106 protein-coding genes, 1 tRNA gene and 1 pseudogene (2 of these 108 running past the window's edge) are annotated in these 112,530 nt (G+C 63.3%); 24 read left to right on the plus strand and 84 right to left on the minus strand.

The features are described from left to right. From AC07X6_RS04860 to pdxR, 9 genes and pseudogenes are all read right to left on the minus strand, one after another. Nucleotides 1–199: the beginning of a sensor histidine kinase gene (locus AC07X6_RS04860; RefSeq protein WP_230541344.1), read on the minus strand. It extends 521 nt beyond the left edge of the window; the window shows 199 of its 720 coding nt (coding positions 1–199); the start codon lies at nt 197–199; its stop codon lies beyond the left edge, outside the window. A gap of 157 nt (nt 200–356) precedes the next feature. Beyond that, nucleotides 357–2,156 carry a family 2A encapsulin nanocompartment cargo protein cysteine desulfurase gene (locus AC07X6_RS04865; protein ID WP_494790267.1) on the minus strand — a complete coding sequence of 600 codons (1,800 nt, stop codon included), beginning with the start codon at nt 2,154–2,156 and terminating at the stop codon, nt 357–359. Beyond that, nucleotides 2,131–3,060: a family 2A encapsulin nanocompartment shell protein gene (locus AC07X6_RS04870; RefSeq protein WP_230541342.1), complete on the minus strand. Its 930-nt coding sequence runs from the start codon at nt 3,058–3,060 to the stop codon at nt 2,131–2,133. The genes AC07X6_RS04865 and AC07X6_RS04870 overlap by 26 nt, the downstream gene beginning before the upstream one ends. A gap of 117 nt (nt 3,061–3,177) precedes the next feature. Then, entirely contained in the window at nt 3,178–3,402 is a 225-nt protein-coding gene (locus AC07X6_RS04875; RefSeq protein WP_086147172.1) for a helix-turn-helix domain-containing protein, read from the minus strand. A gap of 7 nt (nt 3,403–3,409) precedes the next feature. Further along, nucleotides 3,410–4,395: pseudogene (epsC, locus tag AC07X6_RS04880) on the minus strand (serine O-acetyltransferase EpsC). 19 nt (nt 4,396–4,414) lie between these two features. Then, nucleotides 4,415–4,912 (minus strand): rhodanese-like domain-containing protein, encoded by a 498-nt coding sequence (locus tag AC07X6_RS04885; RefSeq protein ID WP_494790268.1) that lies wholly within the window; start codon nt 4,910–4,912, stop codon nt 4,415–4,417. A gap of 228 nt (nt 4,913–5,140) precedes the next feature. Further along, complete coding sequence (gene mnmC1, locus AC07X6_RS04890) at nt 5,141–6,772, minus strand: FAD-dependent 5-carboxymethylaminomethyl-2-thiouridine(34) oxidoreductase MnmC1 (protein ID WP_494790269.1); 1,632 nt, start codon at nt 6,770–6,772, stop codon at nt 5,141–5,143. Beyond that, nucleotides 6,772–7,335 carry a DNA-3-methyladenine glycosylase I gene (locus AC07X6_RS04895; protein ID WP_494790270.1) on the minus strand — a complete coding sequence of 188 codons (564 nt, stop codon included), beginning with the start codon at nt 7,333–7,335 and terminating at the stop codon, nt 6,772–6,774. The genes mnmC1 and AC07X6_RS04895 overlap by 1 nt, the downstream gene beginning before the upstream one ends. A 38-nt stretch (nt 7,336–7,373) precedes the next feature. Next, a complete protein-coding gene (gene pdxR / locus AC07X6_RS04900; RefSeq protein ID WP_494790271.1) occupies nt 7,374–8,855 on the minus strand; it encodes a MocR-like pyridoxine biosynthesis transcription factor PdxR in 1,482 nt (493 codons plus the stop codon). 105 nt (nt 8,856–8,960) lie between these two features. On the opposite strand from pdxR, the gene AC07X6_RS04905 reads away from it, so the two are divergent. Both AC07X6_RS04905 and AC07X6_RS04910 read left to right on the plus strand, forming a co-directional pair. Next, nucleotides 8,961–9,422: an OsmC family protein gene (locus AC07X6_RS04905; RefSeq protein WP_474294392.1), complete on the plus strand. Its 462-nt coding sequence runs from the start codon at nt 8,961–8,963 to the stop codon at nt 9,420–9,422. Next, a complete protein-coding gene (locus AC07X6_RS04910; RefSeq protein WP_494790272.1) occupies nt 9,423–10,076 on the plus strand; it encodes an FMN-binding negative transcriptional regulator in 654 nt (217 codons plus the stop codon). A 39-nt stretch (nt 10,077–10,115) separates the two neighbouring features. On the opposite strand, the gene AC07X6_RS04915 is transcribed toward AC07X6_RS04910, so the two are convergent. Both AC07X6_RS04915 and AC07X6_RS04920 read right to left on the minus strand, forming a co-directional pair. Continuing rightward, nucleotides 10,116–10,553, minus strand: coding sequence for a CHRD domain-containing protein (locus tag AC07X6_RS04915; RefSeq protein ID WP_494790273.1), 438 nt, complete (start codon nt 10,551–10,553; stop codon nt 10,116–10,118). 169 nt (nt 10,554–10,722) lie between these two features. Then, complete coding sequence (locus AC07X6_RS04920) at nt 10,723–11,280, minus strand: winged helix-turn-helix transcriptional regulator (RefSeq protein WP_076565423.1); 558 nt, start codon at nt 11,278–11,280, stop codon at nt 10,723–10,725. A 242-nt stretch (nt 11,281–11,522) separates the two neighbouring features. Here AC07X6_RS04920 and AC07X6_RS04925 point away from each other — a divergent pair, with 242 nt between their 5' ends. Further along, entirely contained in the window at nt 11,523–11,759 is a 237-nt protein-coding gene (locus tag AC07X6_RS04925; RefSeq protein WP_494790274.1) for a hypothetical protein, read from the plus strand. On the opposite strand, the gene AC07X6_RS04930 is transcribed toward AC07X6_RS04925, so the two are convergent. The 4 genes from AC07X6_RS04930 to AC07X6_RS04945 are packed head-to-tail and all read right to left on the minus strand — an operon-like array spanning nt 11,756 to nt 16,419. After that, nucleotides 11,756–12,763: a Csu type fimbrial protein gene (locus AC07X6_RS04930; protein WP_494790275.1), complete on the minus strand. Its 1,008-nt coding sequence runs from the start codon at nt 12,761–12,763 to the stop codon at nt 11,756–11,758. The two genes, AC07X6_RS04925 and AC07X6_RS04930, sit on opposite strands and share 4 nt — an antisense overlap. Then, a complete protein-coding gene (locus tag AC07X6_RS04935; protein WP_494790276.1) occupies nt 12,763–15,111 on the minus strand; it encodes a fimbria/pilus outer membrane usher protein in 2,349 nt (782 codons plus the stop codon). Before AC07X6_RS04935 ends, AC07X6_RS04930 begins: the two co-directional genes overlap by 1 nt. 36 nt (nt 15,112–15,147) lie before the next feature. After that, nucleotides 15,148–15,876, minus strand: a complete 729-nt coding sequence (locus AC07X6_RS04940) for a fimbrial biogenesis chaperone (protein WP_230541329.1) — start codon at nt 15,874–15,876, stop codon at nt 15,148–15,150. Nucleotides 15,877–15,888: 12 nt separating this feature from the next. After that, the gene (locus tag AC07X6_RS04945) at nt 15,889–16,419 is read right to left on the minus strand and encodes a Csu type fimbrial protein (RefSeq protein WP_494790277.1); all 531 of its coding nucleotides are present in this window, start codon (nt 16,417–16,419) and stop codon (nt 15,889–15,891) included. A 207-nt stretch (nt 16,420–16,626) separates the two neighbouring features. Between AC07X6_RS04945 and AC07X6_RS04950 the strand changes: the two genes are divergently transcribed. Both AC07X6_RS04950 and AC07X6_RS04955 read left to right on the plus strand, forming a co-directional pair. After that, nucleotides 16,627–16,755: a hypothetical protein gene (locus AC07X6_RS04950; RefSeq protein ID WP_268993984.1), complete on the plus strand. Its 129-nt coding sequence runs from the start codon at nt 16,627–16,629 to the stop codon at nt 16,753–16,755. 12 nt (nt 16,756–16,767) lie between these two features. Next, nucleotides 16,768–17,574, plus strand: a complete 807-nt coding sequence (locus AC07X6_RS04955; protein ID WP_494790278.1) for a response regulator transcription factor — start codon at nt 16,768–16,770, stop codon at nt 17,572–17,574. 24 nt (nt 17,575–17,598) lie between these two features. Here the strand turns inward: AC07X6_RS04955 and AC07X6_RS04960 are convergent, their stop codons facing one another. Beyond that, nucleotides 17,599–20,166: a TonB-dependent receptor gene (locus AC07X6_RS04960; protein ID WP_494790279.1), complete on the minus strand. Its 2,568-nt coding sequence runs from the start codon at nt 20,164–20,166 to the stop codon at nt 17,599–17,601. Between the two features lie 332 nt (nt 20,167–20,498). Next, the gene (gene pnuC, locus AC07X6_RS04965) at nt 20,499–21,089 is read right to left on the minus strand and encodes a nicotinamide riboside transporter PnuC (protein ID WP_230541325.1); all 591 of its coding nucleotides are present in this window, start codon (nt 21,087–21,089) and stop codon (nt 20,499–20,501) included. A gap of 230 nt (nt 21,090–21,319) precedes the next feature. Here pnuC and AC07X6_RS04970 point away from each other — a divergent pair, with 230 nt between their 5' ends. After that, nucleotides 21,320–22,075: a substrate-binding periplasmic protein gene (locus tag AC07X6_RS04970; RefSeq protein WP_494790280.1), complete on the plus strand. Its 756-nt coding sequence runs from the start codon at nt 21,320–21,322 to the stop codon at nt 22,073–22,075. 5 nt (nt 22,076–22,080) lie between these two features. On the opposite strand, the gene AC07X6_RS04975 is transcribed toward AC07X6_RS04970, so the two are convergent. Then, nucleotides 22,081–22,782, minus strand: a complete 702-nt coding sequence (locus AC07X6_RS04975; protein ID WP_494790281.1) for an isochorismatase family protein — start codon at nt 22,780–22,782, stop codon at nt 22,081–22,083. Nucleotides 22,783–22,834: 52 nt separating this feature from the next. Then, a complete protein-coding gene (locus tag AC07X6_RS04980) occupies nt 22,835–23,701 on the minus strand; it encodes a pirin family protein (protein ID WP_494790282.1) in 867 nt (288 codons plus the stop codon). 119 nt (nt 23,702–23,820) lie between these two features. Between AC07X6_RS04980 and AC07X6_RS04985 the strand changes: the two genes are divergently transcribed. Continuing rightward, on the plus strand, nt 23,821–24,726 hold the full coding sequence (locus AC07X6_RS04985) for a LysR family transcriptional regulator (protein WP_494790283.1): 906 nt from the start codon (nt 23,821–23,823) through the stop codon (nt 24,724–24,726). A gap of 46 nt (nt 24,727–24,772) precedes the next feature. Next, a complete protein-coding gene (locus tag AC07X6_RS04990; RefSeq protein WP_230541320.1) occupies nt 24,773–25,576 on the plus strand; it encodes a metallophosphoesterase in 804 nt (267 codons plus the stop codon). On the opposite strand, the gene AC07X6_RS04995 is transcribed toward AC07X6_RS04990, so the two are convergent. Both AC07X6_RS04995 and bla read right to left on the minus strand, forming a co-directional pair. Then, nucleotides 25,573–25,746: a hypothetical protein gene (locus AC07X6_RS04995; protein ID WP_494790284.1), complete on the minus strand. Its 174-nt coding sequence runs from the start codon at nt 25,744–25,746 to the stop codon at nt 25,573–25,575. The two genes, AC07X6_RS04990 and AC07X6_RS04995, sit on opposite strands and share 4 nt — an antisense overlap. A gap of 265 nt (nt 25,747–26,011) precedes the next feature. After that, nucleotides 26,012–26,956, minus strand: a complete 945-nt coding sequence (gene bla / locus AC07X6_RS05000) for a subclass B3 metallo-beta-lactamase (protein WP_494790285.1) — start codon at nt 26,954–26,956, stop codon at nt 26,012–26,014. Nucleotides 26,957–27,095: 139 nt separating this feature from the next. On the opposite strand from bla, the gene AC07X6_RS05005 reads away from it, so the two are divergent. Further along, nucleotides 27,096–27,899: a metallophosphoesterase family protein gene (locus AC07X6_RS05005; protein ID WP_494790286.1), complete on the plus strand. Its 804-nt coding sequence runs from the start codon at nt 27,096–27,098 to the stop codon at nt 27,897–27,899. Here AC07X6_RS05005 and AC07X6_RS05010 read toward each other — a convergent pair. After that, on the minus strand, nt 27,857–28,423 hold the full coding sequence (locus AC07X6_RS05010; protein ID WP_494790287.1) for a dihydrofolate reductase family protein: 567 nt from the start codon (nt 28,421–28,423) through the stop codon (nt 27,857–27,859). The two genes, AC07X6_RS05005 and AC07X6_RS05010, sit on opposite strands and share 43 nt — an antisense overlap. Before the next feature lie 41 nt (nt 28,424–28,464). Here AC07X6_RS05010 and AC07X6_RS05015 point away from each other — a divergent pair, with 41 nt between their 5' ends. Then, nucleotides 28,465–29,052: a TetR/AcrR family transcriptional regulator gene (locus AC07X6_RS05015; protein ID WP_494790288.1), complete on the plus strand. Its 588-nt coding sequence runs from the start codon at nt 28,465–28,467 to the stop codon at nt 29,050–29,052. A 312-nt stretch (nt 29,053–29,364) separates the two neighbouring features. Further along, nucleotides 29,365–31,551, plus strand: coding sequence for a hypothetical protein (locus tag AC07X6_RS05020; protein WP_494790289.1), 2,187 nt, complete (start codon nt 29,365–29,367; stop codon nt 31,549–31,551). Between the two features lie 43 nt (nt 31,552–31,594). Here the strand turns inward: AC07X6_RS05020 and AC07X6_RS05025 are convergent, their stop codons facing one another. From AC07X6_RS05025 to AC07X6_RS05150, 26 genes are all read right to left on the minus strand, one after another. After that, a complete protein-coding gene (locus AC07X6_RS05025) occupies nt 31,595–32,374 on the minus strand; it encodes an enoyl-CoA hydratase (RefSeq protein ID WP_494790290.1) in 780 nt (259 codons plus the stop codon). 73 nt (nt 32,375–32,447) lie between these two features. Then, nucleotides 32,448–33,644, minus strand: coding sequence for an acetyl-CoA C-acyltransferase (locus AC07X6_RS05030; RefSeq protein ID WP_070221628.1), 1,197 nt, complete (start codon nt 33,642–33,644; stop codon nt 32,448–32,450). Nucleotides 33,645–33,704: 60 nt separating this feature from the next. After that, nucleotides 33,705–34,202, minus strand: a complete 498-nt coding sequence (locus AC07X6_RS05035) for a PaaI family thioesterase (protein WP_494790291.1) — start codon at nt 34,200–34,202, stop codon at nt 33,705–33,707. A gap of 11 nt (nt 34,203–34,213) precedes the next feature. Then, nucleotides 34,214–36,613 (minus strand): 3-hydroxyacyl-CoA dehydrogenase/enoyl-CoA hydratase family protein, encoded by a 2,400-nt coding sequence (locus tag AC07X6_RS05040; RefSeq protein WP_494790292.1) that lies wholly within the window; start codon nt 36,611–36,613, stop codon nt 34,214–34,216. Nucleotides 36,614–36,627: 14 nt separating this feature from the next. Next, nucleotides 36,628–38,418, minus strand: coding sequence for an acyl-CoA dehydrogenase C-terminal domain-containing protein (locus tag AC07X6_RS05045; RefSeq protein ID WP_034753387.1), 1,791 nt, complete (start codon nt 38,416–38,418; stop codon nt 36,628–36,630). A gap of 79 nt (nt 38,419–38,497) precedes the next feature. Beyond that, nucleotides 38,498–39,100 carry a TetR/AcrR family transcriptional regulator gene (locus AC07X6_RS05050; protein ID WP_086140281.1) on the minus strand — a complete coding sequence of 201 codons (603 nt, stop codon included), beginning with the start codon at nt 39,098–39,100 and terminating at the stop codon, nt 38,498–38,500. Nucleotides 39,101–39,358: 258 nt separating this feature from the next. Then, nucleotides 39,359–39,748, minus strand: coding sequence for an RNA-binding S4 domain-containing protein (locus tag AC07X6_RS05055; RefSeq protein WP_230541310.1), 390 nt, complete (start codon nt 39,746–39,748; stop codon nt 39,359–39,361). After that, nucleotides 39,745–40,908 (minus strand): cardiolipin synthase ClsB, encoded by a 1,164-nt coding sequence (gene clsB, locus AC07X6_RS05060; protein WP_494790293.1) that lies wholly within the window; start codon nt 40,906–40,908, stop codon nt 39,745–39,747. Before clsB ends, AC07X6_RS05055 begins: the two co-directional genes overlap by 4 nt. A gap of 9 nt (nt 40,909–40,917) precedes the next feature. Further along, nucleotides 40,918–41,739, minus strand: a complete 822-nt coding sequence (locus tag AC07X6_RS05065) for an endonuclease/exonuclease/phosphatase family protein (protein WP_152256781.1) — start codon at nt 41,737–41,739, stop codon at nt 40,918–40,920. Nucleotides 41,740–41,837: 98 nt separating this feature from the next. Beyond that, entirely contained in the window at nt 41,838–42,089 is a 252-nt protein-coding gene (locus tag AC07X6_RS05070; RefSeq protein ID WP_475417129.1) for a hypothetical protein, read from the minus strand. A gap of 109 nt (nt 42,090–42,198) precedes the next feature. Continuing rightward, complete coding sequence (locus AC07X6_RS05075; RefSeq protein WP_046682130.1) at nt 42,199–42,492, minus strand: hypothetical protein; 294 nt, start codon at nt 42,490–42,492, stop codon at nt 42,199–42,201. 19 nt (nt 42,493–42,511) lie between these two features. Beyond that, nucleotides 42,512–42,976: a dihydroneopterin triphosphate diphosphatase gene (gene nudB / locus AC07X6_RS05080; RefSeq protein WP_494790294.1), complete on the minus strand. Its 465-nt coding sequence runs from the start codon at nt 42,974–42,976 to the stop codon at nt 42,512–42,514. A gap of 84 nt (nt 42,977–43,060) precedes the next feature. Further along, on the minus strand, nt 43,061–44,857 hold the full coding sequence (gene aspS / locus AC07X6_RS05085; protein WP_070221635.1) for an aspartate--tRNA ligase: 1,797 nt from the start codon (nt 44,855–44,857) through the stop codon (nt 43,061–43,063). Between the two features lie 69 nt (nt 44,858–44,926). After that, on the minus strand, nt 44,927–45,568 hold the full coding sequence (locus AC07X6_RS05090; protein ID WP_230541306.1) for a DUF502 domain-containing protein: 642 nt from the start codon (nt 45,566–45,568) through the stop codon (nt 44,927–44,929). Between the two features lie 39 nt (nt 45,569–45,607). Further along, nucleotides 45,608–45,916, minus strand: coding sequence for an FmdB family zinc ribbon protein (locus AC07X6_RS05095; protein WP_152256785.1), 309 nt, complete (start codon nt 45,914–45,916; stop codon nt 45,608–45,610). Between the two features lie 90 nt (nt 45,917–46,006). Next, the gene (locus AC07X6_RS05100) at nt 46,007–46,609 is read right to left on the minus strand and encodes a methyltransferase (RefSeq protein ID WP_494790295.1); all 603 of its coding nucleotides are present in this window, start codon (nt 46,607–46,609) and stop codon (nt 46,007–46,009) included. A gap of 19 nt (nt 46,610–46,628) precedes the next feature. Further along, a complete protein-coding gene (ubiB, locus tag AC07X6_RS05105) occupies nt 46,629–48,200 on the minus strand; it encodes a ubiquinone biosynthesis regulatory protein kinase UbiB (RefSeq protein ID WP_230541303.1) in 1,572 nt (523 codons plus the stop codon). Then, nucleotides 48,197–48,835, minus strand: coding sequence for a ubiquinone biosynthesis accessory factor UbiJ (locus tag AC07X6_RS05110; protein ID WP_494790364.1), 639 nt, complete (start codon nt 48,833–48,835; stop codon nt 48,197–48,199). The genes ubiB and AC07X6_RS05110 overlap by 4 nt, the downstream gene beginning before the upstream one ends. 152 nt (nt 48,836–48,987) lie before the next feature. Then, nucleotides 48,988–49,932, minus strand: a complete 945-nt coding sequence (locus AC07X6_RS05115) for a Tim44 domain-containing protein (RefSeq protein ID WP_494790296.1) — start codon at nt 49,930–49,932, stop codon at nt 48,988–48,990. Between the two features lie 31 nt (nt 49,933–49,963). Then, nucleotides 49,964–50,698 carry a bifunctional demethylmenaquinone methyltransferase/2-methoxy-6-polyprenyl-1,4-benzoquinol methylase UbiE gene (ubiE, locus tag AC07X6_RS05120; RefSeq protein WP_034753359.1) on the minus strand — a complete coding sequence of 245 codons (735 nt, stop codon included), beginning with the start codon at nt 50,696–50,698 and terminating at the stop codon, nt 49,964–49,966. Between the two features lie 29 nt (nt 50,699–50,727). Continuing rightward, nucleotides 50,728–51,969, minus strand: a complete 1,242-nt coding sequence (locus tag AC07X6_RS05125; protein ID WP_494790297.1) for an RNA polymerase sigma factor — start codon at nt 51,967–51,969, stop codon at nt 50,728–50,730. A gap of 2 nt (nt 51,970–51,971) precedes the next feature. Continuing rightward, entirely contained in the window at nt 51,972–52,316 is a 345-nt protein-coding gene (locus AC07X6_RS05130) for a YciI family protein (protein ID WP_494790298.1), read from the minus strand. A gap of 95 nt (nt 52,317–52,411) precedes the next feature. Beyond that, nucleotides 52,412–52,864 (minus strand): gamma-butyrobetaine hydroxylase family protein, encoded by a 453-nt coding sequence (locus AC07X6_RS05135; RefSeq protein ID WP_494790299.1) that lies wholly within the window; start codon nt 52,862–52,864, stop codon nt 52,412–52,414. Nucleotides 52,865–52,873: 9 nt separating this feature from the next. After that, nucleotides 52,874–53,326 carry an HIT family protein gene (locus AC07X6_RS05140; RefSeq protein WP_494790300.1) on the minus strand — a complete coding sequence of 151 codons (453 nt, stop codon included), beginning with the start codon at nt 53,324–53,326 and terminating at the stop codon, nt 52,874–52,876. Next, the gene (locus AC07X6_RS05145) at nt 53,323–57,363 is read right to left on the minus strand and encodes a DUF3683 domain-containing protein (protein WP_494790301.1); all 4,041 of its coding nucleotides are present in this window, start codon (nt 57,361–57,363) and stop codon (nt 53,323–53,325) included. Before AC07X6_RS05145 ends, AC07X6_RS05140 begins: the two co-directional genes overlap by 4 nt. 257 nt (nt 57,364–57,620) lie before the next feature. Beyond that, nucleotides 57,621–58,112, minus strand: coding sequence for a YqaA family protein (locus AC07X6_RS05150; protein ID WP_494790302.1), 492 nt, complete (start codon nt 58,110–58,112; stop codon nt 57,621–57,623). Between the two features lie 201 nt (nt 58,113–58,313). On the opposite strand from AC07X6_RS05150, the gene ilvA reads away from it, so the two are divergent. From ilvA to rapZ, 5 genes are all read left to right on the plus strand, one after another. Then, nucleotides 58,314–59,849 (plus strand): threonine ammonia-lyase, biosynthetic, encoded by a 1,536-nt coding sequence (gene ilvA / locus AC07X6_RS05155; RefSeq protein ID WP_230541297.1) that lies wholly within the window; start codon nt 58,314–58,316, stop codon nt 59,847–59,849. A 78-nt stretch (nt 59,850–59,927) separates the two neighbouring features. Beyond that, nucleotides 59,928–60,770 carry an NADPH-dependent 7-cyano-7-deazaguanine reductase QueF gene (gene queF, locus AC07X6_RS05160; RefSeq protein ID WP_494790303.1) on the plus strand — a complete coding sequence of 281 codons (843 nt, stop codon included), beginning with the start codon at nt 59,928–59,930 and terminating at the stop codon, nt 60,768–60,770. Nucleotides 60,771–61,113: 343 nt separating this feature from the next. Then, nucleotides 61,114–61,596 carry a PTS sugar transporter subunit IIA gene (locus tag AC07X6_RS05165; protein WP_034753339.1) on the plus strand — a complete coding sequence of 161 codons (483 nt, stop codon included), beginning with the start codon at nt 61,114–61,116 and terminating at the stop codon, nt 61,594–61,596. A 36-nt stretch (nt 61,597–61,632) separates the two neighbouring features. Beyond that, the gene (gene hprK / locus AC07X6_RS05170; protein WP_034753337.1) at nt 61,633–62,568 is read left to right on the plus strand and encodes an HPr(Ser) kinase/phosphatase; all 936 of its coding nucleotides are present in this window, start codon (nt 61,633–61,635) and stop codon (nt 62,566–62,568) included. A 271-nt stretch (nt 62,569–62,839) separates the two neighbouring features. Next, the gene (gene rapZ, locus AC07X6_RS05175; protein ID WP_139092210.1) at nt 62,840–63,703 is read left to right on the plus strand and encodes an RNase adapter RapZ; all 864 of its coding nucleotides are present in this window, start codon (nt 62,840–62,842) and stop codon (nt 63,701–63,703) included. On the opposite strand, the gene AC07X6_RS05180 is transcribed toward rapZ, so the two are convergent. The 8 genes from AC07X6_RS05180 to AC07X6_RS05215 all read right to left on the minus strand — a co-directional run bounded on the left by AC07X6_RS05180 (nt 63,704) and on the right by AC07X6_RS05215 (nt 70,394). After that, nucleotides 63,704–64,789: a 3-hydroxyisobutyryl-CoA hydrolase gene (locus AC07X6_RS05180; protein WP_230541439.1), complete on the minus strand. Its 1,086-nt coding sequence runs from the start codon at nt 64,787–64,789 to the stop codon at nt 63,704–63,706. A gap of 127 nt (nt 64,790–64,916) precedes the next feature. Continuing rightward, nucleotides 64,917–65,279 carry a ribosome hibernation-promoting factor, HPF/YfiA family gene (gene hpf, locus AC07X6_RS05185; RefSeq protein ID WP_035824124.1) on the minus strand — a complete coding sequence of 121 codons (363 nt, stop codon included), beginning with the start codon at nt 65,277–65,279 and terminating at the stop codon, nt 64,917–64,919. A gap of 69 nt (nt 65,280–65,348) precedes the next feature. Next, nucleotides 65,349–66,827 carry an RNA polymerase factor sigma-54 gene (locus tag AC07X6_RS05190; RefSeq protein ID WP_474294336.1) on the minus strand — a complete coding sequence of 493 codons (1,479 nt, stop codon included), beginning with the start codon at nt 66,825–66,827 and terminating at the stop codon, nt 65,349–65,351. Nucleotides 66,828–66,831: 4 nt separating this feature from the next. Continuing rightward, nucleotides 66,832–67,587 (minus strand): LPS export ABC transporter ATP-binding protein, encoded by a 756-nt coding sequence (lptB, locus tag AC07X6_RS05195; protein WP_034753325.1) that lies wholly within the window; start codon nt 67,585–67,587, stop codon nt 66,832–66,834. Then, complete coding sequence (lptA, locus tag AC07X6_RS05200; protein WP_230541294.1) at nt 67,587–68,168, minus strand: lipopolysaccharide transport periplasmic protein LptA; 582 nt, start codon at nt 68,166–68,168, stop codon at nt 67,587–67,589. The genes lptB and lptA overlap by 1 nt, the downstream gene beginning before the upstream one ends. A gap of 25 nt (nt 68,169–68,193) precedes the next feature. Next, entirely contained in the window at nt 68,194–68,805 is a 612-nt protein-coding gene (gene lptC, locus AC07X6_RS05205; protein WP_230541293.1) for an LPS export ABC transporter periplasmic protein LptC, read from the minus strand. A 45-nt stretch (nt 68,806–68,850) separates the two neighbouring features. Beyond that, entirely contained in the window at nt 68,851–69,384 is a 534-nt protein-coding gene (locus AC07X6_RS05210) for a KdsC family phosphatase (protein WP_436524188.1), read from the minus strand. After that, nucleotides 69,384–70,394: a KpsF/GutQ family sugar-phosphate isomerase gene (locus AC07X6_RS05215; protein WP_474294333.1), complete on the minus strand. Its 1,011-nt coding sequence runs from the start codon at nt 70,392–70,394 to the stop codon at nt 69,384–69,386. Before AC07X6_RS05215 ends, AC07X6_RS05210 begins: the two co-directional genes overlap by 1 nt. Before the next feature lie 108 nt (nt 70,395–70,502). Between AC07X6_RS05215 and AC07X6_RS05220 the strand changes: the two genes are divergently transcribed. Further along, a complete protein-coding gene (locus AC07X6_RS05220; protein ID WP_230541291.1) occupies nt 70,503–72,482 on the plus strand; it encodes a monovalent cation:proton antiporter family protein in 1,980 nt (659 codons plus the stop codon). On the opposite strand, the gene AC07X6_RS05225 is transcribed toward AC07X6_RS05220, so the two are convergent. The 3 genes from AC07X6_RS05225 to AC07X6_RS05235 all read right to left on the minus strand — a co-directional run bounded on the left by AC07X6_RS05225 (nt 72,483) and on the right by AC07X6_RS05235 (nt 75,691). Next, a complete protein-coding gene (locus AC07X6_RS05225; protein ID WP_230541290.1) occupies nt 72,483–73,643 on the minus strand; it encodes a GGDEF domain-containing protein in 1,161 nt (386 codons plus the stop codon). It lies immediately after the preceding gene. A gap of 34 nt (nt 73,644–73,677) precedes the next feature. After that, nucleotides 73,678–74,529, minus strand: coding sequence for an MOSC domain-containing protein (locus tag AC07X6_RS05230; protein ID WP_230541289.1), 852 nt, complete (start codon nt 74,527–74,529; stop codon nt 73,678–73,680). Between the two features lie 121 nt (nt 74,530–74,650). Next, nucleotides 74,651–75,691, minus strand: coding sequence for a type II asparaginase (locus AC07X6_RS05235; protein ID WP_230541438.1), 1,041 nt, complete (start codon nt 75,689–75,691; stop codon nt 74,651–74,653). A 187-nt stretch (nt 75,692–75,878) separates the two neighbouring features. Here AC07X6_RS05235 and AC07X6_RS05240 point away from each other — a divergent pair, with 187 nt between their 5' ends. Both AC07X6_RS05240 and AC07X6_RS05245 read left to right on the plus strand, forming a co-directional pair. Then, complete coding sequence (locus AC07X6_RS05240) at nt 75,879–76,373, plus strand: hypothetical protein (RefSeq protein ID WP_494790304.1); 495 nt, start codon at nt 75,879–75,881, stop codon at nt 76,371–76,373. 15 nt (nt 76,374–76,388) lie between these two features. Further along, a complete protein-coding gene (locus tag AC07X6_RS05245) occupies nt 76,389–77,219 on the plus strand; it encodes a MipA/OmpV family protein (protein ID WP_494790305.1) in 831 nt (276 codons plus the stop codon). Between the two features lie 193 nt (nt 77,220–77,412). On the opposite strand, the gene AC07X6_RS05250 is transcribed toward AC07X6_RS05245, so the two are convergent. From AC07X6_RS05250 to AC07X6_RS05350, 21 genes are all read right to left on the minus strand, one after another. Then, nucleotides 77,413–78,093, minus strand: coding sequence for a class I SAM-dependent methyltransferase (locus AC07X6_RS05250; RefSeq protein WP_230541286.1), 681 nt, complete (start codon nt 78,091–78,093; stop codon nt 77,413–77,415). A gap of 296 nt (nt 78,094–78,389) precedes the next feature. After that, a complete protein-coding gene (locus tag AC07X6_RS05255) occupies nt 78,390–80,837 on the minus strand; it encodes a TonB-dependent siderophore receptor (protein ID WP_494790306.1) in 2,448 nt (815 codons plus the stop codon). Nucleotides 80,838–80,941: 104 nt separating this feature from the next. Next, nucleotides 80,942–81,916 carry a siderophore ABC transporter substrate-binding protein gene (locus AC07X6_RS05260; protein WP_494790307.1) on the minus strand — a complete coding sequence of 325 codons (975 nt, stop codon included), beginning with the start codon at nt 81,914–81,916 and terminating at the stop codon, nt 80,942–80,944. 1 nt (nt 81,917) lies between these two features. Beyond that, the gene (locus AC07X6_RS05265) at nt 81,918–82,688 is read right to left on the minus strand and encodes an iron ABC transporter ATP-binding protein (RefSeq protein WP_494790308.1); all 771 of its coding nucleotides are present in this window, start codon (nt 82,686–82,688) and stop codon (nt 81,918–81,920) included. Next, the gene (locus AC07X6_RS05270; protein ID WP_230541282.1) at nt 82,685–83,635 is read right to left on the minus strand and encodes an iron chelate uptake ABC transporter family permease subunit; all 951 of its coding nucleotides are present in this window, start codon (nt 83,633–83,635) and stop codon (nt 82,685–82,687) included. Before AC07X6_RS05270 ends, AC07X6_RS05265 begins: the two co-directional genes overlap by 4 nt. After that, nucleotides 83,632–84,585, minus strand: a complete 954-nt coding sequence (locus tag AC07X6_RS05275; protein ID WP_494790365.1) for an ABC transporter permease — start codon at nt 84,583–84,585, stop codon at nt 83,632–83,634. The genes AC07X6_RS05270 and AC07X6_RS05275 overlap by 4 nt, the downstream gene beginning before the upstream one ends. A gap of 16 nt (nt 84,586–84,601) precedes the next feature. After that, entirely contained in the window at nt 84,602–86,362 is a 1,761-nt protein-coding gene (locus tag AC07X6_RS05280) for an ABC transporter ATP-binding protein (RefSeq protein WP_494790309.1), read from the minus strand. Next, nucleotides 86,356–88,122 carry an ABC transporter ATP-binding protein gene (locus AC07X6_RS05285; protein WP_494790310.1) on the minus strand — a complete coding sequence of 589 codons (1,767 nt, stop codon included), beginning with the start codon at nt 88,120–88,122 and terminating at the stop codon, nt 86,356–86,358. The genes AC07X6_RS05280 and AC07X6_RS05285 overlap by 7 nt, the downstream gene beginning before the upstream one ends. 103 nt (nt 88,123–88,225) lie before the next feature. Continuing rightward, the gene (locus tag AC07X6_RS05290; RefSeq protein ID WP_494790311.1) at nt 88,226–89,206 is read right to left on the minus strand and encodes a FecR domain-containing protein; all 981 of its coding nucleotides are present in this window, start codon (nt 89,204–89,206) and stop codon (nt 88,226–88,228) included. 3 nt (nt 89,207–89,209) lie between these two features. Next, nucleotides 89,210–89,728 carry a sigma-70 family RNA polymerase sigma factor gene (locus tag AC07X6_RS05295; protein WP_494790312.1) on the minus strand — a complete coding sequence of 173 codons (519 nt, stop codon included), beginning with the start codon at nt 89,726–89,728 and terminating at the stop codon, nt 89,210–89,212. Between the two features lie 109 nt (nt 89,729–89,837). Beyond that, nucleotides 89,838–91,250: a lipopolysaccharide biosynthesis protein gene (locus tag AC07X6_RS05300; protein WP_494790313.1), complete on the minus strand. Its 1,413-nt coding sequence runs from the start codon at nt 91,248–91,250 to the stop codon at nt 89,838–89,840. Nucleotides 91,251–91,271: 21 nt separating this feature from the next. Further along, nucleotides 91,272–91,820, minus strand: a complete 549-nt coding sequence (locus tag AC07X6_RS05305) for a dTDP-4-dehydrorhamnose 3,5-epimerase family protein (RefSeq protein ID WP_494790314.1) — start codon at nt 91,818–91,820, stop codon at nt 91,272–91,274. A gap of 57 nt (nt 91,821–91,877) precedes the next feature. Further along, entirely contained in the window at nt 91,878–92,801 is a 924-nt protein-coding gene (locus AC07X6_RS05310) for a glycosyltransferase family 2 protein (RefSeq protein WP_494790315.1), read from the minus strand. Between the two features lie 110 nt (nt 92,802–92,911). Next, entirely contained in the window at nt 92,912–94,003 is a 1,092-nt protein-coding gene (gene ychF, locus AC07X6_RS05315) for a redox-regulated ATPase YchF (RefSeq protein ID WP_086145737.1), read from the minus strand. 216 nt (nt 94,004–94,219) lie between these two features. Next, nucleotides 94,220–94,804, minus strand: a complete 585-nt coding sequence (pth, locus tag AC07X6_RS05320) for an aminoacyl-tRNA hydrolase (protein WP_076565268.1) — start codon at nt 94,802–94,804, stop codon at nt 94,220–94,222. A 114-nt stretch (nt 94,805–94,918) separates the two neighbouring features. After that, nucleotides 94,919–95,527, minus strand: a complete 609-nt coding sequence (locus AC07X6_RS05325) for a 50S ribosomal protein L25/general stress protein Ctc (protein WP_128141099.1) — start codon at nt 95,525–95,527, stop codon at nt 94,919–94,921. Nucleotides 95,528–95,691: 164 nt separating this feature from the next. Beyond that, complete coding sequence (locus AC07X6_RS05330) at nt 95,692–96,642, minus strand: ribose-phosphate pyrophosphokinase (protein WP_034753270.1); 951 nt, start codon at nt 96,640–96,642, stop codon at nt 95,692–95,694. Between the two features lie 150 nt (nt 96,643–96,792). After that, a tRNA-Gln gene (locus AC07X6_RS05335) sits at nt 96,793–96,869 on the minus strand. A gap of 78 nt (nt 96,870–96,947) precedes the next feature. Then, nucleotides 96,948–97,832: a 4-(cytidine 5'-diphospho)-2-C-methyl-D-erythritol kinase gene (gene ispE / locus AC07X6_RS05340; protein ID WP_494790316.1), complete on the minus strand. Its 885-nt coding sequence runs from the start codon at nt 97,830–97,832 to the stop codon at nt 96,948–96,950. Further along, the gene (locus AC07X6_RS05345) at nt 97,829–98,479 is read right to left on the minus strand and encodes an outer membrane lipoprotein LolB (protein WP_494790317.1); all 651 of its coding nucleotides are present in this window, start codon (nt 98,477–98,479) and stop codon (nt 97,829–97,831) included. The genes ispE and AC07X6_RS05345 overlap by 4 nt, the downstream gene beginning before the upstream one ends. Nucleotides 98,480–98,540: 61 nt before the next feature. Next, nucleotides 98,541–100,301, minus strand: a complete 1,761-nt coding sequence (locus tag AC07X6_RS05350) for a tetratricopeptide repeat protein (RefSeq protein WP_494790318.1) — start codon at nt 100,299–100,301, stop codon at nt 98,541–98,543. 167 nt (nt 100,302–100,468) lie between these two features. Here AC07X6_RS05350 and mutM point away from each other — a divergent pair, with 167 nt between their 5' ends. The 5 genes from mutM to AC07X6_RS05375 are packed head-to-tail and all read left to right on the plus strand — an operon-like array spanning nt 100,469 to nt 106,840. Further along, entirely contained in the window at nt 100,469–101,305 is an 837-nt protein-coding gene (mutM, locus tag AC07X6_RS05355) for a bifunctional DNA-formamidopyrimidine glycosylase/DNA-(apurinic or apyrimidinic site) lyase (RefSeq protein WP_494790319.1), read from the plus strand. 22 nt (nt 101,306–101,327) lie between these two features. Beyond that, nucleotides 101,328–103,229, plus strand: coding sequence for a dynamin family protein (locus AC07X6_RS05360; protein WP_494790320.1), 1,902 nt, complete (start codon nt 101,328–101,330; stop codon nt 103,227–103,229). Nucleotides 103,230–103,263: 34 nt separating this feature from the next. Then, nucleotides 103,264–104,427 carry an A/G-specific adenine glycosylase gene (mutY, locus tag AC07X6_RS05365; protein ID WP_494790321.1) on the plus strand — a complete coding sequence of 388 codons (1,164 nt, stop codon included), beginning with the start codon at nt 103,264–103,266 and terminating at the stop codon, nt 104,425–104,427. Then, nucleotides 104,427–106,220: a sensor histidine kinase gene (locus tag AC07X6_RS05370; protein WP_494790322.1), complete on the plus strand. Its 1,794-nt coding sequence runs from the start codon at nt 104,427–104,429 to the stop codon at nt 106,218–106,220. Before mutY ends, AC07X6_RS05370 begins: the two co-directional genes overlap by 1 nt. Continuing rightward, nucleotides 106,217–106,840 carry a response regulator transcription factor gene (locus AC07X6_RS05375; protein ID WP_070292342.1) on the plus strand — a complete coding sequence of 208 codons (624 nt, stop codon included), beginning with the start codon at nt 106,217–106,219 and terminating at the stop codon, nt 106,838–106,840. Before AC07X6_RS05370 ends, AC07X6_RS05375 begins: the two co-directional genes overlap by 4 nt. Here AC07X6_RS05375 and AC07X6_RS05380 read toward each other — a convergent pair. The 4 genes from AC07X6_RS05380 to AC07X6_RS05395 form a co-directional block, all read right to left on the minus strand. Beyond that, a complete protein-coding gene (locus AC07X6_RS05380; protein WP_494790323.1) occupies nt 106,837–110,058 on the minus strand; it encodes a molybdopterin dinucleotide binding domain-containing protein in 3,222 nt (1,073 codons plus the stop codon). The genes AC07X6_RS05375 and AC07X6_RS05380 overlap by 4 nt on opposite strands. Nucleotides 110,059–110,068: 10 nt before the next feature. Continuing rightward, on the minus strand, nt 110,069–111,181 hold the full coding sequence (nrfD, locus tag AC07X6_RS05385; RefSeq protein ID WP_494790324.1) for an NrfD/PsrC family molybdoenzyme membrane anchor subunit: 1,113 nt from the start codon (nt 111,179–111,181) through the stop codon (nt 110,069–110,071). A gap of 3 nt (nt 111,182–111,184) precedes the next feature. Beyond that, nucleotides 111,185–111,895 carry a sulfate reduction electron transfer complex DsrMKJOP subunit DsrO gene (dsrO, locus tag AC07X6_RS05390; protein WP_071079747.1) on the minus strand — a complete coding sequence of 237 codons (711 nt, stop codon included), beginning with the start codon at nt 111,893–111,895 and terminating at the stop codon, nt 111,185–111,187. 145 nt (nt 111,896–112,040) lie between these two features. Then, a protein-coding gene (locus tag AC07X6_RS05395) for a deoxyguanosinetriphosphate triphosphohydrolase (protein ID WP_494790325.1) crosses the window boundary here: on the minus strand, nt 112,041–112,530 show its end. 647 nt of this gene lie beyond the right edge of the window; 490 of the gene's 1,137 nt are visible here — the last part of the coding sequence; its start codon lies beyond the right edge, outside the window; it ends in the stop codon at nt 112,041–112,043.

Below are 112,530 nucleotides of genomic sequence, written 5' to 3' on the forward strand. Positions count from 1 at the left end.
TATCGTTGAGGCGCTTGGTCTGGTACAGCATCTGCGCCATCTGCAGGTAGGCGGGGTCGGCCTGGGGGGCTTCTTTCGCCTGCTCGGCCGCCAGCAAGGATTCCAGCGTGCCGCTGACGACGCTGATCGAGTTTTTCATGTCGTGCACGGTCGACGCCAGGAACAGGAATAGCTCGGGCGAGCTGTGTTGATCTTCCACTGGATATCTCCTTGGGGCCGCAGCTTGAATATTGCCAAGGATAAATTATACCGCCAGCCTGCGGGCGCCAGCCAGCCGCGCGCAAAGTCCGTGATCTGACGCAACAATGCCGCCCCCGCTGACGCAAGGGCGGCATTCGCATGACAAGGCGACAATATCAGCGCCGGGCGCCCGCCAGGCGGCGCACCACGGCGATCATGCGGTCGATCTCCTCATACGTGTTGTAGAAGGCGAACGATGGCCGCACGGTCGCTTCCACGCCGAAGCGGCGCAAAATCGGCTGGGCGCAGTGGTGGCCCGAACGCACGGCGATGCCCTCGTCGTTCAGGGCGCGCCCCACCTCCGCCGGCTCGTAGCCGGCCAGCACGAACGACGCCACGCTGGCCTTGTCCAGCGCCGTGCCGATCAGGCGCACGCCGGGAATCGATTGCAGCTGCTGCGTCGCGTATTCCAGCAGCGCGTGCTCGTAGGCGGCGATGTTTTCCAGGCCGATGCGCTGCACGTAATCGATGGCCGCGCCCAGGCCCACGGCATCGGCGATATTGCCCGTGCCCGCCTCGAAACGGTTCGGCACGCCCTGGTAGACGGTGCGCTCGAACGTGACGTCGGCAATCATGTTGCCGCCGCCCTGCCACGGCGGCAATTGCTCGAGCAAGTCCGCCCTGCCATACACGGCGCCGATGCCCGTCGGCCCGAACACTTTATGCCCCGAAAACACATAGAAATCCGCGCCCAGCGCCTGCACGTCCACGCGCAAATGCGACACGGCTTGCGCACCGTCGACCAGCACGCGCACGCCGGCCGCATGCGCCAGCGCGATGATCTGCGCCACGGGCGTCACCGTGCCCAACGCATTCGACACCTGCGTCACGGACACCAGCTTGGTGCGCCCGTTGAGCAGCTTGCGGAACTCGTCGAGCAGTACCTGCCCGCTGTCGTCGACGGGAATCACGCGCAAGGTGGCGCCCTTTTCCGCCGCCAGCTGCTGCCACGGCACGATGTTGGCATGGTGTTCGAGCTGCGAGACGATGATCTCGTCGCCGCTGCCGATGTACTTGCGCCCAAACGTGTTGGCGACCAGATTGATGCCTTCCGTGGCGCCACGGACGAAGATGATTTCATTGGCCGAGGCGGCGCCAAGGAAATTGGCCACCTTGGCGCGCGCCGCTTCATACGCATCGCTGGCGCGCGCCGCCAATGCGTGCGCCGCGCGGTGGATGTTCGAATTCTCGTGCGCATAGAAATACGACACGCGGTCGATCACCGATTGCGGCTTGTGCGTGGTGGCCGCATTGTCGAACCAGGCCAGCGGCTTGCCGTTGACGCGTTCGGCCAGCACGGGAAAATCGCGCCGCACGGCGTGCACGTCGAATGGCGCCGGCGTTTGCCCATGCCCTTGCTGCCGCGCAGGCAGCCCGGTCTGGAAATAGAACGCGGGCTGGCTGTTGGGCGGCGTCACGGGCAGCTGGCGCGCGGGTGCCTGCTGTGGCGTGGCAAACAGCCCCCTTAAATCATCGGGGGCCGCTTGTCCCAGCCCCTGCTGCGCCAGGCCATCGAGCTTGCCATTCGACGCGGGATAGCCATGCGCGCCACCGATAAAATAATACGGCGACGGCGCTGCAGGCGCATTGATCGCCGACAAGCGCGGCGTTGGCACGGAGGCCGGTGCCGGCGCGATGGGCGCTTCCAAAGGCGCCGTCACGGGCGGCACTTGCGCCGTCGCCACGCCGGGAGCGATGGCGGCGAACGCAGGGCCGGGCTGGGGCGGCGCACGGTTCACGTAGCGGGGCGCCGCATCGAGCACGCTGCCGGAACCGCCAAGGCTGGGGGATTTATCGAGACCAGGCAAGCGCGCGAAAAACTCGCCCGCCAGGCGGTTCAGGGTCGCTTCATCGGGTAAAAACGGGACGGCAGGCAAGCCTGCCGCACCATCACTTGTAGGTGTCTGGGTAGTCATGGTATTTACCGATCTCCACGTCTTCCAGTACGGCCAGCGCATCGTCGGTCAGCACGGCCAGCGAGCAATACAGCGAAATCAGGTAGGACGAAATCGCGTGGCGGTTGATGCCCATGAAGCGCACGGACAGGCCCGGGCTTTGCTCGCCCGCCAGGCCAGGCTGGAACAGGCCGATCACGCCTTGCCGCTGCTCGCCCGCGCGCAGCAGAATGATTTTCGTCTTGCCGTCCTCGATGGGCAGCTTGTCGGACGGCACCAGCGGCACGCCGCGCCACGTCAAGAACTGGGAGCCGAACAGGCTGACGGTCGGTGGCGGCACGCCGCGGCGCGTGCATTCGCGGCCAAAGGCGGCAATCGCCAGCGGGTGGGCGAGGAAAAAGCCCGGTTCTTTCCACACTTTCGTCAGCAGTTCGTCGAGGTCGTCCGGCGTGGGCGCGCCCGTCAGCGTAAAGATGCGCTGGTCGTCGTGCACGCTGGCCAGCAGGCCGTAATCGGGATTGTTGATCAACTCGCTTTCCTGGCGCTCCTTGATCGTCTCGATGGTCAGGCGCAGCTGCTCCTTGATCTGGTCGTGCGGGCTGCTGTACAGATCGGACACGCGCGTGTGCACGTCGAGCACCGTGCTGACGGCATTGAGAAAATATTCGCGCGGCTGCTCGTCGTAGTCGACGAAGGTTTGCGGCAGTTCCGACTCGTCGCGCTGCGAGCAGGCCACGCGCACGTCCTTCGGGTTTTTGACGCGATTGAGGCGGTAGATACCCGCTTCCACGGGCAGCCATTGCAGCAGGTGCACGAGCCAGCGCGGCGTGATCGTGGACAGCTGGGGGACGCTCTTGCTTGCATTGGCCAGCTGGCGCGCGGCGTTATCGCCCAGCGCAAACTGGCTATCGGTTGCTTCTGCCATGACTACTCCTGATGAGAAAAGTGAATATGCTTATCTGAAAAACAAATAAAGTATCGGGCGTCTCCCCATTCTTCTCAACATGCTATCGCCATCATCGTGGCGCTGAATCCACCCGCTTTAATCCACCAGTTCCGGTTCGCAGCGCGCCATCAATCCCGCCAGGCCGACGCCCAGCGCGATGGCCAGCTTTTCCACCGTCAGCAGCGACGGCGTGGCGGCGCCCCGTTCGATTTCGCCGATAAATGAACGGTTCAAGTCGGCCGCTTCGGCCAGCCGCTCCTGCGACCAGCCATGCCCTTCGCGCAACTGGCGCACGGCCAGTCCAAACTGTTTGATCAACATGCTGTCCTCATGGGTGGTGGGCAAAGACGGGGTGGGATGGCGCCGGCGGCTCCGGTGCTTCCTGCTGGTTGTGCGCTTGCGTGACGTGGCTGCCGGGCGCCACGCTGCGGGTCAGCCAGACATTGCCGCCGATGACGGAGCCCTGGCCGATGGTCACCCGTCCCAGGATCGTCGCGCCCGCATAGATGACCACGTCGTCCTGCACGATGGGGTGGCGCGCCAGCCCCTTTTTCAGCACGCCATCAAAGCCGACGGGAAAGCGCTTGGCGCCCAGGGTGACGGCTTGATAAATGCGCACCCGCTCGCCGATGATGGCCGTCTCGCCGATCACCACGCCCGTGCCATGGTCGATGAAAAAGCTCGAACCGATGACGGCGCCCGGGTGGATGTCGATGCCCGTCTGCGAATGGGCCACTTCGGCGATGATGCGCGCCACCAGCGGCGCGCCGAACGCGTACAAGGTATGCGCCAGGCGGTAGTGGATGATGGCCAGGATGCCCGGATAGCACAGCAGCACTTCATCGACGCTGTGCGCGGCCGGGTCGCCATGGAAGGCGGCCGCCACGTCCGTGTCGAGCCGGGCGCGGATGCGCGGCAGCGCGCGGGCGAAGCGCTGCACGATGGCCAGCGCCTGCTGTTCGATGGACACCGCCTGCTGCAAGCCGTGCTGGCGCGCGTGGTAACTGAGTTCGCGCCGCACCTGTTCGTGCAAGCCCGTCAAGGTCGTGTCGAGCGTGTGGCCGACAAAGAAATCCTCGCTCTCCTGCTGCAGGTCGAGGGGCCCAGGCGCATGGGGAACAGGGCCGCGCACAGGGCTTTGATGATGTCGTGCAGATGCTGGCGCGACGGAAATTCGCGCGCGCCGCATTCCTGGCTGCTGGCCAGCCCCTCGCGCCACTGCGCGCGCACGGCGCGCAATTCATCGACGATCTGGTGCAGTTCCCATTGCGGCTGCGCGGCAAGGGAGGCCGGGGGAATGGCTCGCTGGTTCATGGTGGTTCCGGGAAGAGGTTTAATCTTGCAGCCAGGGCAGCGCATGCCAGCGCCAGCCGCCGCTGTGGCCGCGCTGCTGATGTGCGTCAAGGTCGCCCTCGAAGCCTTGTGCGATATTGAAGACGTGCGTAAAACCGGCCTTGGCCGCCGCTTCGGCGGCTGCGGCCGAGCGCTTGCCGCTGCGGCACAGCAGCACCACGACGGCCTCCTTGCCGCCCGCCTTCGCTTCGAGCTCGCGCACAAAGCGGGGGTTGCGGTTCATGGCCGTGCCGGTGGCCCACGCCACGTGCAGCGAGGCGGGCACGTAGCCGACAAAAGTGCGTTCTTCATTCGTGCGCACGTCGACCAGCACGGCTTTGCCGGCCTGCACCAGTTGCCACGCATCCTGCGCGCTGACGACGCCCGCATACGGCAAGCCCTGCGCCTGCGCCTGGGCGCGCGCGTGATTCAGCACTTCGTCAAAGGCCGCCTCGCCGTGCGCGGCGCGGGGATCGAAAATCAGTTCTGCAGCAGCCATGGTTCCACCTCTTTAATCCGTCGTCAAAAACCAGCACGAGTCCACTGTAGCGAACTTATGTTGTTCGGAAAACAAATTAAAAAGAGTTTGGAAAGCTGAAAAACAGATATAGGGATGACGCGCGGAGCGTCCGCATAGGGGGGCAGACCCTCATGTGCGTTGGCGCCAGGCTTTGCGTCAGCGGTGTTGAGGGTCTGACCCCAGCCGTCGCCTGCTCTGCACCAACGCTCAACCAGCGCGCCGGCGCTCGCGCAACAGGAAGCGCGCAGGATCCAATGCGGCGGCAAGCGAAGATTCCAGCGGCAGCGGCTCCCCCTCCAGCTGGCAAGCCAGCAGCTCGGCCGCCAGCGGCGCCCAGATCAGGCCGCGCGAGGCGTAACCGAGCAAGCCATGCAGGCCGGGCCAGCGCGGCACGTCGCGCAGGCGCTCGCAGCGGCCCGGCACGCCGGGGTCGGGCAAGGCGCCCGCCAGCGGCAAACGGTCCGGCGCCACGCAGCGAAAGCCCGTGCGGCCGGCCAGCGGCGCGTCGAACGGGGCCACGTCCAGGATGCCGGCGATCTTCGCGATATTTTCTTCCTGGCTCGACGGGCGCAGCTTGGCGTCCGCGTCCGCGTCGTAGCTGGCGCCCACGCAGACGATGCCCTGGTGCGCCGGCGTCATATAGGCTTCGCGGCAGACGACGAACGGCAGCGATGGCAAGCTGCCTTCGGCCAGGTGCGTGACCTGGCCGCGCACGGCGTCGAGCGGCAGGCCGGCCGCCTGTTCAAAGTGTACAGCGCCCGTGCCCGCCGCCAGGATGACGGTGGGCGCGGCGGCGATCAGGGCACCGTCCGCATCGCGCACCAGCCATTCGCCGTCGCCGCGCTCCAGGCGCAGGGCGCTGCTGGCAAAGCGCCGCGTGAGCAAGGCGCCGCAGGCGTCCAGCATGGCCGCGCAGACGGAGGATGGGCGCGCCCAGCCGCCCTGTGCGAACCACCAGGCGCCATCGGACGCCGGCGCGCCCAGCATGGCGGCCGCTTCGGGCGCTTCCAGCCAGCGGGCGAAGCCGGGCGGATACAGGCCGCTGCCGGCGATCTGCCGCTGCACCTGCGCATGCGCGCCATCGCGCGCCAGTTGCAGCACGCCGCATTGCGCGCCGTCAAAGGCAACGCCGATGCCGCCCAGGTCTTGCCAGTAGCGCAGCGAGTACAGGTAGGCGGCGCGCACCAGGCGCGTGGCGATATTGTCGTCCTTCGACAACTGCGGCATGAAGATGCCAGCCAGGTTGCCCGACGCTTCGCTGGCCGGCTGGGCGTGGCGTTCGATCAGGGTCACCTGCCAGCCGCGCGCGGCCAGCCGTTCGCAGGCGGCGGCGCCGGCCACGCCCGCGCCGACGACGATGGCGCGCCGCTCGGGCGCCACAACTGCCACGTGCTCTGCGCGCCGTGCATAGAACACGGCGCGCAGCTGGCTCTCGTCAAACACAAAGCCATGCTTTTGCAGGGCCGCGCGCTGCGCTTCCTCCAGGTGCACGGCTTGCAGACGGGCGCCATCGGCCATCAGGCGCGCCAGCACCGGCGTGGCTGCCGGCACCCAGGCCAGGTGTACTTCATCGACACGCGCCGACAATTGCGCCAGGCAGGCATCGGACTCGCCGATCAGCACATCGAGCGTGACGAGACCGTCGCGCGACACCATGCGGTGCAGGCCCGGCACGCAGGGCGGCCACTGTGCGCGCCACGGCTCGGGCAAGTGGCTGGCATCGACGGGACGCGGCGCCAGCGCGATGTAATGCAGCTTGCGGCCGCCATGCGCGGCGCAGGCGGCACGCAGGCGCGCGCCGTCGAAATCCGTGTCGAGCAGGACGTGTGCGCGGCGCATCAATGCCCCGCGCGGCAAAAGCAGGCGGGCGCGTGGTCGTTGACCATGCCGATGCCCTGCATGTAGGCGTAGATGATGGTCGAACCGACGAACTTGAAGCCCCGCTTGAGCAAGTCTTTCGACAGTTTGTCGGACAGGGCCGTCGTGGCGGGGAATTCGCCCGGCTGCCAGCTGTTGACGATGGGCAGGCCATCGACGTACGCCCACAGGAAGCTGTCGAGCGTGTGGCCCTCGGCGCGCAGGCGCAGGTAGGCTTGCGCATTCGTGATGGCCGCCGCCACCTTCAAGCGGTTGCGCACGATGCCGGGGTCCGCCAGCAGTTGCGCCACCTTGTCCGGACCGTACGCGGCGATTTTTTCCGCATCCCAGCCGTCGAAGGCGGCGCGGTAGGTATCGCGCTTGTTGAGGATGGTTTCCCAGCTCAGGCCAGCCTGTGCGCCTTCCAGGTTCAGCATCTCGAACAGCCGGCGCTCGTCGTGGCAGGGCACGCCCCACTCCGTGTCGTGATACGCAAGGTAGCGGGGATTGGCCGGATTGGCCCAGGCGCAGCGGATAATAGTCATGGTCGTCGTCTTCATGTGCAGGCAAGTCCCAGTATAGATTATCGGCCGCGCAGGATGCGCCCCAGTTCCTGCAAGCCGTGCGCCATCTCGGCCGGGGGAATGGCCGCAAAGCCCAGCAGCAGCCCGGGCGGCGTGGCGCATTCGGGCCCCGCCGCCGGGTCGGCATAGTGCCCCAGCGGGCGCAATTCGATGCCCCGCGCCAGTCCCGCGCGCGACACCGCTTCCTCATCGTGATCGCCGCGAAAATACGCGCACAGTTCCAGCCCGCTGTCGGCCGGACCGCACGCGAGCTGGTCGCCCAGTTCGTTTGCCAGGCCGCGCACCAGCAGGTCGCGCCGCTCCGCATTGCTGTCGCGCGTGCGGCGGATATGCCGGCCAAAGTGGCCCTCGGCGATGAAATCGGCCAGCGCCATCTGCGGCACGATGGCCGTGTGGCGGTCCATCACGGCCTTGGCCTGCACCAGCGCCTCGGCCAGCGCGGGCGGCGCCACCATGTAACCAAGGCGCAGCCCGGGAAACAGCACTTTCGACAGGGTGCCCACGTAGACCACGCAGCCGGCCCGGTCCAGGCTTTGCAGCGAGGCCAGCGGCGCGCCCGTGTAGCGGTATTCGCTGTCGTAATCGTCTTCCACCAGCCAGGCTTTGTTTTGCGCGGCCCAGGCCAGCAGGGCCAGGCGGCGGGGCAAACTCATGCTCACGCCCAGCGGCATCTGGTGCGACGGCGTCACGTAGGCCAGCTTCGCCTGCGGGCAGTGCGCCACGCCGTAGGCCACGTCCAGCCCCTGCGCATCGATGGGGACGGGAAACACGCGCGCGCCGGCCGCGCGCAGCGGGCCGCTGGCGCCCCGGTAGCCGGGCGACTCCATCCAGGCTGACTCGCCCGGCGCCAGCAGGATGGTCGACAGCATGAACAGCGCCTGCTGCGAACCGGACGTGATGACGATCTGCTGCGGCGTGCACTGGACGCCGCGCGACGCCTTCAGGTACACGCACAGCAGTTCGCGCAGCGGCAGGTAGCCGGCCGGGTCGCTGTAGCCGAACTGGTGGTCGGGCCGGCGCCAGCGCCGCGCTTCCAGGCGGTTCCACACGTCGAATGGAAAATGGTCGATGCGCGGCATGCCGACGCGGAAGGCGCGCAGCGGGCCCCGGTGAAACGCCACCTGGCGCATGGCCGTCACCACGCCCTGCCCGCGCGCCGACAGGGGCCGCAGCAGGCCGGGCGCCGCTGCCGGAGCAGGTGCCGACAGCGGTACGTCGACGCTGACAAAAGTGCCGCGCCCCACGGCGCCATCGAGATAGCCTTCGGCCGTCAGCAGCGCATACGCATTGAGCACCGTCTGGCGCGACACGGCCAGCAGGCGGCAAAACTCGCGCGTGGGCGGCAGCTGCATGCCGGGATGCATGCTGCCATCGAGGATGGCCGCCTTGATGGCGGCATACAGCTGGCGGAACAGCGGCTCGGCCGCGCCGCGCTGCAGCGGCAAGGCGGCGATGATGTGGAGCAGGTGGGAAGCTGGCATGGTGGCATTCTAAAATTGGTAGCTTCAAGATAGCACTTATTGGCTGTTTTAAATAGCCAAGACTGGCGCTAAGATGGCGCATCCCCTCACTCTTGCGGAGCACCCATGCATCAATTTTTCGCCACCGTGGCCTGGCAGCGCGACGGCCAGGATTTCGCCGGCCAGCGCTACAGCCGCGGCCATGAATGGCGGTTCGACGGCGGTTTGCGCGTGCCCGCCTCGTCGTCGCCCCTGTCCGTGCCGCTGCCCATGTCGGTGGCGGAAAATGTCGACCCGGAAGAGGCGCTGGTGGCCGCCACGTCGAGTTGCCACATGCTGTTCTTCCTGTCGCTGGCTGCGCAGCGCGGCTACGTCATCGACGACTACCGCGACGATGCCGTCGGCGAACTGGGCAAGAATGCACAAGGCCGCCTGGCCATGACGCGCATCGTGCTGCGCCCGCGCATCGCCTTCGCGGGAACGCCGCCTACGCCCGAGGCCTTGGCCGCCCTGCACCACGATGCGCACGAGCGCTGCTACATCGCCAATTCGCTGACGGCCGACGTCGTCGTGCAAGGAGTCCACTGAATGCACACGCCCTCCTCCTTCCGCGAAGAGCGGCTCGACGTGCTGCATGGCCTGATCGACGCGCATCCGCTGGGCGCGCTGGTGCGCCACGGCGCCGATGGCCTGTGCGCCGACCATCTGCCGTTCGAGATCGCCGCGCCCACGCTTGACGCGCCGTTCGGCATCCTGCACGCCCACGTGGCACGCGCCAATCCCGCGTGGCGCGCCGCCGGTGCGGGCGACGACTGCATGGTGATCTTCCAGGGACCGCATGCCTACATCACGCCCGCCTGGTATGCGGAAAAGCAGCGCAGCGGCAAGGAAGTCCCCACCTTCAACTATGCGGTGGTGCACGCGCACGGCCCCCTGCGCGCCATCGACGATGCGGCATGGCTGCTGGGACTGGTGGAGCGGCTGACGGCGCGCCATGAGGCCAATCAAGCCGCGCCGTGGAAGGTAAGCGACGCGCCGGCCGGCTATATCGACAAACTGCTGAAAGCCATCGTCGGCATCGAAATCCCCCTCACGCGCCTGGAAGGCAAATGGAAGCTGGGGCAGAACCGCAGCCTGCAGGACCAGGCCAGCATGGCGCAGGGCCTGGCGCAGGGCCATCAAGCCGGCGCGGCGCAGGCGCTGGGCGCGCTGATCGCCGCCAACGTCAGCTCAGCCAGCTGACGGCCGCCGAAAGGGAAAGGTGATGGCGAGGATGGCCGGCTAGGGCTTGAGCTGGGCGCGGATCTCGCCGGCCGGATAGGCGGCGCTGTGCACGTTCACGTACAGGTTGCCGGCCTGGTAGCTCGCATACTGGGACGGCGTAAGCATGGCGCCGGCCGGCACGGCAAACATGCCGGCGCTGGTCTGCATCAGGGGCACGATGACGGGGCCGTTGGCGCCCGCTGGCGCTTCATGGATATGCGCGACAGTGGCCACCATGCCCGTGTAGCGCACGCCGCCGCTGACGCTGCGGTCGTGGGCGACGCGGATATTGCTGCTGCCGGTGGCCATGCTGGTGTTGGGCGGCACTTCCTGCGCGCCCGTCAAGGTGACATCATGGCCGCCCGGGTGATGCGGACCATGGGAACAGGCGCCCAGCAGGGCGGCCAGCGCCAGCACGATGGCGGCGCGGCGCACGGGTTGTTGCAATGTGCTCATCGCAGTACTCCTTCAACGGACATCGGATCACGGATGGCGCCCTGCCCCGCACAGCGGGGCCTGCGCCGCGTAGCGCGCAAAAAAATCTTGCCGTAATACGACGGTAACGCCATACCGCCGTGTCCGCTTTGCTGTGCGCCAAACCTGATGCTCGCCCGCTGCCGCGTCCTCAGGCCAGATGGCCTTCCGCCACCCAGCCCCGGTTGGCGGGCGGCGCCTTCGGCTTGGGCGCGATGCCGCTGCTTTTTTCCGCATCGAGGATGATGCTGCGCATGCTGTCGCTGGCGGCCGGCCCCGGCGCGAACGCGTAGTACTCGTCATTGATGGGCAAGCCCGTCATGGCGTCGACCAGCACCGGATCGGCGGCCAGGCCCGTGTCGCGGCTGGCAATGACGAGGCTGGCGCCTTCCGGAGCGAAGTTTTCATTCCCCCAGGCAATAAAAGCCAGCAAGACGGGCTTGAAGGCGCGCCCGGGCTTGGTCAGCACATAGTCGTAGCGGGGCGGCTTGGCGCAATACAGGCGGCGCGTCATCAAGCCCCCTTCCACCAGGTCGGCCAGGCGGCGCGTCAGGATGGTGGGCGCGATCTTGAGGCTTTTTTCAAATTCGTCGAAACGCGTCTTGCCGTAAAACGCTTCGCGCAGGATGAGGATGCTCCACCATTCGCCCACCTTTCCCAGGCTGCGGGCAATCGGGCAGGGCAAATTATTAAAGTTGGTATGTTTCATGACCGTCTCCTCACGTTGATCCAACACAACAATTAAAAAAAATCTTACGGTTGCCACACGGAAACTTAGTTACTATCGTTTTGCAAGCCGCCTCCCGCCCCGGCGAGCGCCTGAAAATACGCGAAAACTCACACTTTTCTTGCTCCAGTACAATCATGCCCAGTCCAGCTTCTCCCATCCCGGTGCGCAAAACGGCGTCAGAGAATGTTGTTTCCCGTCCGTTTTCACCTGATACGCTTACGATGACTCCTTTGAAATTTGCCGTCCTGCCAATCTTGCTCACCCTGTCCCTCTGCCAGACCACCGCCGCCGCCACCGTTTCCTCCGCATCGTTCCAGGCCACCTTCGTCGTCCACGAAGCGTGTACCGTCGTCTCGCAGCGCGGTAGCACCCAGGTGCGCTGCCAGCACAACACGCCGTATCTGCTGCAACAGCAGGCGACGCCATCGGACAGCGGCCTCGTTACCATCACGTTCTAAAAATAAATCGTTGCCGTCACCGTGTCCTTGTAGTCGCCGGGGCGCGGCGACATCTGCGCCGGCACGCGGCCGTAAATCGTCAGCGGCACGCTGGCGCCCGTGCCCGTACCCGTCACCATGCTGGTGCCGGCCGTGCCGTCGCCCCACAGCGGGCCATCGAGCGTGGCTGACAGCAGGTAGCTGACCTTGTCCGTCGTTAAGATGTTTTTCATTTGCCGGTTGGCCACATCGGCCGCCACGCTGCCGCCGTTCAGGGCAATCTGGTAGGCATTGTTGTTCACGCAGCGCACGGACAAGGTGCTGCTGCTGCGCAAGTTGCCCGTCAGGATGGATGCGTTGGCAAACGCCATCGGCGTGGCCGTGATGGTGCAATCGTTGACGGCGGTGGCATTCACCGTAAAGCCGAAGCTGCCGCTGCTGGCCGTGCAACCCTGCAAGTTAATCAGGCCATACGTCGTGTAGGTGTACGTGCCCACGCCGGCAAAGCTCGATGTATAGACGGTATTGGCGTTGGCGACCGTGGGCACGGCGGCCAGGGCGCTGCCGGCAGGAATCTTCGCGTACACGGTAAAGGTGGTGGAATACGTGCCGGGCGGGGCCAGCAGGCCGGCCGACAGGATCATGCCGAACGTCGATGGCGCGCCCGCCACGCCGGCGCCGCCCCAGATCTTCGCCGTCGCATACGAATTGTCCACGTACACGTTGTATTCCATGCGGTTGCTGCCGTTGCCCAGCTTGCGCGGCAGGGCCGAGGTGGAATTCGTGCCCAGTCCCAGCGAGATGCACACTTGCGCATTCGGCGTGAGCAGCTGTCCCAGGTTCAGCGAGGAAAACAGGCAGCTGAAGGTGCCCGTTGCCTGCGCCACGTAATCGCTGCCGGAAATCGGGCTGACGGTGCCGAAATCGATATTCGTCATGCTGACCGTGCAGGTATCGGCCGCCCGCGCCACGCTGCCCCAGGCGCAGCCCAGCAGCAAGGTCAGGCATGGCAGCAGGCGGCGCATCAGCGGCCCGCCCCGGCGCTGGCGGCGGCGCAGCGCAGCGGCCCGATCACGGGCAAGCCGCCCGCCGCCGGACGCGCATAGGCAAAACGCACCGTGCAGGCGCTGTCGCCCTCGCCCAGCTGTAATTGATTCTGTTCCCGCAAATCGTCGACGAAAACGATGCCGTCAAATCCCACCACCGTCTGCTTGCCGCTTTGCACGTGCAGCACGGGCAAGCCCGTGGCCAGCGGCTTGCCCTGCGCATCCTGGACGATGACGGTGGCCGCGCTGTAGCGCTCGATGGGAAACGCGGCCAGCACGCCCGCCAGGTGTTGCGGCACAACATTGATATTTGTCACGGGTACGCGCGCGTCGACGTCGAGTTCCTCCGTGGCGATGCTGATCTGGTTGTTGCCATAGGGATTCAAATTCGGCACCAGCAGATAGCCGCTCCCGCCCGTCACGCCGATCTGGCGGTTTTCATGCAACACGGGAATATTTGCCACGCCGCCCGTGGACACCAGCGCAAAACCGTTGCCCACCTGGCGCGCCGCCTCGACATGGCCATCCATCAGTACCAGTGCGCCGGCTGCGCCCAGCGAGGAGGCATTGCCCATGCTGCTGCTTTGCGTGCGCGCACTCACGCGGCCGTCATTGCCCAGGTATTCCAGCTGCGCCTGCCGGTAGGCGTTGCCGCCCGCCGTGCCAGCCTGCACGCTCCAGCCGAAGCCGCCGCCGAAGTCCGCCGCGCGCTGCGCGCTGACGCTGCGGCCGCTCTCGCCGTTTTGCCGGCTGCTGTTCACGCTGAGGGCCAGATTGTTGTCGAAGGCCATGCTCAGGCCGAAGTAAAAGCCCCGTTTCTCGCGTTGCCGCAAATCCTGGAACAGGCTGGCGTTGAAGAACAGGCCGTGAAACAGGGTGGCCGAATAGCCCATGGTGGCCAGCTTCGATGGCGGCGCGCCGGGCGTGCGGTAGCGGATATAGCTGCTGCTGATGCTGCTTCCTGCCGGCAAGGGCAAGCTGACGGTGAGACGGTCCGCCGCGCGCACCACGGGGCTGCCGTCGCGCGAGGCCAGGTCGCCAAAGCGGGCGCTGGCGCGCACGCTCTGCACATCGATGCTGAAGCGCGGCCCCATGTACTGGTAGCCGGCGCCCAGCTGCGCACCGCGGCTGCGCCCGGCACTGGCCGACAACGAACCGTTGAGCACGCCCGCCTGGCCCAGCCGCACCAGCGCGCCCGCCCCCGCCTGGTACAGGCCGGCCGCCAGTTCCGCATGGCCTTCGATGGTGAAGTGATCGCTGACGCCATGGCGGCCGGAAGCGCTGGCGACCAGCTGCCGCTCATAGCCGAACAGGCGGCGGCCATAGTCGCGCCGCACGGCGCCCGCCTCGACCGAATAATCGCTCAAGCCGCTGGCCAGCATGCGCGTATCGACATACAGGGGCAGCACGGTCGTCACGCTGCGCCCCAGCGCATCGCGGGTGATGAGGGTGGCTTGTCCGGCGCCATTGATGCCGGCCACTTGATTCAGGACAAATGGACCGCTGGGCACGCTGGCCGAATATTGCTGCACGCCATTCACATACAGGCTCAGCGACGACGGCACCAGCGCCGTGCCATCGACGGAGGCGACGGGAAAGGTCAGCAGGTCGGGGCGCAGCTGGAAATTCTTGCGCCACTGCACGCCGCCCACGCGCACGGCGCGGCTCCAGCTGAGCGAGGAGGAAATCAAGTCGCCCACCTGCCACGTTTGCAGGGTCTCGGGATCGGCATGGCTCCAGAAGGTGTCAAAACGCATGTACTTGCGCTGGTCCGCGCCCAGGTTCACCGTGCCGGTATTGCTGAAAACACCGCTGTCATTGAAATAGCGCAAATCATTGAACAGGGCGGCACGCCGCGTCTGCCCCAATTCCGTATAAGCTTCGTAATTGAGGACGGCGCCGGGCGTGACGCGCGATGGCGGCGTCTGCGCCGCCGGGCGCGCACTGATGCGGTAAGGCGAACGCAAGTCGTCCGCCACCTGCAGCGACACGCTCTGGCGCGCCGCATCATATTCATAGCTGAGTCCGGGAATCGCATCGAGCGCCACCTCGGTCTGACCGGACGCGACCAGGCGCGCCGGGTCCAGCCCCAGCTCCTGCAAGTTCGCCACGCTGCTGCGCAAGGTCTTGCCCACCTGGGTAAAACGCAAGATCAGCCCGGTTGAAACAGCATTCACACTTACCTCCAGATACAGTTCATTCGGCGCCGCCGGATCGGTGGGCAAGCTGGCCGGCCCCGGATCGGCGCCCGTCACGGCCGCCGCGCCATCGGCCCGGGCCAGCGGCGCCATGACCAGCAACAGCAACGCTGCCAGCACGCGTTTCATGCTTCACGCCGGTCGCGCCCGCCATCGCGGCCATGTTCAAGGTGTCGAATTCTTGGCAATGAGCGCCTTCGCATTCACATTCACCGCAATACTCAACGGCCCATCCAGTTCGGCCTCCCTGGCGACGGGCAGGCGCCATACGCGCATGCGTTCGGCCAGGACATAACCAAACAGCCCCTTGCTGACGGTAAACTCCTTGCCCGCCTGGTTCGTGAACGTCATCGCACCGATCTGCGCATGGACATTGCCGCTGTTCTTGATACGCAACATCCACTCGCCCCGCTCGCGGAAGACTTGCCAGTCGAGCACTTCCTTGCCCGGCGCAGCGGCCGGCAGCACGAACACGGGCACCGAATAGCGCAGGCGGATATCGACGCCGCTGCGGCCCGCATCATCTTCGCGGCTGACTTCATCGATGAGCACGCGATACGTCTTTTCCTGCGCGACAGGGCCAGCCTGGGCACGCACGAGGCGGATGGTCTGGCGGCTGTTGGCGGCGATTTCGACGATCGGCGGACTGGCCACCAGCTCCTGCGTCGGCGCCAGCGTTTCCTCGCCATCGCGCTGGTCCCAGGCGAACACCCGCACCTGCCCGTAGATGGGCTGGTCCCCGAGGTTTTGCAGATTGATGCCGGCCGCACTCTGTACGGCGCGCAACGTGAGCGTCACCGGCGAAATCTGCAGATTGGCGCCGTTCGCGCCCGCAGCACAGCAGGCCAGCAGCGCCAGCACGCTTTTCATCAGGGAATTCGAAGCGGCCTTCACGCAGCGCCTGGCTTAAAAGTAAACGGTGGCCGTGATGGTCGACTTGTAGGTATCGGGCGCCGGCGTCGCTTGCGGCGGAATGTTGCCGTACACCGTGATCGGCTGCGACGAACCGTTGCCGATGCCGCCGACGGTATTCGTGCCCTGCGTATCGCCCCACAAGGTGCTGCCGGCCGTCTGGTACAGGTTAAATTGCACCGTCCCCAGGTTGCCGCCGGTGCCGCTCAGGTAGCGCGTGGTGCCGCTCGAGCCCGTGCCCGTGCCCGCCGTCAAGCCCACGTTGTACGGCGTGGTATTGGTGCAGGTGACGTTCACGGTCGTATTGACGTTCACGGCAGTAGCCAGTACGCCCTGACTTTGGCCAAAGTCGAGATTGGCCGCCGCAATGGTGCAATTGGCGATGATTTTCAGGGTGACGTCAAAGGTCGTGGTGTTGCTGCCGTTCAGATACACGGCGGCATCGGCGTAGCCAGGCAGGAGGGCCGTAGCGGCAAGGACGACACTGGCGGCAGCGGTCAAGCGGGGTGAAATAACTCGCAACATGATACCTCCTGATGACGAAACATCATTAATGCGCCCATCGGCATGAAGGGCTCGAGGATAGTCACGGTATTGCCGGCGTTTTCTGGGGCACGCAAACCAGGACGACAAACTACGCGCGCCGAGAGTCAGGAACCCGGGGACTCCGGCACTTTTTGCAGCATTGGCAAAACAGATTTTTTGGCAAGCGACATTGCTTAAAATCAATGCATGAGTGAATTATTGGCGATCTGGGAAATCGGCGCTTCTTCTGGCGGAGAAACATCTTTTGAAACACGAGAAAAGCAGAAAAAAAAGAAAAAGCGAGGCATAATAAGCCACAACTTGCTATTTGGTTAAGTCATCCATGCCATGCCATTGACCAGCGAAACCATCAAAAAAAACATCTTGATCGTGGACGATTCCGCGTTCGAGCAGCGCATGCTGATGGAACTGCTGAGCGAGCAGCCCTACCGTTTCAGCATCGCGTTCAATGGCTACCAGGGCTACCAGCTGGCGCTGGCCACGCATCCCGACCTGATCCTGCTCGACGTGCGCATGCCGGAAATGGATGGCTACACGGCGTGCCGTTTGCTCAAGGCGAATCCCGAAACGGAATCCATTCCCGTGATTTTTCTCAGCGGCGCCGATGCCGCCAAGGAGCGCATCATGGGCTTGCAGGTGGGGGGCGTCGACTACATTTCGAAGCCGTTCACGCCGGAAGAACTGGCCGCGCGTATCCATATCCACCTGGGCTTGATGCGTAAAAGCAACAGTACCTTGCCGGCAGCAACGCCGATCAGCGACAAGCTGCAGCATCCCGACCTGGTGTTCGTCAATGCCGTCAAGCAACTTATCCTCGACAACCTGGCCAGCCTGCCCAACCTGTCCGAAATCGCCCGCAGCGTGGGCACTTACCGCGAAAAGCTGACCCTGATGTTCCGCGAACAGACGGGCATGACGGTGTTTGCCTTCATCCGCGAAGCGCGCATCGCGCGTGGCGTGGCGTTGCTGCAACAGACCGAGATCGACGTGCAGGATATCGCCCTGCTGATCGGCTTCCACAACGCGGGCAACTTCGCCACGGCCTTCCGCGAACGCATGGGCGTCACGCCCAGCGCCTACCGCCAGCGCCTGCAGGAGCAGACGGGCCAGCGGCAGGTGTCGAACGGGCACTGAGGGGCACGCATGCCCCCTCGCACCCTAGAACTTGTAGTTCAGCTTGAGCGACGCGAAGCGGCCGCGCGGGTCGCTCTGGGTAAAATCGAAGCCCGATGCCGAGTAATCCCACGGCGCGCGCTTGTTGGCCAGGTTCTGCACGATGAAGGTGACGTTCGCCGCTGGCGTGACTTGCCAGCTGCTGGTCACGTCGAAGGTGCTGAAGGCGGCCACGGACTCGTCGAGGTGCGTGTTTTGCGCATAGCTGCCCACGTAGTTCCAGGTGAGCGTGGACGACCACTTGCCCTGCTCCCACGTGGCCGAGGTGACGCCGCGCCATTTCGGGATGGAGCCGAAATAATTGGTGCCGGCGCCGTTCGTCAGCGGCGCGCCGTCGGACAGCGGTTCGGCAAAGCGCAGCACGCGGCTCAGCTGGCCGGCCAGGGTCAGCTTGCCCCAGTCCTGGTCGACGAAGCGCTGGCGCAGGTCGAGATCGATGCCCGACACGTCACGCTGGCCCTGGTTGCGGAACTGGCGGTACAGGGTCGTGATGCGGCCATCGGCGCCGCGCGCGACCTTTTCCGGCGACGTCAATTCATTGTCCAGGGTGGTGGTGGCGCTTTCCGTGCCGATCACGCCTTCCTGCCGGATGCGGTAGTAATCGAGGCCGATGCTGGAACTGCTGGTGGGCGAAATCACCACGCCCAGGTTCAGGTTTTTCGAGCGCTCGGGGCGCAGCGCCGGATTGGCGATGGTGATGACCGTCACGCCGCGCGACAGCGTCGGCGTCAACGGGTCGCGCGGATCGATCACGCCGGTATAGCTGACGGCCGTGCTGTCGGTGATTTCCGGCAGCGACGGGGCGCGGAAGGCGCGCGAGACGGTGCCGCGCAGCAATAACCAGGGCGCCGCCTGATAGCGGGCGCTGGCTTTGGGCGAAAACGCATTGCCGAAATCGCTGTAATGGTCGGCGCGTCCCGCCACGTTGACGGACAGGTCCTTGAGCACCGGCACATTGAATTCGGCAAACAGCGCCGACACGCTGCGCGAACCCTCGATGATATTGAGCGCCGGACGCAGTTCCGTGCCCGACAGCACGGCCGTCGAGGTTTGCGAATCCATCTTTTCGCGGCGCCATTGGAAGCCGGCGGCAAAGCCCAGCGGGCCGGCCGGCAAGTTCCAGATATCCTTGGCCGCCGAGAAGTCGAGCGTGTCGAGCGTCGATTCGGCCGGGCGCAGGGTCGACAGGCGCAGGCGGTTGCGCACCGCTTCGCTGTTTTGCGATGGATCAAAGAAATTGTAGCTGCCGTCGGCCAGCACTTTTTCGAATTCGTAGCGGTTGACGAAATTCTGCACCGTCTCTTCCAGCTTGCTGCTGGAATGGGCCACGGCCGCATCCCAGTCCCAGCCCGCCAGGGTGCCCTTGACGCCCGCCAGCGCGCGGTAGAACGTCACCTTGTCCTGCTTCAGGCGCGGCCCCAGGTCGAACAGGGTAGCCGTGAACGGCAGGGGCGTCGCGCCCGGATTGTTCGGATGCCCCACGGGCAGCACCACGGGAATCGTGTCGAGCCGCTTGGTGCCGTTGTTCCACGCGCGCAGCGAGCTGCTCACCGTCAACGGCGCGCTGAAGGTCTGGTCGGCGCGCGAATAGCTGTGCAGCAGGTCGACGTAGGCTTCCGTGTCCGCGTTCAGTTTCACGGTGCCGCGCAGCGAGGAGTGGATGCGCTGGATGCCCGGGATCAGGGTTTCGTAGGGCGACGGATTGTAGGCCAGCACCTGCCCCGCGCCGTCCGGGTTGATGGCGCTGTACGGCACCAGCTGCAGCGGGCCGCGCACGCCGCCCAGGGTCTGCGTGGGATCGGCACCGGCGTAATTCGTCACGTTCCAGCCCAGGCCGCCGCGCTGCTGCTGGCGGAAATCGGCGCCGCGCAGCCATGCCACGTCGCTTTGCTGCAGCTTGTCGCGCTGCTGCGCATCGACCGAGAAGACCACGCTGTAGCCGTCTTCCTCCAGCTTGCCGAAACCCGTCTGCAGCGCCGCGCTCTTTTCGTGCTGGCCCGTGCCTTGCGTCGAGCCGCCCCATTGCGCCGTGATGTCCGTGCCCGTGAATTCCTTGTACAGGATGATGTTGACCACGCCGGCCACGGCGTCGGAGCCGTAGACGGACGAAGCGCCATCCTTGAGCACTTCGATGCGCTGCACGGCCGCCATCGGCAGGCTGTTCAGGTCGACGAAGGTCTGCTGCAAATCCTGCGCCGTGGCGTAGCTGGCCACGCGGCGGCCATTGACGAGGATCAGGGTGTTTTGCTGGCCGATGCCGCGCAGCGACAGGCCCGAGGTGCCGGCCGAGAAACTGCCCGTATATTGTTCGTTGTAGCTGTTGCCGCTGTTGGCGGAGATGGCGCGCAGCACGTCCGACACGCTGGTCTTGCCGCTGGCTTTCAATTCCTTGGCCGTGATGACTTGCACGGCGCTGGCGCCCTCCTTTTCGCTGACGCGGATATTCGATCCGGTGACGTTGACCCGCAGCATGTCCTCCTCTGCGTGGGCGATGGTGGCGACGGAGGGAAAGGCGGCGGCGATGGCAAGACTGATGGCGAGTGGTTTGAACATGGTTTCCTCTTCTTGGGATTGCAGCCTTTTTTCGATAAAAAAGGCCGAGCAGGGGCACGCGGACCGGGTAGGCCAGCGGGCAAACGACAACGAAATGGATGGGAATGACTTAAGGGATGCGTGGACGGGCACGCATCGGCATCCACTGCGCCATGCATTGCATGGTCAGCTGGTGCCGGGCGGCATAAAAACAGGTAGAAAGGCTAAAGCGCAACATAAAAGACACCGGTAAGCGGGGAAAGGCCACTATATCCCGGTGTCTTTATGGCGTGAACGAATTAAAAATTGATTGTATATACGATTTGAATCTAAGGACTTGGTATGTGGCAATATCAGGCGTCGGGAATCGCCGCGGACGCCTGCGCCGCACGGCGTGCCTGCACGCTCCACCAGTACCAGGAAATCACGGCGTTGACCCAGTAGGCCGCATACAGCACGGCCGTCAGGTGCAGGCCGCGGCTGTAGTAGAGGGGCACGGCCACGGTGTTGACCAGCAGCCAGAAAGCCCAGGTCTCGATGCGCCGGCTCATCAGCAGGAATTGCGCGATGATGCTAAATACCAACACGGCCGAATCGATGAAGGGCGCGTAGGCATTCGTGAAGCGGTGCAGCAGCATGCCGTAGATCGCCACGGAGGCGATGCCGGCCGGCACCACCCAGGCCAGGGTGCGCCAGCGCGTGCGCGTGATCGGCAACGGCTTGCCGCCCGCGCCGCGGCGCCATTGCAGCCAGCCGATGACGCAGGTGACGATGAAAAACAGCTGCAGCATCACGTCGGCGTACAGGTTGACCTGGAAAAACAGCACGGCAAACAGCACGCAGCCGACCATGCCGATCCACCAGGAATGAATATTATTGCGTCCCGCCAGGATGATGGAGGCAGTCATCAGCACATTGGCGGCGATCTCGAGCGGAGCAGTCAAGCGGTCTTCCTTTGCGGGGCAGTGGTGGCACCGCGCCACTATAGCCGATTACACTGCACGGTGTTCGCCGTGCAGGAATGGCGGCATACGGACGGGAAAGTGCAAAAAGCGCGTAAAAAACGAGAAAATGCGGGCCAGGCCGGCCCTCGGCCGCCACAGCCCTTGACTTCCGTGGCCATTCTGGCAAATTGAATATCAAGTTGAAACTCCAGGGAAACACCCGTATGCGCATGCGCCATCTCCTGTTAGCGGCAGTGCTCGGCATATCCGCCCTGCCCGCCGTGGCCTGCCGCATGACGATGGCGCTGGAACAGTGGCCGCCGTATGTCTACCGCGATGCCCAGGGCCGCTATACGGGCCTGGACCTGGAGTTGCTCAAAGCCATATTCAAGGAAGCGCGGTGTACGCTCGTGACATTGCCGGAACTGCCCACGGCGCGGCGCCAGCTGCTGTTCCAGAAAGGGGGGCTGGATCTGATGCTGGCCGCATCCGAAACGCCGGAACGCCAGTCGTATGCGCGCTTTTCCATCCCGTACCGCGACGAAGCCGTGGGCCTCTTCAGCAAATCCGGCGCGCCCGGCAGCCAGCGCCAGATCGCCAGCTTCGCGCAGCTCGCACGCGGCAAGTCGACCTTGCTGGCGCCCAAAGTGGGCTGGTATGGCGCGCAGTACGCGGCGGTCCGGCCCGCACTGGACAAGGCGGGCCGCCTGAATGCCTTCGGCAGCTTCCAGCAAGGCGTGCGCATGCTCGATGCGGGCCGCGCCGACCTGCTGCTGGGCGACGTACTGGCCGTGCGCCACGAAGCGCGCCTGCAGGGTGTTGCCTTGAGCACCCTGCCCTTCCTGGCCCTGCGCGCCCCCGTGCACCTGATGCTCAATGCGCACACGACCAGCACCGCCGACCTGGCCCGCCTGAACGCCGCCATCACGCGCCTGGAGCAGCGCGGCGCGCTGGCGGCGATACGCGCCCGCTACGACGCGCCGTAAGACGATCAGCCCTTGCTGGCCGCTTCGAGGATTTCCAGCTTGGTTTCGCGGCCACTCTTTTGCACGCCCTGCGCCTTGTCGTAGCTTTCGATCAGCGCGCGGTACGGCGGCACGATGTGGTCGGTCATGATGGCGGCGAACTCCATCGCGTCGGCGCGGTTCCAGGTACTCATCACTTCAGCCAGCACGGCATACGTATCGATCGGCACGGCGCCCGCCTGCGTGACGCGCGCCATGGTGATGTCGGTGGCCATCTTCGACCAGTTGCCGGAAGCGTCGATGATGGCAAACACCTTGTAGCCGGCCGCCAGCGCACTGATGGTGGGGAAAGCCATGCATACGCTGGTGAGCGTGCCGGCGATCAGCAGGGTCTTGCGGCCCGTCTTTTCGATGGCCTCGACCCAGGCTGGATTGTCCCAGGCGTTGATCTGGCCCGTGCGCGGGATGTAGACGGCGTCCGGGTTGAAATGGTGGATTTCCGGGATCAGGGGGCCATTCGGGCCGTCCGGCACGGAAGCGGTGGTAAACGTCGGCAGGTTGGCCAGGCGCGACAGCTTGGCCAGCGCCGTGACGTGGCCGCGCAGCACGTGCTGCTCGATGTCGCGCACCAGCTGGAACAAGCCGCTCTGGTGGTCGATCAGCAGCATGACGGCATCGTCGGGATCGATCATCGGTGGCAAACCTTGGAAGTTGGCGGGGGTGCTCATGGTAGTCTCCTGAAAAACCATGCCGCGGGATGCGGCATGGGTACTGCACAAATTACTTCTCAATGCGGGCGAAGCGGCCGCTGTTGAAATCCTCGAACGCCTGCGCGATTTCCGCTTCGCTGTTCATGACGAAGGGGCCATGGCCGACGATGGGTTCATCGATCGGCTCGCCGCTCAGCAGCAGCACCACGGCGTCGCTGTTCGCCTCGACGGTGATGCTGTCGCCATCGCGCCCGAACAGCGCCATCTGCGCTTCGCGCACCACGCTTTCGCCATTCACCAGCACCGTGCCGTGCAAAACGATCAGCGCCGTGCTCCAGCCTGGCGTGACGGGCAATTCCGTCAGCTTGCCCTGGGCCAGGCGCACATCCCACACCCGCATCGGCGAAAACGTGCGGGCCGGGCCATGCTGGCCAGCGAAGTCGCCGGCGATCACGCGCACCGAGCCGGCGTCGTCGGGCAGCGCCACCGTGGGAATCGTGTCGCTGGTGATGGCCTGGTAGCCGGGCGCCGTCATCTTGTTTTTCGCCGGCAGGTTCACCCACAGCTGCACCATTTCCAGCGTGCCGCCCGACTGCGTGAAGGCAGGCGAGTGAAACTCTTCATGCAGGATGCCGGCGCCGGCCGTCATCCACTGCACGTCGCCTGGGCCGATCACGCCGCCCTGGCCCGTCGAATCGCGGTGCGCCACTTCGCCCTTGTAGACGATGGTCACCGTCTCGAAGCCGCGGTGCGGGTGCGAGCCGACGCCGGGCGGACGCGTGCCGGGCGCAAATTCTGCGGGGCCGGCATAGTCGAGCAGCAGGAAGGGGCTCAGCTGCTTGCCATGGCCGTTATACGAAAACATCGAGCGCACGGGGAAACCGTCGCCGACCCAGTGCTGGCGGGGTGCGCTGTAGATACCTGTGACTGTGTTCATCTCGATCTCCTGTTGGGGTTTGCATTACGATGGAGACAGGTTACTCTTGCAACGATAGGGGCGGTAGACGGCAAAATTTGCCATCAGAGTTCCAAAAATAGAACGATCAAGGAGGCGGCATGCAGGATCTGAACGATTTGTATTACTTTGTGCAAGTGGTCGACCATGGCGGCTTCGCGCCGGCCGGGCGCGCGCTGGGCATGCCGAAGTCCAGACTGAGCCGGCGCATCGCGCTGCTGGAAGAGCGCCTGGGCGCGCGCCTGCTGCAGCGCACGACGCGGCATTTTTCCGTCACCGACGTGGGTCAGACGTTTTACGAGCATTGCAAGGCGATGCTGGTGGAAGCGGAGGCGGCGCAGGAAGCGATCGAACTGACGCGGGCCGCGCCGCGCGGCACGGTGCGCCTGTCCTGCCCCATCGCCCTGCTGCATTCCCTGGTCGCGCCCATGCTGGCCGGCTTCATGCGCGAGCATCCGCAGGTCACGCTGCTGCTGGAAGCGAGCAACCGCCGCGTCGACCTGGTGGCCGAAGGTATCGACGTGGCCATCCGCGTGCGCCCGCCGCCGCTGCCCGACAGCGACCTGGTGCTGCGCGTGCTGGCCGAACGCAGCCAGTGCATGGTGGGCAGCCCCCTGCTGTTCGCCGGCGCGCCGCTGCCGAAGGCGCCAGCCGACCTGGCCGACTGGCCCAGCCTGGCCCTGGGCATGCCGCAGCAGCACTACCAGTGGGATTTATATGGCCCGGACGGCGCGCGCGCCCAGTTGCGCCACACACCGCGCTTCGTCACGGGCGACATGCTGACACTGCGCGACGCGGCCGTGGCTGGCGTGGGCGTGGTGCAGCTGCCAACCATGATGATTACCGAACAGGTGGCCAACGGCAGCCTGCTGCCGCTGATGGAGCAATGGCGGCCGCAGCGCGAAATCATCCACGCCGTCTTCCCGTCGCGGCGCGGCCTGCTGCCCGCCGTGCGCGCGCTGATCGACTACCTGGCGCACAGCTTCGCCGCGCTGGAGGAAGAGTGACGGTTTTCAGGTACGATGGCGTATTCCCGAATCGCCTGGATGCCGCATGCGTTTATTGATTTTATCGGACCTGCACCACGAGCTATGGCGCGAGGAAGCGCCGCAGGGCGACCTCGCGCTCAGCCGTCCCGACGCCGTGATCCTGGCCGGCGACATCGACACGGGCGCCCGTGCCGTCGCCTGGGCCGCCACCGCGTTTGCGGGCCTGCCCGTGCTGTACGTGCACGGCAACCACGAAGGCTATGGCCACCACCTCGACAAGGTGCGCCAGGAGTTGCGCGCGGCCTGTGCCGCCACGCCGAACGTGCATTTTCTCGACGCCGATACCCACCTCATCACCGACCAGGCAGGCAAGCAGGTGCGCTTCCTGGGCGCCACCCTGTGGACGGATTTCCGCCTGCTGGGCGACGATACGCGCCAGTCCGCCATGCGCGACGCGGAAGCCGTCATGAACGACTACAAGCGCATCCGCCTGGCCAACATGGGCTTTCGCAAGCTGCGCGCAGCCGACACGGCCATGTTCCACGCGCAGCAAAAAGCCTGGCTGGCGCGCGAACTGGCGCAGCCGTTCGACGGCCACACCGTCGTCATCAGCCACATGGCGCCGTCGCTGCGCTCGGTCGACGACGCCTACGGCAGCGAGGGCTGCTCGCCTGCCTACGCTTCGCGCCTCGATGAGCTGGCCGCGCAGGCGGACCTGTGGGTGCATGGCCACATCCACGCCTCGCGCGACTACCGCATCGGCCAGTGCCGCGTCGTGGCCAACCCCTGCGGCTACAAGTCACGCAGCGGCGCGCCGCAAAATTGCGCTTTTGATCCGAACTTCATCGTCGAGCTGGCCCCGCGTTAATCCTCCGGCTTCAGACGCCCCGCCAGCCATTGCTGCAGGCGGTGCTTGCCGGCCCGCCGCGCCGCGCGCGGCCACGCCTCCGACTGGTGCGCGCCGGCGCCGCCGCGCAGCCTGGCGGCCGCCACCAGCGGATTGCGCGGCTTGGACGCGGCTTTTACTTTGATTTTCATGCTGTTTCCTCTCAACCCGGTCGTGCAAAACAAAAAACCCCGGCGAGTTTCCTCACCGGGGTTTGAAGGACACCGGCCCGGGATCGGCAATGCTGCCGTTGGCCCCGAGCGTCATGCGCGGGGCTAGTGGTCGTACGACTTGCTGCCAGCCTGCTCGAACATGGGTTTCCTTTCTATTTGATGGTTGATCTGCACTGCGGATGACGATTCTGCGCCGTATGCTGCAGTGCGTCAAGCGCTTTGCATGGCATATGCAACAACGTTGTTATTTTGTCGCGGCCGCTTTTTCTTTCGCGATGCGCGCATCGAGCTTGACTTCATTTTTGGCCGCGTAATTACGGCACGCCTGCGCATCGACGAAGGGATTCGGCGTGACGCCTTCGAGCAATTGCTTCAGTTTAAGGTCGCCGCCCGAATGGTCGGGGTGCGCCGAGATCAAAATGTCGCACGGCAGTCTGGCGAAGTCCTGCATGACGCGGCGGAAGGCCGGCGTCAGGTCCCCATGGCGCTCATCGCCCAGGTAATGAAAATCGTCGGCCGCCACCGGCGTGAGGCTGGCGCCGAATACCACGTTCAGGCATTCCTGGCGCTCGGCATCCTCGCACGACACCCAGGTCCAGCTGGTGCTGCCCGGCGTATGGCCAGGCGTGTAGCGCGCCGTGACGGTCACCTCGCCCAGTTGCAGGGTTTCGCCATCGGCGACTTCGCGCACGTTTTCCACGGCCGGCATGGGATCGATTTCGCCCGCCTGCGGATCCATGGCAAGCACCGAGCCCGCGCGCAGCGCCTGCGCACCGAGCGGACTGGCGACTACTTGCGCGCCGCTGTCGCGGGCCAGGGCGGCGATGCCGCCCGAATGGTCGAAATGCGCTTCCGTATTCAGGATGAACTTGATGTCTTCCAGGCGAAAGCCCAGCTCGAGGATATGTTCCTTGATGGCGGCCACCGATTGCGGCAGCGCGCCATCGATCAGGATCAAGCCTTCGCGCGTGTCGATCAGCACCACGCTCAAGCCGCCCACGCCCACGTAATACGTGTCGCCGTGGATGCGCGCCGGCTGCTGCGGGCGGTTCCACTGCGCCGCATATGGCGAGGCGATTGGCTGCGTCAATGGATCGATGGCGGGCGGGGCGGCATGCACCGTCAACGGCAGCGTCATGGCTGCCAGCGCGATGCTGAGCAGGGACTTGGGAAGGAAGAAAGGCGGCATGCGGCTCCAGGAAAATAGGCGGTATGAATCAATGCCACAGAGTAACGTCGCGCCCCCCGCGCGGTCAAGCGGACGGACGCGGCGACTTGCGCTACGATAGAGGCCCATAGACTGCCGCGCGCCTAGTCGCCTTATTGCCATGCGTTTGCTGATCCTGTCCGACCTGCACCTGGAAGTGTGGGGTGAAGATACGCCCGCCATCGACCTTGCCGCCAGCCGCCCCGACGTGGTGATCCTGGCCGGCGACATCGACACGGGCAGCAACGCCATCGCCTGGGCCGCGCGCACCTTCGGCGCCCTGCCCGTGCTGTACGTGCACGGCAACCACGAAGGCTACGGCCACCAGCTCGAACGCATGCAGGACGCCGTGCGCGACGCCTGCGCCAGCGCCAATGCGCACGGCGCCGACATCCGCCTGCTCGACGGCGACGCCGTGACGCTCGATGGCGTGCGCTTCCTCGGCGTCACTCTGTGGACGAATTTTCTGCTGTTCGGCGCGGAGCGCCGGGAAGAAGCGCTCAACGCGGCGCAAGCCTACATGCCCGACTACAAGCGCATCAGCACGGGCGGCGGCACGCCGCGCCTGCTGTGCGCCAACGACACGGCGCAGCTGCACGCGCAGCACCGCTCGTGGCTGGAACGGCAGCTGGCGCAACCGTTCGATGGCAAGACGGTCGTCATCACGCACATGGCGCCATCGATGCTGTCGGTGGAAGCGCAATATGCGACGAACCTCGGCTCGCCCGCCTTCGCCTCGCAGCTGGACGAGCTGGTGGCGCAAGCCGACCTGTGGGTGCATGGCCACATGCACGCCTCGCTCGACTATCGCATCCAGGAGTGCCGCGTCGTGTGCAACCCCTGCGGCTACAGACGGCCCGATGGCACGCCGGAAAACGACCGCTATGATCCCAACTGCATCGTCGAGGTCTCCAGCGCGGCTTGATTTTTTCGATAGCGCAGCTGCGCCACGCCGCTGGGCAGCGGGCGCGTGCCGTCCAGGCGCCAGTCGCTGCGCGGCAAGCCGTTCTCGAACAGGCGCACGCCGCGCCCCAGCACCACGGGCAGCACGGACAAGGTGACACTGTCGATGACGCCTTCGCGCAAACCGGCGCGGATGACGGCGCCGCCGTCCAGATACACGTGGCGGCACCCCTCCTCTGCCAGCTCCCGCAGCACTTCCCGCACGCTGCCTTCGCGGCGCTGCTCGCCATGGCGCGGCGCGAAGTCGCGGTGGCTCAAGACCACCACGCGCTTGCCCGCATACGGCCACGGCTCAAAACCCAGCACGGCGTCATATGTGGTGCGGCCGATCAGCAGGGTATCGACTTGATCCATCAATGCCGTGTAGCCGGTAGCGTCGGGCGTATCGGGCGCCAGCTCGGCCAGCCAGGACAGGTCGCCGTTTTCTCCCGCGATGCAACCGTCGATGCTGATGCCGAGAAAAACGCTGACGAATGGTTTTTGCATGGATGTTCCCTCAATTAATTCTACGGTGTAGAATTATGCCCATGAAATCCCAAAAACTTCAAGCTGTACCCGATCTGGCACGCCGCCCTGGCCGTCCGCGCCGCGCCCTGCCTGCACTAGACAACGCCGTCATCCTGCAGGCGGCACTGGCCCTGCTGGAAGAGCAAGGCGAGGCCTTTTCCATGCGCGCGCTGGCGCAAAGCCTGGGCGTCGATGCCATGGCCGTGTATCACTATTACGCGGGAAAGGAGGAATTGCTGCTGGCCTTGATGGCGCAGCGTTTTGCCGCGCTCGATCCGCGCCAGCCGCCATTTACGCGGCGCCAAACGCCCCAGCGCCGCCTGCTGGCGCTATGCGCGCTGTACCTGGAACTGGTCAGCGCCACGCCGTATTTCGTGCGCCTGATGGCGCGCGGGCTGGTGGAGCAAGCCGATGTGGCCGAGCGCTTTACGGCGCTGTTCGAGCTGGCCCTGGAGGACCTTGATCTGCCGCAAAATATCCAGCTGCGTGGCCGCGACGCCATCGTCGATTTCCTGCACGGCTATGCGCTGGCTGGCCGGCCGGCCAGCGAGACGCAATGGCACGCGTCGGTCGGCCTGATCCTGGCGGGGATGCGGGCGGAACGCTGATAGACGGGGGGGCGAGCAACCGCTGGTGCCGGTTCAGCATACGCTCCGCCCCTGTCCTCTCAGGCCACAGGGGTCAAGCACCGATTGCAAGGCTGCGACGCTCTCATTCACCGTGAAGATCATGCTTTTACCCCGGGCCAGGCTTGCCCACCACGCCGCGAGCCGATTGCGCGCGTTCCCGCATGAACCCAAGCTGGATCCTCGAAACTTTCCAGAAATGAAACAATTCAATAGATTCAAGAGCTGCTCGGCCATTATTCTGTTTACTACTCAGTATCAACGTCTACACTGTATCCATTGCCAGGGGAAGCCATGTCCATGTCTTTCAACACGACCTGCTATCGCATTGCACCGTTCATGCTCAGTCTGCTTTTAAGCGGATGCGCGTCACAAATTCAAAAAACGCTGGACCGCTCCATCCTTATCCAGGAGCAGTGCGACGTCATCGAACAGGCGCTGCCGATGAAGCAAGATAAACTGGAACACGCCCTGATCGACGCCATTGCACTGCGCCTGCTCGGCAGTTGCCTCGATGACGATCAGCGATGCCTAAATCCCGCACCTGGCGAGAAGATGCCGTCCACGCTGATCAGCTCTGTCCAAGAGGTAATGGCTAGCGTGCAGAAACAGCAAACTGCGCTGAGAAACGTTGGTCAGGAGGCTGGGAAAGAGGCACAGAAAGCGGTAGGCATGCTGAAGGCAGATTACGACCAGCTGAGTGCGGATATCAGCACAACACGCGACGTGACGGCGCAATCGCTTAGGGATCTGCGCGATACATTACGCAAGACAAGAGAGCGACTCACACCTCTCGTTTACAAGAACAAGGCCTGTGTCCAGCGTACCGATTGCATCGCGGCATTCGCACAACAAATGACAAGCAGTGAGGAAGAAATCAGAGCGCACGTCGCACAGCTTAAAACACAGGCGGCGCGTCTGGCCGAACTTGGCCAACGGGCCACGGCAATCGCCAACAGCCACAGCGCACTATTACCCAGGATGGTCCCCAAGGCGGTGGACGCTGAAAGTAATGCACTGCTCGCAAACAATATGGAACTGCAGAAAAATGCCCGTCAACTAGCCGACAATGCGGTACAACTGAGCACGCGCCTGGACAACGGCACACGCACCCTGGGCAGCCTGTTTTCCCCGAATGTCGAAACCGCTGCCACGGAACTGATGGCGGCACGCCTCTACGATAAAGGTGCGGACCGCTTGCTCGGCGTGATCGACCGCATGCTGAGCCAACTGGATCGCACTATTGACAAGGTGGACGACCACGCCTACGGCGGCGTATCGATCATGATGCAAGTGTTTTCCGGTGACATCCAGGAACAATTCGACCGCATTTTTACCAAGCTCATCGACGAACGCTACCAGAATAACAGCGCCAAGCTCGCGTTTGCATCGGCCGCCTGCAGGCGCTTGGGCATGGGAGACGGCCCACCAGTCCAGAACGCCTCCATGTTTTCGCCATTTCTGTATGCGACCCTGACACGCGTGGCATATGAAATCAGCGACAAAAAAAATACCATGACGCTAAAAGAGTCCCGCGAGGCCTGGGAAAAACAGCTGGGCAAGACGACAGATCAGCTTGCGAAAAACGACACCAACGACCTGACCGGCAACCTGACAATTGCATTGCGAAACGATGCCAGCAGTACCTACCAGACAGATAGCGAATCGACGGATGGCCAGACGCCGAGCGCACCCAGCATGCTGCAACAAGTGGCTTTGTGCGCCGCAGTGGAACAACAACTGGTACTGCGCGAAGGGCTAACGGGCAAGGCCTTGAAGGAACGCACTCTCGCCGCCTGCGGCAGCGCCGCAATGGATGCGGTGCTGGCGGCCCGGCAGTTGCGCAATGCAGGGAGCCAACAGCATGCGCAACTGGCCATCGATACGGCGCCGGCAGCCGCACCTGCAGCCATACTGAGCATCGCACCCAGCGCAGGCGACGCCAAGGCTTGGCGTGAGGCAATGGAAGCCGTACTGAAGGCCACGGCGCCAAAAACGCCAGGATCATTCAAGGTACTCTGCCGGCAGATCGTAAGCCAGATCAAGGGCAGCCGTTGTAGCGACGGAATCGGCAATAGCGCGACCCTGGATTTCGATGCCACTTTTTCCCTGGGGCAACACACCGACAAGGCCCTTGAATGGCAGTTGGTGCAACTGGCTGACATTCTCTACAGACATGCGCAAGATGTCCGCCTGGAAATCGACGCCTATGCATCACGCAAGTCGCCGCCTTGTCCGGCCAGACTCGTCCCTGCCATGAGGGCACGTTGCTCAGCAGAAAAAAATGCAGCGCTGGCCAAATCAAGAGCCGACTGGGCCTTTAACATTCTTCAGGAGCGCATGGGTGAACGCTTCGTATCCAGAAATCAAAAGAACGGCAGCGTCAATCCCCTCAGCTACGACACTGCGACAGACCGCCGAGTGCGCATTACGCTGTGGTCGAACAGCGGGCAAACACAGGCGCCAGGTCAGCCGCAATAATTCTTGTGCGTTCTGACGGCGCCCTTTCTTACCGTATTCGTCTTCAGGAAAACTGCTTGAAATCCGGCTTGCGCTTTTCAAAGAAGGCAGTAAACGCTTCCTTCGCTTCGGCGCCGCCCAGCATGGCACTGAACAGCTTGTTTTCGTCGGCGATAGCGGCCTTCATCGGCTCCATGCGGCTTTGCTTCATCAATCGCTTGGTGGCGCGGATGGAGGCGGCTGGCAATGCCACCAGCTTGGCGGCCTGGCCTTGCGCGAAGGTCATCAGGTCGTACAGGGGCACGACTTTCGACACGAGGCCCATTTCCAGCGCTTCGCTGGCGGGGAATGCTTCGCCCAGCATCAGCTTCTCCGCCGCGCGCGGGTAGCCGGCCAGTTGCGTGAGCAGCAGGCTGGAACCGAATTCCGGGCACAGGCCCAGCTGCGTGAACGGCATCGAGAAGCTGGCGTTGTCGGCCGCGTAGACGAGGTCGCAGTGCATCAGCAAGGTGGTGCCGATGCCGATGGCGGGGCCGGAAACGGCCGCCACCACGGGCTTGCTGCTGCCGTACAGGGCGCGCATGAACTGGAACACGGGACGGTCATGGTCGAGCGAGCCATCCTTCGGGCGCGCCGTCTTCATGAAGTCATCAAGGTCGTTGCCAGCCGTGAAAATCTCGCGCTTGCCGCAGATCAGGATGGCGCGCACATCGTCGTCCGTCTCGGCCGCCACCAGCGCATCGGCCAGGGTCTGATACATGGCGCCCGTGATCGCATTCTTGCGTTCCAGGCGGTTGAATTCCAGGGTCAAAATGCCCTCGCTCTTGCTGCACAAAATATCCATGTCGTCTCCAAAAAGATAAAGGGCGCCGAGGTAATCCCGCAGCGCCCTGTTGTATTACTTTAGCCCGTCGAACTTAGACGCGTTCAAAAATTCCGGCCGCGCCCATGCCGGCGCCCACGCACATCGTCACCATGCCGTACTTCTGCTTGGTGCGCTGCAGTGCGTGGATCACGGTGGCGGCGCGGATGGCACCAGTGGCACCCAGCGGGTGGCCCAGGGCGATCGCGCCGCCCATCGGATTGACCTTCGATGGATCCAGGCCCAGGTCGCCGATGACAGCCAATGCTTGTGCGGCAAACGCTTCGTTCAGCTCGATCCAGTCCAGCTGGTCTTGCGTGATGCCGGCGGCGGCGCAGGCGGCTGGGATGGCGAATTTCGGACCGATGCCCATGATTTCCGGCGGCACGCCGCGCACGGCGAACGAGGAGAATTTCGCCAGCGGGGTCAGGTTATGCTCACGCAGGATTTTTTCGCTGACGATCAGCAGCGCACCGGCGCCGTCGGACATCTGCGAGCTGTTGGCGGCCGTGACGGTGCCCTTGGCGGCGAACACTGGTTTCAGTTTTGCCAGCGACTCCATCGACGAATCGGCGCGCGCGCCTTCGTCCGTGTCGACGGTGCGGCGGCTCACATCAACCTGGCCGGTAGCCAGGTTCGGCGTGCGCGTGATGATTTCCACTGGCGTCGTTTCCGCCTTGAAGAAACCGGCTTGCTGCGCGGCGATGGCGCGGCGGTGCGATTCAACGGAGAAGGCGTCCTGCTGTTCGCGCGACACTTTCCATTGCTGCGCCACTTTCTCGGCCGTCAGGCCCATGCCGTAGGCCATGCCGATGTTCTCGTCGCTGAACATGTCCAGGTTCATCGATGGATGGTGGCCCATCATCGGCACCATCGACATCGACTCGATGCCGCCGGCGATCATGACGTCGGCTTCGCCCACGCGGATGCGGTCAGCCGCCATGGCGATGGCCGTGATGCCCGAGGCGCAGTAGCGGTTGACAGTGACGCCACCGACGGTTTTCGGCAAGCCGGCCAGCAGCACCGAGTTACGCGCGATATTGAAGCCCTGCTCCGCTTCCGGGAACGAGCAGCCGATGATGGCGTCGGTGATCAATGCCGGGTCGAGGCCAGGCGCTTGCGCCAGGGCCGATTGCAGCACGCGCACCAGCAGGTCGTCCGGGCGGGTGTTTCTGAACATGCCGCGCGGCGCCTTGCCGATCGGGGTGCGGGTTGCAGAGACGATGTACGCGTCTTGAAGTTGTTTGCTCATTTTGTTCTTTCAAAGATGTTGAACGAGGTTCGTGTTCTGTCGAGTATCCGGGGTGGCGGTCTATCGCTTCTGCGACAGATACCAGTCCACCGTCACCTGTGCCGCCAGCGTGCCCTCACAGTCGAAAATATCGACTGTCACGGGAAACGCCACCTTGCCATCCTGCGCCAGCTGCGCCTTCAGTGCGGCCAGGTCGCCCGGCACGCGGCCTTCGGCGCGCGTCGCGCCCCGGGCCACCTTCTGGTACTGAATGCGCGACTCCTTGGCCACCGGGCGCAAGCCCAGTATCAGCTCGGCGAATCCGCCAGCCATGGCCGCGCCGGACGCCGTTTCGGCCAGGGTAAACAAGGCGCCCGCGTGCTGCGTGCCCAGGTGATTATGCAGTTTGGGATCGTCCGGCAGCGACACCTTCGCGGTGCCGGCGCCGATCTCGTCGATGCTGATCCCCAGCAGCCGCACGAAGGGCAAGGTGTCCATCATCTGTTGTTTGATACGGTCATACACCATGCTTGGCCTCACGCGCAGCAGTACTTTAAATACGAGGGACAGGATCGTCATCGACGCTGTGCTTAGTTGCGTACCGGCTTACCGGTCTGCATCATGCCCATGATCCGTTCCTGGGTTTTCGGATGGTTCAACAGCTCCAGGAATGCCTTGCGTTCCATATCCAGCAGCCACTGTTCGCTGACGAAACTGCCCTGGTCCACGTCGCCGCCCGATACGATCTCGGCGATCATCTCGCCCAGCTTGAAATCGTGCGCCGAAATGAAGCCGCCGTCGCGCATATTGACCAGCTGCGCCTTGATGGTGCCCCAGCCGTAGCGGCCCGTGACCTGAATCAGCGACGGCAGCTGCGGACGGAAGCCCGCGTCGAACATGGCGCGCGCTTCGACCTTGGCCACGTGCAGCAGCTCGTAGGCGTTGAACACGATCACGTCGTCTTCTTTCAGGTAGCCCATCTTCTTCGCTTCCAGCGCCGATTTCGACACGTTGGCGGTGGCCGCATTGGTGAAGCCCGTTTTCAGGAATTGCAGGATGTCGTTACCCTTGGCTTCCTTGTAGGCGCGCTGCGCCGCTTCCTTCAAGCCGCCGCCGGCTGGAATCAGGCCGACGCCCACTTCCACCAGGCCGATGTACGACTCGATCGAGGCCACGCGCTTCGATGCATGCAGCGCCAGCTCGCAACCGCCGCCCAGTGCCAGGCCAGCGACTGCGGCGATCACCGGCACGTTCGCGTATTTCAGCGACATGAAGGTGTTCTGCAGTTCGGCGATGATCGGATCGACGGCTTTCACGCCGCCTTGCATGAAGGCCGGCAGGGCCGATTGCAGGTCGGCGCCGGCCGAGAAGGCGCCGCCTTCGGCTGCGTCAGCGTGCCAGATCACCAGGCCCTTGAAGTTCTTTTCCGCTTCGGCCAATGCCAGTTTCAGGCCATTGATGACGCCTTCGCCGATCACGTGCATCTTGGTCTTGAACGAGATGATCAGGACGTCGTCGCCCGTATGCCAGACGCGCACGGATTCGTCTTCAAAGACGGTGGTGCCGGCAGTCTTGCCGTCGATGGCGCCGCTGCCCAGTACGGGTGCGCGGAATGGCTGGCGGTCATACACGGACAGGCTCGAGCGGGGCACGAAGCTGTTCGATACGGCGGAATACGAACCTTCCGGCGTGTGCACGCCGCCTTTTTCGGCGACCGGGCCTTCGAATACCCAGGCTGGCAGCGGTGCGTTGCACAGCGCGTGGCCGGCGTCGATGTCTTCCTTGACCCAGTTGGCCACTTGCAGCCAGTTCGATGCCTGCCACGTTTCAAACGGACCCACGTTCCAGCCGAAGCCCCAGCGCATGGCGAAGTCGATGTCGCGCGCATTGTCGGCCACGGTGTCGAGGTGAATGGCGATGTAATGGAAAGCATCGCGGAAGATCGCCCACAGGAACTGGCCTTGCGGGTTCGTCGATTCGCGCAGCGCCTTCATCTTCTTGACCGGATCCTTTTCTTTCAGGATGCGGGCGATGATGTCGGCAGCCTTGGCGCCGCCAGCGACGTATTCACCGGTGGCGAAGTCCAGGCGTTGGATTTCCTTGCCGACCTTCTTGTAGAAGCCTGCGCCGCTCTTCTGGCCCAGCGCGCCTTTTTCCACCAGCTGCGCCAGCACGGCCGGCGTCTTGTAGACGGCGGCGAACGGATCGTTCGGCAGGTAGTCCTGCATGGTCTTGATCACATGGCCCATGGTGTCCAGGCCGACCACGTCCGCCGTGCGGAAGGTGCCCGACTTGGCGCGGCCCAGCTTGGCGCCCGTCAAATCATCGACGACGTCCACGGACAGGCCGAATTTCTCGGCTTCATGCACGATGGCCAGGATGCCGAACACGCCCACGCGGTTGGCGATGAAGTTCGGCGTGTCCTTGGCGCGGACCACGCCCTTGCCCAGGGTGGTGGTCAGGAAGCCTTCCAGCTGGTCGGCGATTTCTGGCTTGGTGAACTCGGTCGGGATGATCTCGACCAGGTGCATATAGCGCGGCGGATTGAAGAAGTGCACGCCGCAGTAGCGCGATTTCAGGTCGGCGTCGAAACCTTCGGCCAGCTTGGTGATCGACAGGCCCGAGGTGTTCGAAGCGAAGATCGCGTTCGGGCCGATGTGCGGGGCCACCTTCTGGTACAGGTCGTGTTTCCAGTCCATGCGCTCGGCGATGGCTTCGATGATCAGGTCGCAACCGGCCAGCATGTCCAGGTTGTCTTCGTAGTTGGCTACCTGGATCAGCGCGGCGTCATCCTTGTTGCCCAGCGGCGCAGGCGACAGCTTTTTCAGGTTCTCGATGGCGCGCAGCACGATGCCATTCTTTGGACCTTCCTTGGCAGGCAGGTCGAACAGCACGACCGGCACTTTCGCGTTGATGCAATGGGCGGCGATTTGCGCGCCCATCACGCCGGCGCCGAGGACGGCTACTTTTTTAACGATGAAATTGGTCATATTTTCCTCAAGTCTTAGAACAGGTCTGCGTCGAGTGCCATCAGGTTGGCCGAACCGGAACGCGCCTGACGGATCAGGGTTGCCGTCTCAGGCTGCAAGCGGGCGAAGTAGAAACGTGCGGTAGCCAGTTTGGCGGTATAAAACTTGTCGCCGCTGGACTCTTTTTCGAGGGCGATCTTGGCCATCTGCGCGAACAGGTAGCTATAGATCATGTGGCCGACGACGCGCAGGTAAGGCACGCAGGCCGCGCCCACTTCGTCAGGATTCTGGAAGGCCTTCATGCCGATTTCCATGGTCAGCTTGGTGACTTTGTCGCCCAGGTCGCCCAGTGGCGTGACGAATTCACTCATCGCTTCATCGGTGCCATTGTCTTCGACGAAGGCCTTGATCTTTTCGCCGAACTTGCGCAGCTTGGCGCCGTTGTCGCCCAGGATCTTGCGGCCCAGCAGATCCAGCGACTGGATCGTGTTCGTGCCTTCGTAGATCATGTTGATGCGCGCGTCGCGCACATACTGCTCCATGCCCCATTCCGAAATGTAGCCGTGGCCGCCGAACACTTGCATCGCGTCCGAGGTGGCGATCCAGGCGTTGTCGGTAATAAAAGCCTTGATGACGGGCGTCAGCAGCGCCACTTCGTCGGCCGCTTCCTTGCGCACGTCGGCGTCCGGGTGGTGCAGTTCGCGGTCGATCTGCAGCGCCACGTACGAGGTGAAAGCGCGCGCGCCTTCGGCGTAGGCTTTGCCCGTCAGCAGCATGCGGCGCACGTCAGGGTGCACGATGATGCGGTCGGCCGGCAGTTCCGGGTTCTTGATGCCTGACAGCGAACGCATCTGCGTGCGGTCCTTGGCGTAGATCAGCGCGTTCTGGTAGGCGATTTCCGTCAGACCCAGCGACTGCATGCCCACGCCCAGGCGGGCTGCGTTCATGAAGACGAACATGGCGTTCAGGCCCTTGTTCGGCTGGCCGATGATCCAGCCTTTCGCGCCGTCCAGATTCATCTGGCAAGTCGAGTTGCCGTGGATGCCCATTTTTTCTTCGATGGCGCCGCAGGTGATCGGGTTGCGCTCACCGACCGTGCCATCCGCGTTCGGCAGGAATTTCGGCACCAGGAACAGCGAAATGCCTTTCGAGCCTTCCGGTGCGTCCGGCACGCGGGCCAGCACCAGGTGCAGGATGTTTTCCGCCATGTCGTGCTCGCCGGCGGAGATGAAGATCTTGTTGCCGGTGATGGTCCAGGAACCGTCCGCCTCAGGCAGCGCTTTCGAGCGCAGCAGGCCCAGGTCGGTGCCGCAATGCGGTTCGGTCAGGCACATGGTGCCCGTCCACTCGCCCGACACCAGTTTCGGCAGGTAGACTTCCTTCTGGTGGTCGGTGCCATGTTCCTTCAGGCACTCGTAGGCGCCGTGCGACAGGCCCGGGTACATGGACCAGGCCTGGTTCGACGAGTTCAGCATTTCATAGAACGAGTTGTTCAGCACGACAGGCAAGCCCTGGCCGCCATATTCCGGATCGCAAGCCAAAGCCGCCCAGCCGCCTTCGACGTACTGCTTGTAGGCTTCTTTGAAACCTTTAGGCGTGGTCACGCTTTTCGTGACGGGGTCGTGGTGGCAGCCTTCGCGGTCGCCGGAGTGGTTCAGCGGGAACAATACTTCGGAAGTGAATTTACCGCCCTCTTCCAGCACCTGGTTGATGATGTCGGCGTCGACGTCGGCGTACGACGGCATTTGCTTCAGTTCTTCTTCCACTTGCAGGAACTCGTGCAGGACGAATTGCATATCCCGGATTGGCGCGACGTATTGACCCATAATTTTCTCCTGAAGGCGATTAGCTAAAGTGTTGTACTTGTAAGTGCGTGTGCGTTTGTTGCGGATACTGCGTGACGGCTTATTTGCTTGTGACGCAATTCTGGTACGACGCCAGCAGGCGGATAAAGCCCGCTTGCGCCCGTTCGATGCTGCCCGGCACGCGCAGGAAGCGCGCATCGTGATGCAGGGCCAGGATCAGGCCATACATCTCGTACACCAGCTGCTGCGCGTCCGTGTCCGCTTTCAGGTCGCCCGTGGCGATCGATTGCTCGACACAGCGCAGCAGTGCGCCCTGCCAGGCCCGCACCATGGCCACCAGGGCCTCGCGGATGGGACCGGGACGGTCGTCATACTCGACGGCGCCGCTGATATAGATGCAGCCGGAAGCGATTTCCACGCTGACCCGCTTGACCCAGCGTGCAAACATCGATTGCAGGCGCTGGATGCCGCGTGGTTCTTTCATGCTGGGAAAAAAGACTTCTTGCTCGAAACGATAGTGGTAGAGCTTCAGCACTTCCATCTGCAAGTCTTCGCGCGAGCCGAAGTGGGCAAACACGCCCGACTTGCTCATGTTCATTTTGTCCGCAAGCAGCCCAATGGTCAGGCCTTCCAGGCCGTCGCGGCTGGACAGGTCCAGCGCCACGTCGAGGATGGCTGCACGGGTCAGTTCGCCCTTGCGCATGAATTTGACTGAAGTATTCAAGAGGTCCGTTCTAAAAGTGATGTTGCCGATTTGGCGGACTGAAGCGAGGGTAAAAAAAAGCACGCTCCGAAAAAATCCGAACGCTCGTACTATTATCCACTACCACGTAAAAGTCAAACGGGAACTTTAGAGCCGGCGTTCTATTGGTGCAGCGCAGCATTTTTCGACTGCGTGTTTATAACGATTTCAGGCGGACAAAAGTGCCGCGCGCCCTTGCCTTACAGCAACAAGCGTGCCTCAGTCGAGGCCGCCTGCCTTGCTCAGTTGACGGCGGTCGCGCTTGGTCGGCCGCCCCTTGATGGTGCTGCCCGGTTCGCGGAACAGCTTGCGCTCCTCGGCCAGCTGCTCGCGGCGGGCGATGCTGGCCGGCGTTTCGCCATACAGCAGGCGCGCCACAGGCGCCGCGCCGCGCTTGTCGGACAGGCCCAGCACGGCCACCTCCCACGTCTCCGCACCATTGTCGATAGCCAGCTCGTCGCCCACGCGCAGGCTGCGCGCCGGTTTCACGCGTTCGCCGCCCACTTTGACCTTGCCCGTGTCGACGGCCTCGCTGGCCAGCGAGCGCGTCTTGAAGAAGCGCGCCGCCCACAGCCATTTATCCAGCCTGACCGTTGTCATATCACTCATGCGTACTTGCCTACTGAAAAAATGCGCATCACCAGCCGGTACGCGAGGAACGCGGCTTCGTAGCCGATGCGCCGAAAACGGCCGATGTGCTTGAAATCATCCTGGTGAATGACGATACCGTCGGCCACGCCCTGCTCGATGTGCTGGCGCAGGCTTTGCGCAAAGGCCACGTCCTTGATGACCACGTTCGCTTCCTGGTTCAAAAACAGGCTCAGCGCGTCAATATTGCTCGACCCCACCGTCGCCCAGTCATCGTCGACGACGGCCACCTTGGCGTGCAGCTGCGTCTTGCGGTATTCGACAATTTTCACGCCGGCGGCCAGCAGCTTCGGATAAAACGAGTGCGCCACGGCATCCTGCATGCGGAACTCGCCCACGCCGATCAGCAGCACCACGTCGACGCCCCGCTGGGCCGCCTGGGCCAGCGCGTGGCGCAGCTTGTGCCCGGGCGCGAAATACGGGTTGGCCAGCATCACGCTTTTGCGCGCCTGGCCCAGCGCCTGCAGGTAGGCGCGCTGGATGGTGCGGCGGTTGCGCAGGTTGTCGCGCACGACAAAGCCGGCCACCACGGGGTTTTTCGCCAGCTCCTTGCTGACGACGCGCATCTTGCGGTACAGCTTGATACGCCGTACCAGGTTCATCTTGCCCAAGCGCGCCCACTGCGCATGCGCCTCTTCATGGATGGCGTCCACCAGCGGGCCCTTCACCTGCACAGCGAAGTCCCAGCGCGGCGCTTCCAAGCTGATGCTGTGGTCGTAGTCGCAAAACATGTCGTCGTTGATATTGATGCCGCCCACCAGGGCAATTTCTCCATCGGCGACGCAAATCTTGCGGTGCGTGCGCGTGATGCCGCGCCGGAACCACGGATTGAAGATGCGGTGGTGCACGCCGGCCGCTTCCAGCTGCGCATGCATGGCGTTGACGCGGCGGTTGCCCGTGCCGAACCAGTCCGTGATCATGCACACCAGCACGCCGCGCGCGGCCGCCCGTTTCAGGGCGTCAAGCACCAGGGTGCCCGTGGCGTCATCGGCAAAGATATAGGTTTCGAAATACACTTCCGAGCGGGCGCCGTCGATGGCCTGGACCAGCGCGGGAAAGTAATCGGTGCCGCAATACAGCAGCTGGATGTCGTTGTGGGCGATGAAATTGACTGTGCGCATGCCGGCAGTCTACGCGAGTTTCAAAGCGGCAACTATCGGCGCGTGGTCCGATAATTTTGCCCACAAGGTGCCATGCATCACTTGCGCGCCTTCCACGTGGAAACCGCGCACGTAGATACGGTCCAGGCGGAACCACGGCAAGGCGGCGGGAAAGGTGCGCGCCGGCACGGGCACGGGCGTTTTCGTCTGGCGCCGCGCCAGGGTGCGCACGAGGTCGCCCAGGGCCGAATTCGACGCGCGCTGGTCGAACACTTCCACCACGCCGAGCGCATTGCGCAGCTTGTCGCTGAGCGTATTGCGCCAGTCGTTGAAGTCGCCGGCGATGATGACGGGCTCGCCATTCGGCGCCGATTCCATCACCGCATCAATCAGCGCCTGCGTCTGCCGGCCCCGTCCCGATTCGAACAGGCCCAGGTGAACCACGTAGCAGTGCACGTCCGCCTGCGGCGTCTTGAGCACGCAATGCAGGATGCCGCGTTGCTCGTAGGCATGGTCGGACACGTCGTGGTTGGTTTGCGAGGCGATGGGAAATTTGCTCAGCAAGGCGTTGCCATGGTGGCCATGGTCGTACACGGCATTCATGCCATAGGCGGAATGGTGTTCGGCGCCGGCAAAGAACTCGTGCTGCGACGCTTCCGGCCAATGCTTGTGGCCGTTTTTCTCGGCGCCATAGCGGGCCGCATTGCGGTCGTGCTTGCCTTGCACCTCTTGCAGGAAGACAACATCGGCATGAAACAGGGCAATCGCCTGTTTTAAAGCATGCACGCGGGGCAAGCCCCGCACGGAGGAGACACCCTTGTGGATATTATAAGTTGCTACGCGGATTTTCATGCATTGATTCTACTCCCAGACGGCCCCCGCGCGGCGCCGGCGTAGGTGCGCGTGCGCACCTAATGCAGACTTTTTCCGGCTGCCAAGGCTTGTCACGCTCAGGCCAGAAAACTATCGAGGGCGCTGATGCTGCCAACGAGGATGCCGACAAGCCACAACACCCTGACCGCGATGGGTGCGCTGCTCCAGCTGAAGGCGCCCCGTCCACCCGCAAACAGGCGCGGATGCAGGAGAAAGCCCAGCATCAGCAAAGGCAAGCCCGCCTGCGGCAAGGTGGCAGGCGGATGGTCGGGGAAGCATACGGCAGACAGGGCAACAAAGACCCACGACAGAAATAGCGCCCCCAGCATGCGCTTCGATAAAGAAAGTCGAGTCCAATTGAGCATATCAATAAACCTTTCGTCCACGCGTGACATCATTAACTAGATAGTAACATCACGGACGATGGCTTGCGATCTGTCAAGCCAGCATGCGTCCCACGCCCGCCGTCACGCTGACGATCAGCGCGGTAATGCCGGCCGCCCAGACGATCTTGACCAGCAACGGTGCGCCGCGCCAGGCCACCGTGCGCTTGCCCTTGGCAAACGCACCCGGGTGCAGCAGCCAGCCGATCGCCATCAGCGGCATGCCGATGGGCGGCGTGCGGCCAGGCACGGTGGAGCTAAACAGCAGAAAAATGAAGCACAGGCAAAAAACGATGCCCAGGGTGCCCAGCAGTTTTTGCTGTGCAGTCAAATGTAACCAGTTCAACATGGAATGCTTTCTAGGGAAATCAGGTGGGGCGCGCCAGGCCCGTCATGGCCGGCAATTGCAAAATCGCTTCCGCATTGGAAGAGGAGAAACAGCGGTCGGCCGCCGCCAGATAGGGCAGCCAGGCGTATTGCAAGTGTTCGCGCGGGTTCAGGGTGATGGCGACGTCGCGCGGCACTTGCACGCTGAACACGTGTTCCGTATTGCGCGTCACGCCGGGCGCGTAGCGGTGGCGCCAGATAGGATAGATCTCGTACACATTCGACAAGTTCCAGTCACGCAGCACGATGTCGTTCCCATCGGCAACGATGCCCGTTTCCTCAAACAATTCGCGCGCGGCCGTCTGCAGCAGCGGTTCGTCAACGGCATCGACGGAACCCGTCACGGATTGCCAGAAACCGGGCTGGCCCGCGCGCTCGATCAACAAGACGTCAAGGTCAGCCGTATGAATGACGACCAGCACGGAAACAGGGATTTTATGAGTCATATCAACAATGAAAAAGGCGCCACGACAGCGCCTTTTTTTGCATAGTGGATCAAACAGCGGCCACCTGGGCAGCCGCATGCTTCATTACACTACTTTTGGCTCGGCGCTGCGCAAACGGATGTGCAGTTCACGCAATTGCTTTTCGTCAACTTCCGACGGCGCATGGGTCAGCAAGTCTTGCGCGCGCTGGGTTTTCGGGAAAGCGATCACGTCGCGGATCGATTCGGAACCCGTCATCATGGTCACGATACGGTCCAGGCCGAATGCCAGGCCGCCATGCGGTGGCGCGCCGTATTGCAGGGCGTCGAGCAGGAAGCCGAATTTCAGCTGCGCTTCTTCCGCATCGATCTTCAGTGCGCGGAACACTTTCGACTGTACTTCTTCGCGGTGGATACGGATCGAACCGCCGCCCAGTTCCCAGCCGTTCAAGACCATGTCGTAGGCCTTGGCGATGCAGGCGCCCGGATCGCTTTCCAGCATGTCTTCATGGCCGTCTTTCGGCGCCGTGAATGGATGGTGGGTCGCCGTCCAGCGGTCCGCTTCTTCGTCGTGCTCGAACATCGGGAAGTCGACCACCCACAATGGCTTCCACACGTCTTCGAACAGGCCGGCTTTCTTGCCGAACTCGCTGTGACCGATTTTCACGCGCAGCGCGCCGATGGCGTCGTTGACGACTTTCGCCTTGTCGGCGCCGAAGAAGATCAGGTCGCCGTCTTGCGCGCCCGTCTGCTCGAGGATCGTGGCCAGCACGTCGGCAGGCAGGAACTTGACGATAGGCGACTGCAAGCCTTCAGGACCCTTGGCTTTCTCGTTGACCTTGATGTAAGCCAAGCCCTTGGCGCCGTAGATGGCAACAAATTGCGTGTATGCATCGATTTCCGAACGGGGCATGCTGCCGCCTTGCGGTACGCGCAGGGCCACCACGCGGCCGCCTTTCATGTTGGCGGCGCCGTTGAAGACCTTGAATTCGACCGACTTCATGACTTCGGTCAAGTCCGTGAAGGCCAGCTTGACGCGCATGTCCGGCTTGTCGGAACCGTACAGGCCCATCGCTTCGGCGAAATCCATCACCGGGAACGGGTTCGGCAGGTCGATGTTCAGGGTGTTCTTGAAGACGACGCGGATCATGTCTTCGAACAGGTCGCGGATTTCCTGTTCCGTCAGGAACGAGGTTTCGCAATCGATCTGCGTGAATTCAGGCTGGCGGTCGGCGCGCAAGTCTTCGTCGCGGAAGCATTTGGTGATCTGGTAGTAACGGTCGAAGTTGGCGACCATCAACAGTTGCTTGAACAACTGTGGCGATTGCGGCAAGGCGAAGAAGCTGCCCGCATTCACGCGCGACGGCACCAGGTAGTCGCGCGCGCCTTCTGGCGTGGACTTGGTCAGCATCGGCGTTTCGATGTCGATGAAGCCCAGCGCGTCGAGGTACTTGCGCACTTCCATCGTCACCTTGTAGCGCAGGCGCAGGTTGTTCTGCATTTGCGGGCGGCGCAGGTCCAGCACGCGGTGCGTCAGACGCGTCGTTTCCGACAGGTTGTCGTCATCGAGCTGGAACGGCACGGGCACGGAAGGGTTCAGCACTTCCAGCTCCGAGCAGACCACTTCGATCTTGCCCGATTTCAAGTTGTTGTTGATCGTGCCTTCGATACGGTTGGTCACGACGCCCGTCACGCGCAGGCAGAATTCGTTGCGCACGGCTTCGGCGACCTTGAACATCTCCGCTTGTTCCGGGTTGCAAACGATTTGCACCAGGCCTTCGCGGTCGCGCAAGTCGATGAAAATCAGGCTGCCGTGGTCGCGGCGGCGATGTACCCAGCCGCACAGGCTGACGGTTTGTCCCAGCATGGCTTCGGTAACGAGGCCGCAGTATTCAGTACGCATAGACATAAAATTCTCAGTTCAGGTTAGTGAGTGTTCAATCCGGCCACGTCCCGCATGGGACGCCTGCCTTTATTCTTTGGCTGCCGGGGCCGGTACAGCAACAACTTCCGCAGGCGCCACCACGCCCATCGAGACGATATATTTGAGCGCCGCATCAACGCTCATGTCGAGTTCGACGACATCGCTGCGTTTCATCATCAGGAAAAAACCCGATGTCGGATTCGGCGTCGTCGGCACGTACACGCTGACAAAGTCGCCCACCAGGTGGTTCGCCGCATCGCCGCCCGGCACGCCCGTCAGGAAAGCGATGGTCCAGGAGTTCTGGTGCGGATACGGCACCAGCACGGCCTTGCGGAAGGCATTGCCCGACGGGGAAAACAGGGTATCGGATACTTGCTTGACGCTCGAATACAGGGAATTGACGATGGGTATGCGTTGCAGCAACTTTTCCCACAGTTTCACCACGTAATTGCCGACCAGGTTATTCGTCAGCAAGCCCGTGAAAAACACGATCAGTACCGTCAATACCGTGCCCAGGCCGGGAATGGTGCTCAGCGCGGGAACCTGGCGGCCAAACCAGACGCTGGGCTTCGTACTGCCGGGCACCAGCAACAGCGACTGGTCCATCGTGCTGATCACCAGATTCAGGACCCAGGCGGTAATGGCCAGGGGCACCAAAATCAGTAATCCGGTAATAAAGTATTTACGCATCGGTTTCTCGGTAAGGGATCGTCTCGGCGCGGCGCGCTCTCAGTCCGCTTTCGGCGCAGCGGCAGCCGGGGCGGGCGCAGGCGCGGCAGCAGGCGCGCTCTCGGCGGCCGGGGCAGGTTTGGCGCTGTCGGCCGGGCCCGTCGGAATGGCCGTGGTGGGCGCCGTGCCGCCGCGGAAATCGGTCGCGTACCAGCCGGTGCCCTTCAATTGGAAACCGGCGGCCGTCAATTGTTTCTTGAAACTGGGCTTGCCGCACGACAGGCACACCGTCAGTACTGGATCGGAGATCTTTTGCAAGACGTCCTTGGCAAAACCACACTCGTCACAACGGTAAGCGTAAATCGGCATCTCTACTCCGAGAAAATCATCAAAAACCCTGAATTATAAAGCTTTTCCACCATTCCCAGCGGAAAATGCCCGGCCGCGACCGTTGCCGCCTCAGTCCGCCCGGCGGCGCCAGCTCATCCAGCGCTCCTTGCCGGCGAAGACGGCGATGGAATCGTCGACTGCCTCATCGGCCAGGCAATCGAAATGCGGCGCCAGCAATTCCTGCAGTGTCTCACGCGATATGCCGAATGGCGGCCCCTTGGCATTATCGTCAAAGAAAAAGTAGCCGGCCAGCATGGCGCCCGGCGCCAGCAACTGCGCCCAGCGGGCCGCCACTTGCGGCCACATGGTGCGCGGCATGGCGCACAAAAAGGCCCGTTCATAGATCAGGTCCAGCGGTGCCTCGGGCTGCCAGGCAAAGAAATCCGCCTCCACCACCCGCCCTGCCCGCTCGCCCAACTGGGCACGCGCGGCGGCCACGGCGCCTGGCGCAAAGTCGATGGCCGTGGCGTCCCAGCCGCGATCGAGCATGAAGACCAGTTCATACGCGGAGCCGCAGCCGGGAATCAGGCAGCGCAGCGGCGCCGGGCTGCCGGCCACGAAGCTGCGCAGCCTTGCAGGCACGCCGCCGTGGTCCCAGGGCGTGAATTGCTTCTCGAAACGCTCGTCCCAGAAGGCGGGCGAAAGCGGATCGCGGGTATGGAAGTCAGCCATCACTTACGTCCTCAGCGAGTTAAAACGGCAGTTGATGCCAGCGCATGAACACTTGCAAGCCCAGCGCGCCGAGCGCGAAGGCGCCCACGAAGTACACGATAAAGCTCAGCAAGCGGTTCGTCTGGCGTTGCTCTGCGAGCAAGGTTTTCATCAGTTCCACGTCGTTTTCGCGCGGTTCGCCATGCACGGTCAAGGCCTGGTGCAGCAAGCGCGGCAGCTGCGGGAAGATGTGCGCATAACGGGGCGCCTCGGCGCGCAGGCGCTCCATGAAGCCTTGCGGGCCCACCTGATTACTCATCCACTTTTCCAGATACGGCTTGGCCGTTTGCCACAAATCCAGTTCCGGGTCCAGCTGGCGGCCCAGGCCTTCGATATTGAGCAGGGTCTTTTGCAACAGCACCAGTTGCGGCTGCACTTCCACATTGAAGCGGCGCGAAGTCTGGAACAGCCGCAGCAATACTTGCCCGAAAGAAATATCCTTCAGCGGGCGGTCGAAGATCGGCTCACAGCAGGCGCGCACGGCCGCCTCCAGCTCGTCGACGCGCGTGTCTTTCGGCGCCCAGCCCGATTCGATGTGCGCCTCGGCCACGCGCTTGTAGTCGCGGCGGAAGAAGGCGAGGAAGTTTTGTGACAGATAATCCTTGTCGTAGTCGTTCAGGGTGCCGACGATGCCGAAGTCGAGCGCGATGTAGCGGCCGAACGATTCGGGCGCGATCGACACGAGAATATTCCCCGGGTGCATGTCTGCATGGAAAAAGCCGTCGCGAAACACTTGCGTGAAGAAAATTTCGACGCCATCGCTGGACAGCTTGCGCAAGTCCACGCCGGCCTCCACCAGGCGATCGATCTGCGACACGGGGATGCCAACCATGCGTTCCATCACGATGACGCTGCTGGAACAGTAATCCCAGTGCATTTCCGGCACCAGCAGCAAGTCCGAGTTGGCGAAATTGCGGCGCAGCTGGCTGGCGTTGGCCGCCTCGCGCATCAGGTCCAGCTCGTCGTGCAGGTATTTGTCGAATTCGCCCACGACTTCCTTCGGTTTCAGGCGTTTGCTGTCGGCCCACAGGCGGCTGATCCAGCCGGCCGCGATGTGCATCAGCGCCACGTCTTCGTCGATCAGCTTTTTCATGCCTGGACGCAAGACCTTCACGGCCACTTCGCGGCCGTCTTTCAGGGTAGCGAAATGCACCTGGGCAATGGAGGCGGACGCCACCGGCTCGCGCTCGAAGCGGGCAAACAATTGATCCGGATGCGCGCCGAGCGACTTGGTGATCTGTGCGATGGCCAGGTCGGAATCGAACGGCGGCACCCGGTCTTGCAGGCGCGCCAGTTCTTCGGCGATATCGGGCGGCATCAAATCGCGCCGGGTCGACAGCACCTGGCCGAATTTGACGAAAATCGGCCCCAGCTCTTCCAGCGCCAGGCGCAGGCGCAAGCCACGCGGCGACGACAGGTCGCGCCAGAAAATCAGGGTGTCGATCAATTTGGCGGTGCGGGGAACTTGCAGACCAGAAATCGCTATCTCATCCAGACCGTACTTGATGGAAACACGGATGATTTTAAACAGGCGCAGGAATTTCAATATCATGTAGACGAATCCGGTAAGGAGGACTGCGGCTGGGCGGCGGCGGCCGCCTTTTCCAGCCGGGCAAGGCGCTTGGCCAGGCGTTCGACGTCATCGCGCACGCGCGTCACGCCAGCGGAATACTCTTGCAGGGTAGAAGGACGGATCAGCATGGGCTGTTCGTCGAGAAAATATTCGGCCACGTTTTCCGCCAGCTTTTGCTGGCCCGTGCGCACAAAGGCGGCGGCATCTTTCGCACCGGAAACCAGGCGTGTGGCCAGCATGGGGCCGACGACTTTCTCCAGGTCATGCTCGGCTTCCCAGCGCAAGCCCTTGCTCAATTGCGAAATCGCATTGGCAAACTCGGCATCGCCTTCGATCTTGACGTAGGAAAACGCCCGTTCGCGGTTTTGCAGGATCAGCGGCACATCGGACAATTTGACGCGGATGGTGACGCTGGCCGGCATGTCGGCCGGCGCCGTTTCCAGCATGCCGGCGCTGTCGACGCGCAGGCGCAAGGCCACGGCGCCCGTGTCGATGCAGGCCAGCTTGCCAGCGTGCACGGCCAGCTGCTGGCGCGCCCACGGCTCCTGCGCCAGTAAATGGTTGATAGTCGCGATGACGGGCGTCATCAGGGAGAGATCGGAAAGTGGTGCCATCATATGCCTGCGCGCCAAACGCGCCCCTAAAAATGAAAAACCGCCCGTAGGACAACGCGGGCGGTTTCGATCTTACCAGTTCAGCAGGAAATATCTGTCAAGCATCATGCATTGCGCATGAACTTAAGCCATTATTCAGCAAGTTTTGACAATTAATTCAATTGCTGGATGCCTGCCAGGACCCAGCCGCTGTTGCCGCTGACGGGTTTCGACATATTCCACACTTCCGCGAACGGTTCGGCCGCGGCGCCCGGCGCCGAACGGATCAGGCCCGTAAACTTGACGCTGGCCAGGTAATCGTTGACGCTCGTCTCGATGCCGAGCAATTCGGCATCGATGGTGACGACGTCCGTAAAGTCCGGCTGCGCGCCCCGTTCCTGGATTTGCATGCGCAGTTCCGCATACACTTCCGGCGACGTGAATTCGCGGATATCGTTGACGTCGGCCTTGTCCCAGGCCGCTTGCAGGCGAATGAAATTGCTTTTCGCGTGGCGCAGGAAGGCTTCCTTGTCGAAGTCGGCAGGCACGCCCCATGGCGCGGCAGCCGGTACCGGCTTGTCCAGGCCGACGCCGGACGACACGGGCTGCAGCGGCGGCAGCGGCGGAATGCGCGAACCGATGTCGGGCACGTTACCGGCCGGTGCCGGCTGGTTGCCGCCAAAACCCGCGAACGGCGCATTGCCGCTGGTATTGTTGTCGCGCTTGCCGCGCACCATGCGGTAGATGAAGAAGGCCACGCCGGCCAGCAAGGCCACCATCAGCAGGGTGCTGATCATGCTGGCCAAGGCGCCGCCCAGGCCAAAGTGCGACAGCAAGGCGCCCAGGCCCAGGCCCAGCAGTGCGCCGCCCAATAACCCCTTCCAGCGGCTCGGTGCCTTGGCGGCAGGTGCCGGTGCGGGGGCCGGCGCAGGTTGCGCCTGGCGTGGCGCGGCGGCCGGTGCCGGGGCCGGCGCAGGTGCGGGCGCCTGACGGCCCACGTTTTGCGACTGGCGGCCAAACGAACGGCCACCGCCCATGGGACGGGCCAGCGCCTCGCCCAGCATGGATACCGTGGTCGCGGCCAGCATCATGCCGACCATAAATTTCTTCAATTTCATTCCATCTCCTAAAATCACCAACGTTGATGCATTACATCTTGATACCGGTGTGCAAAGCGGCAATGCCTGCCGTCAAATTGTAGTACTGCACGCGCTCCAGGCCCGCCGTTTCCATCATGGTTTTGAGGGTTTCCTGGTCCGGATGCATGCGGATCGATTCGGCCAGGTAGCGATAGCTTTCCGCGTCGCCGGCGATTTTCTGTCCGAACCACGGCAAGACCGAGAACGAATACAGGTCGTACGGCTTTTGCAGCGGTGCCGCCACTTTGGAAAACTCCAGCACCAGCAGCTTGCCGCCCGGCTTCAGCACGCGGCGCATTTCCGCCAGCGCCACATCCTTGTGCGTCATGTTGCGCAGGCCAAAGGCCACGCTGACACGGTCGAAATAGTTATCGGGGAATGGCAGTTTTTCCGCGTCACACAACAAGGTGGGGGTGAGCAAGCCGCGATTCAAGAGCCGGTCGCGGCCCACGCGCAACATCGATTCATTGATATCGGTCAACCAGACTTCGCCCGTAGGACCGGCCTGCTTGGCAAACGCCTTCGACAGGTCGCCCGTGCCGCCGGCGATGTCGAGCACCTTGAAACCGGGGCGCACGCCCGCGTTGGCAATGGTGAACGTCTTCCACAGACGGTGCAGCCCGCCCGACATCAAGTCGTTCATCACGTCGTATTTGGCAGCGACGGAATGGAACACCTTGGCGACTTCGCGCACTTTGTCGTCTTCTGCAACTGTTTTGTATCCGAAATGGGTCGTATTGGTCATGGTAGGCAGTCTGTTTGAACTTGGGAGCATTATACAAGCGGCAGGCGCATTTCCCCGTGACGCCGGAGAAGGTATTGCCTTTCCACTGCATTCTCAGCCAGCATTGCCGCCCGCGCATACGCGGCCAGCGCGCCAGGCCGGTCGCCCTGGCGGCGCAGCAAGTCGGCCCGGGCCGCGTGCAGATAATGCGAGTTGGCAAGGCTGGGCACGGCTTCCAGCCGTTCCAGCCACGCCAGCCCGTGTTCGGCGCCGTGCGCCATGGCGCAGGCGATCACGGCATTGAGCAAAATCAAGGGTTCCGGCTTGTGCCGCAGCAAGGCGCCGTACAGGGCGCTGATCTGGCGCCAGTCCGTCTGGCTGGCCGTGGGCGCTTGGGCGTGCAAGGCGGCTATCGCCGCCTGCAACTGATATGGCCCCGGCGAGCGCGCCGGCAAGGCCAGTTCCAGCACGGCCAGCCCCTCGGCAATCCAGTCACGCTGCCACAGGTGCCGCTCCTGCTCTTCCAGGGTCAGCAGAAAACCCTCGGGCGACAGGCGGGCCGGGCCGCGCGACGCCTGCAGCAGCAGCAAGGCCAATAAGCCCTGCACTTCCGGCTGGCCGGAATGCAGGCTGTCAAGCAGCCGCCCCAGGCGCAACGCTTCCGCGCACAAGTCCGGGCGCAGCAGGTTATCACCACCGCTGGCGCAATAGCCTTCGCTGAATACCAGGTAAATCACGTGCAGCACTTGCGCCAGCCTTGGCTGCAGTTCTTGCGCCGGCGGCAACTCGAAGGGAATGCGCGCTTCGGCGATCTTGCGCCTGGCGCGCAACAGGCGCTGCGACAGGGCCGCCTCCGCCACGCCAAAGGCGCGCGCGATCTCGGCCGTGGACAGCCCACACAGGGTGCGCAGGGCCAGTGCCACCTGCGCCTCGGGCGCCAGCGCGGGATGGCAGCAGATGAACAGCAGGCGCAGGCGGTCGTCCTCGATGGCTTGCGTTTCATCAAGCATGGCCGCCGGCAGGCAGGACAGCACGGCCTCGGCCTCGCTGACGCTCTTGCCCGCCCGGCGCACATGGTCGAGGCCCGCATTGCGCGCCACGGCACTGAGCCAGGCGGCAGGATTGTCGGGGATGCCCGTGCGCGGCCACAATTCCAGCGCCTTGCGGCACGCTTCCTGCAGCACGTCTTCCGCCAGGCCCAGGTCGCCGAAACGCCGCATCAGGCCGGCCAGCACCCTGCCCTTTTCCTGGCGAAAGACGTACTCGACGGCCGCAATGGCGTCGCCGGCCATGTTCAAGCCGTCACGGGCCGCACTTCGATGGTGCCCAGGGATGCCGCCGGACAACGCCCGGCCCAGGCCAGCGCCTCGTCCAGGTGCGCGCAGTCGAGCAAGTAATATCCGCCCAGTTGCTCCTTGGTTTCCGCGAACGGCCCATCCGTGATGACGGGCTTGCCGTTTTGCACACGCACGCAGGTGGCGCTGCGCACGGGCGCCAACTCGGCGCCGCCGCGCAGCACGCCAGCCGCCTCCAGGTCCTGCGTATAGCTGGCAAAGTCGGCCATCAGGCTGGCCATCTGCCCTTCCGGCATGGTTTCGTAACGGGATTCATCGGCGTAGATCAGGATCATGTATTCCATAGTCTCTTCTCCAAAAGAAAAATGCCCGCAAGCGCGGGCATTCATACGACGAACGGGGCGGCGGCAATCCGACAAGATTACCGCATTATTTTTAATTAATGCTTATGGCCGCAGCTGGGTCCATGCACGTGGCCGCCGGACGACTGCTTGATGGTCATGTCGGCCTTGGCATCGCGGCCGCTGTCGCCCGGGTAGCCGGCCGCCGCCAGCTGGTCCAGATAGGCTTGCCACAGGGTCGCTTGCTCGGCGCCCAGCTTGTACAAATAGGCCCAGGTGTACAGGCCGGAATTGTGGCCATCGCTGAAGGTCGGCTGCACGGCGTAGTTGCCGACCGGCTCCAGACCCGTGATGCCGACCAGGCGTTTGCCTAATTGCAAAGTTTCCTGGCCCTTGCCATGGCCTTGCACTTCGGCCGACGGCGAGTACACGCGCAGGTATTCGAACGGCAGCGCAAATGTGCTGCCGTCGTCGAAGGCCACGTCGAGCACGCGCGACTGGTTGTGCACGGTCAAGCCGGTCGGTTGCGGTGTTGCTGTTTTTTCAGTCATGACAATACTTTATGCGGATAAACGTTGAATGATGGCGGTGCGCAAGGCCGGCAACAGGGCGCGGCGCGCGGCCAGCACCTCGGGCGCCGTCTCGCGCTGCACCACGGCCCAGCTGGGGTTCGGGAAATGCGCGTCGTCGCGGTAGCGCGGGATCACGTGCCAGTGCACGTGCGGCGTCATGTTGCCGAAACTGGCCACGTTGACCTTTTCCGGCTGCATGACTTCGCGCACGGCCAGTTCGACCTGCCATACGACTTCCATGACGTAATTGCGCTCGCCCGGCGTCAAATCCGTCATTTCCTTCACGTGTTTGTTCCAGATCACGCGGCAAAAGCCGGGATATGCAGGGTCGTCGACGGCCACCACGGACAAACGTTCGCTGCGCCACAGCAAGGCCTCACAGCCCTGCTTCTTGGCAAAGCCATCGAGCAAGCTGCACAGATCGCAGGTCGAGGACGTCACACCAGCACCCGTTCGATGCCGCCGTCATTGGCGCGTTTCACGTAATCCGGCATCCAGTTCTCTCCCAGCAAGTGTTTGGCGATCTCGACGACGATGTAGTCGGCCGTCGTGCCCGAATCGTCATTGTAGCGCGACAAGCCTTGCAGGCACGACGGGCAGCTGGTGAGGATTTTCACGTCGCCGGTAAAACCGTCGCCGCGCAGCTTGTCGGCGCCCTTGACCATCTCTTCTTCCTTGCGGAAACGCACTTGCGTGGAAATATCGGGACGCGTGACGGCCAGGGAACCCGATTCGCCGCAGCAACGGTCATTCTTCTCGATCTTCACGTTGTCTACCGTGCTGATCAGGGAATTGATGGTTTTGCCCGATTCCTGCAGCTTCATCGGATTGTGGCATGGCTCGTGGTACATATAGCGCGTGCCGTTCACGCCTTCCAGCTTGACGTTTTTCTCCAGCAAATACTCATGGATATCCATGATGCGGCAGCCGGGGAAAATCTTTTCAAACTGATACGTTGCCAGCTGGTCATAGCAGGTGCCGCACGACACCAGCACCGTCTTGATGTCCAGGTAATTGAGCGTGTTGGCCATGCGGTGGAACAGGACGCGGTTGTCCGTCATCATCTTCTCGGCCTTGTCGAACTCGCCCGCGCCCCGCTGCGGATAACCGCAGCACAGGTAGCCAGGCGGCAAGACCGTCTGCACGCCCACTTCCCACAGCATCGCCTGCGTGGCCAGGCCCACTTGCGAGAACAAACGTTCCGAACCGCAGCCGGGGAAGTAGAACACGGCTTCCGTATCGGCCGTGGTCGTCTTCGGATTGCGGATGATCGGGATGACCTTGTCGTCTTCGATGTCGAGCAGCGCGCGCGCCGATTTCTTCGGCAGGTTGCCCGGCATCTTTTTGTTAATAAAATGGATCACCTGCGCCTTGACGGGCGGCTTGCCCGTCGATGGCGGCGGCGCCTTGGTTTGCTTTTTCGCAAACTTCTTCAGCAAATCATGGCCCAGGCGCTGCGCCTTGTAACCCCAGCCGATCATGACCTTGCGCGTGGCGTTGATGGTCACGGGATCGGTGGCGTTGAGGAACATCATCGTTGCCTTGGTGCCCGGATTAAAGCTCTTCTTGTCCATCTTGCGCAACAAATTGCGCATGTTCATCGACACGTCGCCGAAGTCGATATTCACGGGGCAAGGCGTCACGCATTTATGGCAGACCGTGCAGTGGTCGGCCACGTCTTCGAACTCTTCCCAATGCTTGATGGAAATACCGCGGCGCGTCTGCTCTTCGTACAGGAAGGCTTCGATCAGGGACGAAGTCGCCAAGATCTTGTCGCGCGGCGAGTACAGCAAGTTGGCGCGCGGCACGTGGGTCGAGCACACGGGTTTGCACTTGCCGCAGCGCAAGCAATCCTTGACGCTGTCGGCGATGGCGCCGATGTCGCTTTGCTGCATGATCAGCGACTCATGGCCCATCAGGCCAAACGATGGCGTGTAGGCATTGCGCAAGTCCGCGCCCATGCCTGGCAGGTTCAGCAATTTACCCTTGTTGAAACGGCCTTCCGGATCGATGCGCTGCTTGTAGCTGCGGAAGTCGCCGATCTCTTCTTCCGTCAAAAACTCCAGCTTGGTGATGCCGATACCGTGCTCGCCGGAAATGACGCCATTGAGCGAGCGGGCCAGGATCATGATGCGGCCCACGGCTTCGTGGGCGTCCTGCAGCATTTCGTAATTGTCCGAGTTGACGGGCAAGTTCGTGTGCACGTTACCGTCGCCCGCATGCATGTGCAGCGCGACAAACACGCGGCTACGCAAAATGCGCGCGTGGATCGCCGTCGCCTCGTCGAGGATCAGCTTGAAGGCGGCGCCGTTGAAGATCTGGCGCAGCTGGGCGCGGATTTCCTGCTTCCAGGTCACGCGCACGGTGCGGTCCTGTACCACGTCGAACAGGGTGGCGGCTGGTTGCGTTTCCAGCCGCGCATCGAACACGGGCAACAGGCGCTCCATGCCCAGTTCGGCCAATTCGCCCTTCACGTCCGCCAGCGGACGGTCCAGCTGGGCCAGCAGATAGGTCCAGCGGCTCGTCACTTGCGCCAGCAACTGCTGCGCCTGCTCGGCGCGGTCGCCCAGCATTTCAGCGTCGTCGACGCGGTCGTCCGACGCATCGTCGCTCTTACCTACAGGCAAATTGCCCTTGGCAAAGAATTCGCTGAGGGCGTCCGCCAGTTGCAGTTTATTCTTGATCGACAGCTCGATATTGATGCGTTCGATACCATCCGTGTATTCGCCCATGCGGTTGAGCGGGATCACGACGTCTTCATTGATTTTAAAGGCGTTGGTGTGCTTGGCAATCGCCGCCGTGCGGGCACGGTCGAGCCAGAATTTCTTGCGCGCTTCGGGGCTGACGGCCACAAAACCTTCGCCCACGCGGGTGTTGGCGATGCGCACCACTTCCGACGCCGCTTGCGCGACGGCGTTTTCATCGTCGCCGACGATGTCGCCAAACAGGGCCATCTTCGGCAGCACGCCCCGCTTCGACTTGGTGGCATAGCCGACGGCGCGCAGGTAGCGCTCGTCCAGGTGTTCCAGGCCCGCCAGACGAATACTCGTGTATTGCTCGCCCTTGGCCGGCAAGCCGTCCAGGTAATCCTTGATTTCCACGATGGACGGGATCGCGTCGCGCGCCTGGCCAAAGAATTCCAGGCAGACGGTACGGGCGAATTTCGGCATCTTGTGCAGGATCCAGCGCGCCGAGGTAATGAGACCGTCGCAGCCTTCTTTCTGGATGCCCGGCAAGCCGGCGAGGAATTTATCGGTCACGTCCTTGCCCAGGCCCTCCTTGCGGAACTTGCGGCCGGGAATTTCCAGTATTTCCGTCTTGAACGGTGCGTTCGGTTTTGTGGCGTCGCGCGTGCTCGGGTGGCGCCATTCCAGCTGGAAACGTGCCAGTGCGATATCGTGGATCTTGCCCAGGTTATGGTCGAGGCGCGTGACGTCGAGCCAGTCGCCGTTCGGGTCGACCATGCGCCACGAAGCCAGGTTGTCGAGCGCCGTGCCCCACAGCACGGCTTTCTTGCCGCCCGCATTCATGGCGACGTTGCCGCCGATGCAAGAAGCGTGCGCGGACGTCGGGTCGACGGCGAACACGAAACCGGCCTTTTCCGCCGCTTCCGATACTTTATTCGTGATCACGCCCGCGCCCGAATGGATGGTCGCGTATTCGTGGCTCAATCCCGGCAAGACCGTCATTTCGACGGCGCCCAGGGTGATCAGCTTTTCCGTGTTGATGACGGCCGACATCGGCGTCAATGGAATCGCGCCGCCCGTATAACCGGTGCCGCCGCCGCGCGGGATGATGGTCAGCCCCAGCTCGATACAGCCCTTGACCAGGCCGGCCATTTCCTCTTCCGTGTCGGGCGTGAGCACGACGAACGGGTATTCCACGCGCCAGTCGGTGGCGTCCGTCACGTGCGACACGCGCGTCATGCCGTCGAAGCGCACATTGTGCTTTTCCGTGTAGCGGCCCAGCACCTTGACCGTGCGCTTGCGCAAATCGTAGGTCTGGCGGAATTCGTCGCCAAAGTCGGCCACGGCCTTGCTGGCTGCCTTGAGCAGCAGTTCCACGTTATGGCTGCGCGCCTGCGCCACGTCCGGCGCTTCACCGCTGGCGGCAGCGTCGCCGCCGGCCGCATCGATGGACAGGCGGCGCTTGTCGACTTCGGCCAGGCGGTGATGCAGGGCGTCGATCAAGCCTTGGCGGCGCTTCGGGTTGTCGAGCAAGTCATCCTGCAGATACGGGTTGCGGCGCACGACCCAGATGTCGCCCAGCACCTCGTACAGCATGCGGGCCGAACGGCCCGTCTGGCGGGCGCCGCGCAGCTCGTCGAGCAGGCGCCAGGAGTCCTCTCCCAACAGGCGTATGACGATCTCGCGATCGGAAAACGACGTGTAGTTATACGGGATTTCGCGCAGGCGGCTTGCTGCGGGACCATTCGGCGTTTCTGCCAGTAAAGCTTGGATATGTGCGGGAGCGTTCATGGAGTGTGGTGACGATGTGGACTGGACCCTAAAGACCCATTTTATCTTATTGCGCCGCACCATGCGGGAACAGCCTTATGCCGCCCAAGGTTTAAGCACCTCATCCACTACCATAGCAAATATGGAAAAGTCTTCCTTTACATGAATAAAAAACCAGAATGGCTGTCTTTTTTAAGCAAAAATGCCAAGAATCACGGCTGCCTGCAAACTATCAACCTGCCCAAAAATGGGGCAAACGGGCGTTGTAGCAGCCCCATTCAGGCCAGCATCTGGCCAATCCGGTGCCATACGCCATCGGGGATGTAGAGCAGCAAGCCCGTCATCGTAAGATAGCGCGCGCATTTGCCGACGGCCATGTAGGCCACGCTGGGCCAGAATGGCAGCTTGAGCCAGCCGGCCAGGGTGCACAGGGGGTCGCCCACGATGGGCAGCCAGGCCAGCAGCATGGTCTTGGCGCCATAGCGGGCCAGCCAGCGGAACCAGCGCGTGTCGCGCTCCTTGGCGAACGCCTGCTTGGCCCGGTAACCCATCCAGTAGTCGACGATGCCGCCCAGGGTATTGCCCAGCGTGGCGACGCCGATGGCGGCCCAGAACAGGGCGGGATTGGCCTTGATGACGGCAAACACGGCCGGCTCCGAGCCGAGCGGCAAGAGGGTGGCGGAAATAAAGCTGATCAGAAAGACCGATGTCAGCCCGACTTCCGGTGCTGCGATCAGCTGCAGCAGCCAGGCGATTGCGGATTCGATCATGGAACACTTCGCGATGCGGTAAGGCTCTCCATTATAATGAAGAGCAGCTTGCGCGCCGCACAATCCGCGCCGACCAGCAAGGGCCCACCGGCCCCTAGTTCCACAGAGCATTATTGTCGCCAGGCTATCCGCCGCGGCGCAGCCACTATCGCCCGACACGCTCCAGACCCTTTCTGGCCCAGAATCACTTGCTTGCAGACTATGAACATCGACTACCTCAAGAAAATCCTGACCGCCCGCGTCTATGACGTCGCCACCGAAACGCCGCTGGAACTGGCCCCTGCCCTGTCGCAGCGCCTGAACAACCAGATTTACTTCAAGCGCGAAGACATGCAAAGCGTGTTCAGCTTCAAGATTCGTGGCGCCTACAACAAGATGTCCAAGCTCAGCGAAGCGGACCGCAAGCGCGGCGTGATTTGCGCGTCGGCCGGCAACCATGCCCAGGGCGTGGCCCTGTCGGCCGCGCGCATGGGTTGCCGTGCCGTCATCGTCATGCCGACCACCACGCCGCTGGTGAAGGTCGAGGCGGTCAAGGGGCGCGGCGGCGTCAACGTGGAAGTGGTGCTGCACGGCGAGTCGTACACGGATGCCTACAACCATGCGCTGACGCTGGAAAAGGAACAGAAGCTGACCTTCGTGCACCCGTTCGACGATCCGGACGTGATCGCCGGCCAGGGCACGATCGGCATGGAAATCCTGCGCCAGCACGCCGGCCCCATCCACGCCATCTTCGCGCCCATCGGCGGCGGCGGCTTGATCGCCGGCATTGCTGCTTACGTAAAACAGATTCGCCCCGACATCAAGATCATCGGCGTGCAAAGCGTCGATTCGAACGCCATGGCCCGCTCGCTGAAGGCCGGCGAGCGCGTGACCCTGAACGACGTGGGCCTGTTCGCCGATGGCACAGCCGTGCGCCTGGCCGGCGAGGAAACCTTCCGCCTCGTGCAGGCGTATGTCGATGAAATCATCACGGTCGACACGGACGCCATCTGCGCCGCCATCAAGGATGTGTTTACGGATACGCGCAGCATCCTGGAGCCGTCCGGCGCGCTGGCCATCGCCGGCGCCAAGGCCTATGTGGAACGGGCCAGCCTGACCAAGCACCCCGTCAACAATGAAACATTGATCACCATCGCCAGCGGCGCGAACATGAATTTCGACCGTTTGCGTTTTGTGGCGGAACGGGCCGAGCTGGGCGAATTCCGCGAAGCCGTGTTTGCCGTCACCATGCGCGAACAGCGGGGCAGCTTCAAGCGCTTCTGTTCGCTCATCGGCGCGCGCAACGTGACGGAATTTAACTACCGCATCAGCGATGAAAAAGCCGCGCACGTGTTCGTCGGCATTCAAATTGCCGACAGGCATGAATCAAGCGTACTGGCGAAGACCTTCGAAGAACACGAATTCAAGACCCTGGACCTGACGCACGACGAACTGGCCAAGTCGCACATCCGCCACCTGGTGGGCGGCAAGAGCCGGCTGGCGCAGGACGAGCTGCTGTACCGCTTCGAATTCCCCGAACGCCCCGGTGCGCTGATGCGCTTCCTCGACAGCATGGCGCCGAACTGGAATATTTCCCTGTGTCACTACCGCAGCCAGGGCGGCGACGTGGGCCGCATCCTGATCGGCCTGCAAGTGCCGCCCGATGAAATGGGAGAATTCGCCCGCTTCCTCGATACCCTGGGCTACCGTTATTGGGATGAGAGCAGTAATCCCGTCTACAAACTGTTCTTGGGCTAAATAGCGAATTCACCCCGGTATTGCACTGGGGTGAAATAGGCTACCATGCGTGCTTGACCGAATTCACGCCACACGACCATGACCACCACCAACGACCTCGCCGAACAATCTCCCCTCGGCAAAAGCTCCGCCTACCGCACCGATTACGCGCCGGAATTGCTGTTTCCGATTCCGCGCCAGGGCAAGCGCGACGAGCTGGAACTGCACGGTACATTACCGTTTTTCGGCCTCGATATCTGGAACGCCTATGAACTGTCGTGGCTGAACCAGCGCGGCAAGCCGCAGGTGGCGATTGCCAAGGTCAGCGCGCCGGCCGATTCGCCCAACATCATCGAATCGAAATCGTTCAAGCTGTACCTGAACTCCTTCAACCAGACCAAACTGGACAGCCCGGAAGCGCTGTTGATCTTGCTCAAACAGGATTTATCGAACGGTTTCGGCGCGCCCGTGCAAGTGGAACTGACCTTGCAGGAAGATTTCGGCAAGCTCAAAATGGGCGAATTCGATGGCGTGCTGCTGGACCGCCTGGACCTGGAAATTACGCAATACACGCCCTCGCCGCTGCTCTTGAAGGCAGCGTTCGATGATGCGCCGGTGGAAGAAAAACTCGTCTCGCACTTGCTCAAATCGAATTGCCTGGTGACGGGCCAGCCCGACTGGGGCAGCGTGCAGATCGAGTATGCGGGACCGCAAATCGACCAGGAAAGCCTGCTGCGCTACCTGATCGGTTTCCGCGAACACAATGAATTCCACGAGCAATGCGTGGAGCGCATCTTTGTCGACATCTTGCGCCAGTGCAAGCCGCAAAAGCTGTCCGTGTATGCGCGCTATACGCGCCGCGGCGGCCTCGATATCAATCCCTGGCGCAGCAACTTCAGCACCGGGGCGATGCCGGGCAATCTGCGCAATGCGCGCCAGTAACGCTAGGCAACACCGCGCAACACCCCAAAACCATGCCAGCAGGAATGTTGGCTGTGTTTTAAAACAACGTTGCAGTAGTGCAGCAGAGCATGTCAAAGACGCTGAAAAATCGGAAAATCGGCATTCGGCGGCGGAAAAACCGGCGCACCGCGTGTTTTTAATCAAGAAATAGCCGATACACGCCGATGTTATTTTTTTGCTAAAATGATGACCACGTGGGCTGTAGCGCCCACTGCGCCCGCAGCGGGCGTATACTGTTGAGAATTGGCGTTACAGGCCGCGAAAACAGGCCTATAATTCGGCTCGCAAGCCCTCTGCGCATTGCACCATTTCATTGAGTGTCATGACTAATCTTAGCAAAATCTTATCCCTCGAAAACGTCCTCCTGGACCTGGAAGTCTCCAGCAAGAAGCGCGCTTTCGAGCAAGCCGGCCTGATCTTCGAAAACAATTACGGCATCGCCCGCTCTACCGTCTCGGACAATCTGTTTGCCCGCGAACGCCTGGGCTCGACGGGCCTGGGCCATGGCGTGGCCGTGCCGCATGGCCGGGTCAAGGGCAGCAAAACCCTGAAATCGCCGCTGGGCGCCTTCGTGCGCCTGGCCGAGCCGATTCCGTTCGAATCGCCCGATGGCAAGCCCGTCAATCTGCTGTTTTTCCTGCTGATTCCCGATCATGTCACCCAGCAACATCTGGAAATCCTGTCGGAAATCGCCGAAATGTTTTCCGATGACGCCTTCCGCACGGCATTGGCCACGGATCCGGAACCGAAATCCGTGCATTCGCGCATCGTCAATTGGCAACCCAGTCTGCAAGCGGCGGGTTAAACTTCAGGTATTCCTCCACTCCTGAAGAAGACTGCCATGTTGCAAACGCCGCTGACGATACAACGCCTGTACGACGACAATCGTGAAAGTCTGCAACTGGGCTGGTTCGCCGGCTTCCCCGGCGGCGAGCGCCTGATCTCGGGCGACGTCTCGTCGGCCGCCGACCAGGTGGGCCACTTGAACCTGATCCATCCGGGCCGCATCCAGGTCTTTGGCCACCAGGAAATCAATTACTATCAGCGCCTGAAGGTCAACACGCGCACCCACGTGATCGGCGAACTGATCGCCGGCGGTCCGCCCGCGCTGATCATCGCGCAAGGGCTGGAAACGCCGCCCGACATTCTCGCCATCTGCGACGAGCAAAATATCCCCCTGTTCTCGACCCCGCTGCCGGCCGCGCAAGTGATCGACTTCCTGCGCGTCTACCTGTCGAAAAAACTGGCGCAGCGCATCATCATGCATGGCGTGTTCATGGACGTGCTGGGCGTGGGCGTGCTGATCACGGGCGATTCGGGCCTGGGCAAGAGCGAGCTGGGGCTGGAGCTGATTTCGCGCAGCCACGGCCTGGTGGCCGACGACGCCGTCGAATTTTCGCGCATCGCGCCGAATATGATCGAAGGCCGCTGCCCGCCCCTGCTGCAAAACCTGCTGGAAGTGCGGGGGCTGGGTTTGCTCGATATCAAGGCCATCTTTGGCGAAACGGCCGTGCGCCGCAAGATGCGCCTGAAACTGATCGTGCACCTGGTGCGCCGCAACGCGCTGGAAGAGGAAGTCGAGCGCCTGCCCTTCCTGTTCCCCACGGAAGACGTGCTGGGCTTGCCCGTGCGCAAGGTCGTCATCCCCGTCGCCGCCGGCCGCAACATCGCCGTGCTGCTGGAAGCGGCCGTGCGCAACACGATTCTGCAGCTGCGCGGCATCGATACCCTGCAGGAGTTCATGGAGCGGCAACGTTTGGCAATGAGCGGCGATTAGCGTTGCAAGGAGTTCACCCATGCATGGGTGAACCGTTACGCAGGCGGAGAGCAAGGCTCTCCGAAACCCATGCTCCACCAACGCCTCGCCATGAGTGGCGATTAACAACGCAGGTCGGATTAGCGGGGCCGCCGAGGTGGGGCAAGGCCCCGCGTAATCCGACAACATTGTTGGCGCGTGCAGCAAAGAAATACTACAGTCCAAATTGCAATAATTTGTAAAGATCATTGCATCGGGAGCGCAGCGCCGGTCTTTATTGTATGATCGGGCTATGCATATCGTCCTTATCACCGGAATATCCGGCTCCGGTAAATCCGTCGCGCTCAATGTGCTGGAAGATACCGGCTACTATTGTGTCGACAACCTGCCGCCAGCCTTGCTGCCGAGCCTGGTGCAAACCCTGCTGGACGAAGGCACGCCGCAGCTGGCCGTGGCCGTCGATGCGCGCAGCGCCGAGTCGCTCGTCAGCTTGCCGCACAATGTGGCGCTGCTGCGCGACCAGGGGCACGACGTCAAGGTCATGTTCCTGACAGCCACCACGCATTCGCTGGTGGCGCGCTTCTCGGAAACGCGGCGCAGCCACCCTCTGTCGCACGAATTGCGCCCGAACCAGAATCCGGCCAGCCGCCGCACCCTGATCGAATGCATCTCCGAAGAGCGCGAACGCCTGTCGGCCATCGAGCAATTGGGCCATGTGATCGATACCTCGGAACTGAGCGCGAACAAACTGCGCGCCTGGATCAAGGATATCGTCGCCTCCGAACGCGCGCCGCTGACCCTGTTCTTCGAATCGTTCGCCTTCAAGCTGGGCGTGCCGCTCGATGCCGATTTCGTCTTCGACGTGCGGGCCCTGCCGAATCCGTATTACGACCTGGCGCTGCGCCCGCTCGACGGACGCGACGCTCCCGTGATCGCCTTCCTCGACGCCCAGCCGAGCGCGCTGGAACTGCTGGCCGACATCCGCGCCTTCATCGAGAAATGGTTGCCGTCATTCAAGTCCGACAACCGCAGCTACCTGACGGTGGCCCTGGGCTGCACGGGCGGCCAGCACCGCTCCGTGTACATGGCGGAGCGGCTGGCGCAGTATTTCGGCCCCAACGAGCGGGTCGTGCTGCGCCACCGCGAGCGTTCTTAATCAGTCGAGGTGGCGCAGCGGATGCGCTTGCGCCGGCCAGACGGGGGCAAAGAAACGCGCCACCATGCTGGCATCGACCTCGTCCAGGGTTGAGGGGTTCCAGCGCGGCGCATTGTCCTTGTCGACCACCAGCGCGCGCACGCCCTCGAGCACTTCGCCATGCGCGAAATTGTGGCGCACCAGCGTGCGCTCCATGCGCAGGCAGTCGGCCACGCCCAGGTGGGCGCCCCGCTGCAGCAATTCCAGGGTCACCGACATCATCAAGGGCGAGCGCAGGCGCATGGCCGCCAGGGCCTTCGCGGCGAACGCGCTGTCGTCCTGCGCCAGCGAGGCCATGATGGCGGCCACCGAACCCGCGCCGAAGTGGCGGTCCAGCGCCGCGCGCGCCGTGGCCAGGGAAGCCGCGCCCGCCTCGGCCTGGAACGGCGCCGCCAGCGCCTTGATGGCCACCGGCAAGGCCTCGCCCGGCGTCGAGTCGAACAGGGCCAGCAGCGCCCCCATCTGCGCCTCGGGCAGATACACATCGGCCAGGCCCGTGTACAGGGCATCGGCCGCACCGATGGTCAGGCCCGTCAAGCCCAGGTACAGGCCCAGCCGGCCCGCCAGGCGGGAAAGAAAGTAACTGCCGCCCACGTCGGGGAACAGGCCAATATTGACTTCCGGCATGGCCATGCGCGTGCGGCCCGTGACGATGCGCAACTGGTTGCCGGGCCCGGCTTGCGCCACGCCCATGCCGCCGCCCATCACCACGCCGTCCATCACGGCGATATACGGTTTCGGATAAAAGTGAATGACATGATTTAACGCGTATTCTTCCGTAAAGAAATCTTCCAGCAGGGCGCTGCCGCCTTGCGGCGTGGCCAGGCCCGCATCGTAAAAGAAACGGATATCGCCGCCGGCGCACAGGGCCTTTTCGCTGCTGGAGCGGATCACCACGGCGTCCACCTGCGGATCGTCGCGCCAGGCCAGCAAGGCAGCGCTCAGGGTGCGCACCATCTCCAGCGACAGGGAGTTCAAGGCTTTCGGGCGGTCGAGCACGATGTGGCCCGTGCGGTTGCGGATGGAGGTCTGGACGAAGTCGCTCATGGCAGGCAGGAAAGAAGTGAGGATGGCGCATTCTAGCGCTTTCACCACGGATATTGCGTCCCGCAGGACGCAAAAAAGGGCGCAATGTGCGCCCTTAGTTGATCACAACTGGGGGAAGCCGGTGGCCTTAGACGGCGACGACGGCGTCTTCCTCTGAGTTGTCTGGCAGATGCTTGATCGCCTCTTTACCGTGCCCTTGCACTTTGGTTTTGTACTTCATCACTTGCCTATCGAGCTTGTCGATCAGGGTATCGATCGCGGCATACAGGTCGTGCGCCAGGCTTTCCACATAGACGGTCTTGCCACTCAGACGCAGGTTGACTTCGGCCTTTTGACGTTTTTCTTTCTCTTTGAGGTTATCCACGGTCAGAATCACGGCGATATCGATAACTTGATCGAAATGACGTTTCACGCGCTCCAGCTTCGTTTGTACGTATTCACGGATGGCTGGTGTCACTTCGAGATGATGTCCGCTGATGGTGAGATTCATACACACTCCTAAAGATGATCGGGTTCGTGCGGTCCATCGTATCCGGCCCGCAGAGGAACCGAAAAAAACTTACAAACACTTACGCAGGCTCACTGGCGGAATTTTCAATGCTTCCCGGTATTTGGCAACAGTACGTCGCGCAATCACCATGCCTTGTTCCCCCAGCATGTCCGCAATCTTACTGTCGGATAAAGGATTTTTAGGGTCTTCTGCTCCTGTCAGTTGCACGATCAATGCCCGTATCGCCGTCGATGACGCTTCGCCCCCCGCTTCGGTGGCGACATGGCTACCAAAGAAATATTTCAACTCGAACATGCCGTGCGGGGTCAGCATGTACTTTTGAGTTGTTACCCGCGAGATAGTACTCTCGTGTAAACCCAGTGTATCAGCTATTTCACGGAGCACAAGGGGGCGCATGGCAACGGCCCCATGCGAGAAAAAGTTCTTTTGTCTTTCTACTATCGCCTGTGCCACGCGCAGGATGGTATCGAAGCGCTGACGCATATTCTTGATCAGCCACTTGGCCTCCTGCAACTGCGCACCCATGGCGCCCTCGCCCTTGCCCTGCTTGAGCAAGTTGGCGTACATGGCGTTGACACGCAGGCGCGGCATGACGTCGTTGTTCAGGGTGACTTGCCAGCCATTGCGCGCGCGCTTGACGACGACGTCGGGCACCACGTAATCGGACACGTCCGAGGCGAACACGGCGCCCGGGTGCGGATTACACTGGCGAATCACCGTCTGCGCCTCGCGCAAGTCTTCATCGTCGCAATCGAGGGCTTTTTTCAGCTTGTTGAAATCGCGCTGGGCAAACCAGGCCAGGTGCTTTTCCACGATGACGAGGGCCATGCGCCGCGTCACCATGGCGACGTGCGGCAAGCGCCTGATTTGCAGCGCCAGGCATTCGGACGCATTGCGCGCGCCCACGCCCGGTGGATCGAAACTTTGCAGCAGCGACAAGGCCGTGCGCATCTCGTCGGCGTCGATTTCCAGCTCTTCCGGCAGGCGTGCCAGGATGTCGTCGAGCGATTCCTCCAGGTAGCCATTGTCGTCGAGCGCGTCGATGATCAGCTCGACCAGCGCGCGGTCGCGCAACTCGAGCACCGTCACGCGCATCTGCTCCATCAGGTGCTCGCGCAGGGTGCAGTGATGGGCCTCCAGTTGCGGACGCGAATCTTCATCGTCGGGCGCCTTGCCCCGGCTCGCCTCGCTCCAGTCGCTGTCGCCGCCCTCCGCGGCGGCCGGGCCCTCGCCCGCCTCGCCGTCAAACCCGTCCGCTTCGGCCGGTGCGGCGGGCGCCTCCTGGCCTGGCGGCTGGGGCGGCGCTTCGGCCGGCGCGGCCGTGGAACTCAGGGCGCCGTCGGACAGCAGGCGCAGCGAACGGTCGAGCGGATCGTCGAGGCGTTCGAGCAAGGGATTGTCCGTCAGCAGCTGCTCGAGTTCCTGGTGCAATTCCAGGGTGGATAATTGCAGCAGGCGTATCGATTGCTGCAACTGCGGCGTCAGTGCCAGGTGCTGCGACGTGCGCAGCTGCAATGATTGTTTCATTGGCTCACATGCGGAAGTGTTCGCCCAGATAGACCCGGCGTACCGACTCGTTCGCGATGATGTCGTCGGGGCGTCCCGACGCCAGCACCGAGCCCTGGTTGATGATGTAGGCACGGTCGCAAATACCCAGCGTCTCGCGCACATTATGATCGGTAATCAGCACGCCGATATTGCGCTCCTTCAAGAAACGCACGATGCGCTGGATTTCGATCACGGCGATCGGATCCACGCCGGCAAACGGCTCGTCGAGCAGCACGAAACGCGGGTCGGTGGCCAGCGCGCGGGCGATTTCCACGCGGCGGCGCTCGCCGCCGGACAGGGACAGGGCCTGGTTCTCGCGCAGCTTTTCAATCTGCAAGTCGGCCAGCAGTTTATCCAGGCGCTCCTCGATCTCGGCCTTCTTCAGGGGACGGCCTTCGACGGTCTGGATTTCCAGCACGGCGCGGATATTGTCTTCCACCGTCAGCTTGCGGAACACGGACGCTTCCTGCGGCAGGTACGACAGGCCCATCTGCGCGCGGCGGTGGATCGGCAGGCTGGAAATGTCCACGCCGCTGATATCGATGCTGCCGCCGTCCGACGGCACCAGGCCGACGATCATGTAGAACGAAGTCGTCTTGCCGGCGCCGTTCGGCCCCAGCAGACCCACCACTTCGCCGCATTCGACTTGCAGCGAGACATCATGCACGACTTGGCGCTTGCCATAGGTTTTTTGCAGCCCGCGAACGATCAGGGTGCTGCCACAACGGGTATTGTCCATTATTTCTTTCCTGGCGCGGGCGTAGCCGGCGCTTTCTCCGCCGCCGGCGCCTTGTTCTTCGGCTGGATCACCATGCGCACGCTGCCGCCATCGGGGGTGCTGGTGCCGCTGTCGGAATTTTCCATCGCAAACACTTCCTTGCGGCTGTCATACGAGATGAAGGCGCCATTGGCCACGTCGGTCACTTTCGTGCCTTCCAGGCGCGTCAGCTTGGCCCTGGAAAACAGTTTCACCACTTCCGTCTTGTTGTTGTATTCCACGCGCTCCGCTTCGCCTTCGACCCACAGGTCGCCCGCGCCATCGCGCTTCTGGCGGAAGGTGGCCAGCTTGCCGGGATCGGCCCAGAAGGTGATGAACTGGTAGCCTTGCGGATCTTCCGTGATCAGGGCCCGGCCCGCCTTCATGGTCAGGGTCCCCTTCACCAGCACGACGTCGCCCGTCAGGGTACGCACCTGCTTGACGTCATCGACGTGGCCGCTACGTGCCGTGATGACGGCTTCCTTCTCGGAATCGGCCTTCTCGGCATGCGCCCCCCCTATCATGGCCAGGGAAAATACGCTCAACAGCAAGATCTTCTTCATAGTATGGTTTCCTTGTTTCATTCTGTCATTTTGCCGCCGCGGCCGGGCGCGGTTTCGGCGGGAGGACCATGCGCAGCGCATTCTGCACTTCCACCACGCCGGTGGCATTATTGGCCTTCATGCCGATGCCATTGATGCGCGAGGCGCCCGTCAGGATATCGACCGGCACGTCCGTTTCCATTCTTTCCTCATCCGGGAACACCGTCAGCGCCTCCGTCCTGACCGTCAGGTTCTGCGCCTTCGGACTGGCCGCGCGGTCGATCACGACATTGCGGTGCAGTTGCAGCCGGGTATTGTCCTGGTCGATATGCGCCAGTTCCGCATTCATGTTCAGCGGCGGCATGCCTGGCGTGAGCTTGCGCACGAAGGGCTGGTCGATATCGGACGAATCGTCGAGCGGATAATGCGTGAGCTTGGTGCCCGAGACGATATAACTGGGCTTACCCGTCAAGTCCATGCGCACCAGACTAAAATTGGTAATGAAATAGTCGGGTTCATCCAGATGCTTGCTGGCCGTGATGTCCTGGCCATTCTTGTTCATCACTTCGAGCAGCCAGAAGCTGCCCAGCGCGACGACGACCGCGCCCAGCACGGTAAAAATCATGCGCCAGCGATGGGCGCCTCCTGGCTTACGCATAGGGCTTCACTCTTTCAAAGGTCACTGGCGGCGAGGCACGGCACCTCACTCCAGGAACGGCGCCATCACGCGCGCATAGTTGTCCTGGGCGCGCAGCAGGAATTCGCAGATCTCGCGCACCGCGCCGCGGCCGCCGCCGGCCTGCGTCACATGGTGCGCCAGGCCCTGCGCTTCCGGACGCCCGCCCGGCACGCTGACGGCAAAGCCCACGCGGCGCAGGATGGGCGCGTCGATGACGTCGTCGCCGATATAGCCGCATTGCTCTTCCGTCAAGCCCGTCAGCGCCAGCAATTCGCGAAACGGCGTCAGCTTGTCGTGGCCGCCCTGGTGCACGTGGGTAATACCCAGGTCTTGCGCCCGGCGTGCCGTGATGGCCGAGCGGCGCGCGCTGATGATGGCCGTCTGCACGCCCGATTCCTGCAGCAGCTTGATGCCCAGGCCATCATACACATTAAACGTTTTCATCATTTCGCCATCGGGGCCGAAATGCAGGCTGCCGTCGGTGAGCACGCCATCGACGTCAAAGATCATCAGTTTGACCTTGGCCGCGCGCGCCAGGTTGTCCGCCACGCTGTCCATCAGATCACCTTCGCTTGCGTCAGATCATGGATATGCAGGGCGCCCACCAGCTTGCCGTCGGCATCGACGACCAGCATCTGGTTGATGCGGAACTGCTCCATCACGGCCACGGCATCGACGGCCAGGCGCTCGGGCGCGATGCTGCGCGGCTGCGCATGCATGACGTCGCGGATCGCCACCTGCGTGAAATCCTGCACGCGTTCGAACATGCGGCGCAAGTCGCCATCCGTAAACACGCCCACGGGACGGTTGTCCGCATCGACGACGGCCGTCATGCCCATGCCCTTCTTCGTCATTTCTTCCAGCGCCTGCAGCAGCGAGGCTTCCACCGGCACCTTCGGCACCCGATCGCCGCTGCGCATGACGTCATGCACGTGCGTGAGCAGGCGGCGGCCCAGGGCGCCGCCCGGGTGCGAGCGGGCGAAATCTTCTTCCTTGAAGCCGCGCAAGTCGAGCAAGGCCACGGCGATCGCGTCGCCCAGGGCCAGGGTGACGGTGGTGCTGGCCGTCGGCGCCAGGTTCAGCGGACAGGCTTCTTTCTCGACAGAAATATCCAGGTGCACGTCGGCCAGCTGGGCCAGGCTGGAGTTTGGTTTCCCCGTCATGGAAATGAGCACGCCGCCCATGCGCTTGACGACGGGCATGATGGCCATCAGCTCCGACGATTCGCCGGAGTACGAGATGGCAATAAAAGCATCTTCCGAGGTGACCATGCCCAGGTCGCCATGGGCCGCTTCGGCCGGATGCACGAACAGGGCCGGCGTGCCGGTGGAAGCGAGGGTGGCGGCAATCTTGCGCGCGATATGGCCGGACTTGCCGATGCCGGAGACGACGACTCTTCCTTTGCACTGCAGCAACATCGCCACGGCGCGGCCCACGCTGTCGTCCGTGGCCAGGCGCGCGTGCAGCGCAACGATGGCGTCGGACTCGATCTGCAAGGTGGTGCGGGCCAGCGCGACGGCGCGCTCGGTCGTCGCTTGCATGTCAATTCGATCAAAAGCTTTCAGCATTGTTTTTTCATGGGTTACACTCATGCCCAAAGTATAAACGAATTAGGAAAGCAAAAAACTTGCCAGTCACAACAAACAACGATTTCCATTGACCGCACCGGGCAACCCATGTTTTCCTCGCTTGAACTGACCCTGATGTTACTCGGCAGCGCCGTGCTGGGCGTGGTCGCTTTCAGAATGTTGCATTTGCCGCCCATGCTGGGCTACCTGGCCGTTGGCATCGTCATCGGCCCCCATGCGCTGGGCCTGGCGGCGGAAAACGAGGCCAGCCATACCCTGGCCGAGTTCGGCGTCGTCTTCCTGATGTTTTCCATCGGGCTTGAATTTTCTCTCCCGAAGTTTCTCGCCATGCGGCGCATCGTCTTCGGCCTCGGCATGGCGCAGGTGGCCACCACCATCATCGCCACCGTCGTCTTCGGCTGGTTCGTCGCCCGTTATCTGTCCGCCTACATCCACCTGAGCTGGCAAGCCGCGTTCGCCCTGGGTGGCGCGCTGGCCATGTCGTCGACGGCCATCGTCTCGAAAATGCTCACGGAGCGGCTGGAACTCGAAAGCGAACACGGCCGCAAGATCATCGGCATCCTGCTGTTCCAGGACCTGGCCGTGGTGCCCCTGCTGATCCTCATTCCCGCCCTCACGCGCGATTCGGACAACCTGGCCGAAACCCTGGCCTGGGCCGGCGGCAAGGCCCTGGTCGTGCTGATCTTGCTGCTGTTTATCGGCCAGAAGATGGTGCGCGGCTGGCTGACCATCGTCGCCAAGCGCCGTTCGCAGGAATTGTTCATGCTCAACCTGCTGCTGATCACCCTGGGCGCGGCCTGGATCACGGAGCGGGCCGGGCTGTCGCTGGCCCTGGGCGCGTTTGTTGCCGGCATGCTCATTTCCGAGACGGAATTCAAGCACCAGGTGGAAGAAGATATCAAACCGTTCCGCGACGTGCTGCTGGGCCTGTTCTTCATCACCGTCGGCATGCTGCTCAATATCCGCGTCGTGCTCGACAACTGGTGGCTGGTCCTGCTGCTGCTGTGCGGCCCCGTGCTGCTGAAATTCGCCCTCATCGCGGGGCTGGCGCGGCTGTTCGGCTCCAGCAATGGCGTGGCCCTGCGCACGGGACTGGGACTGGCGCAGGCGGGCGAGTTCGGCTTCGTGCTGCTGAACCTGGCTGGCGGCATCAAGTTGATGGACCCGTTCGTCGTGCAGGTGGTGCTGGCCTCGATGGTGCTGTCGATGCTGGTGGCGCCCTTCCTCATCGCCAAATCGGACGCCATCGTCATGAAACTGGCCGCCAACGACTGGATGATGCAGTCGCTGGCGCTGACCAAGATCGCCACGCGCACCATGGCTTCGCAGAAACACGTGCTGATCGCCGGCTTCGGCCGCAGCGGGCAAAGCCTGGCCACCCTGCTGGCGGAAGAAAAGATCGAATACCACGCGCTGGACCTGGACCCGGAACGGGTGCAGGAAGCGCAGCTGGCCGGCGCCCACGTCTCGTATGGCGATGCGGGCCGGCGCGAAAGCCTGGTGGCGGCCGGTATCTACCGTGCCAGCGCCGTGGTGATCACGTATGCGAATACCGCGTCAGCACTGAAGTTATTGCATTTGCTCAAAGAAATGGCACCGACCTTGCCCGTCATCGTGCGCAGCCACGACGATACCGACCTCGACCAGTTGAAAAAGGCGGGCGCGGCCGAAGTGGTGCCGGAATTGATGGAAGGCAGTTTGATGCTCGCTTCGCACGCCCTGATCATGATGGGCGTCCCCCTGCGCCGCGTGGTGCACCGGGTGCAGGCCGCGCGCGAGGAGCGCTATGCATCCTTGCGCGGCTATTTCCACGGCACCAGCGATGCGGGCGACGATGCCGAGCTGGAACGCCTGCATACGGTCACCGTCAGCGAGGACGCGCACTGCGTGGACTTGCCCTTGAGTGCGATCGACGTGGCCGGCTGCGGCGCGTTTGTGACGGCCATCCGCCGCGGCCGCGGCAGCCTCGACGTCACCCCCGAAACGCAGCTGGCCAGCGGCGACGTGGTGGTGCTGCGCGGTACGGCCGACGCCGTGGCCAAAGCGGAAACCCTGCTATTAAAATAACTATTCGATCTGCGCCTGCCAGCTGACGACCTTGTTGCGCCCGCCCGCCTTGGCCTGGTACAGGGCCTGGTCGGCATGCGCCACCAGTTGCTGCGCCACCGTTTCGATGGGGAGCAGCGCCGCGTCCGCTTCCAGGCTGGCCACGCCGATCGACACGCTGACCCACGCCTGCGCGCTGCCCGGCAAGTCAAACATGGTGCCGGCAATGCTGGCACGGATGCGTTCGGCAACAAAGGTCGCGCTGTCGAGGTCGGCGTCGATCAGCAGGACGACGAATTCCTCGCCGCCGAAGCGTCCCAGCGCGTCCGAGCGGCGCAACTCCGTGCGGATGCGCGTCGCCACTTCGCGCAGCACCTCGTCGCCGCCCTGGTGGCCATGCGTGTCATTGACCGATTTAAAATGGTCGATATCGATATACATGCATGAAATGCAATAATTCTGGCGCCGCGCGCGGGCGATTTCTTCCAGCAGCCGGCGGTCGATATAGCGCCGGTTGTAGACGCCCGTCAGGGAATCGGTCAAGCCAATGTATTTCAGCATTTCATTGCTGATCACGTTTTCCAGGCAGATGGCGATGATGGACGCCATGTGCTTGATGAAATCCGTGCCCAGCGCGGGCGTAAAGCGCGTCACATCGCTGCTGGCCAGGTTCAGGCTGCCAATCAGGCGCTTGTTGCGCAGCAAGGGCACCAGCGCCACGCTGCGCAAGGGAGCGTCGATGCCCGGAAAACGCGGGCCATGCACGGCCGCATCGAAGGCCCCCAGCAGCGGCAGCGGCGGCAAGGCCGCTTCCCCCTCGGCCACGGGCCCCGGCGGGGCAAACCCCAGCTCCGTCACTTGATGCACGAACAGCAACTGCGGAAAGATGCTGAAATCGACGCCCAGCTTTTCCATCACCAGCACGATATCGTCATCCTCATCGAGCAGGCTCAAGGTCACGCCGTCGAGGTCGGAAATCACGGGCAAGGTGCGAAAGATGGTGCCTATCAGTTCGGGAAACGTGGACGCGCCGACGATTTCCAGGTCGAACGCCTGGTGGCGGCACATGATGTCGTGGTTGCGCTCGACCTGTTCCAGCAGGAAAGCCATGCGCGCGCGCAAGGCCTGGTTTTCGGCTTCGAGGCTGGCAATGCGCGGGTCCGGCGGTATTGCTTGATTCATAGAAACCTTAAACCCTTGTGTGCGGGCGCCATGCTTAAAATGCCAGTTCGAAACCGATGTCCTGCCCCACCACAATACGCTCATCGCCGCCATCCGTGACAATGGCATTCATGCCGAAGCAGATGGCGCCGTCGAGCTCGGGCTTGGCGCGGTAGCCATGCATGACGTCGAGCGGATCCGGCCCGGGCACGCCCGTGGCCTGGTCCACCGACGGAATCGGGCAGCGCGAACACGGCTTGACGGGTTTCAAGGTCGTCGCGCCGAATTGCAGGAACTCGGCGTAGTCTTCCTCGAAGGCGCCGATATCGCCGATGACCAGGTTCGGGCGGAAACGGTTCATCGGCAGAGGCTCTCGACCGGCGGCGCGCAGCTTGTCATTGACGTCGGCCAGCGAGGCGCTGCCGGCGATCAGCACCGGGTAGCCATCGGCAAACATGGTCGAGGCGGCCACACCGTCCGTCCATGTGGTGCTGGTGGCGCGCACCACGTCCGGGTGAAAGCGCGCCAGGCGGCACGGCACGCCGATGGCCTGACTGAACCAGGTGGCCGTGACCTCGTCGCAATCGTAGGCGCGCACGGTATCGTCCCACACTTGCACTTCCAGCATCGGTGACAGTTGCGGATGGGGCAAGCCCAGCTCGATTTCCAGCCGCAGCATGCCCGGCGCGCGCAATTCCAGGGTGGTGGCCTTGATGGACGGCACGATGAGCGCCATGCGCGGATGTTCGCGCTGGGTCAGGAAGCGGCCCTGCGGGTCGACCACCATCCACTCGCGGTCGAACACGTGCTCGCTCATCAGCCCTGAACGCGTCAGGACCGCCTCGCGCAAATGAATGCCGGCGCACGATTTGATGGGATACAGGATGATGTCGGACAGGATAGCCATGAACCAGGGACAGTGTTGCCGCTTCTGCCAGAAAGTTATTCAGAAACGAAGTATGGCAGCAAAGCGGGCAAGCGTAAATCGGCCAGGCTCAGCCGATGAGGCTGGCCTGGCGCGACAAGGATCAATACGTGTAGAAAATACGCTGGATTTCTTGCGTACTGTTGGTTTTGGTCAAGGCCAGCATCAGCAGGATGCGGGCTTTTTGCGGGTTCAGGGTGTCGGACACGACACTGTCGAGTTCATCGTCGTTCGCTTCGCCATTGCGCGCCACGATGCCCTGGCCAACGCGGCTCGAACGCACGATCAGCACGCCCTTCTGGCGCGCTTCCACCAGAGCCGGCTTCATTTGCGCGGCTACGCTGCCATCGCCCACGCCAGCGTGGATGATGCCCTTGGCGCCGGCGGCAATGAAGGCGTCCATGCCGACACGGTTCATGTTGGCGTAGCCATACACGATGTCCACTTGCGGCAGGGCATCGAGCTTGCTGATGTCAAATTCCGCTTCCAAGGTGTGCTTGCGCGTCGACTGGCGGTAAAAGAAGGCCTTGCTGCCCTGGATATAGCCGAGCATGCCCAGTTCCGGCGACTTGAAGGTGTCGGTGGTGGACGTATTCGTCTTGGTCACTTCGCGCGCGGCGTTGATCTGGTCGTTCAAGGCCACCAGCACGCCCTTGCCCACGGCTTCCTTGCTGCCGGCCAGCATCACGGCGTTGTACAGGTTGATGGGGCCGTCCGCCGAGATGGCGGTCGACGGACGCATGGCGCCCACCACGACGACCGGCTTGTGGCTTTTCACGGTGAGGTTCAGGAAATACGCCGTTTCCTCGATGGTATCGGTGCCGTGCGTGACGACCACGCCATCGACGTCGTTCGAGGCCAGCAGCACGTTGATGCGTTTGGCCAGAGCCAGCCAGTGGCTATTGCCCATGCTTTCGCTGGCGATCTGGAACACTTGCTCGCCTTTGACATTCGCCACTTTCTTGAGTTCCGGCACGGCCGCGATCAGGCGCTCGACGCCCACGGTGGCCGAGGTGTAACCGACGGTGGTGGTGCTGTCGGCCCCGCTGCCGGCAATGGTGCCGCCCGTGGCCAGGATCACCACATTCGGCAATTTGACGGCGGCTTGCTGCGCGCGTGCAGGGGCAGCGGCGATAAAGCCCATCAGCAAGGTAGCCAGCATCAGCTGTGCACAAGAATGGAATTTGCGTGAAAACATGGTGCTCCCGTGAAGTGTACTGTCAAAAATAACAACGTCGTGTGCAAATTATATGTCATCCATGCGCGGGTAAATCCCCAATTCATGCGTATCGCGCAAACGTGCGCGCCCTTGTTTGCGCTACAGTGGCGCCATGTCCACACTGCTCCCCTTCCGCTCCTGCCTCATCCTGCCGCTGATCTTGATGGCGCTCAATGCCTGCTCCACGCAAAGCGAACTGCGCATGGCGGCGCAGCAGGAGCAATTCGCGCGCGAGGCGGCCAGCGAGGGCGACTGGGCGCAGGCTATGCGCAGCTACGAGGCGGCCGTCGACAATGTCGAACTGGGCCGGGGCGACTTCGCTTGGCAGGCGCGGCTGCATCACCAGGCGGGACGCGCCGCCAGCGGGGCTTGCCGCTACGATGCGGCCGCATTTCATTTCCGCCAGGCCATCGCGCTGGCAAAGAAGAGCGAATACTCGAGCGCCCTCAGCTACAAGGCGCTGATCGACCAATATGAACGCCAGGGCAAGGCGACGGAAGCCCTGGCAGTGCGCAACGAACTGGGCGGGCCTCAATCGGGGGCGCTGGGCGCCTTTGCCGACCGGGAATCGCTGCCGGTCGGCAAGCATTGCGGCACGCCGCCCTAGCACAAGGGGATGCCGATGCGGGTGACACGCACGCTGCTGGCCCTATCTCCCCTCTTCGCCGTGGCGTCCGCGTGCGCCGCAGAGCCAGCGCTACCCCTATGGGAAGCGGGCATCTTCGGCGGCGCGGCCGTCACGCCCGCCTATCCGGGCGCCAGCGAGCGCTCGACGCGTAGCCTGGCCCTGCCCTATCTGATTTATCGCGGGAAAGTCTTGCGCGCCGACCGCTCCGGCGTGGGCGCGCGCCTGCTCGACACGGAGCGGGTGGAGTTCGATGTGGGTTTCGCCCTGTCGCTGCCGGCCAGGTCCAGCGACGTACCCGCCCGGCGCGGCATGCCGGACCTGGGCACCCTGGTGGAATTTGGTCCGCGCCTGAAAATCAAGCTGGCCGAACCGACGCAGCACAGCCGTCTGGGCCTGGAGCTGCCCCTGCGCGCCGTCATCGAAGCGCGCGGCGGCCTGCGCCGCCAGGGCGCCACGTTCGAGCCGCGCCTCGTGTACGCGCTGCAAGGCGAGCAGCAGGCATGGCATGTCGACGCCAGCCTGGGCGCCGTGCTGGGCAATGCCGCCATCAACGATTACTTGTATGGCATCGGCCCCGCCTTCGCCACCCCGGAACGCCCGGCGTATGCGGCCAAAAGCGGGCTGATGCTCACGCGACTGGGCCTGAGCGGCTCTTACCGGCTGCGCCGGGACTGGCGCGCCTTTGCCTTTTTGCGCTACGACAATTACACAGGCGCCGCCAACCGCGCCAGCCCCCTGCTGCGCCAGAACAGCGGCACCTCGGCCGGCATCGGCCTGATGTGGACATGGCAACGCTCGGACAGCCTGGCACGCAGTCAGGACTGACAAAAATACACTATTCGTGCTAGCACATGACGCGATACCCGCCGACAAACTGAGATCCAATCTCTTGCTCTGCTACGCCTTATCGTTGGCGCCAGAAGCATCGATAAGCTCTGCCAACTGGTCACCGCCGACAACGCCAATGCATTACACAGCGAAGTGGTGAAGCGTACTGAACAAGGGCGCGCCCAGGCGACTAGCCAGGATAAGCATCTGGTTCCTTGTAAAGGATGCTGATCGACACCCGCTCATCACTATCCAGCGAAAAAGAATGCTCGCTATGGGAAAAGCTGTCTTTGGCGACCAGATAATAATGACCGCTGGCAGTAAAGAAATCCGCATACGAGGTTTTGTAGGAAAAAATGCCAGGCTTGTGATGATAGGCCCGCTTATGGCGATAGCCTGGATCAAAGTCCAGGATGGCAAGAAACCCGCCACTCTTCAATACCCGGTCGGCTTCGGCAACAGCCTTGAGAATTTCCGTGCGATCGACCAGATACAGGCAAAAGCCGAAATATACGAGATCCATGCTGGCATCGCCGTGCGGAATGTGCGACGCGATCGAGACGTCCAGTTGAACGTTAATATTAGGAAATTTATCCATGCCTTCGCGCACTGCCTCGACGGAGGGATCGATGCCATGCCCCTGCGCCGCAAAAAACTGGCAGAGATCCGCCAGTTTGACGCCGTTGCCACAGCCGATTTCCAGGATATGCCCGATACGGTCACGATGACTGGCCAGGACGCGCTTGATCGTTTCATTCTCGTAGAATGACTTCTGCTGGTTCAAGGTGGATCGATTGCGGTCAAACCAGCGATCGCCCTCCCCCTCCAAAAATATCTGGCATTGCGTTTGCGCTAAGGAAGTCATCACCATGGCTAGCCCTTTGAAGTCTTGTGCCTGGCTGCTAGCAGCCAAATCCCAACGATATCGGTTCCTGCAAAATGGCGTATTGCTTCGCATGCACACTTTACAGATATGATTTTTTCATAAACATTCGGAAAATATTAACACCGATCCTGGTGCTGCGCGCTTTCAGGCGTTGATATTTATCAGCTGTGATAGCGGTATTTTTCAGGCTGGAACCCGACGTGAACGTGCGCCGACCTCCCATAACGGGCATGCCCTGCACAGGCAGGGCATGCCCACTCAGCTGGTGTGGCGAACGGCCTTCAGAAATCCACCGTTGCCGACAGCATGACCGTGCGCGGCGCGCCCAGGCCCAGGCTGGTCCATTGCGGCAGCGCCCAATACGCCTTGTTGCCCACGTTGCTCACGCTGGCGCGCACGGTCAACGGCCGGCCGGCGGCACGGGTGGCATAGCGGGCGCCCAGGTCAAATACGCTGCGGCCCGGTACGGACATCGAGTTGTCGGCATTGATGTATTGCTTCGATGCCGCCGTCGCATTCGCCGTCAAGGTCACGCCGGGAATGGCGGGCGTATCCCACTCGACGCCCAGCTTCGCCTGCAACCTGGGCACGCCCGTTGCCTGCTTGCCCTGATTGGCGCCGCCCACGGTCTTGCTCAAGACCGGATCGACATAGGCGATACCGCCCATCAGGCGCACGTCGCGCAGGGGCGAGCCGAAGAAACCCCAGTCGACGCCGCGATTGCGCTGCTCGCCGCCGAAAGAAAAGACATTGCTGACGGGATCGACATAGCTGCTGGGGCGTTTGATTTCATATACGCTGAGCGTATGCGCGAACTCGCCCAGGTCGACCTTGACGCCCAATTCCGCCTGCTTGGACTTGTACGGCGCAAAGACTTCGCCCGAATTGGCCGCCGTCAACGGCGCCGTGGCGCCCTGGCTCAAGCCTTCGATGTAATTGCCGTACAGGGAAACCGTCTTGCTCGCCTTGACCAGCAGGGCGACGGCCGGCGTGGTGGCGCCTTCGTCATAGCGCGAGGTACGCGCACCCGTCTTGATGTTGAAGTTATCGCTGAGCACTTCCTGGCGCCGCAAGCCCACCGTCAGTTGCACTGTGTCTTGCGCAAAGGAAAGCGTATCGACCAGGCCGACGCTGGCCAGGCGCAGTTCCGCCTTGGAAATTTGCGGCGCATCGAAGCGCGTCGCCGGACCCCAGACGGGGTGGTAGATATTCGTGATCCAATCTTTCGCCAGGGTATTCCTGCGACCGTACTGCTTGTCCGTGTGGTGGTAATACGTGGCGTTGACGGCCCATTGATGGCCGATATCGCCCGTGCGCAGCTTGCCCCGCAAGCCTGCTTCCGCCGACTGTTTCTCCACGTCAAATCCCAGGTCGGCAAGATTGGTGCGGTAGTCGCCGGCTGTGTTGAACACCTGGATCAGGTACGCGCCCGTCGACTGATAGTCGGCCCGGCTGGCGCCCACGGCGGCATACGCCATCACCTGCGCGTTCACGTCCAGCTCGCCACGCAGCATGGCGCCCTTGTCCTTGGTATCGTAAAACGCCCAGCTGGGATTGAGCAGCGTCTCCGGTTTCGGCGGACGCGGCACGGGCAAACCGGCAGCCAGGTTGACGCCCCGGTTCAAGCCGTCGGCGCGGTCCTCGCTATGGTACAGGTCAGCGGACAGGCGCGCACCGTTGCCGCGCCAGTCCAGGCCCACGGAAACCAGTTGGGTTTTCTTTTTCTGATGCTCGATGGCGCCGTCGCCATCGCGGTAGACGCCGTTGACTCTGATGCCGAACTGTTTATTTTCGCCAAAACGCTGACCCAGATCAACATGTCCACCGAACTGGGAATCCGACATATACGACGCCGTCACGCGCGCCAGCGGCGCATCGCCCGCGCGCTTGGGCACGAGGTTGATGCTGCCGCCCACGGAACCGCCCGGTGGCATGCCATTGAGCAAGGCCGATGGCCCTTTCAGCACCTCGATGCGTTCGAACATTTCGGGCGACGTGCGGTAATACGGCGAGATACCGTACAGTCCGCCAAACGCAACATCGCCGATATTCGAACTGAAACCCCGTATCGAATAATTCTCGCCGATGATGCCCGTCATGCCACTGCTGAAGACGGTAGGATCGGTGGCGGAAATCACGTCGGTGATGTCGCGCGCCTGCCGGTCTTCGATGAATGTATCCGTATAGCTGATGGTGTTGAACGGCGTTTCCATAAAATCCTTGTCGCCAAGAAATCCCACTCGGCCGCCGGACGCCACTTGTCCGCCTGCATAGGCATCCGTCACGCTATTGCCCTTGCCCCACACCGTCACGGCAGGCATGGTTGCGGCCGCTTCTGCGGCGGTGCTGTGTGCCGGTTCGCGGCGCAGCGTGTAGCTGCCGTTGCCCTCGCGCACGGCTTGTAAACCGTGTCCGCGCAGCAATTCGTAAAAGCCTTCGGGCACGCTGTAACTGCCGGACAGGCCGGCACTGTTCTTGCCTTGCAGCAGACTAGCCTCGGCCGTCAATTCGATCCCCGCCTCGGCAGCAAAGGTGTTGAGCGCCAGCCCCAGAGTTCCCGCCGGCACGCTGAACGCCTGGCGGGCCTGCGCCGCTTGCGCGTACGCCGTGGGGGCTGCCACGCCCAGCGCCCCCACGGTCAAGCCCGTGATGAGCGCCAGTTGCACGGCGGTGGCGATACGGCTCAGGTTCAAGGCGGGAAGGTGGCGCGTTGCCATGCGTTGGGTCATAAAGTAAATCCTTTCAGAGGGGGTGATTGCTTGTTCTCACCCTATCTCCCGAACGAAAAGGCAAAACCCTCAATGCAAATGCGACTCATTACGAAATATGCTGATTATTGATAGCCCTTGAGCACATCGTCGATCACCCGTTTCAGCGACGTCACGCTGGCCGCCGTGATGTACCAGGCATCCGCATCGACGAAGACCACGCGGCCGCTCTTCCAGGCATTGGTCTGGCGCAACAGCGGATTGGCCATCTGCTCGGCCGTCATGACGGGACGGTGTTCCATCACGGCCGTGCGGTCCACTACATAAATGATGTCGGGATTGGCTTGCTGGATGAACTCGCTGGATATGGGCTGGCCATGCAAGCCCGCCTCGATGGCCGAGCTGGCCGGTTTCACGCCCAGCGCGTCGAAAACAAAACCATAGCGCGACTGCACGCCGAACGCGCTGAAGGCGCCGTTGTTGTGCAGCACGATGAGCGCCCTCTCGGGACGCTCCTGCGTCACCTTGCGCGCGGCCGCCACCTTGTCGTCCAGCTCCTGCGCCTTCTGGCGAGCAATCTCCTCCTTGCCGAAGATGCGCCCCAGTGTCAGCAAGTGCTCCTTCACTACGTCGATGTGCTTGCTCTCGCTGTTCTGGTAATCCACGTCGAAATGCACCGTGGGCGCAATCTGGCTCAAATCCTTGTAATGGTTGGCCTGGATCGAGGTCATCAGCACCAGGTCCGGCTGGAGCGCGTGGATATGCTCGAGATTGGGCTGCACGATGGCGCCCAGGTCGCGGATGGCCTCGTCATCCCTGTAGCGCGTGAGGAAATGCGGCACGTAATCCTTCACCATGCCGGCCACGGGCACGCCCAGCTGGTCGAGGAAATCGACTTCATTCATGTCGAGCACGGCCACCCTCTGCGGACGCTGCGCAATCACCGTCGTACCCAGTTTATGGACGATGGTGATGGGAGCAAACGCCGGCTGCGAGGCGGTAGCGGCAGGCGCCAGCGGTGCTTTCTCGCGGCAGCCTTGCAAGACGGCCATGGCGGCAAGCAGCATGGCCAGCGCCAGACGGGGTTTGTTGCAGATCATCTCAGGCTCCTGTGGGGGTAAAGTAATTGCAGACACAGCCGCGCTCGTTGCGCACGATGTGGAAATCGATGTCGTACAGCGCGCGCAAACGTTCCTCGGTGACGACCTCGTGCGCGGGGCCGGAAAAGCGCACGGCGCCGGCCTGCATGGCAACGATGTGGTCCGAGTAATTGGCGGCGAAATTGATGTCGTGGATCACCAGGATCACGGTGCGGCCCTGCTCGTCGCACAGGCGGCGCAGCGCGCGCATGATCTGCACGGCGTGCTTCATGTCGAGGTTGTTGAGCGGCTCGTCGAGCAGCAAAATATCCGTCTGCTGGGCTATCGTCATGGCCAGGAAGGCCATCTGGCGCTGGCCGCCGCTCAGCTCGTCGACATAGGCGGTGCGCAGCGATTCCAGCGACAGAAAGGCGATGGCGTCATCGATCGCCTGCCGGTCCTGCGGCGTCAGGTTACCTCGGCTGTAAGGGAAGCGGCCGAAGGTGACCAGCTCTTCCACCGTCAGGCGCAGGTTGAAATCGGGCGCCTGGCGCAGCGTGGCCACTTGCCGCGCATAGTCAGCAATGCGAATGTCCGCGATGCTGCGCCCCCCGAGCAGAATTTCCCCCTGGCCCGCATCCTGCAGGCGCGCAATCAGCATCAGCAAGGTCGTCTTGCCGGCGCCGTTGGGGCCGATCAAGGATGTCACTTTTCCCTTGGGAAACTGTGCGCTGACTTTGTCCAGCACGCGCTTGCTGCCGTAGCTTTTTTCGATATGGTTGACGTGGATCATGCGGTGCCCCGGGTGCGGACCATGAGCGCGAGGAAATACGCGCCACACACCAGGTTGACGAGGATGCCGACCGTGGTCCGGTAGTTGAAAACGTGCTCGACCAGCAACTGGGCGGCGAGGAAGATGGCGATGGCGATGGCGCAGCCCAGCGGCAAGGTCACGCGATGGCGCGCCGTGCGGGCCAGGGCATACGTCGTGTTCGCCACAAAGATACCCATGAAGGCTGTCGGCCCCAGCAGACTCGTCGACACTGCCACCAGCACGGCGATCAGCGCCAGCTGCAGCCGCACCATGCGCCGGTAGTCGATACCGAGCGACGTGGCTTGCTCACGGCCCAGCGCCAGCACGTCGAGCGCCGGCAAGGTCTTCAGCACGGCCACGCAGGCGGCGCCCGCCAGCAGGGCCGAGGTCAGCAACTGCGCGGGCTGCGCCTTGTTGAACGAGGCCTGGCTGAATCCTTGCAAAATGGCAAATTCGCCGGGACTGATGCGCAGCTGGATGAATTGGGTGAACGTGCCGATCACCATCGTCAGCACGAATCCCAGCAGCAAGAGGAAATACACGTTGTTCTTGCCATCACGAAACAGCCAGTAATGGATGGCCCAGGAATACGCGAGCATCAGCACGATGGACAATACAAAATTGCCGTTCTGCCCCAGCAGCACCACGCTGTGCATGCCCATGACGAGAACCAGCAGCGATTGCAGCAGCAGATACACGGCTTCGTAGCCCATGACGGCCGGCGTCAGGATACGGTTGCCGGCGATGGTCTGGAAAACAATCGAAGACACGGCCACGCAGACGCCGCCGATGGCGATGGCGGCCAGCCGCGCCAGGCGCTTCGGAATAATGTAATCAACGTCGAAGTTTGCGCCAACGCAAAGAAAAATCAGCGCCAGGATGGCGACGGCCAGCCACAGCGTCCGCAGATTAAATAGCCGCCTCATCGCCGCCCCCGAATGATCAATATGAGGAACAGCAGGCCGCCCGCGCCGCCCGCCGTCAGGCCGATCGGCACCTCGAACGGGTAGATCAGCAAGCGCCCGGCGATGTCGCAAGCCAGCAGCAGCGAAGCGCCGCCCAGCGCGACGAGGGGCAAGGTGCGGCCCAGGTTATCGCCGTAGCGCAAAGCCACCAGGTTCGGGATGGCCAGGCCGACAAACGGGATCGCCCCTACCGTGATCACCGTAGCGGCCACCGTGACGGCCACCAGCATCAGGCCCAGCGCCACCGTGGCGCCATAGTTCAGGCCCAGACTGGTAGCCATGCCTTCTCCCAGCCCCAGCACGGTAAAGCGCTGCGCGTACAGATACGTGAGGGCAACGATGGGCAAGATCAGATAAATGATTTCATAGTTGCCCTGGACGATTTTCGAGAAATCGCCGAGCAGCCAGCCCTGCATGCTTTGCAGGATGTTGTTGCGGTAGGCATAAAACTCGGCCACGGCGCTGAGCACGCCGCCATACACGAGACCGATGACGGGGACCAGAATCGTGTTCTTGAAACGGATGCGGCGGATCAAGGCCACATACACGAGGCTGGCAGCAAGGCAGAAGGCCAGCGCGAACGCCATCTTGCCCGCCGTGCCCGCTGCGGGAACTACCGTCAGCGACACGAGAATGCCCAGCTTGGCCGCGTCGAGGCCGCCCGAAGTGGCCGGTTCGACGAATTTGTTGCGCACGATGTGCTGCAGGATGACGCCGCACACGGACAGGCCCACGCCCGTCAGCACCAGCGCCGCCAGGCGGGGCAGCCGGCTGGCCGTCAGGGTCAGCCACGTATCATCTGACAGCGCGTCTGACAGTGCAAACAGCTGCGCCCACTCCATCTGCCGCGCACCGACCAGCAGCGAAGCCGCACACAGCAGCAGGAAGACGAAAAACAGACGCGCCTGTATCAATTCGTCATCCCGTTCATGGCTGCCGTGCGGCGGAGGCGATGCGCCAGCCCTTGGCCGCCTGGCGCTGGGCCAGGAAATGCGCATACAGGCCGCCCTGTGCCCGCAAGGCGGCTGGCGCGCCCTGCTCGCGGATCGTGCCGCCGTCGAGCACGACGATCTGGTCGGCCATGGCCACCGTCGACAGCTGGTGGGCGATGACGATCACCGTGCGCTTGCCGCGCAGCCGCGCCAGCGCCTTGGCGATGGCGGCCTGGTTTTCCGCGTCGAGCGCGGCCGTCGCCTCGTCGACCAGCAAAATCGGCGCATCCTTGACCAGCGCGCGGGCAATCGCGATGCGCTGGCGTTCGCCGCCGGACAGGTGCGCGCCGCCCTCGCCCACGGGGGTGTCGAGGCCCTGCGGCAGGCGGGCGATGATCTCGGCCACGCCCGCCTGGCGCGCCGCGTCCAGCACCTCGGCATCGGTGGCGCCGGGCTTGCCGAGGCGGATGTTGTCCCCGATGCTGCCCTGGAACAAATAGCTGTCCTGGAAGATCTGGCTGATCTGCCCCGCCAATTGTTCGCTGGACATGTGCCGCACGTCGACGCCGCCCACCAGCACCGCGCCTGCACTGGCGTCGAAGAAGCGCGCGACCAGGCGCACCAGGGTCGTCTTGCCGGAACCGGAAGCGCCGATCAGCGCCGTCATGCTGCCGGACGCAATCTGCAGATTGATATCCGTCAATACGTCGGGCTGATCCTGTGCATAACGGAAAGCCACGCCGCGCAGCTCAACGGAACCATCGCGCGGCGCCTGCGGCCTGCCTGCTTCCGGCAGCGGCTGCACGGCGAAAATATCGCGCGCCGCATCGAGCGGCCCGCGCGCGCCGCGCAGCACTTCGCCATAGCTGGCCACTTCCTGCAGCGGGTCGACGAAGCGCACCACCAGCAGCAGTGCCACGATGACAGAAATAGCGTCGCCCGCAGCGGACGCCGCTCCCAGCAGGCTGCTCAGCCACAGCGCGGCGGCCGCCAGAAAGGCGGCGAAGATGGCTTGCACGATCCAGGCATTGAGCACCGACGACAGCGCCGACAGGTAAATCAGCCGCGTGCCTGCGTGGCGCTGCCCATCGATGGCTTGCTGCAGGAAGCGCGTGCCGCCGCCGTCACCACTGAAGGCGCGCAAGACGGATTGCGCTTGCGCAAACTCAACCAGCCGCTGGCTGGTCTGGGCAAAATGGTGGTGATAGGCGTCGTCGGCGCGCTGGCCTAGGTGCGCCGTGAGCCGCAAGGCGCCCGCCAGGAGGGGCAGTGCCAGCAGCGCCATCACGCCCAGCTGCCAGTGCAGCGCAAACAGCGCGGCGAGCAGCACCACGGGCGTGACGGCGCCGCAGATCACGGGCGTGAGTACGTGGGCGGGCAGTTGCGCCACGTTCATCATGCCTTGCGTGATGAGGTGGCCCAGTTTTGCCGTGTTGTCCGGCGTGAACCAGCCGACGGGCAGGCGCGCCACATGGTCGCCCAAGCGCTGGCGCGCCCCTTGCAGCACCGTCACGCCCACGCGCACGCCGGCTTTTTCCACCTGGCGCCGCCAGGCCCAGCAAGCGACCAGTCCGGCCAGCAGCACCAGCAGCCACAGAGCCGCGCCGCCTGCGTCGCCGCCCAGCAGCCGGCCCAGGGCCAGCACCAGCGCCGTGATCGTCAAGCCGCTGAGTACGCCATACGCGAGCGCCATGGCACAGTAGCGGCGGAACACGGGCGCATCGTCGCCCAGCAATTGTATGAATGTCTTCAGCATGGCAGCACCGTTTCTTCCGGGGAATCCTGATAGCCGCCCAGCGTCCACAGTCGCGCATAGCGGCCCTTGTCTGCGAGCAAGCTGGCATGGCTGCCCTGCTCGGCGATGGCGCCGTTCTCGACGACGACGATGTGGTCGGCATGCATGATGGTGTCGAGCCGGTGCGCGATCACCAGCAGGGTGCGGCCTTGGGCAAAGCGCGACAGCGCATCCTGGATCGCCACTTCGTTTTCCGCATCGGCCGCGGCCGTCGCTTCGTCGAGTACCAGCACGTTTGGATCGAGCAGCACGGCGCGGGCGATGCTCACGCGCTGCAGCTCGCCGCCGGACAGTTGCGCATCCTCGCCGATGATGGAATCGTAGCCGCGCGGCAAGGCCAGGATGCGTTCGTGGATGTTTGCCAGGCGCGCCGCCTCTTCAATTTCCTGCAAGCTGGCCGATGGCCGGCCCAGCCCGATGTTTTCGCGCACGCTGGCGTGGATCAATCGCACTTCCTGCAGCACGAAGCCGATGCGCCGGTACAGCTCGGGCGTGGCGATATGCCGCAAATCGACGCCGCCGAGCGTGATGCGCCCTTCGGTCGGGTCGAAAAAGCGCAGCAGCAGCCGCGCCAGGGTCGACTTGCCGGAGCCGGAAGCGCCGACGATGGCCGTCACCGTGCCAGGGCGCAAGGTCAGGTTGATGCAGGACAACACCTTGTTCTGCCCGTCGTAGGCATAGCCCACGTTCTCCATGCGAATCTCGGTGCCGTTGGGCAACTGTTGCTCATCCGGCGCCGGCTGCGCCAGCACGGGCGTATCGAGCAAGGCCAGCACGCGCTGGGCGGCGCCGGTGGCGTTATTGAGGTCGTGGGTCAGATAGTGGAGCAGCAGCATCGGCGCGGAAATGCCGGGCGCCACCAAGGCAAACGGCAGGATATCCACGGGCGCCATCGCTCCCAGCGCCACGAACACGGTGCCGGCCATCACCACCACGCCCAGCACGGCGACGGGCGCGATCAGCGCATTGGCATTGGCCATCGAACCGACCAGCGGGCGCGTGAAGGCAGCAAATGCATCGGCAAAAGCATCGACGGCCGCGCGGTAGCTGCCGTGTGCGCGGCCCGTGGCGCCGAAAGCCTTGACCACGGGAATACCGTTGACGAACTCCACCACGGCATTGTTGATGCGCCCCATGCCGGCGACGAATTGCGCCATATTGCCGCTGCTGGCCTTCATGGCGCGGCCGAAGAACAGGAAAAAACCGGGAAACGGCAAGATCGCGACGAGGGCCAGGCGCCAGTCCATGGCGAACAGGTAAATCACGGAGCTGGCGATGGCGCCGACGGCGCGCCCCGTCGTCGTATAAAAGTGGGCGGTGAGGCTGTGCAGGGTGTTGATGTCATCCTGCATCGCCTGCTTGACTTCGCCCGAGGCCCGGCCGGTGAACCAGCCCAGCGGCACTTGCCCCAGGCGCTGCATGGCTTGCAGGCGCAGTTGATGGGTGAGGCGGTTGTCGGCCAGGTGCGCGGCCAGCTCGCCCAGCGACATCAGCGCCATGCCGAGGAACAGGCTAGCGACGCTGGCGATGATGGTGGGCCAGAGATCACCTTGCGCCAGCGCAGGGTTCAGCGCGATGTTGGCGATGTGCGCGATGCCCGCCAGCGGCACCAGGGTCAGCATGGAACCCGTGCCGGCCAGCACGGCGGCAACGATCAGGCGCCCGCGGATGGGACGCAGTATCCGGCTGATGGGGCCGGCTTGGGGGCTTGGGCTACTCATGGGAACAACGGGGAAAAACGTGCATAAGTTCAATGGATAAGGGTGGCTCTTACCCTATATCCCGAACGAGAATGCAAAACCCTCAATCGGCCCCGCGAAATTGTCAGGCAGCGGCCTGGGGCATGGCTTGCACCGTGACCCAATAGCGCGTGCGCGCCAGGATTTGCACGGGCAAGGCCAGCGCCAGGTTGTGCAGCGCGCGGTCCGTGTCGCGCAGGGAAAACACCCCGTTGACCGTCAAGCCGGCCACGGCCGGATCGCAGCGCAGCAGACCGGGCCGGTAGCGGGCCAGTTCCGCGAGCAAGGCATCGAGGCGCATGTTGTCGGCTACCAGCACGCCCTTGGTCCAGGCCGCCGCGCTGGCCGGCACGGGGGCGGCCGATTGCACGATGTCTGCCGAGAAGATGGCGCTGTAGCCCGTGGCGATGCCCACGGCGTGGCCCGGCGCATGCGCGAGGCGTATTTCGACGGCGCCCTCGAACACGGCCACGCGCGACGTGTGTTCGTCTTGTCGTAAAGTAAAACGCGTACCGAGCGCCCGCACCGTGCCGTGGCGGCCCTGCACGCGGAACGGCCGCTGCGCCGGATCGGGATCGTGGGCCGTGGTGACGAGGATTTCGCCAGTGCGCAGGATCAGCAGGCGCTCGCTGGCGTCGAAACGCACGTCGATGGCGGAAGCGGAAGCGAGCATCACGCGCGTACCGTCAGGCAAGGTAATCTCGCGGACTTCGCCCATCCCCGTGCCATGGCCGGCCATGGCGACTTGCCAGGCATCCGTGCCGCGCAGCATGTAGGCCATGCCGCCCACGGGCAGCAGCACGGCCAGCAATTTCAGGGCGCGGCGGCGGTTCAGGTAGGCGGCCGGTGCCGGTTCGCGCAGCGCGTGACGGGCCGCGTCGCGCGGCACGCTGTGCAGCTTGCCTTCGAACGCCTGCAAACGCTGCCAGGCGAGGTCGTGGTGCGGATGGGCGGCGCGCCAGCGGGTGCAATCGGCCCGGTCTTCGTCGCTGGCGTCATCGGACCACAGGCGCGCCATCCACTGGGCCGCCTGCTGGACGATGGCGGGCGCAATCACCACTTCCACGGTTCAGGCACCCTGCCCGTGCAGGGCCTGGTAGCAGGCCAGCAAGCCGGCGGCGATGTATTTTTCCACGGACGATACGGACACTTGCAGTTCGGCGGCGATGTCGCGGTAGCTCAGGCCATCCAACTTGCACAGCAGCAAGGCTTTGCGCGCCTTGGCTGGCAGCTGGTGCAACACGGCATCGATTTCCGTCAGCGCCTCGATGACCAGCGCGCGCTCTTCCCCGGACGGCGCCAGCGCTTCGGGCACCAGGGCCAGCACTTCCAGGTAGGCCGTCTCGATCTGGCGGCGCCGGAACAGGTCGATGACCATGCCGTTGGCAATCTGCGTCAGATGGCGGCGCGATTCCCCGGCCGGCGGCATCTTGCCCGTCTTCATCAGGTGCAGGTACACGTCGTGCGCCAGGTCGGCCGCATCGAAAGCATTGCCCAGCTTGCGGCGCAGCAAGCCCCGCAGCCAGCCATGGTGGTCGGTGTACAGACTGCTGACTTGCTGCTGAAGCGCTGACTCGGCGGTGCTCACGTTACCCTTCCTGTCGCCGATGGCCGGCAAGAACAGGCGCATCGGATTATAAATGAGAATTATTCTCATTGTACGCGGAGTCACAAGGAAAGCGCAATACGGCCCGCTGTCAGCCCTGCTGCCGGGCGGGCTTGAACAGCCTGAAAGCGGCCCGCAGCGACGGCCTGTAGATGTACAGTGCGGCAGCGAGCAGCGCGCCCCACGCCAGCGGAGCAAGCGCCCCCAGGCGCTGGGCAAAGAACGCGTGGCCCGCTGCCAGCAGCGACAGCAGGAAAGCGCTCAGATAGAGCGAGCGGCGCGGCAGCGGACGCCAGACACGCATGCCCAGTTCCGTCTTGACGACAAAATACACGAAAAAACCCAGCAGTTGCGACACGGCGGCGCCCGTGGCGCCACAGCGCGGCACCAGCACGGCGCCCGCCAGCAACGTCGTCAGCAAGCCTGCCGCGAAGGCGGCGATGGAGAGTGAAGGACGGCGGGCCAGATTGATGCCGACGCCGCTCACTTCCGCCAGGGCATACAGCAGCGGCTGGCCCACGGCGGCCACCGCCAGGTACGCAACGCCATGGTAGTTGGGAGGCAAGACCCAACCGATCAGCCAGGCCAGGGAGCCCGCCAGGCAAAATCCCACTACGACGATGGCTTGCGCATGGCGGCAAATGGCGACAATATTCGACAGGTCGCCGCCAGCCGCGGCCCATTTGTGTACTTGCGGTATCCAGACGATCGTAAAAATCGACTGCACCAGCCAGGCCCCGGCGGCCACGCGCATGGCCAGCGCATAAATACCGAGCTCGTCAAAGCCGGCAAAGAAACGCAGCAAGCCCATGCCGGCCGACAACATGAACATATAAAAAATCCCGCTCACGAGCAGTGGCCCCGCCTCGGAAAGCAGGCGCAGCAGCAGCAACCGGTCCACGGCGGCGCGCCAGGCCTGCGCCAGCGATACGCGTGCATGCCACAACAGCCATAAGGTGACCAGCCAGGTGGTGACCACGACCAGGCTCGCCAGGTGCACGAAATTGCGCTGCGGATCCCACCACAGTACAGGCAGCAGCAACAGCAGCGACATTTTCGGCAATACCTGCGCCAGGCCGAATACCCAGGCGCGCTCCTGCATGCGAAAGAGCTGCGCGATCAGGCGATTGGCCAGGGCGCTCAGCATGCCGGCAGCGAACAGGATGGCCAATGCAGGTTGCGCCACATCAAATAACAGTTGCGCTACCGGCGCCGCAAACACGAGTATCACGGCCAGGGCCACGGGCGCGAGCAGCACGGCCGGCAGCAAACATGCTTTCAGCAGGCCGCTACGACTCGTGCTGTAGTGGTATTCATGCAGGAAGGCCTTGTCCAGCCCCAGCGACAGCAACAAACCGGCCACCGTGCAGGCGGTCATGAAGAAATCCAGCTTGCCGATGTCGGCAGGCGGAAACAGCCAGGCCACGGCAGGCACGGTGGCAAGGCTGCACAGCAGCGACAAAATGGGGCCGGCTGAAAAACCCGCGAGACGAGTCAGGCGCATCGTTCAGCCGGCCCGGGCATCTCAGCCATGCCTGTCGTTGGAGAAGCGATACGGCACCGTGTCCGAATCGGCCGGCACGCGCCAGTGGTCCGGTGCATCATAGCGATACGCATGGTCCACCGCATTGACGAGGATGGCAGGCGAGCCGCAGTAATTCTGCACGCCATGCCAAACACGCGGCGGCACGACGAGCAGGCCGGGACGCTTGGTGCCCAGCTTGAATTCGTTGAGCATGCCAAAGGTCGGCGAATCCTCGCGCGCGTCGTACAGCACCACGCGCATCTGGCCCGCCGCCACGAACAGGCGGTCCGTCGTGATGGCATGCGCATGCCAGGCGCTCAGTCCGCCCGGCTCCAAGGTCGAGGCGAATATCTGGCCGATCTGCGCCGCATCGGGCACCCATTCAGTACGGAAAATTTCGGTCAGGCTGCCGTATGCCGTCAAGACAGGCTTGATTTCCTGAAAGATCACGCCATCAATCAAGGCAGGCGCCTTCGGCTTCCATTCCTTGGTAATGCTTTCGCCATCCTGTTTCGCGCCAGCCAACAACCAGTTATCTTTCTCAGCCACCAGATCTACCCCTAGAAATTTTTATAAAAATGCTCTTATGTATTGCAACGGTATTATCTATCGCCGCGGCATGTCATTCAATCCCCGGCGGCGGCGCAATTCGCGTAAAAAGGTGCCTTTGCGCCAATACTTGAGCCAGAACCCGGGATGCGGCGGCCACAAGCCCAGCATATAGCAAAGGCGGCGCGACAAAGCTTTCAAGGTCGTCAGGGCGGACAGTAGCGGCGCAATCAGGCGCTCATGGCCCACTTTGCCATACAGCGTGGTAACAGCCTGCAGAATATTGAACGGATCTTGCATGTGCGCCCACCAGTACGCATGCTCGCCGTGCTGCCGCTCCAGGTAGGCATTGCTGCGGCTGCCAGACTGGATCAGGATGGCGCCGATGCGGGGATGGGCCAGCATCGGCCGCCCCGCGCGATACACGCGGTGCAACCAGGCTTGCGACGGCCAGCAGCGCACTTCCCATGATGGTTGCCATGGCCCGATCTGCCGGGCCAGCTCCAGCCGCATGACCCACAGCGAAGCCGGCACGTCCATCCACGGACGGTACGCTTGCACACCATCCGCCAGCGCCCCCACCATGTGATATCCGACAGGCAAGACCACCAATCCCTGGCCAAAGACCAGCTCGGCCCCGGTGCGTTCGAGGAGATCGATACTGCTTTGCAAATGATCAGGCAACCACAGGTCATCGTGGTTCAGGAATGCCAGATAGGTGCCACGCGCCAGGCTGATGCCGAGATTGTTGGGTCCCGTCTGCTCGCCGTAATTGACCTCCAGATTCACAAAGCGGATACGCGCGTCACCGAACGCGGCGACCACCTCGGCGGTATCGTCGGTGCAGCAATCGCCGACGATAATCAGTTCCCAGTCCTGCAAGGTACTGGCGAGTGCCGATTGAATCGCATAGCCGAGGATATTGCTCCGGTTATACGTGGCCATGACAATGGAAACGAGCGGTTGTTTCTCTGACGCCATAACAGGCCTTTCACATCACAGACAAAAAAATGCCGCCCAAATACATTGAGCGGCATTTCGCAATGGACAAATGCAATAGCTTGCTGGCGCTCGCCAGCAAGCATCTGTCCTTAGACGTTGAACAGGAAGTTCAGCACGTCGCCATCCTTGACCACGTATTCCTTGCCTTCGGCGCGCATCTTGCCCGCTTCCTTGGCGCCCGCTTCGCCCTTGTAGGCGATGAAGTCGTCATAGGCGATGGTTTGCGCGCGGATGAAGCCGCGTTCGAAGTCGGTGTGGATTACGCCCGCCGCCTGCGGCGCCGTGGCGCCCACAGGGATGGTCCAGGCGCGCACTTCCTTCACGCCCGCCGTGAAGTAGGTTTGCAGGCCCAGCAGCTTGTAGCCGGCGCGGATCAGACGGTCCAGACCCGGCTCTTCCATGCCCATGTCGGCCAGGAAAGCGCCCTTGTCGGCGTCGTCCAGATCGGCGATTTCCGCTTCCAGCGCCGCGCAGATGGCGACGATAGGGGCGTTTTGCGATTGCGCATACGCCGTCAGTTGATCCAGCAGCGGATTATTGGTGAAACCCGAGTCGGAAACGTTGGCCACGAACATGGCCGGCTTGGCCGTGATCAGGCACAAAGGCTTGATCAGCTCCATTTCGTCGGCGTCCAGGCCCATGGCGCGCACCGGCTTGGCGTCGTTCAGGTAAGGCATCATGCGTTCCATGATGGCCAGCAGCTTGGCCGCGTCCTTGTCGCCCGAGCGGGCTTTCTTGTTCTCGCGGTGGATGGCTTTTTCCACGGTGCCCATGTCGGCCAGCGCCAGTTCGGTCTGGATGACTTCGATATCGTCGAGCGGGTTGATCTTGCCGGCCACGTGGATGACGTTGTCATCTTCGAAGCAGCGCACGACGTTGACGATGGCGTCCGTCTCGCGGATGTGCGACAGGAACTGGTTGCCCAGGCCCTCGCCCTTCGATGCACCGGCCACCAGACCGGCGATGTCGACGAATTCCACGATGGCGTTGACCATGCGTTCCGGCTTGACGATGGCGGCCAGCGCATCCATGCGCGGATCCGGTACTTCGACGACGCCGACGTTCGGCTCGATGGTGCAGAACGGATAGTTTTCAGCCGGGATGCCGGCTTTCGTCAGTGCATTGAACAGGGTGGACTTGCCGACGTTCGGCAAGCCGACGATACCGCATTGGAGACTCATGGAAAACCTTTAATAATCAAAGCACATGGCGCCGTCTATCGGCGTGCTTGCCGTGCTGTTAGGGAAAACGGGGTCGATGATGCGCCCTTTTCCGGGGATAGTGCGTGTGCTGCATTTCAAGGGGTCAATTGTACCCGTGTCGCGCGCGCTTCAAAAGCCCGATGATGGGCAAATGACGCCAAAACGGCCGTATCATGACGCCATCAGGCCCTGTTCTCAGGCCGTATGCAGTTTCATGGTCGCCGCCTCGAACTTGCCTTCGACGATCTGCGGCATGACCTGCAAGGATTTTTCTATCGCTTGCTCGATCAGCTCCTGGTCTTCGCGGCGCGGGCGGTGCAGGACGAAATCGGCCACCTGCTGCTGCAGGCTCAGGGTGCGCGGGTGGCCGATGCCCAGGCGCAAGCGCCAGTAATCCTGCGTGCCCAGCGCGGCCGTGATGTCTTTCAAGCCATTGTGGCCGCCGGCCGAGCCGCCCTTCTTCAGACGCGCGATGCCGGGCATCAAGTCCAGCTCATCGTGCACGACGAGCACTTCATCGGCAGCGATCTTGAAAAAGCGCGCCAGCGCGCCCACGGACTGGCCCGAGCGGTTCATGAAGGTCAGCGGTTCGAGCAGCCAGACTTCCTTGCCGCCGATGGAGGTCTTGGCCAGCATGGCGTTATAGCGCGAATCGCGCTGCAAGCGCGTGCCAGGCAAGCTGTTGGCAAGGTTGTCCACCAGCCAGAAGCCGGCATTGTGGCGGGTTTGTTCGTATTCGGGTCCCGGGTTGCCGAGGCCGACGATCAGGCGTATGGGCATGGCGATGTCTGCAGTGTAAAAACGTATTATCGGTGAAAACGGGCAGAAAAAAACCCGCCGGGACGAACCAGGCGGGTTTTTCCTTGCGACTACCGCATTGCTGCGGCGGCAGAATTACTTCTTGTCAGCAACAACTTCAGCAGCAGCGGCTTCAGCAGCAACGTGGCCGGCCGGTACCGAAGCGGTAGCGATGGTCAGGTTGGCGCCGTGGGTGACAGCGGTCACGCCAGCTGGCAGGACCAGGTCGCCAACGTGCAGCGAGTGACCGACGTCGATGTTCGACAGGTCAACGTTGATGAATTCTGGCAGTTGGCCTGGCAGGCACGAAACTTCGATTTCGTTGGCTACGTGGCTGATGGTCGCGCCGTGCAGTTTGACTGCTGGGGAAACGTCAGCGTTTACGAAGTGCAGCGCCACTTTCACGTGGATAGCTTGCTTAGCGTCAACGCGCTGGAAGTCAGCGTGCAGAACCAGTTGTTTGTATGCGTGGACTTGGAAGTCGCGCAGCAGAACTTGCTGGGAAACGCCGTCGATTTCCAGATCCAGGATCGACGAGTGGAACACTTCTTTTTTCAACGCGTGGTACAGGGCGTTGTGATCCAGCGAGATCAGCACAGGGGCTTCAGCGCCGCCGTAGACGATACCAGGGGTTTGGCCGGAAATGCGCAGGCGGCGGCTCGCTCCGGAACCTTGCAATTCGCGTTTAAATGCGATAACTTTCATGTGAAACTCCAAGAAGAACAAGGCTTGCGCCTTGTGTTATGAGGATTCCCGCGACCAGGAATCCTCGAAAATGGGTGAAAACACCCCGAAAACTAAAACACTGCGGCGCAACAGGCAAAAAGCCGGTCGCGCCGCAGGCATTACGTCTTTTACTACTACGCTATTTAGTCAATAAACAGCGAGATAACCGAATCACCCTTGATGATGCGTTTGAACGTCTCGGCCAGCAGCGGCGCGCACGTCAATTGACGGATCTTGCCGCAGGCCAGGGCCGCTTCGGACAGGGGGATCGTATCGGTCACGACCAGCTCATCGAGTGGCGAGGCCGAAATACGGTCGATCGCCGGGCCCGACAGCACCGCGTGCGTGCAATACGCCACGACTTTTTTCGCGCCACGCTCTTTGAGCACTTCGGCAGCCTTGGTCAGGGTGCCTGCCGTGTCGACCATGTCATCCATGATCACGCAGTTGCGGCCTTCGACTTCACCGATGATGTTCATCACTTCGGACACGTTCGCTTTTGGACGACGCTTGTCGATGATGGCCAGGTCGCAGCCCAGGCGTTTGGCCAGGGCGCGCGCACGTACCACACCGCCGACGTCCGGCGACACCACCAGCAGATCCTGGTAGTTTTTCTTTTGCAGGTCGCCCAGCAAAATTGGCGAAGCGTAAATATTGTCGACTGGGATATCGAAGAAACCTTGAATCTGGTCAGCGTGCAAGTCCATGATCAGGACGCGCTCGACACCGGCTTCTTCCAGCATGTTCGCCACCACCTTGGCCGAAATCGCCACACGCGCGGAGCGTGGACGACGGTCTTGGCGGGCGTAGCCGAAGTAAGGAATCGCGGCAGTGATGCGGCCGGCGGAAGCACGTTTCAAGGCATCAACCATCAGCATGATTTCCATCAGGCTGTCGTTGGTTGGAGCACAGGTGGATTGCAAAACAAAAACATCCTTGCCGCGCACGTTTTCGTTAATCTCGACCATTACTTCGCCGTCGGAGAATTTCGAAACGTTTGCTTTACCGAGAGGGATGCCGAGGTTTTTTGCGACCCCCTCTGCCAACGCTGGATTCGCGTTGCCGGTAAAAACCATCAGGTTTTCGTAAGCCATGGGAGTCCCAAGAGGTGATATAGAAGTCTTGAAAAGCACTAACCGGGCATAGGCCCGGTCAGTCATTGTTTAGAATATGCCGCGTGGCGGCACATCTGCTTTTTCCCGCACTGGACGCCAACTTCGCATCGACAGACTACGGTGAAATGGTGGCAGGGGAAGAAGGATTCGAACCTTCGCATGCTGGAATCAAAATCCAGTGCCTTAACCAGCTTGGCGATTCCCCTACGTTACTGACTGCTTGCCGTCATGTTGGCCAGTATTATACCGACTTTTTGACGCTAAGCAAAATCTTTTTTTGCTCTTTACAACATGGTGAGCATCGGGTGGCGATTCAGCGCTTTTGCCTTCCAGGCGATCCAGACTGGTGGCACATTGCTGAGCACCGCATCCGCTTCTTCCTGACTGCCAAACGCACTAAACACACAAGCACCGGAACCAGTCATCCTGGCTTCACCGTAAGCACCCAGCCATTCTACCGCATCTGCTACCGGCTTGAAAAGACTGCATGCTACTTGCTGTAAATCATTCTTTCCAAACCCGCCCGCATCGTTTCCTTCTGCGAGGTACCTGGAAAAGTCCGCTATTGTGACGGGTTCGGTATTCCTCGTCAAGCCTTCCGCGCAAAAAATTGCGGCGGTGGGCACTTGCACGCCCGGCTCGATCACCACATACCAGCATGCGGGCGTGGCGACGGGCTGCAAGGCCTCGCCCACGCCTTCGGCAAAGGCATTTTCGCCAAAGATGAAAAACGGGATATCGGCGCCCAGCGGCAAGCCCAGCGCCATCAGTTCCTCGCGCGTCAAGCCGGCCTGCCACAAACGGTTCAGCGCCATCAGGGCCGTGGCCGCATCGGACGAGCCGCCGCCGAGGCCGCCGCCCATGGGCAGCACCTTGTCGATGGCGATATCGACGCCGCGCGGCAAGGCGCCAGTGCGGCGCTGCACGTCGGCCTGCAGCAGCCTGGCGGCGCGGATGATCAAGTCCTGCTCCTGCGGCACGCCGGCCAGTTCCGTCACGCGGACAATCGCCGTGTCGTCGCGCAGCGCGAAGTGCAGGGTGTCGCCATGGTCGAGCAACTGGAACACCGTCTGCAGCAGATGGTAGCCGTCGGCGCGGCGGCCGTTGACGTGCAAAAAGAGGTTCAGCTTGGCCGGAGCCGGGCAGTTATTCAGGGTCGTCAACGTCATTGTGCTTGAGCCGATGGGGCGGGATCGAGGACGATGCGCAGCGAGACGGCATCGGCCTGCGCGCTGGCATTGCGTTCGGCATCGATACGCCGCGGTTGGGGCAAGGCGCCCGGTGTATTGTCGGCCGCATTTTGCCCTATTTCTTGCCACGACACATAGCGCAAGCGCCAGCCATCTTTGGTCGTCACGCTGTCGTTGGCCGGCGAAGCGATGAAACGCTTGCCATCGGCGCCCACGGCATAGCCTTGCAGCCAGTCGCGCAAGCCCGACACGGGCAAGGACCAGCCCAGCAGCTGTGCGCTCAGGGTATCGACGTCGGGCGCGCTGCGCGGCGCCTTGCCGCTCTGCGTCAGCACGGCCTCTTGCGGCGTGACGGCGATCGTCGCCAGCGTGCTGCCGACGGGCGTATACAGGGTCACGTCCGTGCGCTGCGCCGTCTGCTGCCAGTTGAAATTGACGGTGGCCGATTCGGGCTTGTCATCCTTCTGGTACACGACGTTCAGGCGGCCCGTCAGCTCCACCTGTTCGCGGTAGGGCGCGACGGTAGTAGCGGATGGCGCGGCGCCGGACGAGAATGGGGAGCTCAGGGTCGAGCAGGCCGAGAGGGACAGGCAGACGAGAGCCAGGGGGAGGAGTTTTTTTAACATGGGCACAAGGAAAAACCAGCGCCATGGCGCTGGTTTTTTATAGTTGAGTTAATCGATTCAATCACAGACTGACATTCAGGCGCGCCAAAGTGCTTTTCAGCGCGTCGTTTTTCGGGTCCTTGCCTTGCGCCTCGCGCCACAGCTTTTGCGCTTCGGCCTTGTCGCCCTTCTGCCACAGCACTTCGCCCAGGTGGACGGCGATTTCCGGATCGCTGCGCACGGCATAGGCGCGGCGCAGCGCGTTTTCCGCGGCGGCCAGGTTGCCCATGCGGAACTGCACCCAGCCCATGCTGTCCATGATGAAAGGGTCGCCCGGCGCCATCCGCAAGGCTTTTTCGATCAACGCATGGGCTTCCTGCAGGCGGATGCCCCGTTCGGCCAGCGAGTAGCCCAGGGCGTTATAGGCATGCTGGTTGTCGGGCGCCAGCGCCATCACGCGGCGCAGGCTGGCCTCCATCAGGTCCAGCTTGTCGAGACGCTCGGCCAGCAAGGCATAGTCGTACAGCAGCTCCGGATTGTCGGGGAAGCGCAGCAAGGCGTTTTCCAGCACCGTGTACGCGCTTTGCACGTAGCCAGCGTCGCGCAGGAACTGCGCGTCGACCAGCAGCACCTGCGCCTGGCTTGCCGGATCATCCGTTTCGATTTCCGTCAGCGCCTTGCGCGCCGCATCGAGATTGCCGCCACGGGCGATCAGCTGGGCGCGCCGCAAGCGCGCCTCGACATAACCGCTTGATGCGCTGTTGTCGACCTTGTCCAGCCAGGCGATGGCGCCGGCCGTGTCGCCGCGCGTCTCGGCGATCTGCGACAAAATCATCAGGGCCTTGAATGGATCGCGCGTGTCGCCAGGGGATTTGTCGAGCACGGCCAAGAAGCGCTTGAAATACTGCTCCGCGCCCTTGGTGTCTTCCAGTTGCAGCGCCACGATGCCGAGCGCGTACAGGGCGCCCACGTTATCGGGCGCGCTTTTCAGCAGCAGCTGGAACTGCTCGCGCGCCGGCTCCAGCTGTTTTTGTTCGACCAGCAGGCGCGCGTATGCGCCGCGCACTTCGACGGCGTCCGGATTCTTTTGCAGGAAAGCGGCCAGCACCTTGCCCGCCGCCTCGGGCTCGCCCGTCACCTGCGCCAGTGTCAGCGCGGCCAGCTCGGAGCTGGGCTTGATCGCCAGCGCCTTGTTCGCCTCGCCGATGGCGCGGTCACGCTCGCCGAGCGACAAGGCGCCCTGCGCCAGCACCAGGTGCGCTTCGAACATGTCCAGGTAAGGCTGCACCAGGCGCGTCAGCATCGAATAGGCGTACAGCTTGTCATTCGAGCGCGACAAAATCTGCTGCATCTGGAAGAGGGCCACGCCCCGTGCGCCTGCGGGCGCATTGGCCAGGCGTTCGGCAAAAATCGGTTCCGCTTCCTCGATCTTGTCCGTCAGGACGACGAAACCGAGGAAGAACTGCGTCGCCTCGTCCGAGTCGGGCGCCAGCTCGCGCCACAGGCGGATGGCCGCCAGCGCCTCGCCGCCCTGCTTGGCGGCCAGTGCCATTTCGGAAGCGCGCCGCGCCAGGCGTGGATCGCGCGTCTGCTGCGCCGCCACCATCATCGTCACGTACGGCCCTTGCCACTGGCCGCTCTTGAATTCCATTTCAGCCTTCGTCAGCTTGTACAGCAAATCGCTGCTCAACTCGACCTTGGGCAAGCCGTCCGGCTCCTGCGGCGCGGCGGGCGCGGCCGCAGAAGGGCTGGCCGCGGCATCGGCAGGGGCAACAGGCGTCTGCGCCATGGCATGCGTGGCCATCAGGGCGGACAAGGTTACAATGGCGAAAGCGTTTTTCAAAGGCTGATCCTGGCTAAACGGCAAAGTTTGATTCTACGCCCAACGCGGCTATCGCGTACTTCACGTATGTAACGAAATATATACGTCGCGTCGGCGTGGCATGCCAGAGCCAGCCCTCGGCCCGCAAGCCGCCTGTTTTTTACCCGGTTTTCCACCATTCGAGCCCTATGCCAGAATTGCCAGAAGTCGAAGTCACACGGCGCGGTGTCGCGCCCCACATCGAAGGCCGCGCCGTGCGCGCCGTCGTGCTGCGCCGCGACGGCCTGCGCTGGCCCTTCCCCCCTGCCCTGGGCGAACAATTGTCGGGGCAAACCATCGGCCTGACGGGGCGGCGCGGCAAATACCTGCTGATCCACTTCCGCCACGGCACCCTGATCATCCACCTGGGCATGTCGGGCCACTTGCGCGTGCTGCCGACGGGGACGCAGGCGCAAAAGCACGACCATTTCGACCTCGTCGTGGAAGACGCGGACGGCACCAGCCAGGTGCTGCGCATGACGGACCCGCGCCGCTTCGGCGCCGTGCTGTGGCACGACGAGGCCGATGGCCCGCTGGACGGCCACGCGCTGCTGCGCGGCCTGGGCACGGAACCGCTGGAAGGCGGCTTCACGGGCCAGCTGCTGTTCGAAAAAACGCGCAACAAGAGCACCAACATCAAGCAGGTGCTGATGGCGGGCGACATCGTCGTCGGCGTGGGCAATATCTATTGTTCCGAAAGCCTGTTCCGCGCGGGGATCAACCCGAAGACGCCGGCCCGGCGCATCGGCCTGGCCCGCTATGAGAAACTGGCGCAGGCGATCCGCGACGTGCTGGCCGAAGCCATCATGCAAGGCGGCAGCACCCTGCGCGACTTCATCGGCGTGAACGGCCAGTCCGGCTACTTCCAGCAGACGTATTTCACGTACAACCGCGCGGGCAAGCCCTGCCGCGTCTGCGGCGCGCCGGTCCGGCAAATCGTGCAGGGACAGCGTTCCACGTTCTACTGCGTGAATTGTCAAAAGTAAGCACACTCACAGAGGGAGCCAGATGGTCAGAGACTTGGAACAATACAGCGCATGGCGCCAGGACGTGCAGGCCGCCTTGCAGGCTTACCGGCAAGCCGCCAGCGCGGCGGGCCTGGTCGACGGCGCCTCCGCGCTACGCCTGGCGCGCTGTGGCTCCCGCCTGCTCGATGACCGTTTATCCGTCGCCTTCGTGGCGGAATTCTCGCGCGGCAAATCCGAGCTGATCAACGCCATCTTCTTTGCCGGCTATGGCCAGCGCATCCTGCCCTCGGGCGCGGGCCGCACGACCATGTGTCCCACCGAGCTGCTGTACGACGCCGCCTGGCCGCCATCGATCCGGCTGCTGCCCATCGAGACGCGCGCGCAGAACCTGTCAACCAGCGACTACCGCGACCTGCCCGCCGCCTGGACCGTCCTGCCCCTGAATATCGAGGCGGGCGACGACATGCAGGAAGCCATTCGCCAGGTCAGCCTGACGAAAAAAGTCAGCGTGGAAGAAGCGGCGCGCTACGGCCTGTACGACGCCGACGACGCCGACGCTCCCGCCATGCTCGACGAAGACGGCCAGGTGGAAATCTCCATGTGGCGCCACGCCATCATCAACTTCCCCCATCCGCTGCTGAAACACGGCCTGGTGATCCTCGACACGCCCGGCCTGAACGCCATCGGCACGGAACCGGAACTGACCCTGAACCTGATCCCGAATGCGCACGCGGTGCTGTTCATCCTGGCGGCCGACACGGGCGTCACGCGCAGCGACATCGAGGTCTGGCGCAACCATATCGGCGCCGGTGCGGGGCGCCTGGTGGTGCTCAACAAGATCGACAGCATGTGGGATGAATTGCGCGGCGATGCCGAGGTGGCGCAGGCGATCGAACGCCAGCAGGCCAGCGTGGCGCATCTGCTGACGCTGGACACTGGCCAGGTGTTTCCCGTCTCGGCGCAGAAGGCCCTGGTGGGCAAGATCAACCACGATGCGGCGCTGCTGGAAAAAAGCCGCCTGCAGGCGCTGGAGACGGCCCTGTTCGAGGAGCTGATCCCCGCGCGCAAGGACATCATCCGGCGCCAGCTGGCGTTCGACCTGGACGCCATCGAAGCGGCGCAGCAGGTACAGGCGGCGGCCCGCGCGCGCGGCATCGCCGAGCAGCTGCACGAGCTGCACAGCCTGCGCGGCAAGAACCAGAGCGTGATCGCGCACATGATGCGGCGCGTCGATATCGAGAAGAAGGAATTCGACAGCAGCCTGTTCAAGCTGCAGGCCACGCGCGCCGTATTTACCCGCCTGTCGACGGAGCTGTACACGAGCCTGGGCATGGACATCGTGCGCGACGATATCGACGGCGTGCGCGCCGCCATGCAGCGCAGCCGCTTTTTCACGGGCCTGCGCGAAGCCGTGCGCCAGTATTTCGAGCGCATCGGCCAGAACCTCGACCGCTCGGAAGGCAAGACGGCCGAGATCACGGAAATGATGAACGTGATGTACCGCAAATTCGCCTCCGAACATGGCCTGGCGCTGGCCTTGCCGATGCCCTTTTCGCTGGTCCGCTACCGCCAGGAGATCGCCGACATCGAAGCCGTCTACCACAAACAGTTTGGCACGGCGACCCTGCTGACCACCAGCCGGGTCGTGCTGATGGAAAAATTCTTCGACACCATCGCCTCGCGCGTGCGCCGCAGTTTCACCAACGCCAATGACGACGCCAGCGCCTGGCTGAAAGTCATCATGGCGCCGCTCGAGGCGCAGATCGTCGAGTACAAGGAACAGCTGAAACTGCGCTTTGCCTCGATCCAGCGCATCCACGACGCCACGGGCAGTCTGGAACAGAAAATCGCCGGCTTCGAGGCCAGCCTGGCGGCGCTCGAACGCGACAAGGCGCAGCTGGCGCAATTGCTGGCCGCCTTGCGCGCAGCCAGCGCCGCATGAACCCTACGCACTGAATACAACACTGGAATCCTGCATGAAACGTCTGCTGCATCCGCTCTCGCCCGCCACGGGCGCGGCCCCCCTGGAAGACTATATCGACCCGACTTTTTCCGCCACCGTCATTGCCTGGCAAAAGCAGCATGGCCGCCACGCGCTGCCGTGGCAAAACACGCGCGACGCCTACCTGATCTGGCTGTCCGAAATCATGCTGCAGCAAACGCAGGTGACGGCCGTACTCGGCTACTACGCGCGCTTCCTCGAACGCTTCCCCACCCTGCGCGACCTCGCTGGCGCGCCGGTGGAAGACGTGATGGCGCAGTGGAGCGGCCTCGGTTACTACACGCGGGCGCGCAACCTGCACAAGTGCGCGCAGCGCGTGGTGGCCGAGTATGGCGGCGTGTTCCCCAGCGACCCGCTGCTACTGGCCGACCTGCCCGGCATCGGCCGCTCGACGGCGGCCGCCATCTCCGCGTTTTCCAGCGGCACGCGGGCGGCCATCATGGACGGCAACGTCAAGCGCGTGTTTGCGCGCACCTTCGGCATCGATGCCTATCCCGGCGAAAAACGGGTCGAGGAAGCCATGTGGCGCCGCGCCGAGGCGCTGCTGCCTGAAACCGGTATCGAAGCCTACACGCAGGGCCTGATGGACTTCGGCGCCACCCTGTGCACGCGCAGCAGCCCCGATTGCGGCCGCTGCCCGCTGCAGCCGCGCTGCGTGGCCTACGCCACCGGCCGCACCAAGGATCTGCCGGTACGCAAACCGAAGAAAACCAGCCCCGAAAAACACGCCGTCATGCTGGCCATCATCGACGACGGCCAGGTGCTGCTGGAGCAGCGCCCTGGTTCCGGTATCTGGGGCGGCCTGCTGTCGCTGCCCGAACTCGACGGCCATATGCTGGCAGATGAAGACGCACCGCGCGAGATAAGCCAGGAGGCGCTGGCGCGCGCCGTGGCGCCGTTCGGCGCAATCGAAACGCAGGAGCGCTTGCTGCCCATCGTGCACGTGTTTACCCACTACAAGCTGCACATCGTCCCCTGCCGCATCACCCTGACGCGCCGCTTGGCGCTGGCAGGGGAAGCGACGCACGTCTGGTACGACGGCGCGAAGATCGCCGATGCGCCGCTGCCCGCACCGATCAAGAAACTGCTGCTGGATCTGTTCGGCGATGCGCGTTCGGCGCAGCGCAGCATGTTCTAGTGCGGCGTTTTTTACTGTTCGCGCTGGCGGCGCTGTGTCTGCACGGCGCGCAGGCAGCTGACGAACTGCCGGAAGTGCGTATCGGCGTGCTGGCCTACAAGGGCGGCGACGCCGTGCAGCAGGACTGGTCGTACGTGACGCGCCACCTGCAGGCGAGCATTCCCGGCATCCGTTTCATCCTGGCCGACTACGACCAGGCGGGCCTGACGCGCGCCGTGCAGTCGCAAGCGATCGCCTTTGCCATCACCAGCAGCGGCCACTACGTGGCGCTCGAACACAGCGACGGCGCCAGCCGCATCGCCACGCTGGAGTCGCCGTGGACGGACTCGCCGCGCCAGGCCATCGGCTCGGCCATCGTCGTGCGCAGCGCGTCACCGCTGCACGACCTGGCCGACCTGGCGGGCAAGAACGTGATGGCGGTGGCGCCCGATGCGTTTGGCGGCTACCAGATCGCCGCGCGCGAACTGCAGGAAGCGGGCATCGATCCCATGCACGATTTTGCCAGCCTGCGCTACAGCGGGTTCCCCTCGCAGCAGATCGTCGAGGCCGTGCGCGCGGGCCACATGGATGCCGGCATCGTGCGCACCTGTTTGCTGGAACAGATGGTGGCAAGCGGCGAAGTGCGGGCCGAGGAACTGCGCGTGATCACCACGCGCCCGATTCCCGGTTTTCGCTGCGCCAGCTCATCGCGGCTGTATCCGGACTGGCCCTTCGTGGCCCTGCGCCAGACGCCGCCAGCGCTGGCGAAAAAAGTGGCGCAGGCCCTGCTGGCCATGCCGCGCACCAGCGAAGGCTACAGCTGGACGGTGCCCAGCGATTACCAGATCGTCGATGAACTGTTCCGCGAACTGCGCATCGGCCCCTACGCCTATTTGAACAAGCTGACGTTCGAGACGGCCCTGCGCCGCTACTGGGGCTGGATGCTGCTGGTACTGGCCTTGCTGGTGGCCTGGGCCGTGCATACGGTGCGCGTGGAATACCTGGTCAGCCGGCGCACGGAGCAATTGCGCGCGGCCCAGCACCAGCAGCGCGCGCTGGAGGAACAGGCGCGCCAGCGCCAGGCCACGCTCGACCACACGGCGCGCCTGGCCATCCTGGGCGAGATGGCCAGCGCCATCGCGCACGAATTGAACCAGCCGCTGGCGGCCATCGGCAATTTCGCGCGCGGCATGGCGCGCCGCATCACGGCGGGGCGGCTCGATGCGGCGCCCCTGCTCGATGGCGCGCAGGAAATCGCCACGCAAAGCGAGCGCGCCGGCGCCATCATCCGCCACATCCGCGCGATGGCGCAAAAGCGTCCCGCGCACAGCACGGCCTTCGCCCTGGCCGACGCCGTGGAGCAAGCGGTATCGCTGTTCCGCGCGGCCCATCCGCAAGCGAACATCAGCTGGCGCCACGAGGCGGTCAGCGCGGCACCGCGCGTGCTGGCCGACCCGCAGCAAGTGCAGCAGGTGCTGCTCAATTTATTGAAAAATGCGCTCGACGCGCAGGTGGAAAACGACCATCCGCAGCACCCGATCGGCGTGCTGCTGCACCGGGAGAACGGCGCCTGCACGGTGGCCGTGCGCGACGCCGGCTGCGGCCTCGATGCGGCGCAAATGGCGCGCCTGTTCGAACCGTTTTTTACCACCAAGGCCGAAGGCCTGGGGCTGGGCATGTCGCTCAGCAAAAGCATCATCGAGTCGTTCGGCGGCAGCCTGTCGGCGCATGCCAACGCCGACGCGCCAGGCTTGACGGTCTGGTTCCGCCTCCCCGAAGATACACATATGGAAGCAGATAAGGAAACACCATGAACGAAAGCGATGCGATCATCTTTGTCGTCGACGACGACGCCGCCATGCGCCGCTCGCTGGCCTATCTGTTCGATTCGGCCGGCTGGCAAGTGCAGACGTTCGAATCGGCGCGCGACTTCCTGCAGCGCTACGATGGCCATGTGCCGGGCTGCCTGCTGCTCGACGTGCGCATGCCGCTGATGAGCGGGCTGGAACTGCAGCAGGAGTTGAATAACAGGACCGGACACGCCATATCGCTGCCCGTGATTTTCCTCAGCGGCCACGGCGACCTGGCCATGGCCGTGCAGACGATGAAGGCGGGCGCCTGCGATTTCCTGGAAAAGCCCTGCAAGGATCAGGTGCTGCTCGATGCCGTCAGCCGGGCCGTGGCCCGCAGCGTGGAAGAAAGCCGCAGCGCCGCCAGTGCGAATACGGCGCAAACGGCACTGGCCCGGCTCACCGCGCGCGAGCGCGAAGTGGCGCTGCTGATGGCCGAAGGCAAGGCCTCGAAAGTCATCGCCCGCGAACTGGGTATCAGCGACAAGACGGTGCAGGTGCACCGCCATAACGCGATGGAAAAACTGGGCCTGCATTCAGCAGCCGAGGTAGCCCGGCTGCTGATGGCGGGCGGACAAATCTAGGCCCGCACGATGCGCGCCGGCAGCCCCTGCCGCACCGACGTGCCCGAGACGGGATCGACGAACACGTTCTTGTCGCCGCGGCTCGGGTCCGTCAGCCCCAGGTCGTTCAGGTTGATACCCGCGCCGATGGCCGGTTCATCGGGCTGGCGCAGCTTGCCGATGCGGTGGGCGCGCGCGCCGTGCTCCTTGTGGCCGAAGCCGTGCTCGACGGCGATCACGCCCCGCTGCACGCCATGGCGCAGCATCACCGTGGCCCTGGCTCTGCCGCCCGGCGTTTCCAGGTAAATCTGGTCGCCATTTTCCAGCTTCAGGCGCGCCGCATCGTCGGGATGCACGGCGACGGGGTTGTCCGGATGGATGCCACGCAAGCGCCGCGCACCGATGCTGTACGAGTTTTGCAGCGCCGATTTAAAACTGATCAACTCGAACGGCCATTCGCTGGCAGGGTAGGTTTTGCGCACGGGCGTGCCGTCGGCGAAAGCCGCCACCCTCCAGGCGGGCGTACCGGGGAAGCGTTTGCCGCTCAAGCTGTTCTTGCTCACGCCCAGACCCTCGTTGTACAGCATCATCGGTTTCAGGTAGCGGTGCGTGGACCAGTCCTGCGGGTACGGCGTCTCGTCGACGACCGGTGCGGCAGCCGCCGGTGCCTTAGCATTCGCTGGCGGCGGCAGGCGCAAGCCGAACATCTCGCCATAGCTCTGGTAGCGCCCTCCACGCGCCAGCATGAAGGCCACCTTGCGCCACTCTTCCGGCTTCAGGGTGCGCTCCAGTTCGGGGCGGATGCGCGCCACGCCGGACAGCGCGATGTCGTCGTCGCTCGCCTCCGGCACGCCCGTCTTGCCCTGCCAGGCGATGTTGGCGCCGCCGCGCAGATACCAGTCTTCCGCGCGCTGCAGGGGGAAGCGCTGGCCCTCCATGTCTTGCAGGGCTTCCGGGCCGAAGCCGGGCAAGGCCATCGTTTTGGCCAGCGCGATGAAGAACGATTCCATGCAGATGGTCTGGCCGTCCGGCGTCTTTTGCACGCGCGGTTCGACCACGGGCCAGCGCGCCGTGCTCATTTTGACGGGCATGCCGCCCCAGGCGCCGGCCCAGCCCCAGCTTTCATACAGCAAGGTATCGGGCAGCAGGTAGTCGGCAAACGCCGAGCTTTCATTGATGAAGGGGTCGATGGCGACGATCAGGGGAATCTTCTTCGGATCGGCCAGTTCCTTGCCGATCTGCGCGCGCAGCCCCGTGATGCCGTACACGGGATTGCAGCTCCACAGGATCAGCGCCTTCAAGGTGTAGGGATAGCCGTTCATGGCGCTGGTGAGCCATTCGGTGGCCAGCGCGGGTGCGTTCGGATACCACGGCGCCTTGGCCGGATACGCCTTGCCCGCTTCCTTCTTCAGCTTGAATTCCGAGGTTTTTTCATACGGCACATTGCGCCCGATCGGCATGCCCGTCGCCTTGATCTCGCCGTCGAAACTCTCCAAGTTATAGCGCGGACCGGGGCCAGCATCCTTGAAGCTGCCGCCGTTGACCAAGGTGCCGCCCTTGCGGTTCAAGTTGCCGATCAGGGTATTGAGCATCACCAACGCATAGGCGTTATAAAAGCCGGCGCCCGACATCATGCCGCCGTGCGCATTGACGGCGGCGCGCTTGCCGTGGCTGGTCAGTTCCTGCGCCAGGCCTTCGATGATGTCGCGGGGGATGCCGCAGGCGCTGGAATAGTCATCCATGCTGTGGCGCTGCGCTTCTTCGTTCAGCATCGTCATGGCCGTCTTCAGGTGCAGCGGCGCGCCCGCCACCTCTAGCGGGCCGTCAAAGAACAGGCGCGCCTCGCCCTTGGCGGCGTTGTGCGGCATGATCGCTTGCGTGGCCGCGTCGATCACGCAGAACGCGTCGCCATCCTTGTAGCGCTCCTCTTCCGCCAGTTCCACCGCGCCGATGTCCGACGCGCGCAGATAGCGGCCGTCGCGCGGATGGCCCTTCTCGCTGATGACCAGATGCGTGGCGTTGCACCAGGCGGCTTCGCCTGCCGCTTCCGCCACCTTCAGGTTCGGCTGCACGAGGAAGTTGCGGTCATAGCGTTCGTGCTCGATGATCCAGCGTATCATCGCCATGGCCAGCGCGCCATCCGTGCCCGGCTTGATCGGCACCCAGCGGCTGCGGTCGCCCGCGGCCAGGCTGTCCGCATTCGTCAGCACGGGATCCACGACGACGTAGCTGAATTCGCGCTTGCCCGAACGGGCCTTGGCGATCAGCGTGCCCTGGCGCTTGAACGGGTTGCCCGCATTGCCGGGTGCCGTGCCGACGAAAATGCAAAATTCCGTGTTTTCCAGGTCCACTTTCGCGTGCGGCATTTTCTTCATGTCGCCGAACATGGCGCCCGAGCCGCTGCGGTAAGCACCACCGCAATACGAGCCGTGGTTGACCAGGTTCAGACTGCCGTACGACTGCTTGAAAAAGCGCGTGCCGAACGCCAGGCGGCCATCGTCGGTGCTGCACATCAGGCCCACCTGGTTCACTTGCGGACCCAGTTCCGGCTGCGCCGGATCGATCGGTCTTTCCAGCTCGCGCAAGGCGCGCAGACCCTGCACATGGCCTTCGCCAAACAGGTCGCCGCCTTCCGTCACTTCCTTCACCAGCTGATCGAAGGCGATCGGCTCCCACTGGCCGCCGCCGCGCGGTCCCACGCGCTTCATGGGCGCCAGCACGCGGAACGGCGACTCCATCTGTTCCAGCACCCCGTTGCCGCGGCCGCAAGCGGTGGAACGTCCCTTCAAGCCCTTTTCCTGGAAGCGTGACAGCGAGACAAAGCTGTCGCGTATCGAGGTTTGATAGGGCAGCGCCGGGTCGGCCGACAGGGGGCTGTAGGGATTGCCCGCCACGCGCAAGACCTTGCCGCTTTTTTTATCCAGGCGCACGCGCACGCCGCAAAACGTGGTGCAGCCCATGCACATGGTGTAGCTGACCTGCTGGTCGGGATTGACGGTCAATTTCCCCGTCGCCGTGTCGACGGAAAACTCGGGCGCCAGCGAATTGCCGTGCAAGCGCTGTACGGGTTTATCCTTGCCCAGCGCATGGTCGACCATGCGGCCGGCCGTGGTGGAAAAGCTGGCGGCAAAGGCGGCCAGCCCGCCGCCGATGGCGCCGTAGCGCAGCAGCTTGCGGCGCTTGTCGTTTTCATCGTCAGGGACGTCGTTGCGGTCGTCGTTGTGTGTACGTTCGTTCATTTTTGACTCCTCAGTGCGTGGCCATGGCGGGACGGCCGCGTGCAGCGACGACGCGTCCGGCCCATGGCAAAAATTCCAGCATCAGCAACAGCAGCGCGATCCACAGGCCCGCCGTGCCGATAATCCCCATCAAGCCGTCGTTCCCCATCGGCAGGTGGTAGTCGTACAGGCCCGCGCCCGTCTTCGGAATGTTCTGGCCGCCGATGAAAATCGTCCAGCGCATCATCCAGGCGCTGTGCAGCGCGATCAGGCCATTGACGAGGCCACTCGTGGCGGGACGCCAGATGGCCAGGGCCATCGGCACGATCGACGACAGCACGGCCCAGACGGCCGTGAACTGCCATTGCGGCATGCCGGCCACCTGGGTAAAGGCCATGCTGTGGCTGGCGCTTACGCCAGAGAGACTCACGAACAGCCAGCCGCCGCCCAGCGCCAGCACCAGCGCCAGCGACAGGGCCAGCGCGCGGTTCAAGGACACTTCCAGCGCCTGGTCGCGGCCCGGCAGGAAGCGGTTGAACAGCAGCGCCAGGCCCACCGCCCCGACAAAGGCCGTGGCGGCAAATTGCGCCGGCAGGAAAGGCGTAAACCACAGCGGACGGGCGCGCACCACCATCACTTCCATGCCCGTGTACAGGCCCACCACGAAGGCGGCGAGCAGGGTGAAGGCGGCGGCGGTGACGATGGCCTTGCGCGATGCGGCGCCGCCACGTCCCAGCAGGCGGTAGGCAAAGGCCAGACGGTCCTGGCCCAGCCCCCGCGCGGCGAAGTCCACGCGCAGCGCCAGCCATGCGTACAGCATCAGGCAGCCCAGATACAGGGGGATGAAGAACGAGCCCCACGACATCCACGATTGCGGCTGGAAGTAAATGTAGAAATGGTAGAAGCGCCCCGGCCCGTGCAGGTCGGCCAGCAGCGCCACGGGTGCCGTCATGCCGCAAACGAGGGACGCCAGCAGCGCGATGCGTCCCAGGCGTTCATACGCCTTGCGGCCGAAGACGAAATACGGCAAGGTCAGCATGAAGCTGCCGTAACTGAGGCCGATGAGGAAAAAGTACTGCACCGCCCACGGCAGCCATGCCGCTTCGCGCGTGACGTTGAGAATTTCGGTGATGTGGCTGTCCATGGTTTATTTCCCGTGTTTGCTCGGTTGCCAAAGAGTCGCTTCGCCTTCGACGTGGCCGGCGAAGCGCGTGTCCAATCCCAGGTAAAACACGTGGGGCTGGGTGCCCTGCTCGGGTTTGAGCACCTTCACCTTGTTCTCGGTCAGCAGCTGGTGCACCATGCTTTCCGGATCATTCAGGTCGCCGAAGATGCGCGCGCCGCCCACGCAGGTTTCCACGCAGGCCGGCAGCAAGCCTTCGTCGACGCGGTGCGCGCAGAACGTGCATTTGTCGGCCTTGCCCGTCTCGTGGTTGATGAAGCGCGCGTCGTACGGGCAGGCTTGCACGCAGTAGGCGCAGCCCACGCAGCGGTCGCCGTCGACGACGACGACGCCATCCTTGCGCTGGAAAGTGGCGCCCACGGGACAAACGGGGATGCAGGGAGGATTGGCGCAGTGGTTGCACAGGCGCGGCAGCATGTAGGTGCCGCAGCGGTTTTCTTCCTTGACTTCATAGGTCGAGACGACGGTGCGGAAGCTGTTTTCCGGGACGGCGTTTTCCATGATGCAGGAGACCGTGCAAGCCTGGCAGCCGATGCACTTCTGCACATCGACCACCATCGCCCAGCGCTGGCCGCCTTCGCCCTTGGTGGCGGCCTTGCCTGGCAGCGGTGCGATGGCCGCCCCGATGGTTACGGCTGGCAAGGCGCGCAAGAAACTGCGGCGCGATTCGATCATGACACTCTCCTTGACTATGGGCGGCAAGCCCTTGTTGACTTGCTGCCATGATAGAAAAGAAGGCGCTACGGGGGTATTGGGGTGATAGTGCGGGAACCTAGATGATCATGCCAATTGACAGGCGAGAGAATGCGGAGTAATACGCCTACAGCTCGTCGAGCGAATACAGCCGGCGGTGCTCGCGGATCGCGTAGCGGTCCGTCATGCCTGCGATGTAGTCGGCGATCTTGCGCGCCTGCTGCGTGACGTCGCCATCCTTGAGCTGATAGTCGGGCGGCAGCAGCGCCGGTTCGGCCATGAAGCTGTCGTACAGTTCGCGCACGATGCGGCTCGCCTTCACGCGCATGCGGTTGACCTGGTAGTGACGGTACAGGTTCGCCCTTAAAAAGCGTTTCAGCTCCGTCGCATCCTTGCGCATGGCGTCCGAAAAACGGATCAGCGGAGGGCTGGTACGCACTTCGCTGACGTCGCGGGGAGCGGCGTCCGCAATCAGGGCCGTTGACGTGACGATGAGATCGTCGGCCAGGGCCGTGATCAGGCGGCGCAGGGTCTCGTAGATGGCGCGCCGGCCGGACAGGCCCGGGAACGCCTGCTGCACGTCGCGCCACAGGCGGCCGAAGAATTCCACCTCTTCC

It is taken from the genome of Janthinobacterium sp. GW460-12-1-14-LB5 (assembly GCF_059423585.1).

What these genes read in the sequence shown, in the direction of transcription:
- AC07X6_RS05125 (WP_494790297.1), bottom strand. Translation starts at nt 51,969, where the DNA reads ATGGCCGGCGACGCCATTGCGGCCGTCGAGTACGTCTTTCGCCAGGAA.
- AC07X6_RS05020 (WP_494790289.1), top strand. Translation starts at nt 29,365, where the DNA reads ATGTCCATGTCTTTCAACACGACCTGCTATCGCATTGCACCGTTCATG.
- hpf (WP_035824124.1), bottom strand. Translation starts at nt 65,279, where the DNA reads ATGAATCTCACCATCAGCGGACATCATCTCGAAGTGACACCAGCCATC.
- AC07X6_RS04915 (WP_494790273.1), bottom strand. Translation starts at nt 10,553, where the DNA reads ATGAGCACATTGCAACAACCCGTGCGCCGCGCCGCCATCGTGCTGGCG.
- AC07X6_RS04920 (WP_076565423.1), bottom strand. Translation starts at nt 11,280, where the DNA reads ATGAAACATACCAACTTTAATAATTTGCCCTGCCCGATTGCCCGCAGC.
- ubiB (WP_230541303.1), bottom strand. Translation starts at nt 48,200, where the DNA reads ATGATATTGAAATTCCTGCGCCTGTTTAAAATCATCCGTGTTTCCATC.
- lptB (WP_034753325.1), bottom strand. Translation starts at nt 67,587, where the DNA reads ATGGACAATACCCGTTGTGGCAGCACCCTGATCGTTCGCGGGCTGCAA.
- AC07X6_RS05230 (WP_230541289.1), bottom strand. Translation starts at nt 74,529, where the DNA reads ATGGCTATCCTGTCCGACATCATCCTGTATCCCATCAAATCGTGCGCC.
- AC07X6_RS04985 (WP_494790283.1), top strand. Translation starts at nt 23,821, where the DNA reads ATGCAGGATCTGAACGATTTGTATTACTTTGTGCAAGTGGTCGACCAT.
- mnmC1 (WP_494790269.1), bottom strand. Translation starts at nt 6,772, where the DNA reads ATGCGCCGCGCACACGTCCTGCTCGACACGGATTTCGACGGCGCGCGC.
- ychF (WP_086145737.1), bottom strand. Translation starts at nt 94,003, where the DNA reads ATGAGTCTCCAATGCGGTATCGTCGGCTTGCCGAACGTCGGCAAGTCC.
- queF (WP_494790303.1), top strand. Translation starts at nt 59,928, where the DNA reads ATGACCACCACCAACGACCTCGCCGAACAATCTCCCCTCGGCAAAAGC.
- AC07X6_RS05010 (WP_494790287.1), bottom strand. Translation starts at nt 28,423, where the DNA reads ATGCAAAAACCATTCGTCAGCGTTTTTCTCGGCATCAGCATCGACGGT.
- AC07X6_RS04945 (WP_494790277.1), bottom strand. Translation starts at nt 16,419, where the DNA reads ATGTTGCGAGTTATTTCACCCCGCTTGACCGCTGCCGCCAGTGTCGTC.
- AC07X6_RS05255 (WP_494790306.1), bottom strand. Translation starts at nt 80,837, where the DNA reads ATGACCCAACGCATGGCAACGCGCCACCTTCCCGCCTTGAACCTGAGC.
- AC07X6_RS05030 (WP_070221628.1), bottom strand. Translation starts at nt 33,644, where the DNA reads ATGAGCAAACAACTTCAAGACGCGTACATCGTCTCTGCAACCCGCACC.
- pdxR (WP_494790271.1), bottom strand. Translation starts at nt 8,855, where the DNA reads ATGCCAGCTTCCCACCTGCTCCACATCATCGCCGCCTTGCCGCTGCAG.
- AC07X6_RS05220 (WP_230541291.1), top strand. Translation starts at nt 70,503, where the DNA reads ATGTTTTCCTCGCTTGAACTGACCCTGATGTTACTCGGCAGCGCCGTG.
- AC07X6_RS05095 (WP_152256785.1), bottom strand. Translation starts at nt 45,916, where the DNA reads ATGCCGATTTACGCTTACCGTTGTGACGAGTGTGGTTTTGCCAAGGAC.
- AC07X6_RS04990 (WP_230541320.1), top strand. Translation starts at nt 24,773, where the DNA reads ATGCGTTTATTGATTTTATCGGACCTGCACCACGAGCTATGGCGCGAG.
- AC07X6_RS04895 (WP_494790270.1), bottom strand. Translation starts at nt 7,335, where the DNA reads ATGACTATTATCCGCTGCGCCTGGGCCAATCCGGCCAATCCCCGCTAC.
- AC07X6_RS05130 (WP_494790298.1), bottom strand. Translation starts at nt 52,316, where the DNA reads ATGGAATACATGATCCTGATCTACGCCGATGAATCCCGTTACGAAACC.
- AC07X6_RS05055 (WP_230541310.1), bottom strand. Translation starts at nt 39,748, where the DNA reads ATGAGTGATATGACAACGGTCAGGCTGGATAAATGGCTGTGGGCGGCG.
- AC07X6_RS04935 (WP_494790276.1), bottom strand. Translation starts at nt 15,111, where the DNA reads ATGAAACGCGTGCTGGCAGCGTTGCTGTTGCTGGTCATGGCGCCGCTG.
- AC07X6_RS04995 (WP_494790284.1), bottom strand. Translation starts at nt 25,746, where the DNA reads ATGAAAATCAAAGTAAAAGCCGCGTCCAAGCCGCGCAATCCGCTGGTG.
- AC07X6_RS04930 (WP_494790275.1), bottom strand. Translation starts at nt 12,763, where the DNA reads ATGCGCCGCCTGCTGCCATGCCTGACCTTGCTGCTGGGCTGCGCCTGG.
- AC07X6_RS04875 (WP_086147172.1), bottom strand. Translation starts at nt 3,402, where the DNA reads ATGTTGATCAAACAGTTTGGACTGGCCGTGCGCCAGTTGCGCGAAGGG.
- AC07X6_RS05090 (WP_230541306.1), bottom strand. Translation starts at nt 45,568, where the DNA reads ATGCGTAAATACTTTATTACCGGATTACTGATTTTGGTGCCCCTGGCC.
- AC07X6_RS04950 (WP_268993984.1), top strand. Translation starts at nt 16,627, where the DNA reads ATGAGTGAATTATTGGCGATCTGGGAAATCGGCGCTTCTTCTGGCGGA.
- lptA (WP_230541294.1), bottom strand. Translation starts at nt 68,168, where the DNA reads ATGAAGAAGATCTTGCTGTTGAGCGTATTTTCCCTGGCCATGATAGGG.
- AC07X6_RS05360 (WP_494790320.1), top strand. Translation starts at nt 101,328, where the DNA reads ATGGTCAGAGACTTGGAACAATACAGCGCATGGCGCCAGGACGTGCAG.
- AC07X6_RS04955 (WP_494790278.1), top strand. Translation starts at nt 16,768, where the DNA reads ATGCCATTGACCAGCGAAACCATCAAAAAAAACATCTTGATCGTGGAC.
- AC07X6_RS05285 (WP_494790310.1), bottom strand. Translation starts at nt 88,122, where the DNA reads ATGAGTAGCCCAAGCCCCCAAGCCGGCCCCATCAGCCGGATACTGCGT.
- AC07X6_RS05210 (WP_436524188.1), bottom strand. Translation starts at nt 69,384, where the DNA reads ATGGACAGCGTGGCGGACAACCTGGCGCGCGCGGCCAAGGTCAAACTG.
- AC07X6_RS04960 (WP_494790279.1), bottom strand. Translation starts at nt 20,166, where the DNA reads ATGTTCAAACCACTCGCCATCAGTCTTGCCATCGCCGCCGCCTTTCCC.
- mutY (WP_494790321.1), top strand. Translation starts at nt 103,264, where the DNA reads ATGAAACGTCTGCTGCATCCGCTCTCGCCCGCCACGGGCGCGGCCCCC.
- AC07X6_RS05225 (WP_230541290.1), bottom strand. Translation starts at nt 73,643, where the DNA reads ATGAATCAAGCAATACCGCCGGACCCGCGCATTGCCAGCCTCGAAGCC.
- AC07X6_RS04865 (WP_494790267.1), bottom strand. Translation starts at nt 2,156, where the DNA reads ATGACTACCCAGACACCTACAAGTGATGGTGCGGCAGGCTTGCCTGCC.
- AC07X6_RS05260 (WP_494790307.1), bottom strand. Translation starts at nt 81,916, where the DNA reads ATGATCTGCAACAAACCCCGTCTGGCGCTGGCCATGCTGCTTGCCGCC.
- AC07X6_RS05245 (WP_494790305.1), top strand. Translation starts at nt 76,389, where the DNA reads ATGCGGGTGACACGCACGCTGCTGGCCCTATCTCCCCTCTTCGCCGTG.
- AC07X6_RS05300 (WP_494790313.1), bottom strand. Translation starts at nt 91,250, where the DNA reads ATGCGCCTGACTCGTCTCGCGGGTTTTTCAGCCGGCCCCATTTTGTCG.
- AC07X6_RS05270 (WP_230541282.1), bottom strand. Translation starts at nt 83,635, where the DNA reads ATGAGGCGGCTATTTAATCTGCGGACGCTGTGGCTGGCCGTCGCCATC.
- ilvA (WP_230541297.1), top strand. Translation starts at nt 58,314, where the DNA reads ATGAACATCGACTACCTCAAGAAAATCCTGACCGCCCGCGTCTATGAC.
- AC07X6_RS05250 (WP_230541286.1), bottom strand. Translation starts at nt 78,093, where the DNA reads ATGGTGATGACTTCCTTAGCGCAAACGCAATGCCAGATATTTTTGGAG.
- aspS (WP_070221635.1), bottom strand. Translation starts at nt 44,857, where the DNA reads ATGCGTACTGAATACTGCGGCCTCGTTACCGAAGCCATGCTGGGACAA.
- clsB (WP_494790293.1), bottom strand. Translation starts at nt 40,908, where the DNA reads ATGCGCACAGTCAATTTCATCGCCCACAACGACATCCAGCTGCTGTAT.
- AC07X6_RS05240 (WP_494790304.1), top strand. Translation starts at nt 75,879, where the DNA reads ATGTCCACACTGCTCCCCTTCCGCTCCTGCCTCATCCTGCCGCTGATC.
- ubiE (WP_034753359.1), bottom strand. Translation starts at nt 50,698, where the DNA reads ATGACCAATACGACCCATTTCGGATACAAAACAGTTGCAGAAGACGAC.
- AC07X6_RS05050 (WP_086140281.1), bottom strand. Translation starts at nt 39,100, where the DNA reads ATGCGCAAGGGCGAACTGACCCGTGCAGCCATCCTCGACGTGGCGCTG.
- rapZ (WP_139092210.1), top strand. Translation starts at nt 62,840, where the DNA reads ATGCATATCGTCCTTATCACCGGAATATCCGGCTCCGGTAAATCCGTC.
- AC07X6_RS05110 (WP_494790364.1), bottom strand. Translation starts at nt 48,835, where the DNA reads ATGGCACCACTTTCCGATCTCTCCCTGATGACGCCCGTCATCGCGACT.
- AC07X6_RS05215 (WP_474294333.1), bottom strand. Translation starts at nt 70,394, where the DNA reads ATGCTGAAAGCTTTTGATCGAATTGACATGCAAGCGACGACCGAGCGC.
- AC07X6_RS04925 (WP_494790274.1), top strand. Translation starts at nt 11,523, where the DNA reads ATGACTCCTTTGAAATTTGCCGTCCTGCCAATCTTGCTCACCCTGTCC.
- AC07X6_RS05280 (WP_494790309.1), bottom strand. Translation starts at nt 86,362, where the DNA reads ATGCTGAAGACATTCATACAATTGCTGGGCGACGATGCGCCCGTGTTC.
- AC07X6_RS05265 (WP_494790308.1), bottom strand. Translation starts at nt 82,688, where the DNA reads ATGATCCACGTCAACCATATCGAAAAAAGCTACGGCAGCAAGCGCGTG.
- AC07X6_RS05040 (WP_494790292.1), bottom strand. Translation starts at nt 36,613, where the DNA reads ATGACCAATTTCATCGTTAAAAAAGTAGCCGTCCTCGGCGCCGGCGTG.
- AC07X6_RS04870 (WP_230541342.1), bottom strand. Translation starts at nt 3,060, where the DNA reads ATGGCAGAAGCAACCGATAGCCAGTTTGCGCTGGGCGATAACGCCGCG.
- AC07X6_RS04905 (WP_474294392.1), top strand. Translation starts at nt 8,961, where the DNA reads ATGCATCAATTTTTCGCCACCGTGGCCTGGCAGCGCGACGGCCAGGAT.
- AC07X6_RS05165 (WP_034753339.1), top strand. Translation starts at nt 61,114, where the DNA reads ATGACTAATCTTAGCAAAATCTTATCCCTCGAAAACGTCCTCCTGGAC.
- AC07X6_RS05045 (WP_034753387.1), bottom strand. Translation starts at nt 38,418, where the DNA reads ATGGGTCAATACGTCGCGCCAATCCGGGATATGCAATTCGTCCTGCAC.
- AC07X6_RS05190 (WP_474294336.1), bottom strand. Translation starts at nt 66,827, where the DNA reads ATGAAACAATCATTGCAGCTGCGCACGTCGCAGCACCTGGCACTGACG.
- AC07X6_RS05070 (WP_475417129.1), bottom strand. Translation starts at nt 42,089, where the DNA reads ATGCTGGGGGCGCTATTTCTGTCGTGGGTCTTTGTTGCCCTGTCTGCC.
- pth (WP_076565268.1), bottom strand. Translation starts at nt 94,804, where the DNA reads ATGCCCATACGCCTGATCGTCGGCCTCGGCAACCCGGGACCCGAATAC.
- ispE (WP_494790316.1), bottom strand. Translation starts at nt 97,832, where the DNA reads ATGACGTTGACGACCCTGAATAACTGCCCGGCTCCGGCCAAGCTGAAC.
- nrfD (WP_494790324.1), bottom strand. Translation starts at nt 111,181, where the DNA reads ATGGACAGCCACATCACCGAAATTCTCAACGTCACGCGCGAAGCGGCA.
- AC07X6_RS05135 (WP_494790299.1), bottom strand. Translation starts at nt 52,864, where the DNA reads ATGACTGAAAAAACAGCAACACCGCAACCGACCGGCTTGACCGTGCAC.
- AC07X6_RS04910 (WP_494790272.1), top strand. Translation starts at nt 9,423, where the DNA reads ATGCACACGCCCTCCTCCTTCCGCGAAGAGCGGCTCGACGTGCTGCAT.
- AC07X6_RS05145 (WP_494790301.1), bottom strand. Translation starts at nt 57,363, where the DNA reads ATGAACGCTCCCGCACATATCCAAGCTTTACTGGCAGAAACGCCGAAT.
- AC07X6_RS05115 (WP_494790296.1), bottom strand. Translation starts at nt 49,932, where the DNA reads ATGAAATTGAAGAAATTTATGGTCGGCATGATGCTGGCCGCGACCACG.
- dsrO (WP_071079747.1), bottom strand. Translation starts at nt 111,895, where the DNA reads ATGATCGAATCGCGCCGCAGTTTCTTGCGCGCCTTGCCAGCCGTAACC.
- AC07X6_RS05150 (WP_494790302.1), bottom strand. Translation starts at nt 58,112, where the DNA reads ATGATCGAATCCGCAATCGCCTGGCTGCTGCAGCTGATCGCAGCACCG.
- bla (WP_494790285.1), bottom strand. Translation starts at nt 26,956, where the DNA reads ATGCCGCCTTTCTTCCTTCCCAAGTCCCTGCTCAGCATCGCGCTGGCA.
- AC07X6_RS05345 (WP_494790317.1), bottom strand. Translation starts at nt 98,479, where the DNA reads ATGTTAAAAAAACTCCTCCCCCTGGCTCTCGTCTGCCTGTCCCTCTCG.
- lptC (WP_230541293.1), bottom strand. Translation starts at nt 68,805, where the DNA reads ATGCGTAAGCCAGGAGGCGCCCATCGCTGGCGCATGATTTTTACCGTG.
- mutM (WP_494790319.1), top strand. Translation starts at nt 100,469, where the DNA reads ATGCCAGAATTGCCAGAAGTCGAAGTCACACGGCGCGGTGTCGCGCCC.
- AC07X6_RS04970 (WP_494790280.1), top strand. Translation starts at nt 21,320, where the DNA reads ATGCGCCATCTCCTGTTAGCGGCAGTGCTCGGCATATCCGCCCTGCCC.
- AC07X6_RS04885 (WP_494790268.1), bottom strand. Translation starts at nt 4,912, where the DNA reads ATGGCTGCTGCAGAACTGATTTTCGATCCCCGCGCCGCGCACGGCGAG.
- AC07X6_RS04975 (WP_494790281.1), bottom strand. Translation starts at nt 22,782, where the DNA reads ATGAGCACCCCCGCCAACTTCCAAGGTTTGCCACCGATGATCGATCCC.
- AC07X6_RS05380 (WP_494790323.1), bottom strand. Translation starts at nt 110,058, where the DNA reads ATGAACGAACGTACACACAACGACGACCGCAACGACGTCCCTGACGAT.
- nudB (WP_494790294.1), bottom strand. Translation starts at nt 42,976, where the DNA reads ATGACTCATAAAATCCCTGTTTCCGTGCTGGTCGTCATTCATACGGCT.
- AC07X6_RS05075 (WP_046682130.1), bottom strand. Translation starts at nt 42,492, where the DNA reads ATGTTGAACTGGTTACATTTGACTGCACAGCAAAAACTGCTGGGCACC.
- AC07X6_RS05375 (WP_070292342.1), top strand. Translation starts at nt 106,217, where the DNA reads ATGAACGAAAGCGATGCGATCATCTTTGTCGTCGACGACGACGCCGCC.
- AC07X6_RS05015 (WP_494790288.1), top strand. Translation starts at nt 28,465, where the DNA reads ATGAAATCCCAAAAACTTCAAGCTGTACCCGATCTGGCACGCCGCCCT.
- AC07X6_RS05310 (WP_494790315.1), bottom strand. Translation starts at nt 92,801, where the DNA reads ATGGCGTCAGAGAAACAACCGCTCGTTTCCATTGTCATGGCCACGTAT.
- AC07X6_RS05180 (WP_230541439.1), bottom strand. Translation starts at nt 64,789, where the DNA reads ATGAGCGACTTCGTCCAGACCTCCATCCGCAACCGCACGGGCCACATC.
- AC07X6_RS04980 (WP_494790282.1), bottom strand. Translation starts at nt 23,701, where the DNA reads ATGAACACAGTCACAGGTATCTACAGCGCACCCCGCCAGCACTGGGTC.
- AC07X6_RS05235 (WP_230541438.1), bottom strand. Translation starts at nt 75,691, where the DNA reads ATGGGCTTTATCGCCGCTGCCCCTGCACGCGCGCAGCAAGCCGCCGTC.
- AC07X6_RS05005 (WP_494790286.1), top strand. Translation starts at nt 27,096, where the DNA reads ATGCGTTTGCTGATCCTGTCCGACCTGCACCTGGAAGTGTGGGGTGAA.
- hprK (WP_034753337.1), top strand. Translation starts at nt 61,633, where the DNA reads ATGTTGCAAACGCCGCTGACGATACAACGCCTGTACGACGACAATCGT.
- AC07X6_RS05100 (WP_494790295.1), bottom strand. Translation starts at nt 46,609, where the DNA reads ATGGCTGACTTCCATACCCGCGATCCGCTTTCGCCCGCCTTCTGGGAC.
- AC07X6_RS05035 (WP_494790291.1), bottom strand. Translation starts at nt 34,202, where the DNA reads ATGACGATCCTGTCCCTCGTATTTAAAGTACTGCTGCGCGTGAGGCCA.
- AC07X6_RS05325 (WP_128141099.1), bottom strand. Translation starts at nt 95,527, where the DNA reads ATGAAAGTTATCGCATTTAAACGCGAATTGCAAGGTTCCGGAGCGAGC.
- AC07X6_RS05025 (WP_494790290.1), bottom strand. Translation starts at nt 32,374, where the DNA reads ATGGATATTTTGTGCAGCAAGAGCGAGGGCATTTTGACCCTGGAATTC.
- AC07X6_RS05065 (WP_152256781.1), bottom strand. Translation starts at nt 41,739, where the DNA reads ATGAAAATCCGCGTAGCAACTTATAATATCCACAAGGGTGTCTCCTCC.
- AC07X6_RS05330 (WP_034753270.1), bottom strand. Translation starts at nt 96,642, where the DNA reads ATGGCTTACGAAAACCTGATGGTTTTTACCGGCAACGCGAATCCAGCG.